Source organism: Microbacterium sp. HMH0099 (genome assembly GCF_049384025.1).
GTDB lineage: Bacteria > Actinomycetota > Actinomycetes > Actinomycetales > Microbacteriaceae > Microbacterium.
This window is the reverse complement of sequence record NZ_JBMRJR010000002.1, coordinates 493,004-606,799: the sequence shown is the minus strand read 5'-3', so window position 1 is coordinate 606,799 and position 113,796 is coordinate 493,004. Positions and strand designations below refer to the sequence as shown.

102 protein-coding genes and 4 tRNA genes (2 of these 106 only partly in view) are annotated in these 113,796 nt (G+C 72.1%); 64 read left to right on the top strand and 42 right to left on the bottom strand.

The window, feature by feature from the left end; translation table 11 throughout:
* The 12 genes from ACO03V_RS06630 to ACO03V_RS06575 all read left to right on the top strand — a co-directional run.
* A protein-coding gene (locus ACO03V_RS06630; RefSeq protein WP_423137040.1) for a type II secretion system F family protein crosses the window boundary here: on the top strand, positions 1-291 show its 3' end. Its footprint begins 672 nt before the window's first position; 291 of the gene's 963 nt are visible here — the last part of the coding sequence; its start codon lies off the left edge, out of view; it ends in the stop codon at positions 289-291.
* A 78-nt stretch (positions 292-369) separates the two neighbouring features.
* Complete coding sequence (locus ACO03V_RS06625) at positions 370-633, top strand: DUF4244 domain-containing protein (protein WP_423137039.1); 264 nt, start codon at positions 370-372, stop codon at positions 631-633.
* 104 nt (positions 634-737) lie between these two features.
* On the top strand, positions 738-1,055 hold the full coding sequence (locus ACO03V_RS06620; protein WP_423137038.1) for a hypothetical protein: 318 nt from the start codon (positions 738-740) through the stop codon (positions 1,053-1,055).
* A gap of 100 nt (positions 1,056-1,155) precedes the next feature.
* A complete protein-coding gene (locus ACO03V_RS06615) occupies positions 1,156-1,476 on the top strand; it encodes an Rv3654c family TadE-like protein (protein WP_423137037.1) in 321 nt (106 codons plus the stop codon).
* Positions 1,477-1,540: 64 nt separating this feature from the next.
* Positions 1,541-4,255: a type I DNA topoisomerase gene (gene topA / locus ACO03V_RS06610; RefSeq protein WP_423137036.1), complete on the top strand. Its 2,715-nt coding sequence runs from the start codon at positions 1,541-1,543 to the stop codon at positions 4,253-4,255.
* Positions 4,252-4,926: a dTMP kinase gene (tmk, locus tag ACO03V_RS06605; protein ID WP_423137035.1), complete on the top strand. Its 675-nt coding sequence runs from the start codon at positions 4,252-4,254 to the stop codon at positions 4,924-4,926. Before topA ends, tmk begins: the two co-directional genes overlap by 4 nt.
* 187 nt (positions 4,927-5,113) lie before the next feature.
* Positions 5,114-6,301, top strand: a complete 1,188-nt coding sequence (locus ACO03V_RS06600; protein ID WP_423137034.1) for a DNA polymerase III subunit delta' — start codon at positions 5,114-5,116, stop codon at positions 6,299-6,301.
* A 44-nt stretch (positions 6,302-6,345) separates the two neighbouring features.
* Positions 6,346-7,842: an alpha/beta hydrolase gene (locus ACO03V_RS06595; protein WP_423137133.1), complete on the top strand. Its 1,497-nt coding sequence runs from the start codon at positions 6,346-6,348 to the stop codon at positions 7,840-7,842.
* A gap of 57 nt (positions 7,843-7,899) precedes the next feature.
* Positions 7,900-8,571, top strand: a complete 672-nt coding sequence (gene deoC, locus ACO03V_RS06590; RefSeq protein ID WP_367726151.1) for a deoxyribose-phosphate aldolase — start codon at positions 7,900-7,902, stop codon at positions 8,569-8,571.
* Positions 8,572-8,647: 76 nt separating this feature from the next.
* A tRNA-Thr gene (locus tag ACO03V_RS06585) sits at positions 8,648-8,720 on the top strand.
* Between the two features lie 166 nt (positions 8,721-8,886).
* Positions 8,887-9,282 carry a hypothetical protein gene (locus tag ACO03V_RS06580; RefSeq protein WP_367726152.1) on the top strand — a complete coding sequence of 132 codons (396 nt, stop codon included), beginning with the start codon at positions 8,887-8,889 and terminating at the stop codon, positions 9,280-9,282.
* Between the two features lie 133 nt (positions 9,283-9,415).
* Positions 9,416-9,994 carry an isochorismatase family protein gene (locus ACO03V_RS06575; protein WP_367726153.1) on the top strand — a complete coding sequence of 193 codons (579 nt, stop codon included), beginning with the start codon at positions 9,416-9,418 and terminating at the stop codon, positions 9,992-9,994.
* 174 nt (positions 9,995-10,168) lie between these two features.
* On the opposite strand, the gene ACO03V_RS06570 is transcribed toward ACO03V_RS06575, so the two are convergent.
* Both ACO03V_RS06570 and ACO03V_RS06565 read right to left on the bottom strand, forming a co-directional pair.
* Positions 10,169-11,761 (bottom strand): molybdopterin-dependent oxidoreductase, encoded by a 1,593-nt coding sequence (locus tag ACO03V_RS06570; protein ID WP_423137033.1) that lies wholly within the window; start codon positions 11,759-11,761, stop codon positions 10,169-10,171.
* 37 nt (positions 11,762-11,798) lie between these two features.
* Positions 11,799-12,776: an EamA family transporter gene (locus tag ACO03V_RS06565; RefSeq protein ID WP_423137032.1), complete on the bottom strand. Its 978-nt coding sequence runs from the start codon at positions 12,774-12,776 to the stop codon at positions 11,799-11,801.
* A gap of 80 nt (positions 12,777-12,856) precedes the next feature.
* Here ACO03V_RS06565 and ACO03V_RS06560 point away from each other — a divergent pair, with 80 nt between their 5' ends.
* From ACO03V_RS06560 to ACO03V_RS06535, 6 genes are all read left to right on the top strand, one after another.
* Positions 12,857-13,348, top strand: a complete 492-nt coding sequence (locus ACO03V_RS06560; RefSeq protein WP_423137031.1) for an Lrp/AsnC family transcriptional regulator — start codon at positions 12,857-12,859, stop codon at positions 13,346-13,348.
* 81 nt (positions 13,349-13,429) lie between these two features.
* Positions 13,430-14,140 (top strand): DsbA family protein, encoded by a 711-nt coding sequence (locus tag ACO03V_RS06555; protein ID WP_423137030.1) that lies wholly within the window; start codon positions 13,430-13,432, stop codon positions 14,138-14,140.
* Positions 14,141-14,450: 310 nt separating this feature from the next.
* On the top strand, positions 14,451-15,311 hold the full coding sequence (locus tag ACO03V_RS06550) for a hypothetical protein (RefSeq protein WP_423137029.1): 861 nt from the start codon (positions 14,451-14,453) through the stop codon (positions 15,309-15,311).
* Positions 15,308-16,876, top strand: a complete 1,569-nt coding sequence (locus ACO03V_RS06545; RefSeq protein WP_423137028.1) for a hypothetical protein — start codon at positions 15,308-15,310, stop codon at positions 16,874-16,876. Before ACO03V_RS06550 ends, ACO03V_RS06545 begins: the two co-directional genes overlap by 4 nt.
* Positions 16,873-17,553 (top strand): ABC transporter ATP-binding protein, encoded by a 681-nt coding sequence (locus ACO03V_RS06540; protein WP_423137027.1) that lies wholly within the window; start codon positions 16,873-16,875, stop codon positions 17,551-17,553. The genes ACO03V_RS06545 and ACO03V_RS06540 overlap by 4 nt, the downstream gene beginning before the upstream one ends.
* Complete coding sequence (locus ACO03V_RS06535) at positions 17,550-18,839, top strand: ABC transporter permease (protein WP_367726162.1); 1,290 nt, start codon at positions 17,550-17,552, stop codon at positions 18,837-18,839. Before ACO03V_RS06540 ends, ACO03V_RS06535 begins: the two co-directional genes overlap by 4 nt.
* A gap of 78 nt (positions 18,840-18,917) precedes the next feature.
* On the opposite strand, the gene ACO03V_RS06530 is transcribed toward ACO03V_RS06535, so the two are convergent.
* The 5 genes from ACO03V_RS06530 to ACO03V_RS06510 all read right to left on the bottom strand — a co-directional run bounded on the left by ACO03V_RS06530 (position 18,918) and on the right by ACO03V_RS06510 (position 25,273).
* Positions 18,918-20,372 (bottom strand): aldehyde dehydrogenase family protein, encoded by a 1,455-nt coding sequence (locus ACO03V_RS06530; RefSeq protein WP_423137026.1) that lies wholly within the window; start codon positions 20,370-20,372, stop codon positions 18,918-18,920.
* 91 nt (positions 20,373-20,463) lie between these two features.
* Positions 20,464-21,357: a dioxygenase gene (locus ACO03V_RS06525; protein ID WP_423137025.1), complete on the bottom strand. Its 894-nt coding sequence runs from the start codon at positions 21,355-21,357 to the stop codon at positions 20,464-20,466.
* A gap of 16 nt (positions 21,358-21,373) precedes the next feature.
* A complete protein-coding gene (locus ACO03V_RS06520; protein WP_423137024.1) occupies positions 21,374-22,447 on the bottom strand; it encodes a maleylacetate reductase in 1,074 nt (357 codons plus the stop codon).
* Positions 22,444-24,240 carry an FAD-dependent oxidoreductase gene (locus ACO03V_RS06515; protein ID WP_423137023.1) on the bottom strand — a complete coding sequence of 599 codons (1,797 nt, stop codon included), beginning with the start codon at positions 24,238-24,240 and terminating at the stop codon, positions 22,444-22,446. Before ACO03V_RS06515 ends, ACO03V_RS06520 begins: the two co-directional genes overlap by 4 nt.
* A 112-nt stretch (positions 24,241-24,352) precedes the next feature.
* Positions 24,353-25,273: an AraC family transcriptional regulator gene (locus tag ACO03V_RS06510; RefSeq protein WP_423137022.1), complete on the bottom strand. Its 921-nt coding sequence runs from the start codon at positions 25,271-25,273 to the stop codon at positions 24,353-24,355.
* Positions 25,274-25,884: 611 nt separating this feature from the next.
* On the opposite strand from ACO03V_RS06510, the gene ACO03V_RS06505 reads away from it, so the two are divergent.
* Positions 25,885-26,148, top strand: coding sequence for a ribbon-helix-helix protein, CopG family (locus ACO03V_RS06505; protein ID WP_423137021.1), 264 nt, complete (start codon positions 25,885-25,887; stop codon positions 26,146-26,148).
* A gap of 729 nt (positions 26,149-26,877) precedes the next feature.
* Here ACO03V_RS06505 and ACO03V_RS06500 read toward each other — a convergent pair.
* Positions 26,878-26,953, bottom strand: a tRNA-Lys gene (locus ACO03V_RS06500).
* Positions 26,954-27,271: 318 nt separating this feature from the next.
* The gene (locus tag ACO03V_RS06495; RefSeq protein ID WP_367726171.1) at positions 27,272-27,940 is read right to left on the bottom strand and encodes a fasciclin domain-containing protein; all 669 of its coding nucleotides are present in this window, start codon (positions 27,938-27,940) and stop codon (positions 27,272-27,274) included.
* 301 nt (positions 27,941-28,241) lie between these two features.
* Between ACO03V_RS06495 and sigK the strand changes: the two genes are divergently transcribed.
* The 4 genes from sigK to ACO03V_RS06475 all read left to right on the top strand — a co-directional run bounded on the left by sigK (position 28,242) and on the right by ACO03V_RS06475 (position 31,660).
* Positions 28,242-28,844, top strand: coding sequence for an ECF RNA polymerase sigma factor SigK (gene sigK / locus ACO03V_RS06490; protein WP_367726172.1), 603 nt, complete (start codon positions 28,242-28,244; stop codon positions 28,842-28,844).
* Positions 28,841-29,671: an anti-sigma factor gene (locus tag ACO03V_RS06485; protein ID WP_423137020.1), complete on the top strand. Its 831-nt coding sequence runs from the start codon at positions 28,841-28,843 to the stop codon at positions 29,669-29,671. The genes sigK and ACO03V_RS06485 overlap by 4 nt, the downstream gene beginning before the upstream one ends.
* 114 nt (positions 29,672-29,785) lie before the next feature.
* Positions 29,786-30,424: a DNA-directed RNA polymerase subunit beta gene (locus ACO03V_RS06480; protein ID WP_367726174.1), complete on the top strand. Its 639-nt coding sequence runs from the start codon at positions 29,786-29,788 to the stop codon at positions 30,422-30,424.
* Positions 30,425-30,775: 351 nt separating this feature from the next.
* Positions 30,776-31,660: an aminodeoxychorismate lyase gene (locus tag ACO03V_RS06475; protein ID WP_423137019.1), complete on the top strand. Its 885-nt coding sequence runs from the start codon at positions 30,776-30,778 to the stop codon at positions 31,658-31,660.
* A 97-nt stretch (positions 31,661-31,757) separates the two neighbouring features.
* Here ACO03V_RS06475 and pstB read toward each other — a convergent pair whose 3' ends face one another.
* The 4 genes from pstB to pstS all read right to left on the bottom strand — a co-directional run bounded on the left by pstB (position 31,758) and on the right by pstS (position 35,806).
* Complete coding sequence (gene pstB, locus ACO03V_RS06470; RefSeq protein ID WP_367726176.1) at positions 31,758-32,537, bottom strand: phosphate ABC transporter ATP-binding protein PstB; 780 nt, start codon at positions 32,535-32,537, stop codon at positions 31,758-31,760.
* 19 nt (positions 32,538-32,556) lie between these two features.
* Complete coding sequence (gene pstA, locus ACO03V_RS06465; RefSeq protein ID WP_423137018.1) at positions 32,557-33,666, bottom strand: phosphate ABC transporter permease PstA; 1,110 nt, start codon at positions 33,664-33,666, stop codon at positions 32,557-32,559.
* A gap of 1 nt (position 33,667) precedes the next feature.
* Positions 33,668-34,612, bottom strand: a complete 945-nt coding sequence (pstC, locus tag ACO03V_RS06460; RefSeq protein ID WP_367726178.1) for a phosphate ABC transporter permease subunit PstC — start codon at positions 34,610-34,612, stop codon at positions 33,668-33,670.
* 78 nt (positions 34,613-34,690) lie between these two features.
* On the bottom strand, positions 34,691-35,806 hold the full coding sequence (gene pstS / locus ACO03V_RS06455) for a phosphate ABC transporter substrate-binding protein PstS (protein WP_367726179.1): 1,116 nt from the start codon (positions 35,804-35,806) through the stop codon (positions 34,691-34,693).
* 166 nt (positions 35,807-35,972) lie between these two features.
* On the opposite strand from pstS, the gene ACO03V_RS06450 reads away from it, so the two are divergent.
* Genes ACO03V_RS06450 through ACO03V_RS06440 form a run of 3 tightly spaced genes read left to right on the top strand, consistent with a single transcriptional unit; the run spans position 35,973 to position 41,997 of the window.
* Positions 35,973-39,917 carry a Pls/PosA family non-ribosomal peptide synthetase gene (locus ACO03V_RS06450; RefSeq protein WP_423137017.1) on the top strand — a complete coding sequence of 1,315 codons (3,945 nt, stop codon included), beginning with the start codon at positions 35,973-35,975 and terminating at the stop codon, positions 39,915-39,917.
* On the top strand, positions 39,914-41,269 hold the full coding sequence (locus tag ACO03V_RS06445; protein ID WP_423137016.1) for a M1 family metallopeptidase: 1,356 nt from the start codon (positions 39,914-39,916) through the stop codon (positions 41,267-41,269). The genes ACO03V_RS06450 and ACO03V_RS06445 overlap by 4 nt, the downstream gene beginning before the upstream one ends.
* On the top strand, positions 41,266-41,997 hold the full coding sequence (locus tag ACO03V_RS06440; RefSeq protein WP_423137015.1) for a class I SAM-dependent methyltransferase: 732 nt from the start codon (positions 41,266-41,268) through the stop codon (positions 41,995-41,997). Before ACO03V_RS06445 ends, ACO03V_RS06440 begins: the two co-directional genes overlap by 4 nt.
* Positions 41,998-42,016: 19 nt before the next feature.
* Here ACO03V_RS06440 and ACO03V_RS06435 read toward each other — a convergent pair whose 3' ends face one another.
* The 5 genes from ACO03V_RS06435 to ACO03V_RS06415 form a co-directional block, all read right to left on the bottom strand.
* Entirely contained in the window at positions 42,017-42,832 is an 816-nt protein-coding gene (locus ACO03V_RS06435) for an HNH endonuclease signature motif containing protein (RefSeq protein WP_423137014.1), read from the bottom strand.
* A gap of 99 nt (positions 42,833-42,931) precedes the next feature.
* Complete coding sequence (locus tag ACO03V_RS06430; protein WP_423137013.1) at positions 42,932-43,399, bottom strand: hypothetical protein; 468 nt, start codon at positions 43,397-43,399, stop codon at positions 42,932-42,934.
* Between the two features lie 62 nt (positions 43,400-43,461).
* The gene (locus tag ACO03V_RS06425) at positions 43,462-44,400 is read right to left on the bottom strand and encodes an NUDIX hydrolase (protein WP_367726188.1); all 939 of its coding nucleotides are present in this window, start codon (positions 44,398-44,400) and stop codon (positions 43,462-43,464) included.
* Entirely contained in the window at positions 44,397-46,565 is a 2,169-nt protein-coding gene (locus tag ACO03V_RS06420; protein WP_367726189.1) for an RNA degradosome polyphosphate kinase, read from the bottom strand. Before ACO03V_RS06420 ends, ACO03V_RS06425 begins: the two co-directional genes overlap by 4 nt.
* Before the next feature lie 57 nt (positions 46,566-46,622).
* Entirely contained in the window at positions 46,623-47,315 is a 693-nt protein-coding gene (locus ACO03V_RS06415; protein WP_423137012.1) for a winged helix-turn-helix transcriptional regulator, read from the bottom strand.
* Between the two features lie 115 nt (positions 47,316-47,430).
* Between ACO03V_RS06415 and ACO03V_RS06410 the strand changes: the two genes are divergently transcribed.
* The 4 genes from ACO03V_RS06410 (at position 47,431) to ACO03V_RS06395 (ending at position 50,672) form a co-directional block, all read left to right on the top strand.
* Positions 47,431-47,721 carry a hypothetical protein gene (locus ACO03V_RS06410; protein WP_367726191.1) on the top strand — a complete coding sequence of 97 codons (291 nt, stop codon included), beginning with the start codon at positions 47,431-47,433 and terminating at the stop codon, positions 47,719-47,721.
* 133 nt (positions 47,722-47,854) lie between these two features.
* Positions 47,855-48,454, top strand: a complete 600-nt coding sequence (locus ACO03V_RS06405) for an FABP family protein (RefSeq protein ID WP_367726192.1) — start codon at positions 47,855-47,857, stop codon at positions 48,452-48,454.
* A 2-nt stretch (positions 48,455-48,456) separates the two neighbouring features.
* Positions 48,457-49,563: a YgfZ/GcvT domain-containing protein gene (locus ACO03V_RS06400; RefSeq protein ID WP_423137011.1), complete on the top strand. Its 1,107-nt coding sequence runs from the start codon at positions 48,457-48,459 to the stop codon at positions 49,561-49,563.
* Positions 49,560-50,672 carry an FUSC family protein gene (locus ACO03V_RS06395; protein WP_367726194.1) on the top strand — a complete coding sequence of 371 codons (1,113 nt, stop codon included), beginning with the start codon at positions 49,560-49,562 and terminating at the stop codon, positions 50,670-50,672. The genes ACO03V_RS06400 and ACO03V_RS06395 overlap by 4 nt, the downstream gene beginning before the upstream one ends.
* Before the next feature lie 163 nt (positions 50,673-50,835).
* On the opposite strand, the gene ACO03V_RS06390 is transcribed toward ACO03V_RS06395, so the two are convergent.
* Entirely contained in the window at positions 50,836-51,627 is a 792-nt protein-coding gene (locus ACO03V_RS06390; protein ID WP_423137010.1) for a class I SAM-dependent methyltransferase, read from the bottom strand.
* 72 nt (positions 51,628-51,699) lie between these two features.
* Here ACO03V_RS06390 and ACO03V_RS06385 point away from each other — a divergent pair, with 72 nt between their 5' ends.
* The gene (locus tag ACO03V_RS06385) at positions 51,700-52,452 is read left to right on the top strand and encodes a phosphoglyceromutase (RefSeq protein WP_423137009.1); all 753 of its coding nucleotides are present in this window, start codon (positions 51,700-51,702) and stop codon (positions 52,450-52,452) included.
* Between the two features lie 61 nt (positions 52,453-52,513).
* Here the strand turns inward: ACO03V_RS06385 and phoU are convergent, their stop codons facing one another.
* Positions 52,514-53,197 (bottom strand): phosphate signaling complex protein PhoU, encoded by a 684-nt coding sequence (phoU, locus tag ACO03V_RS06380; RefSeq protein WP_367726197.1) that lies wholly within the window; start codon positions 53,195-53,197, stop codon positions 52,514-52,516.
* 173 nt (positions 53,198-53,370) lie between these two features.
* Between phoU and ACO03V_RS06375 the strand changes: the two genes are divergently transcribed.
* Entirely contained in the window at positions 53,371-54,585 is a 1,215-nt protein-coding gene (locus ACO03V_RS06375) for a sensor histidine kinase (protein WP_367726198.1), read from the top strand.
* Entirely contained in the window at positions 54,582-55,265 is a 684-nt protein-coding gene (locus ACO03V_RS06370; RefSeq protein ID WP_367726199.1) for a response regulator, read from the top strand. The genes ACO03V_RS06375 and ACO03V_RS06370 overlap by 4 nt, the downstream gene beginning before the upstream one ends.
* A gap of 54 nt (positions 55,266-55,319) precedes the next feature.
* Here ACO03V_RS06370 and ACO03V_RS06365 read toward each other — a convergent pair whose 3' ends face one another.
* Complete coding sequence (locus ACO03V_RS06365) at positions 55,320-55,886, bottom strand: DNA modification methylase (protein ID WP_367726200.1); 567 nt, start codon at positions 55,884-55,886, stop codon at positions 55,320-55,322.
* Positions 55,887-56,057: 171 nt separating this feature from the next.
* Between ACO03V_RS06365 and ACO03V_RS06360 the strand changes: the two genes are divergently transcribed.
* Both ACO03V_RS06360 and ispD read left to right on the top strand, forming a co-directional pair.
* A complete protein-coding gene (locus ACO03V_RS06360) occupies positions 56,058-56,540 on the top strand; it encodes a CarD family transcriptional regulator (protein WP_367726201.1) in 483 nt (160 codons plus the stop codon).
* A gap of 31 nt (positions 56,541-56,571) precedes the next feature.
* A complete protein-coding gene (gene ispD / locus ACO03V_RS06355; protein ID WP_423137008.1) occupies positions 56,572-57,765 on the top strand; it encodes a 2-C-methyl-D-erythritol 4-phosphate cytidylyltransferase in 1,194 nt (397 codons plus the stop codon).
* 20 nt (positions 57,766-57,785) lie between these two features.
* On the opposite strand, the gene ACO03V_RS06350 is transcribed toward ispD, so the two are convergent.
* A complete protein-coding gene (locus ACO03V_RS06350; RefSeq protein ID WP_423137132.1) occupies positions 57,786-58,244 on the bottom strand; it encodes a GNAT family N-acetyltransferase in 459 nt (152 codons plus the stop codon).
* A gap of 82 nt (positions 58,245-58,326) precedes the next feature.
* Between ACO03V_RS06350 and cysS the strand changes: the two genes are divergently transcribed.
* The 3 genes from cysS to ACO03V_RS06335 are packed head-to-tail and all read left to right on the top strand — an operon-like array spanning position 58,327 to position 61,372.
* Complete coding sequence (gene cysS, locus ACO03V_RS06345; protein ID WP_423137007.1) at positions 58,327-59,715, top strand: cysteine--tRNA ligase; 1,389 nt, start codon at positions 58,327-58,329, stop codon at positions 59,713-59,715.
* Positions 59,708-60,709, top strand: a complete 1,002-nt coding sequence (gene rlmB / locus ACO03V_RS06340; RefSeq protein ID WP_423137006.1) for a 23S rRNA (guanosine(2251)-2'-O)-methyltransferase RlmB — start codon at positions 59,708-59,710, stop codon at positions 60,707-60,709. Before cysS ends, rlmB begins: the two co-directional genes overlap by 8 nt.
* A gap of 21 nt (positions 60,710-60,730) precedes the next feature.
* Positions 60,731-61,372: an NAD(P)-dependent oxidoreductase gene (locus ACO03V_RS06335; protein WP_423137005.1), complete on the top strand. Its 642-nt coding sequence runs from the start codon at positions 60,731-60,733 to the stop codon at positions 61,370-61,372.
* A 200-nt stretch (positions 61,373-61,572) separates the two neighbouring features.
* Here the strand turns inward: ACO03V_RS06335 and ACO03V_RS06330 are convergent, their stop codons facing one another.
* Both ACO03V_RS06330 and ACO03V_RS06325 read right to left on the bottom strand, forming a co-directional pair.
* On the bottom strand, positions 61,573-62,895 hold the full coding sequence (locus ACO03V_RS06330; protein ID WP_423137004.1) for a DUF4032 domain-containing protein: 1,323 nt from the start codon (positions 62,893-62,895) through the stop codon (positions 61,573-61,575).
* 83 nt (positions 62,896-62,978) lie between these two features.
* Positions 62,979-64,082 (bottom strand): ABC transporter ATP-binding protein, encoded by a 1,104-nt coding sequence (locus tag ACO03V_RS06325; protein ID WP_367726207.1) that lies wholly within the window; start codon positions 64,080-64,082, stop codon positions 62,979-62,981.
* 235 nt (positions 64,083-64,317) lie between these two features.
* Here ACO03V_RS06325 and ACO03V_RS06320 point away from each other — a divergent pair, with 235 nt between their 5' ends.
* The 4 genes from ACO03V_RS06320 to ACO03V_RS06305 all read left to right on the top strand — a co-directional run bounded on the left by ACO03V_RS06320 (position 64,318) and on the right by ACO03V_RS06305 (position 68,152).
* Positions 64,318-65,268 (top strand): DsbA family protein, encoded by a 951-nt coding sequence (locus ACO03V_RS06320; RefSeq protein ID WP_423137003.1) that lies wholly within the window; start codon positions 64,318-64,320, stop codon positions 65,266-65,268.
* A gap of 189 nt (positions 65,269-65,457) precedes the next feature.
* A tRNA-Thr gene (locus ACO03V_RS06315) sits at positions 65,458-65,533 on the top strand.
* A 78-nt stretch (positions 65,534-65,611) separates the two neighbouring features.
* Positions 65,612-66,241: a hypothetical protein gene (locus ACO03V_RS06310; protein WP_423137002.1), complete on the top strand. Its 630-nt coding sequence runs from the start codon at positions 65,612-65,614 to the stop codon at positions 66,239-66,241.
* Positions 66,242-66,511: 270 nt separating this feature from the next.
* Entirely contained in the window at positions 66,512-68,152 is a 1,641-nt protein-coding gene (locus tag ACO03V_RS06305) for a hypothetical protein (RefSeq protein WP_423137001.1), read from the top strand.
* 48 nt (positions 68,153-68,200) lie between these two features.
* On the opposite strand, the gene ACO03V_RS06300 is transcribed toward ACO03V_RS06305, so the two are convergent.
* Complete coding sequence (locus ACO03V_RS06300) at positions 68,201-70,108, bottom strand: alpha-amylase family protein (protein ID WP_423137000.1); 1,908 nt, start codon at positions 70,106-70,108, stop codon at positions 68,201-68,203.
* Positions 70,109-70,312: 204 nt separating this feature from the next.
* Between ACO03V_RS06300 and ACO03V_RS06295 the strand changes: the two genes are divergently transcribed.
* Entirely contained in the window at positions 70,313-71,251 is a 939-nt protein-coding gene (locus tag ACO03V_RS06295; protein ID WP_423136999.1) for a DMT family transporter, read from the top strand.
* 41 nt (positions 71,252-71,292) lie between these two features.
* Here the strand turns inward: ACO03V_RS06295 and ACO03V_RS06290 are convergent, their stop codons facing one another.
* Together ACO03V_RS06290 and msrB are read right to left on the bottom strand one after the other, a co-directional pair.
* Entirely contained in the window at positions 71,293-71,862 is a 570-nt protein-coding gene (locus ACO03V_RS06290) for a nitroreductase family protein (protein ID WP_423136998.1), read from the bottom strand.
* Positions 71,859-72,278, bottom strand: coding sequence for a peptide-methionine (R)-S-oxide reductase MsrB (gene msrB / locus ACO03V_RS06285; protein ID WP_367726215.1), 420 nt, complete (start codon positions 72,276-72,278; stop codon positions 71,859-71,861). Before msrB ends, ACO03V_RS06290 begins: the two co-directional genes overlap by 4 nt.
* A 74-nt stretch (positions 72,279-72,352) precedes the next feature.
* Here msrB and ACO03V_RS06280 point away from each other — a divergent pair, with 74 nt between their 5' ends.
* The 5 genes from ACO03V_RS06280 (at position 72,353) to groL (ending at position 76,477) form a co-directional block, all read left to right on the top strand.
* Positions 72,353-73,345, top strand: coding sequence for a DUF2332 family protein (locus ACO03V_RS06280; RefSeq protein WP_423136997.1), 993 nt, complete (start codon positions 72,353-72,355; stop codon positions 73,343-73,345).
* A gap of 9 nt (positions 73,346-73,354) precedes the next feature.
* Positions 73,355-73,609 carry a DUF3263 domain-containing protein gene (locus tag ACO03V_RS06275; RefSeq protein WP_423136996.1) on the top strand — a complete coding sequence of 85 codons (255 nt, stop codon included), beginning with the start codon at positions 73,355-73,357 and terminating at the stop codon, positions 73,607-73,609.
* A 62-nt stretch (positions 73,610-73,671) separates the two neighbouring features.
* Positions 73,672-74,259: a LytR C-terminal domain-containing protein gene (locus ACO03V_RS06270; protein WP_423136995.1), complete on the top strand. Its 588-nt coding sequence runs from the start codon at positions 73,672-73,674 to the stop codon at positions 74,257-74,259.
* Positions 74,260-74,482: 223 nt separating this feature from the next.
* A complete protein-coding gene (locus ACO03V_RS06265; protein ID WP_367726220.1) occupies positions 74,483-74,686 on the top strand; it encodes a cold-shock protein in 204 nt (67 codons plus the stop codon).
* A gap of 171 nt (positions 74,687-74,857) precedes the next feature.
* On the top strand, positions 74,858-76,477 hold the full coding sequence (groL, locus tag ACO03V_RS06260; RefSeq protein WP_367726221.1) for a chaperonin GroEL: 1,620 nt from the start codon (positions 74,858-74,860) through the stop codon (positions 76,475-76,477).
* 373 nt (positions 76,478-76,850) lie between these two features.
* Here groL and ACO03V_RS06255 read toward each other — a convergent pair whose 3' ends face one another.
* From ACO03V_RS06255 to ACO03V_RS06235, 5 genes are all read right to left on the bottom strand, one after another.
* On the bottom strand, positions 76,851-78,524 hold the full coding sequence (locus ACO03V_RS06255) for a sensor histidine kinase (protein ID WP_423136994.1): 1,674 nt from the start codon (positions 78,522-78,524) through the stop codon (positions 76,851-76,853).
* 134 nt (positions 78,525-78,658) lie between these two features.
* Complete coding sequence (locus tag ACO03V_RS06250) at positions 78,659-79,351, bottom strand: response regulator transcription factor (RefSeq protein ID WP_387053308.1); 693 nt, start codon at positions 79,349-79,351, stop codon at positions 78,659-78,661.
* Between the two features lie 69 nt (positions 79,352-79,420).
* On the bottom strand, positions 79,421-81,070 hold the full coding sequence (locus ACO03V_RS06245) for a DNA repair helicase XPB (protein ID WP_367726225.1): 1,650 nt from the start codon (positions 81,068-81,070) through the stop codon (positions 79,421-79,423).
* An 81-nt stretch (positions 81,071-81,151) separates the two neighbouring features.
* Positions 81,152-82,891 carry a helicase-associated domain-containing protein gene (locus ACO03V_RS06240; RefSeq protein ID WP_423136993.1) on the bottom strand — a complete coding sequence of 580 codons (1,740 nt, stop codon included), beginning with the start codon at positions 82,889-82,891 and terminating at the stop codon, positions 81,152-81,154.
* 1 nt (position 82,892) lies between these two features.
* Entirely contained in the window at positions 82,893-83,159 is a 267-nt protein-coding gene (locus tag ACO03V_RS06235; protein WP_367726227.1) for a multidrug ABC transporter ATPase, read from the bottom strand.
* A gap of 109 nt (positions 83,160-83,268) precedes the next feature.
* On the opposite strand from ACO03V_RS06235, the gene ACO03V_RS06230 reads away from it, so the two are divergent.
* Both ACO03V_RS06230 and ACO03V_RS06225 read left to right on the top strand, forming a co-directional pair.
* Positions 83,269-83,652 carry a cold-shock protein gene (locus tag ACO03V_RS06230; protein ID WP_367726229.1) on the top strand — a complete coding sequence of 128 codons (384 nt, stop codon included), beginning with the start codon at positions 83,269-83,271 and terminating at the stop codon, positions 83,650-83,652.
* Positions 83,636-84,346, top strand: a complete 711-nt coding sequence (locus ACO03V_RS06225) for a DUF3027 domain-containing protein (RefSeq protein ID WP_423136992.1) — start codon at positions 83,636-83,638, stop codon at positions 84,344-84,346. Before ACO03V_RS06230 ends, ACO03V_RS06225 begins: the two co-directional genes overlap by 17 nt.
* A gap of 63 nt (positions 84,347-84,409) precedes the next feature.
* Here ACO03V_RS06225 and serC read toward each other — a convergent pair whose 3' ends face one another.
* Complete coding sequence (serC, locus tag ACO03V_RS06220; RefSeq protein ID WP_423136991.1) at positions 84,410-85,534, bottom strand: phosphoserine transaminase; 1,125 nt, start codon at positions 85,532-85,534, stop codon at positions 84,410-84,412.
* Between the two features lie 100 nt (positions 85,535-85,634).
* On the opposite strand from serC, the gene ACO03V_RS06215 reads away from it, so the two are divergent.
* The 5 genes from ACO03V_RS06215 to ACO03V_RS06195 all read left to right on the top strand — a co-directional run bounded on the left by ACO03V_RS06215 (position 85,635) and on the right by ACO03V_RS06195 (position 90,295).
* Positions 85,635-86,333 (top strand): metal-dependent transcriptional regulator, encoded by a 699-nt coding sequence (locus ACO03V_RS06215; RefSeq protein ID WP_367726233.1) that lies wholly within the window; start codon positions 85,635-85,637, stop codon positions 86,331-86,333.
* Between the two features lie 257 nt (positions 86,334-86,590).
* Positions 86,591-87,505 carry a M23 family metallopeptidase gene (locus tag ACO03V_RS06210; protein WP_367726234.1) on the top strand — a complete coding sequence of 305 codons (915 nt, stop codon included), beginning with the start codon at positions 86,591-86,593 and terminating at the stop codon, positions 87,503-87,505.
* Positions 87,506-87,845: 340 nt separating this feature from the next.
* A complete protein-coding gene (locus ACO03V_RS06205; RefSeq protein ID WP_367726235.1) occupies positions 87,846-88,343 on the top strand; it encodes an HNH endonuclease in 498 nt (165 codons plus the stop codon).
* A 123-nt stretch (positions 88,344-88,466) separates the two neighbouring features.
* A complete protein-coding gene (locus tag ACO03V_RS06200) occupies positions 88,467-89,024 on the top strand; it encodes a cysteine hydrolase family protein (RefSeq protein ID WP_423136990.1) in 558 nt (185 codons plus the stop codon).
* Positions 89,025-89,143: 119 nt separating this feature from the next.
* Positions 89,144-90,295, top strand: coding sequence for a GAF domain-containing SpoIIE family protein phosphatase (locus ACO03V_RS06195; RefSeq protein WP_423136989.1), 1,152 nt, complete (start codon positions 89,144-89,146; stop codon positions 90,293-90,295).
* A gap of 51 nt (positions 90,296-90,346) precedes the next feature.
* On the opposite strand, the gene opgC is transcribed toward ACO03V_RS06195, so the two are convergent.
* The 4 genes from opgC to ACO03V_RS06175 are packed head-to-tail and all read right to left on the bottom strand — an operon-like array spanning position 90,347 to position 95,594.
* Complete coding sequence (gene opgC, locus ACO03V_RS06190; RefSeq protein ID WP_423136988.1) at positions 90,347-92,836, bottom strand: OpgC domain-containing protein; 2,490 nt, start codon at positions 92,834-92,836, stop codon at positions 90,347-90,349.
* Positions 92,837-92,844: 8 nt separating this feature from the next.
* Entirely contained in the window at positions 92,845-93,261 is a 417-nt protein-coding gene (locus ACO03V_RS06185) for an ATP-binding protein (RefSeq protein WP_423136987.1), read from the bottom strand.
* Entirely contained in the window at positions 93,254-93,589 is a 336-nt protein-coding gene (locus ACO03V_RS06180; RefSeq protein ID WP_367726242.1) for an STAS domain-containing protein, read from the bottom strand. Before ACO03V_RS06180 ends, ACO03V_RS06185 begins: the two co-directional genes overlap by 8 nt.
* A 1-nt stretch (position 93,590) precedes the next feature.
* The gene (locus ACO03V_RS06175; protein WP_367726243.1) at positions 93,591-95,594 is read right to left on the bottom strand and encodes a glycosyltransferase family 2 protein; all 2,004 of its coding nucleotides are present in this window, start codon (positions 95,592-95,594) and stop codon (positions 93,591-93,593) included.
* 181 nt (positions 95,595-95,775) lie between these two features.
* Between ACO03V_RS06175 and ACO03V_RS06170 the strand changes: the two genes are divergently transcribed.
* The 4 genes from ACO03V_RS06170 to ACO03V_RS06155 all read left to right on the top strand — a co-directional run bounded on the left by ACO03V_RS06170 (position 95,776) and on the right by ACO03V_RS06155 (position 102,756).
* The gene (locus tag ACO03V_RS06170) at positions 95,776-96,501 is read left to right on the top strand and encodes a hypothetical protein (RefSeq protein WP_423137131.1); all 726 of its coding nucleotides are present in this window, start codon (positions 95,776-95,778) and stop codon (positions 96,499-96,501) included.
* The gene (locus ACO03V_RS06165; RefSeq protein WP_423136986.1) at positions 96,501-98,045 is read left to right on the top strand and encodes a DNA polymerase Y family protein; all 1,545 of its coding nucleotides are present in this window, start codon (positions 96,501-96,503) and stop codon (positions 98,043-98,045) included. Before ACO03V_RS06170 ends, ACO03V_RS06165 begins: the two co-directional genes overlap by 1 nt.
* Positions 98,046-98,075: 30 nt before the next feature.
* Positions 98,076-101,489: an error-prone DNA polymerase gene (locus tag ACO03V_RS06160; protein WP_423136985.1), complete on the top strand. Its 3,414-nt coding sequence runs from the start codon at positions 98,076-98,078 to the stop codon at positions 101,487-101,489.
* A gap of 85 nt (positions 101,490-101,574) precedes the next feature.
* Positions 101,575-102,756 (top strand): DUF2510 domain-containing protein, encoded by a 1,182-nt coding sequence (locus tag ACO03V_RS06155; protein ID WP_423136984.1) that lies wholly within the window; start codon positions 101,575-101,577, stop codon positions 102,754-102,756.
* Between the two features lie 141 nt (positions 102,757-102,897).
* Here the strand turns inward: ACO03V_RS06155 and coaBC are convergent, their stop codons facing one another.
* Positions 102,898-104,100, bottom strand: a complete 1,203-nt coding sequence (coaBC, locus tag ACO03V_RS06150; RefSeq protein WP_423136983.1) for a bifunctional phosphopantothenoylcysteine decarboxylase/phosphopantothenate--cysteine ligase CoaBC — start codon at positions 104,098-104,100, stop codon at positions 102,898-102,900.
* Between the two features lie 131 nt (positions 104,101-104,231).
* On the opposite strand from coaBC, the gene ACO03V_RS06145 reads away from it, so the two are divergent.
* Positions 104,232-105,023 (top strand): NRDE family protein, encoded by a 792-nt coding sequence (locus tag ACO03V_RS06145; protein ID WP_423137130.1) that lies wholly within the window; start codon positions 104,232-104,234, stop codon positions 105,021-105,023.
* Positions 104,986-105,061: transfer RNA gene (locus tag ACO03V_RS06140), tRNA-Arg, on the top strand. Before ACO03V_RS06145 ends, ACO03V_RS06140 begins: the two co-directional genes overlap by 38 nt.
* Before the next feature lie 34 nt (positions 105,062-105,095).
* On the opposite strand, the gene ACO03V_RS06135 is transcribed toward ACO03V_RS06140, so the two are convergent.
* The 3 genes from ACO03V_RS06135 to ACO03V_RS06125 all read right to left on the bottom strand — a co-directional run bounded on the left by ACO03V_RS06135 (position 105,096) and on the right by ACO03V_RS06125 (position 107,849).
* Complete coding sequence (locus tag ACO03V_RS06135) at positions 105,096-106,388, bottom strand: hypothetical protein (RefSeq protein ID WP_423136982.1); 1,293 nt, start codon at positions 106,386-106,388, stop codon at positions 105,096-105,098.
* Positions 106,389-106,542: 154 nt separating this feature from the next.
* Positions 106,543-106,827: a Fe-S cluster assembly protein HesB gene (locus ACO03V_RS06130; protein WP_423136981.1), complete on the bottom strand. Its 285-nt coding sequence runs from the start codon at positions 106,825-106,827 to the stop codon at positions 106,543-106,545.
* Between the two features lie 113 nt (positions 106,828-106,940).
* Complete coding sequence (locus tag ACO03V_RS06125; RefSeq protein ID WP_367726253.1) at positions 106,941-107,849, bottom strand: helix-turn-helix transcriptional regulator; 909 nt, start codon at positions 107,847-107,849, stop codon at positions 106,941-106,943.
* A gap of 84 nt (positions 107,850-107,933) precedes the next feature.
* On the opposite strand from ACO03V_RS06125, the gene ACO03V_RS06120 reads away from it, so the two are divergent.
* Together ACO03V_RS06120 and ACO03V_RS06115 are read left to right on the top strand one after the other, a co-directional pair.
* Positions 107,934-108,287 carry a DUF485 domain-containing protein gene (locus ACO03V_RS06120; RefSeq protein ID WP_367726254.1) on the top strand — a complete coding sequence of 118 codons (354 nt, stop codon included), beginning with the start codon at positions 107,934-107,936 and terminating at the stop codon, positions 108,285-108,287.
* Positions 108,284-109,900: a solute symporter family protein gene (locus ACO03V_RS06115; protein WP_367726255.1), complete on the top strand. Its 1,617-nt coding sequence runs from the start codon at positions 108,284-108,286 to the stop codon at positions 109,898-109,900. Before ACO03V_RS06120 ends, ACO03V_RS06115 begins: the two co-directional genes overlap by 4 nt.
* A gap of 80 nt (positions 109,901-109,980) precedes the next feature.
* Here the strand turns inward: ACO03V_RS06115 and ACO03V_RS06110 are convergent, their stop codons facing one another.
* Complete coding sequence (locus ACO03V_RS06110) at positions 109,981-110,514, bottom strand: methylated-DNA--[protein]-cysteine S-methyltransferase (protein WP_367726256.1); 534 nt, start codon at positions 110,512-110,514, stop codon at positions 109,981-109,983.
* 200 nt (positions 110,515-110,714) lie between these two features.
* On the opposite strand from ACO03V_RS06110, the gene ACO03V_RS06105 reads away from it, so the two are divergent.
* Positions 110,715-113,796, top strand: partial view of an AAA family ATPase gene (locus ACO03V_RS06105; protein WP_423137129.1) — the 5' portion only. It continues 617 nt past the right edge of the window; only the first 3,082 of its 3,699 coding nucleotides appear in the window; the start codon lies at positions 110,715-110,717; its stop codon lies off the right edge, out of view.

Here is a 113,796-nt window from a genome sequence, read left to right as displayed (position 1 = left end):
CGGCGACGACGGGAGGAGCCCGGCGGGGCGGGCGACGCGGAGCAGGGCCGGCGAGAGGTCGACGAGGCGCTCGCGCTCTCGGAGCGCGCCGGCGCGCCCGCCCGCGAGCTGCTGCGCGGCACCGCCTGGCTGCAGCGCCAGCGCGCCCGGTCGGCGGGGCGGACCGCAGCGGCGGAGCTCGCGACGCGGCTCCTCGTGCCGCTCGGCGTCTGCACCCTGCCGGCGTTCCTCCTGCTGGCGGTCGTGCCCATGATCCTGGCCGTCGTCCGATCGGAGGTGCTCCCCTTCTGAGGCCCCGCCGCATCCGTCGTCGCGCATCCCTGTCCACCGCGAGAACCGCCCATCCCCGAAAGAAGAAGAGGAGACCCCATGTCCGTCCGCCGCCTCGTCCCCGTCCGTCGTGCCGCAGCTTCTCGGCCCCCGGCCGCCCTGCCCGAGTCCGCCCTGCCGCCGCTCACGGCGTCCCACGCCCGAGCGACCTTCCTCGACGAGCGTGGGGCCGCCACCGCCGAGTACGCGATCGCCACCATGGCAGCCGTCGCCTTCGCCGGTCTGCTCGTCGTCATCATGCGGTCCGACGAGGTGCGCGGCATCCTCACCGACCTCGTCCGCCGCGCGCTGACGGTCCAGTGAGGCGCCGCAGCCGTTCCGGGGTGCCGAGGGAGCCTCGCCGCAGCGCCTGCGGGGTGCCGAGGAAGCCTCGCCGCCGCGGCCCCGCGGTACCGCCGGAGCGCGGAGTGCTCGACGAGCGCGGGGCGGCGGCCGCCGAGTTCGCGGTCGCCGTGCCCGCCGTGCTCGTCGTCCTCGCCCTGGGGATCGGCGTGCTGAGCGCCGGGGCGACGGCGGTCCGGCTGCAGCACGCGACCGCGGATGCCGCCCGCCTCCTCGGACGCGGCGACGACGCGTCTCGTGCGATCGACGTGGTGGCGGGCGCCGGTGCCACGGCGCAGATCGCCCGCACCGACGGCATGGTGTGCGTGTCGGCCGCGGTGGCGGTCCCGTTCGGGCTGCCCGATCTCACGGCGCGGTCGTGCGCCCTGGACGGTGGGCGATGAGGACCCGCGACCGAAGCGGCACCCGGTCCGCCCGCCCGTTCGTCGGCAGCCGTCGTCGACGGCGGTGCGGCGGGCCGGACCCGCGGCACGGGGACCGCTGATGGCGGGCACCGCGGCGACGGTCGGCGTCACGGCCGCCCTGGCGATCCTCGCCGTCGGCACGTGCGCGGTGGCCGGTGCGGCGCTCCACGCGCAGCGGCTCGCCGGAACCGCGGACGCGGCCGCGCTCGCCGCCGCCGACACGGTCAGCGGTGCCGTCCCCGGCGACCCCTGCACGGCGGCGGAGCGGGTCGCCGCGGCCGGCGGCGCGCGGCTCGACGCGTGCGAGCTCGACGGGCTGGTAGCGACCGTGACGGTCGGATCGGCGTACGGTGGGATTCCGCTCGATGCGTGCGCTCGGGCCGGCCCGCCCCGCCGGTGACCCCCGCGACCCGGATTCCGGACAGGAATGCGTGTGTATGGTGTGCATCGAAGAAAGGACCCCAGTGGCAAACGGCAAGAAGCTCGTCATCGTCGAGTCTCCGACGAAGATGAAGTCGATTCAGGGATACCTCGGAGACGACTACGAGGTGCTCAGCTCGGTCGGGCACATCCGCGATCTCGCGTCCAAGAAGGAGATCCCGGCCGACAAGAAGGACGCCTACGGCAAGTACTCCATCGACGTCGAGAACGACTTCGATCCCTACTACGTCGTCAACGACCGCAAGACGAAGACGGTCGCCGAGCTCAAGCGCGCCCTGAAGTCCGCCGACGAGGTCCTGCTCGCCACTGATGGCGACCGCGAGGGCGAGGCCATCGCGTGGCACCTGCTCGAGGTGCTCAAGCCCAAGGTCCCGGTGCGCCGCATGGTGTTCCACGAGATCACCAAGGACGCCATCCGCGACGCCGCCGAGCACACCCGCGACCTCGACGAGTCCCTCGTCGACGCGCAGGAGACCCGGCGCGTCCTCGACCGCCTGTACGGCTGGGACGTCTCCCCGGTCCTGTGGCGCAAGGTCGGCTCGGGTCGCGAGGGCACCGCCCTCAGCGCCGGACGCGTGCAGTCCGCCGCCACCCGCATGGTGGTCGAGCGCGAGCGGGAGCGCATGGCGTTCGTCTCCGCGTCCTACTGGGACGTCGAGGCCGTGGCATCCAAGGACGGGTCCTCCTTCACCACGCGGCTGTCCCGCCTCGACGGGGCTCCCATCGCCCGCGGCGGCGACTACGACGACAACGGAAAGCTGAAGAAGGCGGTCGTCGTCCTCGACGAGGCGCAGGCCCGCGAGCTGGCCCAGCAGATCGTCGACGCCGCGCGCGCCAGCGTCGCCAAGGTCGAGGCCAAGCCCGGCACGCGCAGCCCCCGGGCGCCGTTCACGACCTCGACGATGCAGCAGGAGGCCGGCCGCAAGCTCTCGATGAGCGCCAAGCACGCCATGGGCGTCGCGCAGCGTCTGTACGAGAAGGGCTACATCACTTATATGCGTACGGACTCGGTCGCCCTCTCGGGCCAGGCCGTGCGCGCCGCCCGCGAGCAGGCCGTCGCCCTTTACGGCGACAAGGCCGTGCCCGCCAACCCGCGCGTCTACAAGGGCAAGTCCAAGAACGCGCAGGAGGCGCACGAGGCGATCCGCCCCTCCGGCGAGACCTTCCGCACGCCCGCGTCGGTCGCGTCCTCGCTCGACCGCGACGAGCAGAAGCTGTACGACCTCATCTGGAAGCGCACCGTCGCCAGCCAGATGGCGGATGCCAAGTACGAGACGACCACCGTCACCCTCACGGTCGCGGCGGGTGAGCGGGTCGCCGAGTTCACGGCATCCGGCACCGTCTACACCTTCAAGGGCTTCCTCGAGGCGTACGAGGAGGGCAACGACGAGAAGCGCAACGGTCGCGACGACGACGCGGACCAGTCGCTGCCCGCGCTCGCCGCCGGTGACGAGCTGGCCGTCGGAGACGTCGAGCCCAAGGGCCACAGCACCTCGCCGAAGCCCCGCTACACCGAGGCGAGCCTCGTCAAGGCGCTCGAGGAGAAGGGGATCGGCCGACCCTCGACGTTCGCGAGCATCATCGACGTCATCCTCGACCGCGGCTACGTCACCAAGCGCGGCCAGGCCCTCGTGCCCAGCTGGCTCGCGTTCAGCGTCGTGCGTCTGCTCGAGGAGCACTTCGCCGACCTGGTCGACTATGACTTCACCGCGGCGCTCGAGGACGACCTCGACGCCATCGCGCGCGGAGAGCAGCGTCGCACGGAGTGGCTCAAGTCCTTCTACTTCGGCTCGGAGCAGCAGGTCGGGCTCCGGCACATCGTCGACAACCTCGGCGAGATCGACGCCCGCGAGCTGAACTCCACCCGCATCACCGACACGGCGACCCTCCGCTTCGGCAAGTACGGCCCGTACCTCGAGATCACCGAGCCCGGCGCCGACCCCGAGGCCAAGCCCCGCATCGTCAACATCCCGGAGGACCTCGCACCCGACGAGCTCACCCCCGAGAAGGCGCAGGAGCTCATCGAGGCTCCCGTGGCAGGCGATCGCGTGCTCGGCGAGAACCCCGAGAACGGCAAGCTCGTGGTCGTCAAGGACGGCCGGTTCGGTCCCTACGTGCAGGAGGTCGACGCCGAGGACCCCGAGAACGTCGACGAGGCCACCGGAGAGGTCGTCGAGACGCCGAAGAAGCGGACCGCCAAGAAGGAGGCGGCCCCCAAGCCGCGCACCGCGTCGCTCTTCCGCTCGATGTCGGTCGACACGATCGAGCTCGACACGGCTCTGCGGCTGCTCTCGCTCCCGCGCGTCGTCGGCGCCGACCCCGAGACCGGTGCCGAGATCACCGCGCAGAACGGCCGCTTCGGCCCCTACCTCAAGAAGGGCACCGACTCGCGGTCGCTCGACGCGGAGCAGCAGATCTTCGACATCACGCTCGAGGAGGCGCTGGCCAAGTACGCCGAGCCCAAGTACGGCGCGCGGCGCGCATCGAGCGCCCTCAAGGAGTTCGACGCCGACCCCGTGAGCGGCAAGCCGCTGAAGCTCAAGGACGGTCGCTTCGGTCCGTACGTCACCGACGGCGAGACCAACGCCACGGTCCCGCGCGGCGAGAACGCGATGGAGATCACCTTCGAGCGCGCCGTCGAGCTCATCGCCGACAAGCGCGCCAAGGGGCCCGCGCCGAAGAAGACCACCGCCCGCAAGACGACGACCACGCGCAAGGCGCCGGCGAAGAAGTCGTGACCGGCGAGCCGACCCGGCCTCCGCGCGCCCCCGGCGGTGCGGCGGCCGGGGGTCCGGGCCTGTTCGTCACCTTCGAGGGCGGTGACGGCGCGGGGAAGACCACCCAGGCCGCACAGCTCGAGCAGTGGCTGCGAGAACAGGGCCGCGAGGTCGTCCGCACCCGCGAACCCGGCGGCACCGAGGTCGGCGTGCTCGTGCGCGACATCGTGCTCCACCACCGCGGGCACGTCGCCCCGCGCGCGGAGGCGCTGCTCTACGCCGCAGACCGCGCGCACCACGTCGAGACGGTCGTCCGCCCCGCCATCGCCCGCGGCGACGTCGTCATCCAGGACCGCTACCTCGACTCCTCCGTCGCGTACCAGGGCGCCGGGCGCGTGCTCGACGCCGACGACGTCCGCTCCCTCTCGCTCTGGGCCACCGGCGGGCTCCTGCCCGACGTCACCGTGCTCCTGGATCTCGACCCCGCCGTCGCCCGCGCCCGCCTCGACGCGGACGACAAGCCGTTCGACCGGCTCGAGGCCGAGAAGGCGGAGTTCCACGAACGCGTCCGTGCCGGCTTCCTCGCGCTGGCCGCGTCGGAGCCGGATCGATTCCTCGTCCTGGATGCCGCCCTCCCGGCGGACCAGCTCGCCGGACGCATCCGCGAGGTCGTGGCATCCCGCCTCGCATGACCCCTGCCGGACCGTCCGTGCGCCCCGGCGCGGTCTCGGACGTCCCGCCTCGTACGACCTTCGGCGGACGTCCCTCGCGCCCCGGCGCGTCGACGCACGTCGCACGTGACCCGGCCGGTCGACCGGCGGTCGTTCACTCAGCGGATCGGCAGCGGCCGTGTCGTCGCCCCCGCTTAGGCTGGACCGCATGACGTCCGCGCTCGCCTCGCCTCCCGGCGCCGCCCTCCGCCCCGCCCCGGCGCCGTTCCCGTGGGACGCGGTGTGGGGGCAGGACGAGGCCGTCGCCACCCTCCGCGGAGCGGCTGCCGACCCGTCGGCGCTCGCGCACGCGTGGCTCATCACCGGTCCTCCGGGATCGGGGCGGTCGACGCTGGCCCACGCTTTCGCCGCGGCCCTCATCGCCGACCCGCACGACGAGCACGCGCAGCGGCAGGTCCTCTCCGGGACGCATCCCGACCTGACGGCGCTGCGCACCGAGCAGGTCGTCATCCGCATCGACGAGGCCCGCAAGCTCGTCGAACGCGCCTACTTCGCGCCGTCGCTGGGACGCTACCGCGTGATCGTCGTCGAAGACGCCGACCGCATGACCGAGCGCACGTCGAACGTGCTCCTCAAGGCTCTCGAGGAGCCGCCCGAGCACACGGTCTGGGTGCTCTGCGCCCCGAGCGACGCGGACCTCCTGCCGACCATCCGCTCGCGCGTGCGCATGCTCCGGCTGCGCGAGCCGTCCGTCGACGACGTCGCCGCCCTCATCGTCGAGCGGACGGGAGTCGCACCGGAGGTCGCCGAGGAGTCGGCCCGCCACGCGCAGCGCCACATCGGCATGGCGCAGCGCCTGGCCACCGACGACGGCGCGCGCGCCCGCCGGGCCGAGACCCTGGCCGCCGTGCTCGGCGTCCGCGGGGTCGGCGACGCGGTCGACGTCGCCGGCCGCATCGTCAAGCTCGCCACCGACGACGCCAAGGCGCTCACCGCGACGCGTGACGAGGAGGAGAGGCGCGCCCTGCTGCGCATGCTCGGGGTCGCCGAGGGAGCAGCCGTGCCGCCGTCGTTCCGCGGGCAGGTCAACGCCCTCGAGGACGATCAGAAGCGCCGTGCCACCCGCAGCCTCCGCGACGGCATCGACCGCGTCCTCACCGACCTGCAGTCGCTGTTCCGCGACATCGTCATGCTCCAGTACGGGCGCGACGAGGGCCTCATCAACAGCGAGCGCCTCGACGAGCTCCGTGCCCTGGCCATGGAGTGGACCCCGGCCCGCACCCTCGGCGTGCTCGACCGCATCGCCGATACGCGGCGGGCGCTGGAGCAGAACGCCGCCCCGCTGCTCGCGCTCGAGAGCCTGCTGATCACCGTCGCGAACGGATCCGCGCCGTGAGCGTCGGTCGGCGCCTGGCGGCCGTGATCGCCGGGGTGGTCGCGATGGGCATGGCTCTGTCCGGCTGCCTGTACGCCCAGATCCCGCCCCTCGCGCCCGACACCGGCGCGTCCGCCACTCCCGTCACGGACGGGATCGATCCGGCTCTGCTGCCGTACTACGGCCAGACTCTGGCGTGGGAGGACTGCGGCGGCACCGGGTACGACTGCACGCGGGTGACCGCGCCGCGCGACTGGGCCGACCCGTCGGCCGGCGACCTCGAGCTCGCCCTCGTCCGGCACCGCGCCACCTCCGGGCAGCCGCTCGGCTCGCTCCTGACCAACCCCGGCGGCCCCGGCGGCAGCGGCACGTCTTTCGTCCTCAACTCCCTGTCGTTCGTCGCCGGCGAGGACCTCGTCGAGAACTACGACGTCATCGGCTTCGACCCGCGCGGAGTGGGGGAGTCCACCCGGGTCACCTGCTACGACCCGGCCGGGCTGGACGCCTTCCTGTACGACATCGTTCCGGGGGAGCGCGGCAGCGACGAGTGGACCGCCGCGGTGGAGCAGCGCAACGCGGACTTCGCCGCCGCGTGCGAGGCGAACAGCGACGGCATCCTGCCCTACATCACCACCGAGAACGCCGCACGCGACATGGACCTCCTCCGTGCCGTGCTCGGCGACGAGAAGCTGAACTACCTGGGCTACTCGTACGGCACGTTCCTCGGGGCCACCTACGCCAAGCTCTTTCCCGAGCGAGCCGGGCGTCTGGTGCTCGACGGCGCCATCGACCCGTCGGTGTCGGGCAGCGAGGTCGGCATCTCGCAGGCGGTCGGATTCCAGGAGTCGCTGCGGACGTTCCTCACCGATTGCCTGACGCTGTCGTCCTGCCCCTTCGCCGGCTCCGTCGACGACGCTCTCGCCGATCTGTCCGCGCTGCTCGCCCGCGTCGACCAGCGCCCGCTGACCGCGTCGGACGGACGCCGTCTCGGCGCCGACAGCCTGCAGACGGCGATCATCGCGGCGCTCTACAGCCAGGAGAGCTGGCCGTTCCTCCGCGCCGCCCTGGCGGATGTGGGGAACGGTCAGGCGGACGTGGCGTTCCAGCTCGCCGACTCCTACAACGGGCGCGTCGGCGGCGAGTACCTCGACAACTCCACCGAGGCCTTCACCGCCTACAACTGCATGGACTACCCCGTCGAGGACGACCCGGCTGACGAGGCCGCGTTGCAGGAGCGCATCGAGCGGGAGGCCCCGACGATCGCGCCGTACTGGCAGACGCCGAGCGTGTGCGACGCCTGGCCGTACCCCCCGACGGGCACGCGCGGCGAGATCACGGCCGAGGGCTCCCCGCCGATCGTCGTGGTCGGCACCACCGGCGACCCGGCGACGCCCTACCCCTGGGCGGAGTCGCTCGCCGCGCAGCTCTCCCAGGGCGTCCTCGTGACCCGCGTCGGCGAGGGACACCTCGGGTACAACCGGGGTAACGCCTGCGTCGACGCGGCGGTGGAGGGCTTCCTCGTCGACGGCACCGTGCCGGAGGACGGCCTGCGCTGCGAGTGACCGCGTCCGGGACGCCCCGCGCATAGGCTGGAGTGCGTCCCACCCGAAGGAGTCCGCATGACCGCGCCCGTTGCCGACCTGGCGACCTACATCGACCACACGCTGCTCAAGCCCGAGGCGACGCGCGCCGACGTCGAGCGCATCATCGCGGAAGGCGCCGAGCTCGGCACCTACAGCGTGTGCCTGTCGCCGTCCTTCCTCCCCGTCGAGGTCCCGGCGGGTCTCAAGGTCGCGGTGGTGTGCGGCTTCCCCAGCGGCAAGCACCACGCCGAGGTCAAGGCCGCCGAGGCGGCGCTGTCGGTGTCGCAGGGCGCCGATGAGATCGACATGGTCATCGACGTGGGCGCCGCGATCGAGGGGCGCTACGACGTCGTCGAGTCCGAGATCCGTGCCGTGCGCGCCGCCGCCCCGGCGCCGACCGTGCTGAAGGTCATCATCGAGTCCGCCGCCCTCTCCGACGACGCCATCGTCGCCGTGTGCGAGGCCGCCGTCGCGGCGGGCGCCGACTTCGTCAAGACCTCGACCGGGTTCCACCCGGCGGGCGGCGCGAGCGTCCACGCCGTGCAGCTCATGAAGCGCACCGTCGGCGACCGGGCCGAGGTCAAGGCCTCCGGCGGCATCCGCACCCGTGCCGCCGCGGAGGAGATGATCGCCGCCGGCGCCACCCGCCTCGGACTGTCGTCCAGCCGCGACATCCTCGCGGACCGTTCCGCGACCGGCGACTACTGAGCCCCCGCCCGCCTCGGTTCGTCGCGGACCGCTCGAGCATGTAAGATCGATGATCGTGCACGCGAGAGCGGCGCAGGCCACCTTAGCTCAGTCGGCAGAGCGATTCACTCGTAATGAATAGGTCAAGGGTTCGATTCCCTTAGGTGGCTCGGACAGACCCCCGGACAGTGCGTCCGGGGGTCTTCTCGTTGGATGGATGCCACCGCCGTGGCATCCATGATCCGCCGGCGCCGGGGTGCGCGCACCCCGGTCCCGCCGCGGGGCGACCGATAGGCTGGGCGGACCGTCCCCGTCGTCGACCCCGCAGGAGCCCCCGTGTCGAACGCCCTGGACGCCGTCATCGAGATCTTCTCCTGGGTCGGACTGGGCGTCGGTCTGCTGCTTGCGCTCGTCGCGCTGATCCTCTTCCTCGCGGACGGCACCTGGGTGCCCGCGCGGGCCGTCGTGGAGCAGATGGACGGCCACCGCGTGGTCCGGTGGTTCGACGAGAACGGCGGAGTGAACGAGGCGCCGCTGTCGCCTCACGACGAGGCCAAGGTGGGCTCGGCCGACATGGTCGACATCTTCCATCGGCGGGGGAGCGTGCACCGCATGCGGCTGACGCAGAAGTCGCCGCTCGTCCGCTTCGTCGCGCTCCTCGCCGCCGGCGTTCTGGGCCTCGGCGTCCTGGCGTTCGTGCTGTCGATCGTCCTCCTCTTCGCCCGCGGCTGACCGCCCCGGCCGCGGCTGACCGCCCCGGCCGCGGCTGATCGCCCCGGCGGTGCCCGCGCCCGGGCTGCCCCGGCGGCGCCCGCACCCGGGCCGGGCCCACCCGTCGGGATCCTGCCGCGCGTAGGCTCGGAGCATGACCCGCGCCTTGTTCATCGTCGACGTGCAGAACGACTTCACCGAGCGCGGGGCGCTCGGGGTCGAGGGCGGGGATGCCGTCGCCGAACGCATCAGCCGGTACCTCCAGGCCCACGCCGACGACTACGCCGTCATCGTGGCATCCCGCGACTGGCACCACGGGACGGACGACAACGGCGGGCATTTCTCGGACGCTCCCGACTTCGTGGACACCTGGCCGGTGCACTGCGTCGGCGGGACCTACGGCGCCGAGTACGACGAGGTCTTCGACACCACCCGCGTCACGCACCACCTCAAGAAGGGGCAGGGCAAGCCCGCCTACTCGCTGTTCGAGGGCGTCTCCGACGAGGGTGAGACCGCGTCCCAGATCCTCGACGCCCACGGCATCCGGGACATCGATCTCGTCGGCATCGCGACGGACTACTGCGTCCGGGCGTCGACCCTGGACGCCCTCGGTGCGGGGCGCAACGTCCGCGTGCTGACCGACCTCGTCGCCGGGGTGCATCCGGTGTCGAGCGAGAAAGCACTGGACGAGATCGAGGCGGCCGGGGCCGTGCTCACGACCTCGCGCTTCTGACGGAACCCGCGTCGGAAAGGGCGCCGGGACAAACCACGCAAAAGGCGCCGGAACCCGCGGCAGGGCGAACCACGGAACCCGCGTCGGAAAGAGCGCCGGGACCCGCCACGGGGAGAACGTCTCCCGGGAACGACGACGGCGCCGGACCCGGAGGTCCGACGCCGTCCGCTCGGATCAGGACACGGTGACGAGCGTGCGCTGCCATCCGCTCGAGCCGTTCGGGGCGATCGGGGCCTGCTCCTGGACCTGGACGTTGCCGTCGTTGTCCGTGGCCCGGACCGTGATGTAGTGCGTTCCGGGCTCGGCGTCCCACTCCAGCATCCACTGCACCCAGGTCGAGTCATTGACCGGCGTCGACAGCGTCGCCTGCTGCCACTCGCCGCTGTCGATCATGACCTCGACGCTCTTCACGCCCACCGGCTGCGCCCATGCCATGCCCGCGATCGGCACGCGACCGGCCGCCACCGGGGTGCCGATCTTCGGCGTGTCCACGCGGGACGACATCTTGATCGGCGCCTCGGCGGAGTAGCCGCGGGGCGTCCAGTAGGCCTCGTCCTGTGCGAACGTCGTCACGGTGAGCTTGGTGACCCACTTCGTCGCCGACACGTACCCGTACAGCCCGGGGACGACCATACGGACCGGGAAGCCGTGCTCGAAGGGCAGCGGCTCGCCGTTCATCTCGACCGCGAAGATCGCGTCGAGGTTGTCGTCCGTCAGCGCGGAGAGGGGGGTGGATGCCGTATACCCGTCGACGCTCTCGGAGAGCACCATGTCCGCGCCTGACTGCACACCGGCCATGCGGAGCACGTCGCGGATGGGGACGCCGGTCCAGATCGCGTTGCCGACGAGTCCGCCGCCGACCTCGTTCGAGACGCAGGTGAGGGTGACGCCGTACTCGTCCAGGCCCATGCCGACGAGCTGGTCGAAGCTGATCTCGATCTGCTGGTCGACCATGCCGTCGATGGTCAGGCTCCAGGTGTTCGGGTCGACGTTCGGGACGGTGAGGGCGGTGTCGACGCGGTAGAAGTCCTCGTTCGGCGTGATGAGCGGCGTCAGTCCGTCGACGTCGAGCATGGCGCCCTCGGGGATGGTGACGGTGGTCCGCGGGGCGGGGAGGCTCAGCGCGTTGCGGGCGGCGGACACCGAGGCGACGGTGGCGTTCAGGATGCGCGCCCCGACGCCGACGACGATCGCGCCCGCGCCGACGATCCCCGTCATCAGGAAGAAGCCGCGACGGTTCATGCCGACCTCGTTCGCGTCGGCGCCGTCGGCGGTCGCGGCGGCCACCCAGCGGCGGAGCCGGCCGACGAGCAGCAGCAGCACGACGATGCCCGCGACGGTGCCGACGACCGGCGGCACGAACGACAGGGCGCCCGCATTGGCGCGGGTGAGGATCGCCGCGGTCGCCAGGGCGCCGCCGATCCCGAGCAGGATCGCCCCGGTCGGGCGGAAGCGGTACTGCAGCACGCCGGCGACGGCGGAGGCCACGGCCGCGCCGAGTCCGATCCCGGCGAGCAGCGCGATCTTGTCGGCCTCGCCGAAGAGGGTGATCGCCAGCTCCTTGAGGGGACGCGGGACGATGTCGACGATGAACGACCCGACGGCCAGTACCGGGCTGGCGGAACGGGCGACGAGGGTGGCGAGCAGTTCGGCCACGGCGAGCAGCGCGGCGGCCGAGACGATGCCGGCGAGCGAGGCCCACAGCCACGCGTGCGGTCGGCGCACCCGCTTCGCGGTGGGGCGTTCGGCAACCGTGTCGCTGGTCATGGCATCCCTCTCGTCCGACGGCGCATGCAGAACGCGCCTAAGGGTTGTTCGGAGCGGACAGGGGAACGGATGCCGCGGACGCGCTGCTCGGCCGGTCGATCCGCGCGCGCCGGGGCGGGGTGGGGACGTGGAACACGACGACGCCCGCCACGATCAGCCCGAGCGCGAGCGCGAGCCCCGCGGTGACCGGTTCGCCGAGCAGCGGGACGGCGATCAGGGCGGTGAGGACGGGGCTCATCGCGCCCGCCGCGCCGGCCAGGCTGCCGCCGAGGTTCTTGACTGCGACGACGTAGCACGCCGTCGACAGCAGCCCCGTGCCCACCCCCTGCAGCAGCGCGAACGTGCCGACCTGGGACCAGTCCGCCCGGCCGGCCAGGAGGTGCGACGGCATCGCCCCGGTGGCCGCGAGGAGGAGGACCACGACCGTCGACGAGACGCTCACGACGACCATCACGGCGGGGAGGTCGAGCCGGGTGGCCGAGAGTCCGACGGTGTAGAGCGCCCAGACGAATCCCGCGAGGACGAGCACGGCGATGCCGCTCGCCTGCACGTCGCCGCCGGTCAGCAGCGCGCTGACCGCCACCCCGACGACGACGGCGGCCAGGGCAGCGAGCCGCCGGCGCGGCACCGCGACCCGGGTGCGCAGGAACACCAGCAGCGTGACGAAGAGCGGCACCGTCCCCGGCACGATGAGGCCCGTCAGCCCGGCGGAGGTCAGGTCGGCACCCCCGGCGAAGAGGAGGAAGTGGGGCAGGCCGGCCAGAAGCACCAGGGCCAGGACCCCCACCCGTTCGCCGCGGAGAGCGCGGACGGTCCGGGGGATCCACGGGGCGAGGGCGAGCGCCGGCACGGCGAAGCGGAGGAGCGCGCCGTCCGCGACCGTCAGGGTCGACCCCTCGAGCGCGCGGCTCGACAGGGCGAACGTGGACCACAGCACGACGACCGCGGCGAGGGCGGCGGCGCCGCGGACGGTCCGGGCGGGGAGCGCGGGGCGGCCGAGCGCGTGAGTGGTCACGCTTCGAGGTTAGGTTCGCGCAGGCGGCAGACGATTGCAAATATTGCTCGAATCAGCGTCTGATTGGCAGAATCTGCCTCATGATTACCTTGGACGACATCGACCGGCGCATTCTGCGCGAGCTGCAGCACGACGGCCGCCTCAGTAACCAGGATCTCGCCGACCGCGTCGGTCTGTCCCCGTCGCCGTGCCTGCGCCGCGTCCGTCACCTGGAGCAGGCCGGCATCATCGAGGGCTATCGCGCGGTCGTCTCCCCGAAGGCCGTCGATCTGACCATCACCGCCTTCGTCCGCCTGCGGCTCGCCTCCCACGAGGGGGCGACGGTGGATGCCGTGGAGCAGCGGCTCCGCGAGATCCCGCACATCGTCGAGGCGCACCTCCTCGCCGGGGACTGGGACTACCTGGTGCGGGTGGTCACGCCGAGCTTCGCGGAGTACGAACGTCTGCTGCGGGAGCACCTCCGCGGCATCCCGTCCCTCGCCTCCATCGACACGACGTTCGCCTTCGCGGAGACGAAGCCGGTGTCGCCGCTGCCGCTCGGGGAGGGTGAAATCCGCCGCGCCGCGTCATGATCGGGCCGGGCCGTCGTCCAGAGGGGAGACAGCGAGCGGGGCGACACGCGCCCCGCCTCCCCGACGGAAGGACGACCCTCCATGCCCGCTCACCCCCTCACCCGTGTCCTCGCCCGTGTCGTGACCGCCGCGTCGCTCGTCGTCGTCCTCGGCGTGGGCGCGACCGCCTGCGCCCCCGCCTCCCCGTCGGCGCACCCCACGTCGAGGGAGCTCGTCGGCGAGGAGGGCGGAGTCTCCTTCGACGAGGGCTGGATCCGCATGGGAACGGGTCCGAAGATCGTGGACGTCTACGTCGACCCGATGTGCCCGTACTGCCGGATGTTCGAGGAGACGGCGGGCGGGATGCTCGCCGCGGAGGCGGAGGCCGGTCGCGCGACCGTCCGCATCCACCCGGTGGCGATCCTGAACCGGTTGTCGCGCGGCACGGAGTACTCGTCGCGGGCGGCGGCCGTGCTCACGGCCGCGGCGGCCACGACTCCCTCGGCGACGGCCGACGTGATCGCCGCGCTCTTCCGCAACCAGCCGGCCGAGAACACCGTCGGGCTGACGGACGACCGGCTCCTCGACATCGTGGTCGAGGCGGGTGCCGATCCCGCCGTCCGGGACAGCGACCTCGCGTCGTACCGCGCGTGGGTCGACGCTCAGACGGCGACGGCCACGCGGGGACCCCTGCCGACCACCGCCGACGTGCCGTCCCTCCAGGGGGTGCCGTTGGTGCTGGTGAACGGCGACCTGTTCAGCGGGAACGGAGGTCAGGAGGGCGCTTTCCGTCAGTTCTACGACGCGTTGTGATCATGAGGGTGAGGCGAGGATCACCATTCGGCGCCGAAACGCGGCGCGCTGTAAGGAACCGGAATATCCGGACACGGTCTTCACGACACCTCTTTTCGCCGCGAAAAGAGGCGGTCGAGATACACCGAGAGGATGACGCGCGAAATGCGCGGCCTCTTTAGCATCGGAACCGTACCCGACTCGAAGGAAACCAATGGCTGCTCGTCCTCGCCTCATTCTCGCCACCGCATTCGGAGGAATCGTCGTCCTCCTCTCCGGGTGTTCCGGTCCCGTGGAATCCGAGCAGGAGGAAACGCCGCTCACCCCGTATATGAACGCGGTCTACGGTGGCGACCTCAGCGAGGCGGAGCAGCAGGCCCGCTTCGACGAGCAGAACACGCAGCGCGAGGAGCTGACGGCGACCTGCATGACCGAGGAGGGTTTCGAGTACATTCCGAACACGGCATCCAGCTCGATCTCCTTCTCGAGCGGGGAGGAATGGAAGCCGGACGACCGCGACTGGGTGGCGCGGTACGGCTACGGGATGATTGACTTCCCGGGCCGTGACGAGCCCGTCGACCCGGAGCAGACGGTGGAGGACCCGAACGCCGATTACGTCCAGAGCCTGTCGGAGTCCGAGCAGACCGCCTACTGGGAGGCGCTCTACGGCCCCAGTCCGTCCGAGGACGAACTCGCCGAGGACGGCTCGTACGAGTACGACTGGACGAAGGGCGGGTGCTCCGGCATGGCGCAGCACGAGGTTCAGGATGCCGACCCGCTCGCGACCGAGGAGTTCGCGGCGCTCAGCGAGTCCCTCAACGACTTCTGGAACACGATGCAGGACGGCCCGGAATTCGCGGAGCTCAATTCCGCCTGGGCCGCGTGCATGGATGAGGCGGGGCAGCCCGGATTCACCGAGCAGACGGAGGCTCAGCAGTCCATCAACGACGAATACAACGCGATGTGGGAGAACGTGACGGAGGGCCCCGGGCCCACGCCCGATTCACCTGAGATGGTGGAGCTCGGCCAGAAGGAGATCGCCCTCGCGCTGATCGATCTCGACTGCCGCGAGGACGTCGATTTCCGGGACGGGAGCCAGGCCGCGCAATTCGCCGCGGAGGAGAAGTTCGTCGCCGACCACAAGACCGAGCTCGAGGCGCTGAAGGCCGCCGCCGAGCAGGCCCGTTCGTGAGCGAGGACCTCCTTCTCACCGAGCCCCAGGACAGCACCGACGCGCAGACGCCGCGGCGCAGTCCGTGGCGCCGCCTCGCCGCGGGCTGGGCGGGCACGTTCCGGCGCAACCGCACGCTGTGGATCGTCGCCGTCGCGGCGGTGGTCGCGCTCGTCGCCGGCCTGGTGGTCGGACGGTTCGTCATCTCGCCCGCCGACGCCGCGGCGGGCGCCGCGCCGCCGGATCCGGGCCTCGTGACGGTCCCCGTCGGGTTCGGGACGCTGAGCAACGACGTCACCATCCGCGGGGAGGTCGGGTTCGCCGACCCCGTCGAGGTGCAGATCGACACGTCGGCGCTGTCGGGACCTGCCGTGATCACCGGCCAGGTGCCCGAGGCCGGAGCCGAGCTGGGTCCGCTGGCGGTGGCGATGGAGCTGGCCGGCCGTCCGGTCATCGTCCTTCCGGGCGAGCTGCCCTCCTACCGCTCGCTGCGCGTCGGGGTCTCCGGCCCGGATGTCGTCCAGTTCAAGCAGGCCATGCGCGCGGTCGGCCTGGATGCCGGCGACCCCGAGAACGACGTCTTCGACGCCCAGGCGGCATCCTCCGTCGCACAGCTGTACGCGCAGGCCGGATACCCGGCCCCGGACGCCGAGGACGGGGTCGCGGAGGGCGTCACCAGCGCGGAGGAGGGCGTGCGCAGCGCGGAACAGGCGGTGCAGGCCGCGCAGGCCGAGCTGGCGTCGGCCCAGGCGGGCGCGGGTGTCGTCGAACGGCGTGAGGCGGACAACGCCGTCGCGGCGGCCCGACGCGAGCTGGACGCCGCGCGGGCGTCGGGGGCGGGCGACGCCGTGCTCATCGGCGGCCTGGAGGACGCTCTCGGGCTCGCCGAGCTCCGGCGGCAGCAGCTCGACCAGCCGCGGGACACATCCGCGGAGCGCAGCGCCGTGGCATCCGCGATTGCCGCTCTCGACCAGGCACGGGCCGCGGTCGACCGGGCGCGTCGGGACGCCCTGCCGTACCTGCCCGCGGGGGAGGTGCTGTACCTGACGGACCTCCCGCGCCGTGTCGACGCCGTCTCCGCTCGACGCGGATCCACGCTGCAGAACCCGGCGATGACCGTCTCCGGGGCGACGATCGCGCTCACCGGCTCGGCCGCGCAGGCGGACGCCGAACTGCTCGAGGTCGGCGGGACGGCCACGTTCGAGCTGCCCGACGGCGCGGCGCACGAGGCGACCATCACCGCCGTCGAGGCGGGCGACAGCGGAGAGGCGCGATGGACGGTGCGTCTCGAGCCGGCGCCGCTGAGCCCCGAGCAGATCGCGCAGCTGCAGGGCACCAACGTGCGCGTGTCCATCCCGGTGGGGGCCACCGCGGGGGACGTCCTGAACGTTCCGCTCGCCGCTTTGACGGCGGGCCCCGGCGGCGAGTCGCGCGTGGAGGTCGTGGAGTCCGATCCGCGCGAGGGGGAGCAGGCGCAGACGCGGCTGGTCACGGTGGAGACGGGACTCGCGGCCGACGGGGCCGTCGAGGTGACACCCGTCGACGGCGAGCTCGCGGAGGGCGACCTGGTCGTCGTGGGCCGATGACGGCGCTCATCGAGCTTCGCGACGTGACGCGCTCGTTCCCGGGTCCGCCGGAGGTGCAGGCGCTCAAGGGCTTGAACCTGACTGTGGATGCCGGGGAGTACGTGTCCATCATCGGGCCGAGCGGGTCGGGCAAGTCCACGATGCTGAACATCCTGGGTCTGCTCGACCGGCCGACCGTGGGCGAGTACACGCTGGCCGGGTCGCCGACGAGCCGGCTCGACGAGAACGGCCGCGCGGCCGTCCGTGCGCGGCGGCTGGGATTCGTCTTCCAGTCCTTCCACCTGCTGCCGCGTCGGACGGTCCTGGAGAACGTCATGCTGCCGATGCTCTACAGCGGGGCGCCGCGTGCGGAGCGGGAGACGCGGGCGCGCGACGCGCTGGACCGGGTGGGGCTGTCGCATCGCCTGACCTTCCTCCCCGGCGTGCTGTCGGGCGGGGAACGGCAGCGGGTCGCCGTGGCGCGCGCCATCGTGACCCGGCCGAGCCTGCTCCTCGCGGACGAGCCGACCGGAAATCTCGACCAGAAGACGACCGGCGAGATCATGACGCTCTTCGAGGAGCTGAACGACGACGGGCTGACGTTGATCCTCATCACGCACGACCGCGGCGTCGCCGACCGCGCGCGACGCACCGTGCGGATCGCGGATGGTCGCCTGACCGAGGTGGTGGCGGCATGATCCGGCGCCTGCGCGGGTGGCGGCGTCGTCCCGAGACCACACCGGCGCCGGACCTCCGTCCGGTCGACGCGGCCGACCGCTTCCGATTCTCGGACCTCGTCGGAGAGGCGACCGCCGACATCGGCGCCCGGCCGGCCCGGCTCCTCATGACGCTGGCCGGCACGGTCCTGGGGATCGCGGCCCTCGTCGCGACGATCGGATTCGCGCAGACGGCGGCGAGCCAGATCGCGGCGCAGTTCGACGCGGCCGCCGCGACCCGGCTCACCGTCACCCCCGCCACGGCGCAGGCGCGGGGCGGCACCGAGGTCGCGACGGCGTCGCTGCCCTGGGACACCGTCGGGCGGATGGAGCGGCTGGCGGGCGTGCGTGCGGCGGCGCTCATCGGCGAGGTCGACCTCGAGGGACGAACGCTCACGTCGGTGCCGGTCAACGACCCGTCGGCGGCAGCGTCGGCGCCCCCGCGCCTGTTCGCCGCCTCGGCGGACATCCTCGACACGGTCGGAGCGGAGACCGTGACCGGCCGCCCCTTCGACGCGGGGCACGACGCACGTGCGGACCGGGTGGCCCTGCTCGGGGAGCGCGCCGCCGAGCGGCTGGGGATCAACCGCATCGACACGCAGCCGTCGATCTTCATCGACGGTCTCGCCTACGCGGTCATCGGCATCTACGGCACCCCGTCGACGCGCGGGGAGCTGACAGACGCGGTGGTCATCCCCACCGGGGCGGCGCGCGCGGACTTCTCGGCGGCGGCTCCGGGGGAGGCGCAGGCGCGGATCGACATCGGCGCGGGTCCGCAGCTGCGCGCGCAGATCGCCCTCGCCCTCGCCCCCGACGCCCCGGACACGATGGAGGTGGCCGCGCCGTCGGGCCGTTCGGACCTCGGTGCACAGGTGCAGGCGGACGTGAACGTGGTGTTCGTCATCCTGTCGGTGGTCGTGCTGCTGGCGGGCGGACTCGGGATCGCCAACGTGACGATGCTGTCGGTCATGGAGCGGGTCGGCGAGATCGGCCTGCGCCGGGCTCTCGGCGCGACGCGGCAGCAGATCGCCGGCCAGTTCGTCGTGGAGTCGATCGTGGTCGGGCTCCTCGGCGGGCTCATCGGCGCGTCGGTCGGCGTGCTGGCGGTCGTCGTCGTCTCGCTGACGCAGCAGTGGACGCCGGTGCTGGACCCCGTCGTCGCCGTGGGCGGCGCGCTGCTGGGCGCCGTCGTCGGTCTGGGCGCCGGGGGAGTGCCCGCCCTGCGCGCGAGCCGCATCGAGCCGGTCGCCGCGCTGCGCGGCGCCTGACGCAGGGGGACGGACGACCTCCGGCCCGCCCTCTTCCACGGAAAGAGCGGGCCGGAGGCATCTTTCCCCCGTCCGACCTCAGAACGGGTAGGTGGCGACGTCGGCCTGCATCGTGACCCATTGGGTCTCGGTGAACGCTTCGATGTTGGCCTCGTGGCCGCCGAAGCGCGCGCCGGTGCCGGAGGCGCCGACGCCGCCGAAGGGTGCCTGCGACTCGTCGTCGACGGTCTGGTCGTTGATGTGCAGGATGCCGCTGGGCAGGCGGTCGGCGAGCTCGTAGGCCCGGAACGCGTCTTTGGCGAGGATGCCGAGCGACAGGCCGTAGTCGCTCGCGTTCACGAGGTCGACCAGCTCGTCGACCGAGCCGAAACGCGTCACCGGGGCGACAGGCCCGAAGATCTCCTTCTGGAACGCGGCGTGGTCGGGGGTGACGTCGGCGAGCACGGTCGCTTCGAAGAACAGGCGGTCGTAGCCGCCGCCCGCGGTGACCCGGGCGCCCGCGTCGACGGTCTCGCGCACGATCGCGTCGATCTTGTCGCGCTGACGCTCGTCGATGATGGGCCCGAGGGGCGCGCCCGTGGAGGGGTCACCGGCGGGGAGGGCCGCCGCCTTCGCGCTGAGGGTCTCGACGTATTCGTCGTAGATGCTGTCGTGCACGAGGTGACGTCCGGTGGTCATGCAGATCTGGCCCTGGTGGAGGAACGATCCCCATGCGCCGGCGGATGCCGCGGAGGTCACGTCGACGTCGCCGAGGACGACGAGGGCGTTGTTGCCGCCGAGCTCGAGGTGCGCCCGCTTGAGCAGCTGCCCGGCGCGGGCGCCGATGATGCGGCCGGCCTCGGTCGATCCGGTGAACGAGATGATGGGCACGGCCGGGTGGTCAACCAGCGCCGAGCCGACCTCGACGCCGCCGGGCAGCACGGAGAAGACGCCGGCGGGGACACCGGCTGCTTCGAGGACGGCGGCGAAGAAGAGCCCGCCGCTGACGCTGGTGCGCGGGTCGGGCTTGAGCACCACGGCGTTGCCGAGGGCGAGGGCGGGGGCGAGGGAGCGGGCGGACAGAATGCCGGGGAAGTTGAACGGCGAGATCACGCCGACCACGCCGACGGGGCGGCGCCGGCTGAGGCTGAGGCGCGGCCGCGCCGAGCGCAGCAGCTGACCGTACGGCATCATGGCGGTCGCCGCGGCGAGGTGGAACTCGTTGGCGACGAGGCCCGCCTCGAAGTGCGCCTTCCCGTGGGCCGAGCCGGCCTCGTCGCTGAGCCACCGGGCGAGGGTGTCGGTGTTCTCCTCGATGATCGCCGCAGCGCGGCGCAGGACGGCGGCGCGCTCCTCGGCGGGGGCGGAGGCCCACGCGGTCTGCGCGCGGCGGGCGGCCTCCACCGTGCGGTCGAGGTCGGCGGGCGTCGCGGCGGCGACGCGGCCGATCGTCTCACCGGTCGAGGGGGAGACGACCGCGGCGGTGTCGGGCGTGCTGGCCCAGGTTCCGTCGAAGTAGCGGCCGTCCCAGGTCTGCGGGTCGAAGAAGGTCATGATGCGGTTCTTTCCGTGTGGAGGGGGCGAGGGGATGCCGGAGGTCGGTGCATCGTCGACGGCCGGGTCCGTCGCGCGGACCCGCCGACCGTCACACCTGCTCGGGCGCGAGGACGATGTCGAACCGGGTGCGGGACCAGGCGGTGTCGGCGAGGACCCGCCCGTCGGGGGTGGGGGTGCCGGGCGGCTGCTCGTCGAAGTGCATGACGAGCGACTCCTTGACGCCGAAGACGGAGTCGGAGGCCAGCAGCTCGTCCCCGCGGACGAAGATGTGGGTGACGAGCGTCCGCAGGCCGGGGGCGTCGACGAGGAAGTGCAGGTGCGACGCGCGCATCGGGGACCGGTTCACGGCGGCGAGGAGCGCGCCCACGGGGCCGTCGGCGGGGATGGGGTACGGCGTCGGGGTGAGACCCCAGAAGCTGTACCGGCCCTCCTCGTCGGTGAGGAGGTGCGCGCGGCCCGCGATGCGGTCGTCCGCGTACTGCACGTCGTAGAAGCCGTCCTCGTCCGCCTCCCACACCTCGATGCGCGCGCCGGCGACGGGGCGTCCTTCCGTGTCGGTGACGGTGCCCTCGACCCAGCACGGCTGGCCGGGGGCGCCCCCGGCGATGTCGCCCCCGTTCTCGACGAAGGGGGCGTCCGTGACGAAGAACGGGCCGAAGACCGTGGCCTCGGTGGCATCCAGGTAGGCCTCGTTGTTGACGGCGACCGTCTGCATCGAGATGCCGAGGACGTCGGAGAGCAGGATGAACTCCTGGCGCCGGTCGTCGGTGATGTGCCCGGCCGCGGTCAGGAACTCGATGCCGGTGTTCCACTCGGCCTCGGTGAGGCGCACGTCGCGGACGAAGGCGTGGAGGTGGCGGGTCAGCGCCTGCATGATCTCGCGCAGACGGTCGTCGGGGGCGTCGGCGAAGGATGCCACGACCGTCTCGACCAGCGCCTCCTCGCGTTCGCGCTGTTCGGCAGAGAGTGCGTCGTCCGTCACGGTGTTCTCCTCTTCGTCAGATGTCTTCGGCCGGGCTGCCGGCCCAGGCCGCGGTCAGGATCGCCCGCAGGTCCTCCTCGGCGACGGGTCTCGGGTGCGAGGCGGGGACGGCCGTCAGGATGATGCGGGCGGCCTCGGGGATGTCCTCCGCGCGGAAGCCGTGGTCGCGCAGGGCCACCGGGGCGCCCACGTCTCGGCGGAGCTCCTGCAGTCCGGACAGCCCGCTCCCGGACCCGAAGGCCTCGGCGAGGCGGCGTTCGGCCGCGGGGGCGGCGGGCACCGTGAACGCCGTGACGTACGGCAGGACGATCGCGTGCGTCTCGGCGTGGGGGAGGCCGTAGGTGCCGCCGAGGGCGTGGCAGATTTTGTGATGCAGGCCCGAGCCCGCCGAGGCGAAGGCCGCGGCGGCGAGGTAGGTGCCGAGGAGCGCCTCGGAGCGTCCCGACCCGTCGGCGGGGCTCGCCGTGACCGCCCGGAGGCCCGCCCCGAGCGCGCGGATGCCCTCGGTCGCGAACGCGGCGTTGATCGGGTCGGCGCGCGGGGCCCACAGCGAGTCGACGCAGTGGGCCAGGGCGTTCAGACCCGACGCGACGGTCAGGTCCCGGGGGAGCGTCGTCGTGAGGTCGGGGTCGTAGACGATCGCGCGGGGCAGCACCCGCGGGTCCGAGCCGGTGGTCTTGCGTCCGTTCTCGGTGAGCCCCCACACATCGGTCGCCTCGGAGCCCGCGTACGTCGTCGGGACGGCGATGATCGGGATGCCGGTGGTCAGGGCGACCGCCTTCGCCAGACCCGTCGTCGATCCGCCGCCGATCGCGACGATGACGTCCGTCTCCGCGTCCGTGGCCGCGCGCCGTGCCCGTTCGGCCGTCTCGACGGGGACGTGCGGGGCGACCTCGGTCCAGCTGAGCGCGACGGGGAGGACCGCGGCGACGGCGTCCGCGAGCTCCGCCTGCGAAGCGGTGGCGATGACCATCACACGCTGCGCGCCCAGTCTCCCGACCTCGCTGACGACGTGCGGGACGGCGCGTCCGGTCTCGAACACCACGCGCGCGGGGAGTGTCGCGTGCGTGAACGTCAGGCTCGCGGTCATGTCGTCCTGCTGAGGAGGGACCGGAGGGCGGCGGTGAGCGCGCCCGCGGGGTCGTCGACCCCGGTCATCGATCGCCAGGCCACGATCTTGTCCGGGCGCACGAGGAGCGCGCCATCCTCGTCGACGCCGCGGAGGCGCTCCCAGTCGAAGTAGAGGTCGGTGTAGCGGCGACCGGGCCCGATGACGACGGCGGCGACCGGCAGCCCCAGGGCGGCGGCCACGTCGGGGACGGCATCCGCCCAGGCCTGCCCGGCGATCCCGGTGAAGAGGGTGAACTGGGAGCTCGGGGCGAGGTCCAGGGTCGAGAACGTCTGGCGCGCGTCGCCGACCCAGGCGTGGGGGAGCGGCGAGCCCGGCACGGTCGACGGCTCGTAGTACAGCTCCGGGTCGCGCGTCGGCGTCGGTCGCGTCGTCCCGTCGGGGATGACGGCGGTGGAGGTGTAGAACTGCCCCATCTCGACCCCGTGGGCGTTGAACTCGTAGTTCTTCAGCTCCATCGCCGCCGAGATCGCGCGGCGTTTGGCCCCGCCGCGCGGCGTCGGCGCCTTGCGCTCCTCGATCTGCTCCCGCATCTCCTCCTCCGTCTTGGCATCCGTGACGCCGAGGGCGGTGAAGAGCTCGCCGAACTCCCGTCCGGACTTGTTGGCGCGCAGGACGATCTGCTTCGCGACCGGCGCGCGCTCGGCGGTGTAGGTCTCGAGCAGGTCCGGGCCCGCCTGGCCGCGGAGGACGGCGGCGAGCTTCCAGGCGAGGTTAAAGGCGTCCTGGATCGACGTGTTGGAGCCGAGTCCGTTGGACGGCGGGTGGCGGTGGATCGCGTCTCCGGCGGCGAAGACGCGTCCCTTCTGCAGGCGCGTGGCGTACATCTCGTTGTTGCCCCAGAGCGAGGTCCCCGTGATCGTGATGTCGAGGTCGGGGTCGCCGATGAGGTTGCGGACGATCTGCTCGGCGGCGGCGTGGTCGATGACCGGCTCCGGTCCGTTGATGTCGTAGCCCCAGACGATGAGCCACTCGTTCCACGGGCGGACCATGCGGATAAGGCCCGCGCCGATGCCGCCGACGTTCGAGCCGGGCTGCACGACCCAGTACAGGACGCTGGGCCGGTGTCCGACCAGGTGGTCGATGTCCGCCGTGAACGTGATGTTCATCGACCCGGCGATGTCCATCCGGCCCTCCATCGGGAGGTCGAGGTCGGCGACGACCCGCGAGCGGGCGCCGTCGGCGGCGATGAGGTACTTCGCCCGCACGTCGTAGGGCCGTCCCGTCACGCGGTCCATCACGCTGACGGTGACGCCGTCCTCGTCCTGCGTGTGCGACAGGTATTCGCTGGAGAAGCGGGTCTGCGCGCCCCGCGCGGTCGCGTTGCGGACGAGGATCGGCTCGAGGTAGTTCTGCGGCACGTCGCAGTTCAGGGTGGGGGAGGCCAGGACGTAGTCGGCGTGGCGTGCAGGGCTCGTCCCCCAGCTGAGGATGCGGCCGAGCTCCTCCCCGGCGAGTGACGTGCAGAAGACCGTGTCGCCGATCATGTGGTGCGGGGTCGCGTCGGCCTCGACCTGCTTCTGGATCCCCATGTCGCGGAAGAACTCCATCGCCCGCTGGTTCGTGATGTGCGCGCGCGGGGTGTTGGCGGTCCACCGGTACTTGGTGATCATCATCGTGTCGATGCCGAGGGTTGCCAGGGCCAGGGCGGCGGAGGCGCCGGCCGGTCCCGTCCCGACGATAAGGACGTCCGTCGTCACCGCCCCGGTCCCGGGCAGGGGAGTGTCCACGATGCCGTCGTCGAATGCCGCCATGGGTTCGTCCTTCGTGCCGGAGCCACGTCGATGTGGCGTCAGGGGAAGTATGCGACCGGATGGGCGGAGGCAGGCGGGAACGCTGTCGCGGGACCGGAAATGTCCGGATTCGTCAAAGCGGGGGCAGGGTGCGCACGTCGCTCGGGCGGCATCCGTACTCCGACCGGAACGCGCGGCTGAAGTGGGCCTGCGAGGCGAACCCGCTGCGCCGGGCGACGTCCGCGATCGTCCCGGACCCCCGCAGCAGGCGGTGCGCCCGCGTCAGGCGACGGTGTCGGATCTCGTCGGCGAGGCTCGTCCCGGTCGGTGCGAACAGGCGTCGCACCGTGCGTTCGGTGACGCGCAGGCGTTCCGCGACGGTCTCGGTGGTGAGGTCCGTCTCGTGCAGGTGCTCGTCGACGTGGTCGAGGACGATCGTGCGGAGGCCCTCGGCGGAGGTGGACGCCCCGGGCGTCAGGAGGAGGCGGAGCCGTTCGGTGAGGTCGTCGGCGACAGTGGCATCGTCGGGACGGGAGAGCCCGGCCTCGACGTGCCGGCGGAGAGAGCGGGTCAGCAGAGCGGCGACGGGAGCGTCTCCGTCCGTGACGAGTGTGGCGGCCGGAGCGGAGCCCGGAGGCACAAGATCGGCCGTCGCTGTCGGGGAGACCCGGATGACGAGCTCGTCCACCCCCTCCCGGAACCGACGTTCGAAGGGCTCGTCGCCCTCGCACAAGACGACGGCGCCCGGACCGTGCGCGATCTCGCCGGTGCGGCTGCGGAGCTCGGACCGGCCGCGGCGGCTGAGGTACAGGACGCACCCGGGCGACTCGTGCGACCGGATGTGCCGCGGCGTGCGCTCCACCGCGTGCGGTGTGGCCACGACGTGCGCGAGGTCGTAGGGGCCGACGCGGGCGCTCCGCACCGCGGCGTCGAAGGCTCCGGACCGCGGCAGGGCGCACCCCAGTCCGACCAGCGCGTGGGCGTGATGGGCCTCCCACGTCGCGACGCGGTCCGCTTCGGCGAGGTGGCGTGTCGCGAAGAACTGCCGGTCCATGTCCGCGAACCCTTCGCCTCGTCGCTGAGTGGGGTGCCGTGCCCGGTCGGATGGATGCCGACCGCTCGGCGTTCCGGCCCAGGATAACCCTCGGGCGTCCCTCGAAGGACGGCTCTGTCCTATTGCTCTGTGTCGCTGCGTGCTGGCCGGTGTCCCACTTTGTGCAGTGGGGAGGGCAGTGAGCTGCACATGGTGGGACATGCCCTGTGGGGCCCGCGGGGTGGTGACCCATCGTGTCCCACTTTGTGCACTGGGGAGGGCAGTGAGCTGCACACCCGCACATACGGGGACATGAGGTGCACGGCGCCGGGCAAGGCGGCCTCTCGGCCCAGAGGATGGCCGGTCGCGGGATCCCCTATCGTGCTGGCATCATCCATCTCCCTCATCGGGTGCAGTATGCCCCTCGGGGCCGCCCCCTCGTCACTCTGCGCCCCGCGGGCGACCCTGTTGAGCAGACGGTCCTCCTCGACGGATGACGTCCTATCAAGGTCGGCACGGGCGAGCCGTCGACGGCCGCGAAAGTCTCGCCGCGATCCGCGATGAGTCGGCTGCTCGCGCGCGGTGATCAGGCTCCTCTAGGCGGGAGATGTTTTTCGTTATACGTTTTTCATATGAGCGAAGGCGAGACAATCGACGGTGTTCCTGTCACGGACGAGCAGATCCAGGCCTGGGCGGACGAGGCCGAGGCTGGGATCGACGTCGACATGCTCAAGAAGCGCGGCCGAGGCCGACCGGGCCGTGGTGCCGAGCCTGCACAGGTCGTCGCTCTGCGGCTGACGCCCCAGGAACTCGCGGAACTTGACGCGCTCGCAGCGCGAGCGCACAAGACGCGATCAGAGCTCATCCGCGCCGCTCTCGCCGCATACGCCACGTGAAGGTCCACCCCGCAGCGCTCAAACACGGGATCTCCGCGGGGGATGCCGAGCGAGCGGCGTCAGAACCCATCTGGATCGACTATCTGGACGATGACTCGCCTGCTCGGCAGCTACGCCTTGGCTTTGATACCTAAGGTCGCTTCCTCGAAACCGTCGTGCTCGTGTTCGACAGCGGCAACGAACTCGTCATCCACGCGATGAAGGCACGTTCGCAGATGCTCGATCTGCTGCCCTAGGTCGCGCCGCGGAGGTCACGGCCGCGAAACAGCGTGCTGTCCGCTCCGCGTACTCTCCAAGAATCCCGATCCCGCCGACCGCAGTTGCCGGATTTCGGTCGAAGATGCATCATGCGCACACGGCAGAACACCGCCCGCCGACGCGATGACCTCGGGAGTCGTGATGGGCGGCATCCACGCGCACGCCCACGCCGTCGCCTTCGGCAAGCGGGCCTACCGGATCAGCTAGCGGAAGCCGGACGGCACCAAAGCAACGCTGCGCGGCTTACGCACGTAGTACGACCGCCGAGATCCGGCTGGCCGAGGTTGAGATCTTGAAGAACCGCGGCACCTTCGTCGACCCCGCGGACGCGCGAGTTCTCGTGGCCGACGTCGGCGAGGACTGGCTCGCGTGGCGGTGGGCCGACCTAAAGCCATCGTTCCGCACCATACTTTGGCTAGGTGTTGAAGGCTGCGATCCCGGTCGAGAGTAAGGAACGCGGGGTGCAGACAGTGGTGGGCCCCGTGGGGCTCGAACCCACGACCCGCGGATTAAAAGTCCGATGCTCTACCGACTGAGCTAGAGGCCCGTGGCATCCACCCTACCGGCGCGGACGGCCGGGGAAGGACGCCGGCGACGCCCGCGCTCGCGCGCGACCAAGGTGGCGTGAGGAGGACGCCGGCGACGCTCGCCCGCGTGCGCGACCGAGGCGCTCGCGCATGGGTGGTCGACGACCCCCGCCGCATGCAAGAAGGCGGTCAGCGTCGCGCGGTACGGACTTCCCCAAAAGTCCGTACGCTCGCGAACGCTGACCGCCCTCGAACAAAGCGACCGCCGGGGCCCCCTCGCCTGGGGCACCGGCGGTCGCCGTCAGTTCCGATCAGTCATCGATCGGCCGGTGCGTGGATTACGCAGCCGGGGGCATCAGGACCGTGTCGATGAGGTACACGGTCGCGTTGGCGGTCTGGACGCCACCGCAGATGACGTTGGCGTCGTTGACCATGATCGAGTCGCCGCTGCCGGTGACCTCGACGTCGGCACCCTGGACCGTGGCGTGCGTGCCGTCGATCTCGTCGGGGGCGATCTGGCCGGGGACCACGTGGTACGTGAGGATCGTGGTCAGCAGGTCGGTGTCGGTCTTCAGCGTCTCGATGGTCGCCGGGTCGATCTTGGCGAACGCGTCGTCGACCGGAGCGAAGACGGTGAACTCGCCACCGTTCAGGGTGTCGACGAGGTTGACCTCGGGGTTCAGCTGGCCGCTGACGGCCGCGGTGAGGGTGGTGAGGAGCGGGTTGTTCGACGCGGCCGTGGCGACCGGGTCGGCGGACATGCCCTCGACCGAACCGGCACCGGAGGGAACGGCGGCGGCGTAGTCGGCGCAGCCGGGGCCGACGAGGTTGGCGGCCGGGTCCATGGTGTCAGCGGACGCCGACATCGAGGGGGTGGACTCCATCGAGGGCTCGGTGGTCTCCTCGGTCGCGGTGCTGCCCGCGCCACCCGAACAGGCGGTGAGAGCGAAGGCCGAGCCCATAACGAGGGCGAGACCGGCAACGACGTGCTTCTTGTTGGTGAGCATGACATTCCTCCGAAATCGTCGGACCGCGTGATGCGACCCGTCAGGACACCCCGGTGCGGGGGGTGGTTCGCCGTGAGGCGGCGTACACAGGGTCTTCGGCACCCCCGCACCTTCGGATTGCGCAAAGTTACGAATTGCCTAGCCGGAGGCTAAGAAAACCCAGATCAGAGGCTCCTAAATTGTTTTTCGTACTCGGTCTGCCGTGGCATCCATCGGCCGGACGACGCCGGCTTCTGTAACGGTTCTATAGCCGCTGATGCGCTCGCGCGCGCGTACGGGGGCCTGTAAGGCGGGGTGAGGAATGATGGATGCCATGGTGATCGACGGCTTCGCTCTTCCCGACGACGGGCCCGACCGCGTCGACCACGTCGGCGATCTCCTGCGACGGGTCGCCGACGGCGACCGCGTCGCCTTCGCGGAGCTATACGACACGCTGTCGTCTCGTGCCTTCGGTCTGATCCTCCGCGTCCTCGTGGACCGCTCTCAGAGCGAGGAGGTTCTGCAGGAGGTCTTCCTCGAGATCTGGCAATCCGCCGGACGTTTCGCTCCGAACAAAGGGCAAGGACGCTCGTGGGTTCTCACGATCGCGCACCGCAGGGCGGTGGACCGGGTACGGTCCTCGCAGTCCAGTGCCGATCGGGATGTGCGCGCGGGATTCCGGGATATGGACGTCGCCTACGACGACGTCTCTGAGAAAGTAGAGATGAGGATCGAGGGGCGCCGCGTCACCGAAGCATTGGCGACGCTGCCCGACGCGCAGAGAGAAGCGATCGCACTGGCCTACTTCGGGGGTTACAGCCAGAGCGAGATCGCGACTCTCGTCGGGGCGCCGCTCGGCACGATCAAGACAAGGATGCGCGACGGTCTGTCGCGCCTCAGGCAGGAAATGGGGGTGGAGAAGTGAACGAGAGGGATTTCGCCGACCTCGCAGCCGGTCACGCGCTCAACGCGCTGTCGGACGCAGATGAACGCGCATTCCAGGAGGCTCTGGCGGGGAACCCGCTGTGGGACCGTCACGTTCGGGACGCCTCCGATGCGGTCGCGGCTATCAGCGACACCGTCGAGCCCGTCGAGCCTCCGGCCTCGGTCCGCGCTGCGCTCTTCGCCCGCATCAGCGAGCTGCCGCAGCAGTCCACCACCGCGATGGACGAGGGCGACGCATTCGACGACGAGGACTACGCCGCGCTCGGCGTGGCACCGGCCACCGTGCAGAACAGCCCGCAGGGGTCCGACTCCGACGTCGTCGCGCCGGCCGCGTCGGCCGGATCGTCGTGGGGACTGCGCCGCTGGTTCACGCTGGCGGCATCCATCGTCGCCGTCCTCGTGCTCGGATTCGGCGCGGTCACGGTCGGCCAGCAGCTGACCCGCCCGGCATCGCTCATCGCGCTCGAGCAGATCGAGAACGCGCCCGACGCGCAGTCCACGACGACGACCATGCCGGACGGGACGACCGTCACCGCGCACTGGTCGGCGTCGACGGGCCAGAGCGTGCTCGTCACCGACGACATGCCCGCGCTTCCCGCGGAGCAGACCTACGAGCTGTGGTTCGTTCGCGAGGGCACGCCGATCGCGGCGGGCGTCTTCGACCCGGATGCCTCCGGTGACGCCACCGCCGTCCTCGACGGCCAGTACCGTTCGGGCGATCTCATCGCCGTGACGGTCGAGCCCGCCGGTGGATCACCCGACGGCACGCCGAGCTCCGACCCGGTCGTCCTCCTCGCGACGGCCTGACGCAGAACGCTGCACCGCTCCGACGCCCGCGCTCCGGCGCGGGCGTCGTTGCGTGCGGCGGCCGACGGCGCGCAACCGGCCCCCGGAACGGACCCTCGCGATTAGCCTGGAACGATGAGCGATGCCTCTCGCGAGTTCCACAAGCCGATCCGTCGCCCGGCGGAGCTGTTCGACCGCCTCTTCGCCGCGGAGGACCCCGCCGAGGTCTCGCGGGTCGCGCACAGCACGGCGCAGGCGCTGCTCTCGCGTGTGCGGGAGGACCCCACGGCGGACGTGGTCGAGCGCCTCGTGCAGTTCACCGCCGACCACGGCATCGACGACATCGCGGAGCTGTGGTCCCGGTCCCCGGCGCGATCGCTCCCCGGCGCGCTGTGGCGGCTGTATCTGCTGCAGCTCATGATCCACGACGACCCGCAGACCGCCGCCCTGCTCTACGAGCGCGGACGGGTAGAGATGTCGACGGTCGATGCCGTGGTCGCCGGAGCCCCCGCGCCGGCGGGGCCGGAGGAGCTGGTGCAGCTCATCGACACGATCCTCCGCGGATTGTTCGAGGGCGACTTCGCGGTGGCCCTGGATCGCGCGGCGGCGTTCTGCCGCGTCCAGGCGTCCGGCTCGACCCATCTGGCCGACGACTACGAGAGCACCGAGTCCGAGCGCGCCTCGGCTCTGACCACCCGTGCGCTGCGACTGTCCACCTACGCGGAGGACCTCGCCGCGTCGGCGGCCCTGTGGCGACGCGACGCGCTGACGTGAGCGAGCCGGGCGTCGGCCCGCGCTGACGGGGCGAGCGACGAAGTACGCGCTGACCGCGCGAGCGACGCGGCCCGCGCTGACCGGGCGAGCGAGGCGGCCCGCGCTGACGGGGCGAGCAGAAGGGATGCCGCGCCCGTGGCATCCCCTCGTCGATGAACGGACGCCGGAAGAAGTAAGTGCCGGACCGCAGAACGCCTCTCGGCGCAAGGCCGCTCATAGCGGCAGAAGATGGAGCCCGGGGTTACTGCGGCCCGGCTATACGAGTGTAACAAGAGCCCGCCCCGGGTATTCCTCCCGGCACCCCCGTTGACAACGTCCGGGCGTGTCGGTGCGGCGGCGTAGGCTCGCTGCATGGCTTGGCGTTTCGCGCTCGTGATCGACCCCGCGGCATCCACGGATCCCCGCTCCGACTTCACCGACACGTTCACCGTCATCGATCCGAACGCCCCGGCGCTGAGCGTCGGGGAGCTGAGCACCCAACGCGGCGACGGGATCTTCGAGTCCATCGGCGTCGTCGACGGGCACCCGCAGGAGGTCGGCCCCCACCTCGACCGTCTCGCGCATTCGGCGCGGCTCTGCGACCTCCCGACGCCGAACCTCGCGCAGTGGCGCGCGGCCGTGGAGCGGGTCGCCGCCGAGGCGGACCCGGGGGAGAGCGTCATCAAGCTCATCCTGAGCCGAGGCGTGGAGCACGGTCCGGCGCCGACGGCATGGGTCACGCTCGCCCCGGCACCCGACAACTCCCGTGTGCGGCGCGAGGGCGTGCGCATCGCCCTGCTCGACCGCGGCTACGCGCTGGACGTGCCCGCGCGGGCGCCGTGGCTGCTTCTGGGCGCCAAGACGCTGTCGTACGCGGTGAACATGGCGGCGATCCGCGAGGCCAAGCGCCGCGGGGCGGACGATGCGGTGTTCGTCTCGACGGACGGCTTCGTGCTGGAGGCGCCGACGGCCTCCGTCGTGCTGCGGTTCGGCGACCGTTTCGTCACGCCCGCGCCGAACGCCGGCATCCTGCACGGCACGACCCAGCTCAGCCTCTTCGCCCACCTCGAGGAGCGCGGGTTCGAGACGGCGTACGAGACGGTCGCGGCGGACGACCTCGCCCGGTCGAACAGCGCGTGGCTGCTCTCCAGCGTCCGGCTGGCGGCGCCGGTCTCGGCGGTCGACGGCGCGGAGAAGGCGATCGACGCCGCTTTCACCGACGAGATCAACCGCTACCTGCTGACGCCGCGCGACTGAGCTCTCTCGGCGGGGCCGGGGGTGGCGGCATCCATCGGTCCGGAGAACGCGGAAGGGCCCCCGCCGCAGCGGGAGCCCTTCGAACACGCGTCGGGAATCACCCGAAGCGGCCGGAGACGTAGTCCTCGGTGGCCTGCACGGCGGGGGTGGTGAAGATCGTCGAGGTGTCGTTGTACTCGATGAGCTTGCCCGGCTTGCCGGTGCCGGCGATGTTGAAGAAGGCCGTCTTGTCGCTGACGCGCGAGGCCTGCTGCATGTTGTGGGTGACGATGACGACGGTGTAGTCGTTCTTCAGCTCGCCGATCAGCTCCTCGATCGCGTAGGTCGAGATCGGGTCGAGCGCCGAGCAGGGCTCGTCCATCAGGATGACGTCGGGCGAGACGGCGATCGCGCGGGCGATGCACAGACGCTGCTGCTGTCCGCCGGAGAGGCCGGAGCCGGGCTTGTCGAGACGGTCCTTGACCTCGTTCCAGAGGTTGGCGCCCTTGAGCGACTTCTCGACGAGCGCGTCGGCGTCCGACTTGGAGATGCGACGGTTGTTCAGCTTGACGCCGGCCAGCACGTTCTCGCGGATCGACATCGTCGGGAACGGGTTCGGGCGCTGGAAGACCATGCCGACCTGACGGCGCACGAGCACCGGGTCGACACCGGCGCCGTAGAGGTCGTCGCCGTCGAGGAGGACGGAGCCCTCGACGCGGGCGCCGGGGATGACCTCGTGCATGCGGTTGAGGGTGCGGAGGAACGTCGACTTGCCGCAGCCGGAGGGGCCGATGAAGGCGGTGACGCTGCGGGGTTCGATGTCGAGGGAGACGCCTTCGACGGCGAGGAAGTCGCTGTAGTAGACGTTGAGGTCGTTGACTTCGATGCTCTTGGACACGGGGTTCTTTTCTTTCGGGTCAGCGGCCGAGCTTGGGGGAGAAGACCTTCGCCACGGTCCGCGCGACGAGGTTCAGCACCATGACGATGACGATGAGCACGAGGGCGGCGCCCCAGGCGCGGTCGACGAAGGCCGAGGCGGGGATGCCCTGGTTCATGTACTGCGAGTAGGCGAAAACCGGCAGGGTCATCATGCGGCCGCCGAAGAGGTCGTAGTTCATCGACGTCGCCACTCCCGCGGTGAGGAGCAGGGGAGCGGTCTCGCCGATGACGCGCGAGATCGACAGCATGACGCCCGTCGTGATGCCGGCCAGCGCGGTCGGCAGGACGACCTTGCTGATCGTCAGCCACTTCGGCACGCCGAGGGCGTAGGAGGCCTCGCGCAGCTCGTTCGGGACCAGTCGCAGCATCTCTTCGGTGGAGCGGACGACAACCGGGATCATGAGCACCGACAGGGCAATGGCGCCCATGATGCCCATGCGGATGCCGGGCCCGAAGATGAGCGCGAAGAGGGCGTAGGCGAAGAGGCCGGCGACGATCGAGGGGATGCCGGTCATGACGTCCACGAGGAACGTGATGGCCTGGGCCAGGCGCTTGCCCTGGCCGTACTCGATCAGGTAGATCGCGGTGAAGATGCCGATCGGGATCGAGATGACCGCCGCCGCGAGCGTGATCATCAGCGTGCCGATGATGGCGTGCAGCGCACCGCCGCCCTCGCCGACCACGTTGCGCATCGACGAGCTGAAGAACTGCCCGCTGATGCCGGCGACGCCGTTCGTGATGACGGTGACGGCGACGGAGACGAGCGGAACCATCGCGATCGCGAAGGCGATGACGACGACACCCGTGACCAGGCGGTCCATGCCCTTGCGGCGACCCTCGATCAGGGTCGAGGTGACCGTGATGAGGACGAGGTAGACGACGGCGGCGAGGACGGCCCATCCGGCGATGTTGAACAATCCGCCCGGGGCGAGCGACATGATCCCGAACAGGGCGCCGCTGAGGGCGGCGCTCCCGGCCAGGACGGCCCAGGGACCCCACGTGGGGATGCGTCCGCTGGTGAGGCTGTTGCCGGAGGCGACCGGGGCGGGCGGCGTCGTGGTCCGGGGAGCGGTGGAGGTCGCGGTCATGTCAGTTGGCTCCTGAGAATTCCTTGCGGCGGCTGACGATGTAGCGCGCCAGCGCATTGACCGCGAAGGTGACGACGAACAGGACGAGGCCGGTGGCGATGAGGACGTTGACGTTGAAGCCGTAGGCCTCGGGGAAGGTCAGCGCGATGTTCGCCGGGATGGTGCTCGGGTTCTCCGAGGTGAAGAGCTGGAGGGAGACGACTCCGGATGCCGACAGGACCAGGGCCACCGCCATGGTCTCGCCGAGGGCGCGGCCGAGGCCGAGCATCGACGCGGAGACGATGCCGCTGCGGCCGAAGGGGAACACCGCCATGCGGATCATCTCCCACCGGGTGGCACCGAGCGCCAGGGCGGCCTCTTCGTGGAGCACCGGGGTCTGCAGGAAGATCTCACGGCAGATGGCGGTGATGATGGGCGTGATCATGACGGCCAGCACCACGGCGGCGGTCAGGATGGTGCGGCCGGTCGCCGACACCGTCCCGGAGAACAGCGGGAACCAGCCCGCGTTGGCGTTCAGCCACGCGTAGACCGGCTGGATGGCCGGGGCGAGAGTGAGGATGCCCCAGAGGCCGAAGACCACCGACGGCACGGCCGCCAGGAGGTCGACGATGTACCCGAGGCCCTGCGCCAGGCGGCGGGGGGCGTAGTGCGAGATGAAGAGGGCCACGCACACGGACAGCGGCACGGCCATCACGAGCGCGAGGATCGACGCCCAGATCGTGCCGAACGCCAGCGGGCCGACGTAGGACCAGAAGTCGGCGCTCAGGATCGACGCGTTCTCGCTGGTGGCGGTGAAGCCGGGGATGGACTGGACGACGAGGAAGATGGTCACCGCGGCGAGGGTGACGAGGATCATGGACCCTGCGAACAGGGCCGTGCCGGAGAAGACGCGATCTCCGGGGCGTTGCTTCGGCTTCTCGGGTGCCGGAGCCGTGGTGGTGGTCATGACTTCCTGTCTCGGGTCGGAAACGGACGGAAACCCGGTCCGATGCCGTGGGGCATCGGACCGGGCATCCGGATGTTCTTACTCGGCGACGATCAGGTCGATCGCGGCGTTCACGCGCTCGCGGAGCGAGTCGCTGATCGGGGCGCTGCCGGCGGCGTCGGCGGCGGCCTGCTGGCCCTCCTCGCTGGCGACGTACTCCAGGAAGGACTTCACGATCGGCGCGGAGGACGCGTCGGCGTACTCCTCGCAGGCGATCATGTAGCTGATGAGGACGATGGGGTAGACGCCCGACTCCTGCGAGGTGCGCTCCAGCTCGATGGCGAGGTCGCCCTCGGCGCGGCCCTCGACGAACGGCGACTCGTCGACGATCGCGGCGGCGGCCTCGGGGGAGTACGACACGAACTCGTCGCCGACGCCGATCGCGACGGTCGACAGGCCCTCCTGCGCGGCGCGCGAGGCGTCCGCGTAGCCGATGGTGCCGTTCGCGCCGGCGACGGCGGAGACGACGCCGGAGGTGCCGTTGGCGGCCTCACCGGAGGACAGCGGCCACTCGCCGTCGGGCTCCGAGGTCCACACCGACGGGGCGGCCTGGAAGAGGTAGTCGGTGAAGTTCTCGGTCGTGCCCGAGTCGTCCTGACGGTGGACCGGGGTCACGGCCAGGTCGGGGAGGCTGACGCCGGGGTTGGTGGCGGCGATCGCGGGGTCGTTCCAGGTGGTGATGGTGCCGGCGAACAGGCCCGCGACGGTGGCCGCGTCCAGGTTCAGCGAGTCGACGCCCTCGAGGTTGAAGATGACGGCGATCGGGGAGATGTAGGTGGGGAGCTCGACGATGTTGGTGCCGTCGGCGCAGGCGCCGAAGCCGCCCGCGGCGATCTCCTCGTCGTTGAACGCGCGGTCGGAGCCGATGAACGGGAACGCGCCCGCCTGGAACGACTCGCGACCGGCACCCGAGCCCGAGGGGTCGTAGGTGATGGTCACGTCGGGGTTCGCGGTCTGGAAGCCCGCGGTCCAGGCCTGGACCGCCACCTCCTGCGACGACGCGCCGCCGCTCGCGACCTCGCCGGACAGCGAGGAGCCGGAGTCGCCGCTCTCGGCGCCGCCGCCGGTACCGCCTTCGTTCGCGGCGCAGCCGGCCAGGGTGAGGGCGGCGACGGCGGAGAGCGCGCCGAGCTGGGCGAAGCGGGAGATCTTCACGATGGGAGTCCTTCGGGGTTTGTCGGGAGCTGTGTCGAACCCGGTGCAGGGTTCGCCCGGAACGCTAAACATCGACTCTTACGAGAGTGCGCTGCACGGGTGAACGGACGGTGAACGACGACCGCCCGACCGGGGTGTTTCCCTGGGCGGTATACGCTTCGCGACCGTGACGACTTCCGCTGAGAACGCGCAGGCGCCGCTCGATCGCACCGGCGACGCCCCGCCCCCGCGCACGCTCATCGACATCCTGACCGATGTCGCCGGGCGGCATCCCGAGGCCTCCGCCGTGGACGACGGCTCCGGGGCCCTCAGCTATCGCGAGCTGCTCGCGCGCGTGTGGCGAACGGCGGGCGTCCTGCATGCGGCGGGCGTCCGGCGCGGCGACCGGGTGGGCATCCGGATGCCGTCGGGGTCGAAGGAGCTGTACGTGTCGATCCTCGGCGTCCTCGCGGCGGGGGCGGCCTACGTGCCGGTCGACGTCGACGACCCGGACGAGCGCGCTCGCGTGGTGTTCGCGGAGGCGGGTGTCCGCGGGATCGTCGGGGGCGAGGGCGAGTACCTGCCGCGGGAGGACGGGGAGGGGCTCGTCCGTCTCTACGACGGGGAGGTCCCGCACCCGCGCACGAACGCCACTCCCGTGGTCCCGCCTCCCGGCCTGGACGACGACGCATGGGTCATCTTCACCTCCGGCTCGACGGGCACGCCGAAGGGCGTCGCGGTGTCGCACCGGTCGGCGGCGGCGTTCGTGGACGCCGAGGCGCGTCTGTTCGTGCAGGCCGAGCCGCTCGGGCCGGGCGACCGCGTGCTGGCCGGGCTGTCCGTGGCGTTCGACGCCTCGTGCGAGGAGATGTGGCTCGCGTGGGGACACGGCGCCTGCCTCGTGCCGGCCCCGCGCTCGCTCGTCCGGTCCGGGGAGGATCTGGCTCCATGGCTGCTGCGGCAGGGGATCACGGTGGTCTCGACCGTGCCGACGCTCGCGGCGATGTGGCCGGCCGCGGCGATCGAGAACGTGCGCCTGCTCATCTTCGGCGGCGAGGCGTGCCCGCCCGAGCTGGCCGCGCGCCTCGCCTCGGACGGCCGGGAGGTCTGGAACACGTACGGCCCCACCGAGGCGACGGTGGTGGCGTGCGCCGCCCCGCTCGACGGGAGCACGCCGGTGCGCATCGGACTCCCGCTCGACGGGTGGGCCCTCGCCGTCGTCGACGCCGACGGACACCGCGTCGCACCCGGGGGGACCGGGGAGCTTATCATCGGCGGGGTGGGCCTGGCCCGCTACCTCGACCCGGCCAAGGACGCCGAGAAGTACGCGCCGATGCCGACCCTCGGGTGGGAGCGGGCCTACCGTTCGGGCGACCTCGTCCGCTTCGACCCCGAGGGGCTCGTGTTCCAGGGGCGTGCCGACGACCAGGTCAAGGTCGGCGGCCGCCGCATCGAGCTCGGCGAGGTGGAGGCGGCGCTCCAGGACCTCCCCGACGTCGCGGCGGCCACCGTCGCGGTGCGCACGACCGACGCGGGGGTCCCCGTCCTCGTCGGATACCTGGTGATGGATGCCGACACCGCGCTCGACCGTCATGCGGCCCGCGCCGCGCTCGCCGACCGTCTGCCCGCCGCGACCATCCCCCTGCTGGCCGTCGTCGACGAGCTACCCGTGCGCACGTCCGGCAAGGTCGACCGCGCCGCCCTGCCCTGGCCGCTGCCGGGCGTCGACGCCCCCGTCGCGACCGACTTCTCCGCCGCCGAGTCCTGGCTGGCGGAGCAGTGGCAGGCCGTGCTCGGCCAGCCCGTCGCCGACCGCCGCGCCGACTTCTTCGACCTGGGCGGCGGGTCGCTCGCCGCGGCTCAGCTCGTCTCGCGCATCCGCGCGCGGGTGCCCGAGTTCTCCGTCGCCGACATCTACGACGTCCCGCGCCTGGGCGCGATGGCCACGGCCCTCGGTCCGCAGCTGCGGGACGACGTCGACGTCGAGTTCCACCGCGCCGCGCCGACCCCGCGGGCGACCCAGGTCGTGCAGACCCTGCTCGGCGCGCCGCTGTTCATCCTCTCCGGCGTCCGGTGGCTGCTGTATCTGCTCACGGCATCCGCTCTCCTCCGACTCGTCCCGGGGTTCGAGGTGCTCCCCGCGGTGCCGTGGCCCGTGCTCGTCGGCGCGCTCCTCGTCTTCGCGACGCCGTTCGGCCGCATGGCGATCGCCGTCGTCGCCGCCCGTGTGCTGCTGCGGGGCGTCCGCCCCGGCGACTACCCCCGCGGCGGCGGGGTGCACATCCGGCTCTGGCTCGCCGAGCAGATCGGGGACCAGGTGGATGCCGTCGGCCTCGCCGGTGCGCCCTGGGTGTCGTACTACGCGCGGGCACTCGGCGCGCGGATCGGCCGGAACGTCGACCTCCACGCCCTGCCGCCGGTGACCGGCATGCTCGAGATCGGCGACGGCGCATCGATCGAGCCCGAGGTGGACCTCACCGGATGGTGGATCGACGGCGACCAGGTGCGCATCGGCGAGGTGCGCATCGGGGCGGAGGCCGCGATCGGGGCCCGGTCGACGCTCGCCCCCGGCACGCGTATCGGCCGTCGCGCCGAGATCGCCCCGGGGTCCGCCGTGTTCGGCCGGGCGAAGGCGGACCAGTCCTGGGCGGGCTCGCCCGCCGTCCGGGTCGGCGGGACCGCGAAGGGGTGGCCGGATCAGCGACCGCCCGCGCCGACCCGCTGGCTGTACGCGTACGCCGGCTCGGCGATCCTCCTCGCGCTGCTGCCGCTGGCGTCGTTCACCGTCGGCGGTCTCGTCGTCGCGCAGGGGATGCGCGGCGCGGACAGCCTCGGGGCGGCCGCCCTCGCCGCCCTGGCCTGGCTCGTCCCGGGCGTCCTCGTCACGGGGCTCGTGTTCGCGGCATCCGTCGTCCTGCTCGTCCGCGTGTTCTCGCGGGGTCTCGCCGAGGGCACCCACCCCGTCCGCAGCCGCATCGCGTGGCAGGCATGGACGATCGAGAGACTCCTGGATGCCGCCCGCACCCTCCTCTTCCCGCTGTACTCCAGCCTCTTCACCCCCGTGTGGCTGCGGATGCTGGGCGCGCGCGTCGGCCGCGACGTCGAGGCATCCACGGTCCTGCTGATCCCCTCGATGACGCGCATCGAGGACGGGGCGTTCCTCGCGGACGACACGATGGTCGCCTCGTACGAGCTGCGCGCGGGATGGATGCGGCTCGGGCCGGTCCGCATCGGCAAGCGCGCGTTCCTCGGCAACTCGGGCATGGCGGCGCCCGGGCACCGCGTGCCGCGCGACGGCCTCGTCGCCGTGCTGTCCGCGGCGCCGGCGAAGGCGAAGCCGGGGTCGTCCTGGCTCGGCTCCCCGGCCGTGCGTCTGCGGCGGCTCTCGGCGGAGGGCGACGAGTCGCGCACCTACCGTCCCCGCGCCGGGCTGCGCATCGCCCGGACGATGTGGGAGCTGTGCCGGATCGTCCCCGTCGTCGTCACGTGCGCGATCGGGCTCGGCGTGCTCTTCGCGCTCGCCGCCTTGTGGGAGGGTCCCGGTCCGCTGTGGGCCCTGCTGCTGTCCGGCGTGGTCATGCTCGCGGCGGGCGCGGTGGCCGCAGCGGTGTCGACGGCGGCCAAGTGGACGATCGTGGGCGTCATCCGCGCGGGCGAGCAGCCGCTGTGGTCCAGCTTCGTGTGGCGGACCGAGGTGTCGGACACGTTCACCGAGATGGTCGCGGCGCCGTGGTTCGCCCGCGCCGCGTCCGGCACGCCCGCACTCGCCGTGTGGCTGCGGTCGCTGGGGGCGCGCATCGGCGCCGGGGTGTGGTGCGAGAGCTACTGGCTGCCCGAGCCGGATCTGGTGACCCTCGGCGCAGCTTCGACGGTCAACCGCGGGTGCGTCGTGCAGACCCACCTCTTCCATGATCGAATCATGAGCATGGACACCGTCGAACTGGAGGCCGGGGCCACCCTCGGTCCCCACAGCGTCGTGCTGCCCGCCTCGACCCTCGGCGCGCACGCGACCGTCGGCCCCGCCTCCCTGGTGATGCGCGGCGAGACCGTCCCCGTGGGTTCACGCTGGAGCGGCAACCCCATCGGCCCGTGGCGTGCGGTCAAGGTGCGCGCCTACCAGTCCACCTCGTGACGGGCGCCGATCCGTACGCCCCGCAGAGCGGCGATCGCACGTACGCCGTGGAGTCGTACGACCTGCGGCTGTCGTATCGCGTGCGCACCAACCGGCTGGAGGGCACGGCCGTCATCGAGGCGGTGGCCCGGACGGATGCCGCCGGCGTGGCGTTCGACCTCGTCGGTCTGCGCGTGTCCCGGGCACGGGTCGACGGGCGGGCGGCGCGCCACGTGCAGGGGCGGAACGCCGTCCGTGTCGCGCTGCCGCGGACCGTCGTCGCGGGGGAGAGGTTCACCGTCGAGCTGACGTACGCCGGCGCCCCGTCGCCGCGCCGCTCGCGGTGGGGAACCGTCGGGTGGGAGGAGCTGACCGACGGCGCCCTCGTCGCCGGGCAGCCGACGGGCGCGCCGACGTGGTTCCCCTGCAACGACCGCCCCGACGACCGCGCGCGCATGCGAATGGAGATCACCGTCGACGACGGGTACGCCGTCATGGCGACCGGGGCGGCCGGCCGCACCGTCCGCAGCGGCGGGCGCACGACCACGACCTTCACCAGCGACGTGCCCACCGCGACCTACCTGGCCGCCGTGCACATCGGCCGCTACCGCACGACCCCGCTCGCCGGGACCGGAACCGCGGCGGACGCCGGAACCGGCACAGCGGCGGACGCCGAAACCGGCACAGCGGCGGTGCCGCCGGTGACGGTGACCGCGCCGCCCGCGCTCGCCGCGGCCGCCGACCGGGCGTTCCGCGCCGTGCCGGACATGCTGCGTCTGTTCGACGGAACCTTCGGGCCGTACCCGCAGGAGGCGTGCGCGCTCGTGGTGACGGCCGACGAGCTCGAGATCCCCCTCGAGGCCCAGGGGCTCGCGGTGTTCGGCATGAACCACCTCGTCCCGGCCGCGCAGCGTCTCATCGCCCACGAGCTGGCGCACCAGTGGTTCGGCAACAGCGTCGGCCTGGCGCGATGGAGCGACATCTGGCTCAACGAGGGCTTCGCCTGCTTCGCGGAGTGGGTGTGGTCGGAGGCATCCGGTGGTCCCACGATCGACGCGTGCGCGGCCGAACACTACGCCCGTGTCGCGGCTCAGCCCGCCGGTCTGCTGCTCAGCGATCCGGGACCGGACGACATGTTCGACGACCGCGTCTACAAGCGCGGGGCGCTGACCTTGTACGCGTTGCGCGGGCACCTCGGCGCCGACGTCTTCGCCGCGCTGCTGCGCGACTGGGCGCGCGATCACCGCCATGGCCTCGTCACGACGGACGACTTCCGCGCCGCCGTGGCACAGGCCGGGGGAGCGGATGCCGCGGAGCTGCTGTCGGCGTGGATCGATCGGCGGGAGCTGCCCGCCCTGCACGGGGGGTCGTGACCCCTGTGTCGGACTACGATCCGCGCGTCGTCGACCTCTACGACGAGGACAATCCCGACGGACCCGATCACGACTTCTACCGGAGGTTGGCGGCATCGGAGCGGGCGGACGCGGTCGTCGACCTCGGGTGCGGCACGGGCCTGCTGACGGTCACCTTGGCCGTCGGCGGACGGCGGGTGGTCGGGGTCGACCCGTCGGCATCCATGCTCGCCTTCGCGCGCCGTCGGGACGGTGCGGAGGCGGTGCAGTGGGTGCACGGCGACAGTGGCGCGATCCCCGCGCGCGTGTTCGACCTCGCGCTGATGACCGGCAATGTCGCTCAGCACATCGACGACGGCGCATGGACGCGGACCCTGCGAGACGTACGTGACCGTCTTCGCGCCGGTGCGGTGCTTGCTTTCGAGACGCGGAACCCCGGCGTGCGGGAGTGGGAGTCGTGGGCGACAGCGGGCTGCCACGACCGCGAGACGTCGCGGGGCCGGGTGTCGGAGTGGATGACGGTCGATGCCGTCGACGAGCGTCGTGTGCGGTTCACGGCGTACACGGACTTCGGTGAGGGCGGGGGACCGCACACCGAGACGCAGACGCTGGTGTTCCGTTCGCGCCACGAGGTCGAGTCCGATCTCCGGGTGGCGGGTTTCGAGGTCGAGGCTGTGCACGGCGATTGGACCGGTCGGCCGCTCCGGCCGGACGATCGGCTGATGATCTTCGTCGCTCGCGCCCGCTGAGGGACGTCCGGGCTGGATGTCACGGGTGCGCCCAGCTCGGGGGTTCGTCGTCAGGAGGGCCGCCCGGCGGGACAGGGTCATCCGGCGCGAATCGCACGGTGGGCGCATAGGCGGGCGGTTCGTCGATGTACTCCACGCCGGCCGGGGAGACCCACCGGAGCACACCGCCGCCCACCTGTTCGACGGTCCAGTCCGTGAACTGCTTCATGGAGTGGTGGCGCTGACACAACGTCGCCAGGTTGCCGACGTCGGTGGGGCCGCCCAGGGCATGGTCGCGCGTGTGATCGACTTCGCAGGAGACCGCGGGGAGGGCGCAGCCGGGCATCCGACAATGGCGGTCCCTTGCACGGACGTGCTGGTCGATCGCGGCGGTGCGGTGATACGTGTCGGTTCTCAGGACGGCGCCGGTGATCGGGTGGGTGATTACGCGATCCCACGGGACGGGTGTCGCCACGGCCAGCTGTTTCGCGAGGCCGATGCCGATGGGGCCGTGTCCGATCAGCTGGGCGGGGTCGCGATTCTCGTCGTCCGGGTTCAGCACCGACAGCGCCGGAACGACGACCTGGATCCTCGCCCGTATGGCGCCGAGGGTGCCCGGTCCGTCGTCGGTCCGTGTCGGATCGATCGCGGGGGCAGCGGTGAGCAGGAGGTCGGTGAGAACGTCCGCCCGGATCTGGTCGGCGGTACGGGTTTCCGCCTGAGCAGCCTGGGCAGCCTGGGCAGCCTGGGTACCGTCGGTGGCGCCGGGTGCGCCGTCGGGCGCCGGTTCCTGTCCCGCTTCCGGGGCCGCCCCTGGCGCCGACGCCCGTTCCTGCTGCTCCGCCGACGCCGGCATCCCGAGGCGCGCCGGATGCCGGCCACTGGTGGATGACGCGACACCTCCTCCGAATGGGGAGGACAGGTGTCCCCCTTATGGCGCCGGCGCGGCCGGTGATCAGCGCCGCGACGACAGCCGGACGGCGAGCGACACGACGACCCCGTCCGGCGCCGGAGCATCCCAGCCGTGAAAGACAGCCGTGCCCACCCTCGCGATGAACCCGTCGGGCTCGTTCTCGATGGTCACGTGCGCGGGCGCGACGGCGAGCCCGCGCCCGTCGGCCTTGAGCGCCGCCTCGACACGCGCCCACCCGCGGTGGTCCGCCCCTGCGGCGAGCACCCGGTCCACACCGACGGGAGCAGAGGTCACCGTCACCGCGTCGACCCCCAGAGCCGTGGCGAAGGACGACGGCGCGACCGCGGCGACGACCCACCGGTCCGTGTACGACACCGACACGACGTGGCGACCGCCGACGACGAGCGGCCGGCCGTGGGCCGTGCTCCCGCAGCGGGCGCAGCGTCGCACGACCACGGCGCCGGGCAGCAGACCGCCGAGGAGGTCGGCGGCGGCGTCGCGCCGTGGCATCCCGTCCGTCCGGGCCGCCCACGCGACCCGCACCTCCGAGGGGAACCGGCGCGGCCCGCCCGTCACACCCGCGGCTCGTGCGTCTCGATGGCGACGATCCCGGAGCCGGGGTGCTCCACGGGGATGTGCACCACCGAGAACGCCGCCGTCTCCAGGGCCGCCGAACTGCCCAGGTAGGACCCGCGCATCGTGCCGGTGGCCAGGGCCAGCTCGTTCATGATGTCGGGGAGCACGGGGCCGTGGCTCACCAGGACGACGGGCTTGCGCGCCCGGACCCGCTCGCCGACCACCGCGCGGGCGTCGCTGCGCCCCACCTCCCAGTCGTCCTGACTGATGGCGCGGCACAGGTCCACGCGCTGATGCAGGGCCTCGGCGAGCGGCGCGGCCGTCTCGACGCAGCGGTCCGCGGGGCTCGAGACGATGCGGCGGACACCGAACGCGCGCAGGGGGCCGACGATGGCCCGCGCCTGTCGGACGCCGCGCGGGCTGAGCGGGCGGGCGGCATCCGGACCCTTCCAGTCCTCGCGCGACTTCGCCTTCGCGTGCCGCAGCACCACCACGGGGAAGGTGGGAAGAGCGTTCTCGTCCACGAGCCGCACGAACTCGTCGAGGATCTCGATGTCCACCGGGTAGCTGAGGTGCTTGCGCGCCTTCTTCAGCCCGACCCATTCGATCGCCGCGATCTCCTTGTTCGGCACGAAGGTCGACGCGCGGACGGCGGCCTCCGTCGCCTCCGCCGCCCAGTAGTGCACGACCTTCGTCCGGGAGCTGGGGAGGCGGTAGCGCGACACCCCGACGGGCACGCCGAGCGCCACGGCGATCCCGGTCTCCTCGCGGATCTCGCGCACCGCCGTCTCGGCCAGCGTCTCGCCCGGGTCGACCTTGCCCTTGGGCAGGGTGACGTCCCGGTACTTGGTCCGATGGATCAGCAGCACCCGCAGCTTGTCGTCGACGACGCGCCAGACCACGCCCCCGGCGGCGTAGACGGCGGTTTCGCTCACCGGACCGCCCGGGCGCGACGCTTGCGCTGGATCCGCGTCATGGTGTGCTCCTGCAGGTCGATCAGGGGGGTCCCGTCGGCCTGCACGCTGTGCCGCACCCACTCGCCGTCCGAGCGCAGGTGCCACGAGCTCGTCTCCTCGCTCATCGCCAGGTCGAACAGCGCGTTCAGGTCGCCGACCTGGCGCTCGTCCACGACGCGCACGAGCGCCTCGACGCGGCGGTCGAGGTTGCGGTGCATCATGTCGGCGCTGCCGATGTAGACCTGCGGGTCGCCGTCGTTCGCGAATGCGAAGATGCGCGAGTGCTCGAGGTAGCGACCGAGGATGGAGCGGACGGTGATGTTCTCGCTCATCCCGGGCACACCGGGCTTGATGGAGCAGATGCCGCGCACCCAGACCTCGACCGGCACGCCCGCCTGGCTCGCCCGGTACAGCGCGTCGATGATCTGCTCGTCGACCATCGAGTTGACCTTGATCCGCACGCCGGAGGGCTTGCCGGCCAACGCGTTGCGGCGCTCCTTGTCGATGTGGCGCAGCAGTCCCTTGCGCAGGTGGAGGGGAGCGACGAGGAGGCGCTTGAACTTCTTCTCGATCGCGTAGCCGCTGAGCTCGTTGAACAGGCGGGTGAGGTCGCGGCCCACCTGGTCATCGACCGTGAACAGACCGAAGTCCTCGTAGATGCGGCTGGTCTTCGGGTTGTAGTTGCCCGTGCCGACGTGGCTGTAGTGGCGCAGCACGCCGTCCTCCTCGCGGATGACGAGCGCGAGCTTGCAGTGCGTCTTCAACCCGACGAGGCCGTACACGACGTGGACGCCGGCCTTCTCGAGCTTGCGCGCCCAGACGATGTTGTTCGCCTCGTCGAAGCGCGCCTTCACCTCGACGAGCGCGAGGACCTGCTTGCCGGCCTCGGCGGCGTCGATGAGGGCCTGCACGATCGGGCTGTCGCCCGAGGTGCGGTACAGCGTCTGCTTGATGGCGAGCACATGCGGGTCCTTGGCGGCCTGCTCCAGGAACGCCTGCACGCTCGTCGCGAAGGACTCGTACGGGTGGTGGACGAGCACGTCGCCCTTGCGGATGGCCCCGAAGATGTCGGCGCGCCCGTTCTGCTCGGGCGGCTGGAAGGGCAGCGCCGTCTTGGGCACGTGCGGGGGGTAGCGCAGGTCGGGACGCTCGATGCGCGACAGGTCGAACAGCCCGCGCAGGTCGAGGGCGCCCGGCAGCCGGTAGACCTCCTGCTCGGTGATGTCGAGCTCGCTCAGCAGCAGGTCGCGCGTGAGGTCGTCCATGTCATCGGTGATCTCGAGACGGATGGGCGGCCCGAACCGGCGGCGGAGCAGTTCGGCCTCGAGCGCCTGGATGAGGTTCTCGGTCTCGTCCTCCTCGACCGTGACGTCCTCGTTGCGGGTGAGGCGGAACGCGTGGTGATCCAGCACCTCCATGCCCGGGAAGAGGTCGCCGAGGTGGTTGGAGATGAGCTCCTCGAGCGGCAGGTAGCGCACGCCCGGGCCGTCGCCGGAGACCTCGACGAAGCGGGGCAGCATCGGCGGCACCTTGAGGCGGGCGAACTCCTGGCGGCCGGTGCGGGCGTTCCGGATGCGGATCGCGAGGTTCAGCGACAGCCCCGAGATGTAGGGGAACGGGTGCGCCGGGTCGACGGCGAGCGGCATCAGCACCGGGAACACGTTGCGCTGGAAGTACTCCGTCAGCTTCTCCTGGACGGATGCCGCCAGCGACCCCCACGACACGACCTCGATGCCGGCCTCGGCCAGGGCGGGCCGGACCATGTCGGTCCACGCGGCGGCGTGGCGCAGCTGCAGGCGGTGCGCCTCGGCCGAGATGTCGGCGAGCACGTCCTGCGGCGCCCGGCCGACGTTCGTGGGCACGGCGAGGCCGGTGACGATGCGCCGCTTCAGGCCGGCGACGCGCACCATGAAGAACTCGTCGAGGTTGCTGGCGAAGATGGCGAGGAAGTTGGCCCGCTCGAGCACCGGGATCGTGGGATCCTCGGCGAGCTCCAGGACGCGCTGGTTGAAGGACAGCCAGCTGATCTCGCGGTCGAGGTACCGGTGGTCGGGTAGCTGGTCGTCCTCGGCCTCCACGGCCTCGTCGAAATCGTCGTCGTCCGCGTCGCCCAGGCCCGCGTCGAGCACGTCGTGTTCGATCATCCCCACATCATGACAGGGGTCGGTGACACGCGTGTGAACGGTTGCGTTCCGCGGGGCTCAGACCGTGGTGGCGGGGACCGGCGGCTGATCGTCCTCGTACACGTTGAAGCGGTACCCGACGTTGCGCACCGTGCCGATGAGCTGCTCGAGGTCGCCGAGCTTGGCGCGCAGACGGCGGACGTGGACGTCGACCGTGCGGGTGCCGCCGAAGTAGTCGTAGCCCCAGACCTCGCTGAGCAGCTGCTCGCGGGTGAAGACGCGCGACGGGTGCGTGGCGAAGAAGTGCAGGAGCTGGAACTCCTTGTAGGTGAGGTCGAGCGGCTTGCCGTGCACCTTGGCGGAGTAGGAGGACTCGTCGATGGTGATGCCGGAGGTCTGGATGCGGGTGGAGACCTGGTCGGCGCTGCGGCGGCCCATCGCGAGGCGCACGCGCGCATCGATCTCGGCGGGGCCCGCGCCCACGAGCACGACGTCGTCGACGCCCCAGTCGGTGGAGACGGCCGTGAGCCCGCCCTCGGTGACGACGAGGACGAGGGGCGCCTCGAGTCCGGTCGTGGTGAGGATCTTGCACAGCGACTTCGCGCCCACCAGGTCGGTGCGCGCGTCGACGAACACCACGTCCGCGGACGGGGCGTTGACGAGCTGCGCGGGCTCGGCGGGGATCTGCCGGACGCGGTGGCTCAGGAGTTCGAGCGCGGGCAGCACGGGACCGCCGCCGGGGGCGGAGCTGAGAACGAGGAGCTGTGCCAAACGGACCTCCGAGTGCGGCCTGCGTCCCGCCCATCTTAGAGTGCACGCTCGCTCCCGCTGTCAACGACGGCGTGGAGGCGTGCGCCGCCGCCGGCCGTGCGCCAGGATGGAGCCCATGTCCTTCCCCGACCTCGCCCCGCGTCGCACCGTCGGCGGCGTCGTCGCGGTCTGGGTGCTCGCCGCGGTCCTGGGCGTCGCGGTCGGCGTCTTCGTCCCGTCCGAGTGGCGGGCGCAGTGGGCGACCGTGGCTCTGGGCGTGTGCGTGATCGTCGCCTTCGCCGTGCAGCTCTGGTACGGCCGTTCGCAGGCGTTCATCCAGCGGGTCGCGGCGAGCGTGCTCGGCGCCCTCGTCGTCCTCGGACTCATCACGGCAGGTTTCGGGCTGGCGATGCTCGTCGCCGGTTAGAGTTGACCCATGGATCTCCTCGCGCTCGAACTGTTCTTCGTGGGACTTCTCGGTCTCGCCTCCCTGGCGATCGTGTTCGTGTCCGGAGTGGTGATCAAGAACCTCTACCGCGGCCAGCGCTGAGCGGCCCGCTGTGATCGAGCTTCCGACCGATCTCCCCTCCGACCTCGTCCCCCTCGCCTGGCTCATCGGCGTCTGGGAGGGCACGGGCGTCATCGACTACGAGGTCGACGGCCGCTCCTATTCGGGGGAGTTCCAGCACCGCGTGAGCTTTAGCCACGACGGCGGACCCGTCCTCAACTACTCGGCGCACGCCTGGCTGCTCGACGGCGACCAGCGCCGCCCCCTGGTGTCCGAGATCGGCTACTGGCGTCTCGGCCGCCCCGCGACCGATGCCGACCCCGGCCCGGCGCTGCTGCCGGCTGTCGCCGAGGCCGCCCCGCGGACCGCCGACGACGTCGAGGCGCTCCGCAACGCCGAGAACGGCTTCGACCTCGAGGTCAGCATCGTGCACTCGGACGGCGTCATGGAGCTGTACCTGGGACAGGTCCGGGGCCCGCGCATCGACATCGCGACGGATGCCGTCGTCCGCACGGCCGGGGCCAAGCCCTACGTCGCGGCCACGCGCATGTACGGCCTCGTCGACAACCACCTGCTGTGGGCGTGGGACATCGCCGCCCTGGGCCGCGAGCTCGGCTCGCACGCCTCCGCGCGCCTGGCCCGGGCGGAGTGACCGTGGCCACTCTCGCCGAGGTCCCGGGCGCCGTCCTCGACGACGACGGCGGGCTCCGCCATGTCGGCTCTCCTCTCACGGAGCAGCGCCGCCTGGCATCCGGGTCCGCCTTGGCCCCGCTCGCGGACCGTCGCGTCCTCACGGTCGGCGGCGAGGACCGTCTCAGCTGGCTCGACTCGCTCTCGTCGCAGGCGCTGACGCACCTGCCGGCCGGCGTCTCGACCGAGCTGCTGATCCTGGACCCGCAGGGGCGCGTCGAGCACGCCGCCGCGCTCGTCGACGACGGTGCGACCGCCTGGCTGATCGTGGATGCCACGGATGCCGAGCCCCTCGCCGCCTGGCTGACCCGCATGCGCTTCCGCCTGCGCGTCGAGGTGCGCGACCGCTCGGACGAGCTCGCCGTGATCGGCGGCACCCGCGACGCCGTGTCGGCGCTGTCCGCCGTCGCGCCGGAGGGGCGTGCCGTCGTCTGGGTCGACCCGTGGCCCGAGGTGTCGCCGGGCGGGTGGGCGTACGCCCGCGTCGAGCCGCACCCCGGGGCGGACCGGGACTGGGCGGAGGCCGTCGTCGAGCGCGCCGAGCTCGACCGTGTCGTCGCCGCCGCGGCCGCGGGGGAGCAGTCCCTCGCCGGTCGCGAGGCGGTCGAGGCGCTGCGCGTCGCCGCCTGGCGGCCGCGTCTGTCGGTCGACGCCGACGAGCGCCTCCTGCCCCACGAGATGGACTGGCTGCGCACCGCGGTTCACCTGTCGAAGGGCTGCTACCGCGGGCAGGAGACCGTCGCCAAGGTGCACAACCTCGGCCACCCTCCCCGGCGCGTGGTCGCCCTGCAGCTGGACGGCAGCGACAGCATCCTGCCGTCCCGGGGCGACGCGGTCCGCGCGGGCGACACCGTCGTCGGGGCGATAACGTCGGTCGCCGTGCACCACGAGGACGGTCCCATCGCTCTGGCGCTGATCCGCCGGAACGCCCCCGAGGGGGTGACCCTCGAGATCGACACCGCGGACGGCGTGATCGCCGCCGCGCAGGAGACCGTCGTCCCCTCCGACGCCGGCGCCACCGCGGGGGTCCCGCGCCTGCCGCGTCTCGGACGCCGCCGCGCCGCGGAATGAGCGACGGCGAGACCTGGTCGACGACCTCCGGGGTCGTCGTCCCGCGGTCGCGCATGAGGTCGAGCCTCCGCCGGCGCCTGGCGCGCCTGCGCGAGTCCGCGCCGGCCGTCGCGCAGATCGTCGTCGCGGCCACCGCGGCGTACGTCTTCGCGCATCTCGTCCTCGGGCATCCGGCGCCGCTGCTCGCGGCGACGGTCACCGTCTCGAGCCTCGGCCTGGTCCGGGACGCCCGCCCCTGGCGGGTGGCCGAGACGGTCGCGGGCATGCTCGTCGGCATCCTCATCGCCGAGATCGTGCTGCTGCTCGCCGGCGCCGGGTGGTGGCAGCTGGCGATCGCGATGACCCTCACCCTCATCGTCGCCCGGTTCCTCTCGCCCCAGCCGGGGTTCGCGCTGGCCGCGGTGGTCCAGTCGCTCATCGCCCTCATCGCCGTGGGCGGCGCCCCCTTCCTCCGTCTGCTCGATGGCATCGTCGGCGGGGCGGCGGCGCTCCTCGTGACCGCGCTCATCCCGCGGACCCTGCGGCGCACCGAGCTGCGCGACGCCGACGAGCTCTTCGACGCCCTGGATGCCGCGATGTCGACGATCGTGCGGGCACTGCGCCGCGGCGACCGCGCCCGGGCCGACCGCGGGCTCGACCGCGCCCGCTCGCTGCAGACGTACGTCGACGCGTGGACGGGGTCGCTGGAGTCCGGCCGCGAGGTGGCGCGCATCTCGCCGTTCCTGCGCCGGCAGCGCGGCGAGCTCCAGCGCCACGAGCGCGCCCGGGCCGCCCTCGACCTGGCCACGCGGAACCTCCGCGTCATCGCCCGTCGGGCGGCGTACCTCTGCGCCGACGGCGAGAGCCGTCCGGTTCCCGCCGACCTGCTGGCCGAGCTCGCCCGCGGCGCCTCCCTCGTGCGCGACGCCCTCGCCGACGCCGACCGCGAGCCGGAGGCGCGGGCGTATCTGGCCGCGATCGCCCGGCGCCTGGACCCGGCGGCCCTGCTCCCCGGCGGCGGGGTGGGGGAGCTGAACCTGCTCGCCGCCCTCCGGCCGCTGGCCGTCGACCTGCTGGTCGCGGTGGGAGTGCCCTCCGGCGAGGCGCGCGACCTCCTGCCGCGCATCTGAGCCGCGGTCGGCTCGGCGCCGCGTCGTCTCGCACGAGAAACGCGTTCTGCACCGAGAAACTCGCGTACCCGGCGTTCCTCCGTGCATAGGGCGTTTCTCGCGGTTCCCGCCGACGCACCTCCCGCGGCGCACGTCCCGCCGCGGCGCACGACTGCGGCCGACGCTAGCCCCGCGGCGCGACCGCCGACCAGTCCACCGTGACCTCGCCGAGGCGCCACCGACCCGGCTCGCGGACCGGCCATCCGGCATCCCTCATCGCCCCGACGGCGGTGCGCCAGCGGTGGACGGGACCGAAGGGGGCGACGGCCGAGGCGCGGGCCCACTCCTGGTCCAGAGCCGTGAGGAACGCGTGCACCCCTTCGCCGGGGACGTTCCGGTGGATGAGGGCCTTGGGCAGACGCTCGGCGGCGATCGACGGAGCGTCGAGCACGTCCAGGCGCAGGGACACCGTGAGGGTCCGCGGAACGGCGTCGGCCCCGACCTCGATCCACGTCACGACGCGCCCGATCTCGTCGCAGGTCCCCTCGACGAGGATGCCGTCGGCGCCGAGGCGCCCGCACATCCGCCCCCAGGCGTTCGCGACGTCGGCCTCGTCGTACTGCCGCAGGACGTTCATGGCCCGGATGATCGCCGGCTGTCGGCCGCGCGGGACGGGCACCTCGAACCCGCCGAGCGCGAACCCCACTCCGGGCACGCCGGCGGCCTGCGCCCGGGCGCGCGCGACGCGGTCCGGATCGATCTCGAGACCGAGGACCTCGACGTCCGCCCGCACCCGCCGCAGCCGCGCATGCAGCTCGAGGGGGGTGACGGCGCTCGCCCCGAAGCCGAGGTCCACCACGAGCGGATCCCCGGCCCGGCGGAGCACCGGGTGCCGGGCGATCCAGCGGTCCACCCGTCGCAGTCGGTTGACCCCGGTGGTGCCGCGCGTGGGGCGGCCGACGGGGGAGGCGTTCACCCGAACATCCTGCCAGCCGGGTGCCGGGTCCGCGGCCCGTGGAGGACCCCGCCGTCTCGCTAGCATGGAGGCATGACCGAGCCTTACACGCTGATCCTCCTCCGTCACGGCCAGAGCGAGTGGAACAAGACCAACCAGTTCACCGGGTGGGTCGACGTCCGCCTCACCGACCAGGGCAAGGCCGAGGCGAAGCGCGGCGGCGAGCTGCTCGCCGAGTCCGGCATCCTGCCCGACGTCCTGCACACCTCGGTGCTCAGCCGTGCGATCCAGACGGCGAACATCGCCCTCGACGCCGCCGACCGTCTGTGGATCCCCGTCAAGCGCTCGTGGCGCCTCAACGAGCGCCACTACGGCGCCCTGCAGGGCAAGGACAAGGCGCAGACCCTCGAGGAGTTCGGCAACGAGCAGTTCATGCTCTGGCGCCGCTCGTTCGACGTGCCGCCGCCCGCGTTGCCCGCCGACGACCAGTACAGCCAGGTCGGCGACCCCCGTTACGCCGACATCGACGGCGAGGTGCCCGACACCGAGTCGCTGAAGATCGTCATCGACCGCATGCTGCCCTACTGGCAGAGCGACATCGCCCCCGACCTGCAGGCCGGCAAGACCGTCCTCGTCACCGCCCACGGCAACTCGCTGCGCGGTCTCGTCAAGCACCTCGAGGGCATCAGCGACGGCGACATCGCCGAGCTGAACATCCCGACCGGCATCCCGCTCGTGTACCGCCTCGACGCCGACCTCCGGCCGCTCGGCCCCGGTCAGTACCTCGACCCCGAGGCCGCCGCCGCCGGTGCCGCCGCGGTCGCCGCCCAGGGCAAGAAGGACTGACGCACCGGAACGAGAAAGAGGGTGGATGCCATCGGCATCCACCCTCTTCGTCGTTGCGGGGTCAGACGACCGGCGCGTGCTCGACGGTGGTGTCCTCGCCGTCGTTGGCCCAGTCGCCGGTCGCCAGGTAGACGACCTTCTTCGCGACGGACACGGCGTGGTCGGCGAAGCGCTCGTGGTAGCGGCTCGCGAGCGTCGCGTCGACGGTCGCGGTGGCCTCGCCCTTCCACGAGTCGCCGAGCACCTTCTCGAACACGCTGACGTGCAGCTCGTCGATGTCGTCGTCGGCGTCGCGGATCGCCTCGGCGATGCGCAGGTCCTGCGTGCGGAGCAGCTCCGCGAGCTTGCGGGCGACCTCGACGTCGAGCTCGCCCATGCGGGTGAAGGTGCCCTTCAGACCGCGGGGGATCGCACGCTCGGGGAAGCGGGAGCGGGCCAGCTGGGCGATGTGCTCGGCCATGTCGCCCATGCGCTCGAGCGACGCGCTCACACGCAGCGCGGTGACGACGATGCGCAGGTCGCGGGCGACGGGCTGCTGGCGGGCGAGGATCTCGATCGCGAGCTCGTCGAGGGCGATGGCCTTCTCGTCGATGACCGCATCCGCCTCGATGACCTCCTCGGCGAGGGAGACGTCGCTCGTGCCGAACGCGCGGGTGGCGCGGTCGATGGCGACGGTCACCAGGTCGGCGATCTCGACCAGACGGCTCTGGACGTCTTCAAGGGACTGGTGGAACACTTCGCGCATCGCAACTGACCTTCCTCGTTCGCGGCACGGCACACACGCGTCCCGCGACCCTCCGCGATTGTTCCCAGCGAAGGTTAACGAGTGGTGCTGTGACAGTGAATAGTAGCCCTCCCCGGCGACGGTGCGCGGCTGAACGTCCGGTGACGCACAGATCGCGCCCCTACGCTGGAGGCATGGATCAGACGCAGCTCTCGCTGCTCGCGCTCCTCGTGGGATTCCTCGTCGGAGGCTCCGTCGTCGGCCTCGTCGTCGGAGCGCTGCGTGCCCGCGACCGGGCGCTGGCGCAGGTGTCGACCGCCGTGCCCGAGGGCGTCGAGGCGATGCTCGGAGCCATGGACGACCCCGCGTTCGTCTGCGACACCTCCTCCACGGTGCTCGCCCTCTCGCCGGCCGCCGAGGTGTTCGGACTCGACGAGGGCCAGGTGATCGCGAGCGACGATCTGCGCCGCGTGGCCCGCGCCGCGCGCGACACCGGCGCGGCGGTCGCGGAGAACCTGCGGCTGCGGCGGGGGGCCGCTCCCGCGGAGCCGCGGCTCGTGGCGGTCCGTGCCACCCCGATCTCGCCGCGGCTCGTGCTGCTGGTCCTGCGCGACATCACCGAGCGCGAGCGGGTCGAGGAGATGCGCCGCGACTTCGTCGCCAACACGAGCCATGAGCTGAAGACGCCCGTCGGCGCGGTGAGCCTCCTCGCCGAGGCGATCGAGTCCGCCGCCGACGACCCGGCGCAGGTGCGCGCCTTCTCGGCGCGGCTGCAGGCGGAGATCGCGCGCTTGAGCGCGCTGACCAACCGCATCCTCAGCCTCTCCCGCCTGCAGGCCGCCGACGAGCTGCGCGACGTCCGCGACGTCTCGATCGACGAGGTCGTCACCGCCGCGGTCGAGTCGCACGCGCTGCAGGCCGATTCCGCCCAGGTGACGGTGGTCCGCGGCGGGACCAAGGGGCTGTGGGTACGCGGCGAGCCGCAGATCCTCACGGAGGCCGTCGGCAACCTCATCGCCAACGCCATCGCCTACTCGCCGAACGGGTCGAAGGTGGGAGTCGGGGTCAAGCTCGACGACACCGTCGTGGAGATCGCGGTCACGGACCGCGGCATCGGCATCCCCGAGGGCGACCAGCACCGCGTGTTCGAGCGGTTCTACCGCGCCGACCAGGCGCGCTCGCGCCGCACCGGCGGCACCGGCCTCGGGCTGTCCATCGTCAAGCACGCGGTCCAGCGTCATGGCGGCGAGGTGCGCCTGTGGTCGCGCCCGGAGCGCGGCTCGACCTTCACCATCCGCCTCCCGCAGTCCGAGGCGCCCGATCTCGACCAGACCCGCACCAAGCCGCGCCGGAAGCCCCGCAAGCCGCCTGCCGCGCGCCCCGTACCCGTGAAGGGGGACACCCTATGACCCGCGTCCTGATCGTCGAGGACGAGCCCGACCTCGCCGACCCGCTCGCCTATCTGCTCCGTCGCGAGGGCTACGAGGTCGAGATCGCCGAGGACGGCGCGCTCGCCCTGACCGCGTTCCGCGAGCGCGGTGCGGACATCCTCCTGCTGGATCTCATGCTCCCGGGGATGCCGGGGACGGAGGTGTGCCGGCAGCTGCGCCTGACCTCGCAGGTGCCGATCATCATGCTCACCGCCAAGGACTCCGAGGTCGACATCGTGGTGGGGCTGGAGCTCGGCGCCGACGACTACGTCACGAAGCCGTACTCGACCCGCGAGCTGCTCGCGCGCATGCGGGCGGTCCTGCGCCGCCGCACGCCCGAGGACGCCGACCTCGACGACCGCGTCCTCACGGGCGGTCGCGTGACCCTCGACATCGACCGGCACACGGTCGCGGTGGACGGCGGCGAGATCAACATGCCGCTGAAGGAGTTCGAGCTCCTGGAGGTGCTGATGCGCAACGCCGGTCGCGTGCTGACGCGCGGCCAGCTCATCGACCGCGTCTGGGGGACCGACTACTTCGGCGACACCAAGACGCTCGACGTCCACATCAAGCGCATCCGCTCCCGCATCGAGCAGAACCCGAGCGAGCCGACCATGCTCGTGACGGTGCGAGGTCTCGGCTACCGCTTCGAGTCCTGATCCCGGGAACGACGAAGGCGCCGACGGTCCTGCCGTCGGCGCCTTCGTTCGTGCTCAGGACGAGGGGGTCTCGGTCGCGGACGGCGTCTCGTCCGGCGACGGGGTGACCAGCGGGGTCGGGGCGACCGTCGGGGTCGGGCCGGCCGGGGCGAGGTCGCTCAGGTACTCCAGTGCGCCGTCGAGCACGGGGACCTGGATGAGGGCGCCCTCGGAGTCGCCGGACTGGAAGTAGACCGGGGTGGTGGAGCCGGGGACCGCGTCGATGCCCTCGAGCAGCAGCGGCTCGACGTCGTTGGCCAGGTCGCCGAGGCTCAGGGTGGTGCTCGCCGGGACGTTGACCGTCGCGCGGACCGCGGAGGACCCCTCGCCGACCTCGATGCGCAGAGTCTGCTGCTCGAGGGTGTCGTTGACGATGGCGGCGATCATGTTGCCGTCGGTGCCCTCGGCGTCCGCCACGATGAGGGCGTTGCGCACGTGCAGCGGGCCCGACTCGGGGACGTTGACACCGTCCGATGCGGAGTACTGGATGGTCGTCGCCTGCGGAGCGATCAGGTTGCAGCCGGACGTGCCGAGCACGACGGCCGCTCCCACGACGATGGACGCGATGAGGCGCGATTTCACGGATCCTCCAAAGACAGACGGCATCCCCGTCATTCTATGGGGTCCGCGGAACCGGCCCGGTCTCGCGCGCGGGCGGCGTGCGTACCCGGGTGCGCGGGCGCGGGGAGGGGGCGGAACCTTAGCGCATGGGGGCCTGTGGTATCCTGGACGTTGCCGAAAGGACATAACTCCATGCTTTTTGAGGTTGGCGAGACCGTTGTTTACCCGCACCACGGCGCGGCCACGATCATCGAGGTCAAGGAACGCGTCATCAAGGGCGAGACGAAGAAGTATCTGAAGCTCAACGTCACGCAGGGTGACCTGGTCATCGAGGTTCCGGCTGAGAACGTCGATCTGGTCGGCGTTCGCGATGTGATCGGCCGGGAGGGCCTGGACAAGGTCTTCGAGGTGCTGCGCGCGCCGTTCACCGAGGAGCCGACCAACTGGTCGCGTCGCTACAAGGCGAACCTCGAGAAGCTCGCGTCCGGCGATGTGATCAAGGTCAGCGAGGTCGTCCGCGACCTGTGGCGCCGCGACCAGGACCGCGGTCTGTCGGCCGGCGAGAAGCGCATGCTGGCCAAGGCCCGCCAGATCCTCGTCTCCGAGCTCGCTCTGGCCGAGAAGACCGACGAGGAGCGCGCCGGCGTCGTCCTCGACGAGGTCCTCGCGTCCTGAGCCCCCGTCGGCCCCGCGCTAGCGTGGGGGCGTGAGTCTTCCGCCCCCACCGCGCACCGCCGTCATCGTCGTGGCCGCCGGCTCCGGCACCCGCCTGAACGCGGGCGGGCCGAAGGCGTTCGTCGGCATCGACGAGCACTCGATCCTGCGGCACGCCCTTCGCGGCGTGTTCGCGGCAGAGCGGGCGCAGGTCGTCGTCGTGGCCCCCGCCGGGCTCGAGGGCGAGGCGCTCACCGAGGCTCTCTCCGTCGCGGGCGACCGCCAAGACCTCGTGACCGTCGTCCCCGGCGGGGTCACCCGGCAGCAGTCCGTGCTGGCCGGCCTCGCGGCCCTCTGGGGCGACGTGGACCTCGTCCTCGTGCACGACGCCGCCCGCGCGTTCACTCCGCCCGCCGTGTTCGACCGCGTGATCGCCTCCCTCCGCGGCGGCGCCCCCGCGGTGATCCCGGTCGTCCCCGTGGTCGACACCATCAAGCGCGTCGCCGCGGACGGTGCGATCGTGGAGGGCGTGGACCGCGCGGAGCTCGCCGCCGCTCAGACGCCGCAGGGCTTCCGCCGCGACGTCCTCGCCGCGGCCGCCGCCGCGGTCGACGCCGACCACACCGACGACGCCTCCCTCGTCGCCGCGGCCGGCCACCCCGTCGTCACCGTCGCCGGCGACGAGCGGTCGTTCAAGATCACGACGGGCGCCGACCTCGAGCGCGCCCGCGCCCTGCTGCCCGCCGGCCCGGAGGCATCCATGTCCGTTCCCCTCCTCCCGCGGGTCGGCGTCGGCACCGACGTCCACGGTTTCGGCGGGACGGGGGAGCTCTGGCTCGCCGGTCTGGAGTGGCCGGGGGAGCCCGCGCTGTCCGGGCACTCCGACGGCGACGCCGTCGCCCACGCCATCGTCGACGCCCTGCTGGCGGCGGCGGGCCTCGGTGACATCGGCACGCACTTCGGCACCGACCGCCCGGAGTTCGCCGGCGCGCACGCCGACGCCTTCCTCTCCCACACGGTGACGCTCCTCGCCGAGGCCGGCTGGCGGGTGGGGAACGTGTCGGTGCAGGTGCAGGCCAACCGTCCGCGCTTCGCCGCACGCCGGGTCGAGGCCGAGCAGACGCTGTCGGCGGCTCTCGGCGGCGCCCCCGTCTCGGTCAGCGCCACCACCACCGACGGCCTCGGGTTCACCGGACGGTCCGAGGGGGTCGCGGCCTTCGCGACGGCCCTGGTCGTCCCGGTCTGATCCCGGGCCGGCGGCGCTCCTCAGAGCGCGCGGGTCATGAAGGTCGACAGCGGGTCGGGCAGGTACGGCGGGAACGCCGGGCACTCGACGAAGCCCTCGCTCGCGTAGAGGCGACGAGCGGCCAGGAAGTCGTCGGTGCTCCCCGTCTCCAGCCAGAGGCTCAGGATGCCGCGCGCTCGCGCCTCCGCGACCAGGTGATGCAGCATCGCGCGGCCGACCCCGCGACCGAGGTGGGCATCGGCGACGCGCATGGACTTCAGCTCCGCACGGTCCTCGGACAGCCGGGAGAGGGCCCCGATGCCGGCGATCCCGCCGTCGACCCACGCGGAGAACAGCGAGACGTCCTCGCCGCCCAGCGCGTCCAGATCCAGGGCGTGCACGCTCTCCGCCGGGGTGTTGGCGTGCATCCCGGCCAGGTGCGCGGCGGCCAGCGCGCGCGTGGGCGCGCCGGAGAGGTCGTCGGGGCGGATCTCGATCATCACCGTCGGAGCGTACCGACGCCGTGTGACGGCCGGATGTCGTCCACGGGGAGCGGACAGGGGCGGCCGGTAAGCTTGACAAGTGACCGTCCGGATCTATGACACCAAGGCGCAGGCCCTGCGCGACTTCGTGCCCGTCGACCCCGGAAACGTCACCGTCTACGTCTGCGGCCCGACGGTGCAGTCGGGACCCCACATCGGGCACGTCCGCGCCGCCCTCGCGTTCGACCTGCTGCGCCGCTGGCTCGCGCACCGCTTCGGTCGCGTCACCTTCGTGCGCAACGTCACCGACATCGACGACAAGGTCCTCGCCAACGCGACCGACACCGAGCCGTGGTGGGCGCTGGCCTACCGCATGGAGCTCGAGTTCACGCGGGCGTACGCCGCGGTCGGCATCCTTCCCCCCACCTACGAGCCGCGGGCGACCGCGTCCGTACCGCAGATGCAGGAGCTGATCGCCGATCTGATCGACCGCGGTCACGCGTACGCCGCGGCCGGCGACGTCTACTTCGACGTGCGCTCCTGGGCGGGGTACGGCGAGCTGACGCGGCAGTCCCTGGATGCCATGGAGCCGGCGGCCGACGCGGATCCCCGCGGCAAGCGCGACCCCCGCGACTTCGCCCTCTGGAAGGGCGCCAAGGAGGGCGAGCCGTCCTCGGCGACATGGGACTCGCCGTGGGGCGCGGGACGCCCGGGCTGGCACATCGAGTGCTCCGCGATGTCGCGCCGCTACCTCGGACCCGAGTTCGACATCCACGGCGGCGGACTCGATCTGCGCTTCCCCCACCACGAGAACGAGCTGGCGCAGTCGAGCGCCGCGGGCGACGCCTTCGCGCGGTACTGGGTGCACAACGGCCTGGTGACCGTCGACGGTCAGAAGATGTCGAAGTCGCTCGGCAACTTCACGCTCGCCGCCGACGTGCTGGCGGAGCGCGACCCGCGCGTCGTCCGCTACGCCCTCGCCGCGGCCCACTACCGGTCCAGCCTCGACATCTCGGACCGCGGATTCGACGAGGCCGCCAGCGCGCTGGACCGCATCGACACGTTCCGTCAGCGCGTCGTGCGCGCCGCCGACGCGGCGGCCACGGCGCCGGGCACGGTACCGGACGCCTTCGCCGCGGCCATGGACGACGACCTCGGCGTGCCGCAGGCGCTCGCGGCCCTGCACGAGACGGTCCGCGCGGGGAACACCGCCCTCGACGGGGGAGACCTCGCGGCCGCCGTCGCGGCATCCCGGTCCGTGTCGGCGATGCTCACGGTCCTCGGACTGGATGCCACCGACCTCACCGCCGCCGACGGGGGAGCCGAGACCGCTCTCGACGCCCTCGTGCGCACGATGATCGACCAGCGCGCGCAGGCGCGCGCCGACAAGGACTGGGCAGCGGCGGACCGCATCCGCGACGCCATCGCCGCCGCCGGAATCACGCTGGAGGACACTCCGGCCGGAACCCATTGGAGTATCAATGCCTAAGCCAGGACGCCCGGGCGCACGTAACCCCGGCAAGAAGAAGGGCCCGCTGAAGGGCACCGGCGGGCACTCCCGCAAGGCGCTCGAGGGCAAGGGCCCCACCCCGAAGGCCGAGGACCGCGCCTGGCACCCCGCCGGCAAGCGCAAGGCCGCCCAGGAGCGCTACGCCGCCGCGGGCGGGAAGGCCAAGCCCGGCGTCCGCGCCGTCGGCTCGCCGAACCGCAACGCCCGCCCCAAGCAGAGCGATGACACCGAGACGGTCACCGGCCGCAACTCGGTGCTGGAGGCCCTGCGCGCCAAGATCCCCGCGACGGCGTTCTACATCGCGCAGCGCGTGGAGATGGACGACCGCGTCAAGGAGATGCTGTCGATCGCCACGAACCGCGGCATCCCGGTCCTCGAGGTGACGCGTCCCGAGCTCGACCGCATGGCGGGCTTCGACGGCGTCCACCAGGGCGTGGCGCTGAAGGTGCCGCCGTACGAGTACGCGCACCCGCAGGACCTGCTCGAGGAGATCATCGACCGCGACGAGCTGCCCCTGCTCGTCGCCCTCGACGGGGTCACCGACCCGCGCAACCTCGGCGCGATCATCCGCTCCACGGGCGCCTTCGGCGGTCAGGGCCTCATCATCCCGCAGCGCCGTTCGGCCAGCGTGAACTCCGCGGCCTGGAAGACCAGCGCCGGCGCAGCCGCCCGCATCCCCGTCGCGCTCGCGGCGAACCTGACGGCCACGCTGAAGGAGTTCAAGAAGCAGGGCGTCTTCGTGCTCGGCCTGGACGGCGGCGGGGACGTGTCGCTGCCCGCCCTGGAGCTCGCGGACCGCCCGGTGGTCATCGTCGTCGGCTCCGAGGGCAAGGGCCTGTCCCGCCTCGTGACCGAGACGTGCGACCAGGTCGTGTCGATCCCGATCTCGACCGCGACCGAGTCGCTGAACGCCGGCATCGCGGCATCCGTCGCCCTCTACCAGGTCTCGACGCTCCGCGCCGCCGCGGACTGACCCCCACCGAAAGGACGCACCATGCCCCGCATCGCCGTCATCGGAGGCACCGGCTACGCCGGCAGCCACATCGTCACGGAGGCCGTCCGTCGCGGCCACACGGTCGTCTCCGTCGCCCGCTCGGTTCCCGCCGAGCGCGTCGAGGGCGCCACGTACCTGGAGGGCACCGTCCTGGACGTGCCCGGCCTCGTCGCCCAGCTCGAGGGCGTCGACGTGGTCGTCTCGGCCGTCGCGCCGCGCGGCGACATGGCGGGCAAGCTGCGTCCCGCCATCGCCGAGCTCGTCACCGCCCTCCCCGACACGGTGCGCCTCGGCGTCATCGGCGGGGCCGGCGGCTCCCTCGTGGCCGAAGGCGGACCGCGGCTGATCGACACGGACGGGTTCGCCGAGGAGTACAAGCCCGAGGCGAGCGAGGCCATCGGCATCCTGGAGGACCTGCAGGCCGACGACACCGGCCGCGACTGGTTCTACGTGCACCCGGCGGGCGCCTTCGGCGCGTGGGCGCCGGGCGAGCGCACCGGCCGCTACCGCGACGGCGGCGCGGTGCTCGTCGTCGACGAGAACGGCGAGTCGTCCATCGGCGGCGCCGACTTCGCCATCGCGGTCCTCGACGAGATCGAGAACCCGAAGCACGAGCGGGAGCGCTTCACCGTCGGATACTGACCCGGCGGCGCACGCGGAGGCCGTGGCATCCCGGATCGATTCCGGATGCCACGGCCTCCGTCGTCTGCCGTGCGGCGTCGCGCCGCGAGCCCGGGCGGGCGTGTCCCACTCCGTGCTGGTTCGGGGCGCGATTCCTGCACGACGTGGGACACCCCGTGCGGGCGGGTGCGGGGCGGGTGCGGGGCGGCGCGGGTGCCGCGTCAGACCAGGTCGCGCCAGTCGACGTTCGCGGTGTCGGTCGTGGGGACCTCGCCCGTCGCCGGGGCGTCGGCGTCGGAGACCACGGGGACGGACATCGTGTCGGTCGGCGGGCCCATCACGGTGGCCTCGTCGCGGCGGTGGCTGAGCACGTCGTCGATGTAGGAGGTGACGACCTCCGCCAGGGGCACCGACCGCCCGCGCGCCTGCGACATGTACCACCGGTGCTCCAGCACCTGGTGGAAGACCTCCGCGGGCTCGAGCTTGGTCCGCAGGTCCCACGGGATCGCCATGACGATCGGCTCGAACACGCGGGTCAGCCACTCGTGCGCGACCATCTCCTCGTCCGCGCCCAGCCGCGACACACGTGCCCGGAACTCGTCGAGGTCGTTCAGCAGGCGACGGGCCTGGTTCTCCTCGACGTCGAGACCGGTGAGCCGGAGGAGCCGACGCTGGTGGTGGCCGGCGTCCACGACCTTCGGCTGGATCGACACACGCGTGCCGTCGGATGCCGTGGTGATGGACATCTCGCCGATGTCGAAGCCCAGCGCGTTGAGGCGGTGCACGCGCTCGGTGATGCGCCAGGACTCGTCGACGGCGAAGCTCTCGCGGTCGGTCAGGGCGGCCCACAGTGAGTCGTAGGACGAGACCAGTCCGTCGGCGACGGCGACGGCATCCACTCCGCCCTCCAGGCGCCCGCCGGCCTCGAGGTCCATGATCTCGCCCGCGATGTTCGTGCGGGCGACGTCGAGGTCGTGCGCGCGCTGACCCCGGCTGAGGGTGTTGCCGTGCAGCTCGCCCGTCTCGGCGTCGACGAGGTAGGCGGCGAAGGCGCCCGCATCCCGGCGGAACAGAGTGTTCGACAGCGAGACGTCGCCCCAGAAGAAGCCGACGTTGTGCAGGCGCACGAGCAGCACCGCCAGGGCGTCGACGAGGCGGGTGGCGGTGTTCGGCCGCAGCACCTGGGTGAAGAGGGCGCGGTAGGGGAGCGAGAAGCGGAGGTGCGCCGTCACGAGGGCGGCCGGCAGGGGGCGGCCGGAGGCATCCGTCCGTCCGGCGATGACGGCGACCCGCTCGACGCAGGGCGTGCCCAGCCGGTCCAGGTTGCCGAGCATGTCGTATTCGCGCCGCGCCATCTCCTCGGTCGTCTCCTTGATCGCGACGACGCGGCCGGACAGGTTCGCGAAGCGGACGAGGTGACGCGAGATGCCCTTCGGCAGCGCGACGATATGGGTGCTCGGCCAGTCGGCGAGACCCGTGGACCACGGCAGCTGCAGGAGTCCGGGGTCGACGGTGCTGGCGGTGATGCGGAGCGATTCGGGCACGATGCCTCCGGGAGAACGAGTGCGGCGCGCCTCCGCCCGGATCGGATCCGGAGAACGGAGACGCGCCGCAGCGGTGCGTCGGGTCAGGCCGAGGCGATGGCCTTGTCGGTCAGGCGGTCGCCCGACTCGAGGTCGAAGACGTGCACGTGACCGGGGACCGGCGCGAGCACGACCGTCTCACCCGCGTTGGGGTGACGGCGACCGTCGACGCGGGCGACGATGTCGGTGCGCTTGCCGTTGATGTCGGTGTGACCGTACAGGTAGCCGTCGGCGCCGAGCTCCTCGACCAGGTCGACGACGACCGACAGGCCGCGGCCGTCGGCCGGAGCCACCTGGATGTCCTCGGGACGCACGCCGATGGTGACCTCGCTGCCGTGCGCCTTGCCGATGGTGTCGGCCTCGACGGGGACGACCAGGTCGCCGAAGCGGACGCCGCCCTCGGCCAGGTCGACCGGGAACAGGTTCATCGCGGGCGAGCCGATGAAGCCGGCGACGAAGACGTTCTTCGGGGTCTCGTACAGGTCGCGCGGGGTGCCGACCTGCTGCAGGATGCCGTCCTTGAGCACGGCGATGCGGTCGCCCATGGTGAGCGCCTCGGTCTGGTCGTGGGTGACGTAGACCGTGGTGACGCCGAGGCGGCGCTGCAGCGAGGCGATCTGGGTGCGCGTCTGGACGCGGAGCTTGGCGTCGAGGTTCGACAGCGGCTCGTCCATGAGGAACACCTGCGGCTGGCGGACGATCGCGCGTCCCATCGCGACGCGCTGACGCTGACCACCCGAGAGGGCCTTCGGCTTGCGGGTCAGGTACTGCTCGAGGTCGAGCAGCTTGGCGGCCTCGAGCACGCGGGCGGCGCGCTCGTCCTTGCCGACGCCGGCGATCTTGAGGGCGAAGCCCATGTTCTCGGCGACCGTCATGTGCGGGTACAGCGCGTAGTTCTGGAAGACCATCGCGATGTCGCGGTCCTTCGGCGGCACGTCGGTGACGTCGCGATCGCCGATCAGGATGCGGCCGGAGTTGACCTCTTCGAGGCCGGCGAGCATGCGCAGCGAGGTGGACTTGCCGCAGCCGGACGGGCCAACCAGGACGAGGAACTCGCCGTCGGCGACCTCGAGGTTGAGCTTGTCGACCGCGGGGCGCGTGCCTCCGGGGTACAGACGGGTTGCGTTGTCAAAGGTGACGGACGCCATGTTCTCTTCTCCTTCACCGGCAGGTACGTGCCGGACGATCCGTAGTGAATGGAATGAGCGGGGGCGACCCCGCGCGCGCGACAGTGAGCGCAGGCTCAGTATGGCATGTGTCCCGGGTTTTCTCAGCCTGTCGAACTAGCATCGGTTGTCGGTCGCTTCCCCGCGCGACCCGTCGATTCTCCCCCTGGAAGCTGCGCGCCCGAGAGGTTCCATGTCCAACGATCAGTCACCGAACGTGCCGTCCGAGCGTGCCCGCCGGGAGGCGGTGCGCGAGAAGGCGCAGCAGGTGAAGGCGCGCCAGACGCGTGCCCGGATCGCCCGCCGGTCGATCGTCGGCATCCTCGGCGTCGCGGTGGTCGCCGCCGGCGCCGTGGGCGTCACCTGGGCGGTCTCCTCCGACGGCTCGCGCTCGCAGGCGCTGCCCGAGGCTGCGAACGACGGCTTCGTCGTCACCGCCGCCACCGGCGTCGCCGACCCCATGGTCGACCAGAGCGTCGAGGGTAATGCGGCCACGCCCGCCGCGACCCCCGCGGCCGAGGCCGCCGCCACCGAGACGCCGGCCGCCGCGACCCCCGCGCCGACGGGGACCGCCGCGCCCGTGGACATCCGGGTCTACGTCGACTACCTCTCCGCGGAGGCCAAGGAGTTCCAGTCGGCCAACGCCGACCAGCTCTCCAAGTGGGTCGCCGAGGACGCGGCATCCCTCACCTACTACCCGGTCGCGATGCTGACGTCGAAGTCGAACGGCACGAAGTACAGCCTCCGCGCCGCGAGCGCCGCCGCCTGCGTGGCCACGCACGACCCGGACGACTTCTTCTCGTTCAACCACGAGCTGCTGATGAAGCAGCCCGCCGTCGACAGCGACGGCTACAACGACGAGGAGCTCGCCGACCTCGCGCAGGGCGCCGGTGCGAGCCCGGACGTGCGCTCCTGCATCGAGGACGAGACCTTCACCTCGTGGGCGAAGGCGGCGACCGACCGCGCCATCAAGGGCCTGCCCGACACCGACGGCGAGACCCTGTCCGGCACGCCCACGGTCTTCGTCAACGGCACCAAGTACGTCGGCGCGCTGAGCGACCCGAAGGAGTTCGCGCAGTTCGTGCTGACCCTCGACAGCAACGCGTACTACACGTCGACCCCGACGCCGACGGCCACCGCCGTCCCGTCGTCGACGCCCGCTCCCTGACGCGCGCCCTCCGACGCCCCGCGCACTGACGCCTGCGACCTGACGCGCGCCTTGTCTCGTCGCTGAGTTGGCGCAGATGTACGCCGTGCGCGCTGCGCGGCGTACATGTGCGCCAACTCAGGGCTCGACGGGGCCGCCGGTGGTGGGCGGGCGGGGGCAGGGTGCCGCCGTCGCTAGACTGGGTGGCCTGCCGGCTTGGCGCAATTGGTAGCGCACCGTACTTGTAATACGGGGGTTGCAGGTTCAAGTCCTGTAGCCGGCACCACGAATGCCGCGTGGCCGGGAAGATCGACGAGGCGTCGCCCGCGGACGCGGTGTCGACCGGGCCCGTTAGGCTCGGGACATGGCTCGCCGTCTCGCCCTCCTCTCCCTGTCCGTCCTCGCCGCGGGGGTGCTGGGTCTCTCGGCGTGCGCCGCGCCGTCCGCTCCGGGCGCCGACGTCGAGACGCCGTCGACATCCCTCTCCCCGACGCCGTCGATCTCCGCGTCCGCTCTTCCGACCGCGACACCGACGGGCACCCCGTCGAGCGATGGACAGGCCTCCGCTTCGTACACGTCGTGCGACGAGATCATCACGCCCGCCTTCGCGCAGGATGTGACGGACAACGGGTGGGTCGGCTGGAACATGGCCGGCCAGAAGATGGGGCACAGCCCCTTCGACTCCTTCCCCGGCGGCGCGCCCGACGGCCAGCTGAGCTGCCGCTTCGGAGCGGGCCCGGAAGTGGCGACGGACAACGTGCTGGACCTCGCGTGGGCGCGGATCGATGAGTCCGCGGCGCAGGCCGCGCAGGGCGCGCTGGTCGACGCCGGGTATGAGCGCATCGACGTCTCCGACGGGGTGCAGTTCGGTCTGCGGGCGGAGGACGGCTGGGCGGATGACGAGGGGTGGGGGGCGACGTACCACTTCGCGGGCGACGAAGTGCGATGGGCCGTCGTCCGGGACCAGCTCTCCCTCCTCCGACCCGCGACCTGACGGCACGCAGCGGGCATCCCGTTCGGGAGCGAAGCCGTTCGCCGATCCGGATGGCTTCTCGAGCGTTTCCGGCGTCCGGTCCGTCCCCGGAACGCCGGCGGGTGAATTTCGTTGCAGGCCTCGGAATGCCCTTCCTAGGGTGATCGCACACGCGCGGCTTCACATGTATGCATGTCCTCCGTGCGGTTCTAATCGCCTGGATCGTCCCGCCGGGACGGGGACGGAGCCTGCCATGATCACCTGCCCGCAGACCGACGACCGGGACGCGTCGTGAGCGACGTCCTCCGCTTCGCCACGAGCTCTCTCGTCTTCCCCGAGCCGACGACCGCACGGCCGCAGATCTCCCTGCCGCTCGTCGGCGTCGACGGACCCGTCGAGTGGACGGTCCGGCGCTTCCCCGACGACGTCGTCGTCGCCTCCGGGGTCGCGCCCGCGTCGGAGAGCGGCACGGCCACGATCGTCCTCGAGCCGCGGGCGTGGGCGCCGGGCTACGTCCGGGTCGAGGCGGCATCCGGATCCCGACAGGCGGTCGTGCCGATGATCGTGCAGACCCCGCCCGCGGCGGACGACTTCTTCGGCGGAGTGACGCTCTTCCCGCATTCCGACGACTCCGATCAGGTGGCGCAACGCAAGGAGACGCCGAACGACCTCATCCCGGTGATGGGAGCGCTGGGGATGGGGGCGCTTCTCGACACGCTCCCGTGGTCGGTCATCGAGACCACGCGCGGCGAGTACGCGTTCTCCACCTGGACCGACCAGATCGTCGAGCTGTGTCAGAAGCACGGCCTGCGCCTGACCCTCCGCTTCATGCAGAACAACCCGCTGTACAACGGCGGTGACTCCTCGCAGAAGGGGCTGACGCGCCTCCCTCGGACCGACGAGGAGGTGACGGGGTTCACGGACTTCGTGCTGGCGGCGCTCCGGCGCTACCCCGGCAAGGTGCACGCGATCGAGCTGTGGAACGAGGTGAACAGCGCCTCGTTCAACTCGGGCTGGTGGCCCGACGCGGACGCGCGGACGATCCTGCCCCTGCTCCGGGCCGCCTACACCGCCATCGCCGACGAATTCCCGGACGTACAGGTGCTGACGCCCGGGGCGGTCGGAACCGGTGTGCAGACGGCCGGCGAGTTTTGGAAGCAGTTCATCGAGGAGGGCGGACTCGAGCATTGCGACGCCATCAGCGCGCACCCCTACGAGCAGTCGCCGCGGCAGTTCCGGGCGCTCATGAAGGCCCTCAACAAGAAGATGGTCGCCGTGAACGGCGCGGTGCACCCGGTGGCGTTCACCGAGGCGGGCTGGTCACGGGTGGTCCCCGATCCGACCGGCGGCAACGGTGCCTGGGTCCGCACACTGCACGCGCAGGCGATGGCGCTCGTGCACCTTCTCGTGGGCGCGCAGGAGTTCGCCAACGTGTCGAGCGCGTTCTGGTACAACATGGTCGACTCCTGGTGGGACGACCCCGGCGGCACCGAGAACAACTTCGGCCTGTTCGTGCTGCGCGGGAACGCGTCGGATGCCGACCGTCCGAAGCCCGTCGCTTGGGCGTTCGCCCGACTGCGTCGGGAGCTCGCCGGCGTCGCATTCCACTCCGTCCGCTCCTTCGACGACGGGGGTCGTCACGTGGACGTCTTCCGGTTCACCGGGGGCGGGCGCACGCGGCTGGTGGCCTGGACGACACCCGAGCAGATCGACCCCTATCCGGACGAACTGCGCAGTGCGCGCGCCGGCGACGGCGCGGTGTCGCTCCCGGTCAGCGCCGTCGTCGCCGACGGGGAGCGCATCACCGGCATGCGGGACATCTACGGCGACGCCGTCGCCGTCGACGGAGCCGTGACGCTGTCGTTCACGCCGGCCTACATCGACGTCGCGAAGGCGACGGAGGCGCGGCGCACCGGAGCGACCCTCGGGTGATCGACGCGTATTCCTCGCCGCCGCTGCGGCGCGTCGTCGGAGTGCGGCTCAGCGCAGCGTCACGCGCAGCCAGAGCACCCCGTGCGCGGGGATGTCCAGGCCGCCGGCCACCCCGACGTCCTCGCCCGAGACGAGGTCGACGGCATCCGTTTCCAGGCCCGACAGCGTGAGCGCGTCGACGTGGACCGCCCCGTCCGCCACGTTCGCGAGCACCAGCACCGCGGATCCGACACCCGGTCGCAGGAATCCCACCACGGAGGCCACGGGGGTGCCGAACCCGATCAGCGTGTTCCCCGCGAACTCCGGTGTCTCGCGGCGGACGGCGATGAGCCGCGCCAGCCGGGAGAACACACGACCGGCCGGGGTGGCGGCATCCGTCCGGTCCGCGTAGTTCTGCTCGGGTCGGTGCGGGCGGTGCACCCACCGGCTGTCGCCCGCCTCATGCGGGTCATCGGCGTACGAGTAGTCGTTGAGCTGGGCGACCTCGTCGCCCAGATAGAGCAGCGGGATGCCGCCGGTCGAGAGCGCGAGGGCGTGCGCGAGCACCACGCGGTCCTCGCCGCCCGCGTCCCCGGCCTCGATCCCGGCGAGCGAGGCGGTCGTGCCCGTGACCCGGGCGTCGCCGGTGCGCGGGTTCTCCTGGAACGGGACCCCGCGGGCGAACGTGCCGTCGTGGCGGCCCACGTAGAAGTCGTTGAGGAACCGGCGGTGCGGGTACCCCTCGATGCCGAGCTCGGTGGCATCCTCGTCCGCGAAGGTCCAGCCGATGTCGTCGTGACTGCGCACGTAGTTGACCCACGCGGTGCCCGCCGGCAGAGTGTGGCGCCGCTCGAGCGCCTGCTGCAGCAGCCGACCGTCGCGGGTGGCGAGCGCCTCCCAGGTGAGGGCCATCTGCAGCGGGTTGTACGAGATCTGGCACTCCTCGGGCGAGATGTAGGAGACGACCTCGTCCGGGTGCACGATCGCCTCCGACTTGAACAGCAGACCGGGGGCGGCCATCGCAAGGACGGCGTTGAACGCCTGCAGGAGCAGGTGCGCCTCGGGCAGCGACTCGCAGGTCGTCCCGAGCTGCTTCCAGATGAACGCGACGGCATCCATCCGCAACACCTCGACGCCCTGGTTCGCCAGGAACAGCATCTCCCCGGCCATCGCCTCGAAGACCGCCGGCTCGGCATAGTTGAGGTCCCACTGGAAGTGGTAGAAAGTCGCCCAGATCCACCGCCCGTCCGGCAGCTGCACGAACGAGCCGGGGTGGTCGTCGGGGAAGATCTCGCGGGTGGTCCGCTCGTAGGCGTCGGGCATCGTCCGGTCCGGGAAGATGAGGTAGAAGTCCTCGTACCCCGGCACGCCGGCGACGGCCTTCTGCGCCCATTCGTGCTCGTTGCTCGTGTGGTTGAAGATGAAGTCGACCACGAGCGAGATCCCTGCGCGCCGGAACTCCCCGGCCAGGTCCGCCAGGTCCGCCATCGTGCCGAGCCGCGGGTTCACCCGCCGGTAGCTGGACACCGCGTACCCGCCGTCGCTGTTGCCCTCGGGGCTCTCGAACAGGGGCATCAGGTGCACGTAGCTCAGCCCCAGCTCGCGGAAGTAGGGGATCTGATCCCGGATGCCGCGGAGCCCACCGGCGTAACGGTCGACGTAGCAGACGCCTCCGAGCATCCGCTCGCTCTCGAACCAGGTCGGATCCGCCGCACGGGCGTCGTCGAGGGCGCGGAGCTCGGCCGGCCGCTCGGTCCAGGATCGCCGCGCGAGGTCGACGACGGATGCCAGCCGCTCGGCGCCGTCCGTCCGCTCGCCGTACAGCCGGCGGAAGAGGTCGTGGAGGCGCGGCAGCTGCGCCTCGGCCCGCGAGAGGAAGGAACGGTCCGCGCCGGCGGCGCGGGCCGCGCGCAGGATGCGGGAGACGTCGGCGGCGGAGTCGGCACGGAGCTGGGGCACACCCACACCCTGGCGCATCGACGCCCTCCCCGGCGACTTCAACGCGCGGAGACGTCCCGCGGCGACCCGTTCCTCGCAGAATCACGCGAAACGCGCAGGATCCGGGCGAGATCCAGCGAGCGCGGACGCATTCTGCGAGAAGCCGTCGCGACGGACGAGAGCCGCCCGGGCCGTAGCATTCTCGATGGCCCTCGCGCGTGCAGCGGCCGGGAAGGACAGCCGGTGGACGAGCGACGGACGGTCGGCATCGCCGTGCTCGGCGCGGTCCTCATCGGCGCCCTCACCGCGCTGCAGGCCCGGATCAACGGCACGCTCGGCGCCGAGATCGGCGACGGCATCTACTCCGGCGTCATCTCGTTCGGCTCCGGGCTGCTCACCCTCATCGTCCTGTCCGCCCTCGTCCCCGAGGGGCGCCGCGGATTCGGCCGTCTGGTGGGCGGCATCCGGGACCGTCGCATCCCGCCGTGGATGCTCCTGGGCGGGCTCGTCGGCGCCTTCACCGTCGCCAGTCAGGGATTGACGGTCGCGACGATCGGGGTCGCCCTGTTCACCGTCGGCTTCGTCGCGGGCCAGACCGCCGGCGGACTCGTGCTCGACCGGGTCGGCTATGGACCGGCCGGCGTCGTGCCCGTCACCCCGGGGCGTCTCGTCGGCGCACTGCTGGCCATCGCCGGTGTCGTGGTCTGCCTCGCGGGGGACGACGTCCGCGGCGTGCCCGTCTGGATGCTGATCGTCCCCGCGATCGCCGGTGCGGGCGTCGCCTGGCAGCAGGGGACGAACGGGCGCCTGCGCGTCCGCGTCGAGAGCCCCCTGACCGCCACCCTGGTCAACTTCATCGGCGGGACGGCCGTCCTGCTTCTCGCGGCCGTCGTGCGCGCGGCCTTCACCGGTCTCCCCGACGCCCTCCCGCCCGAGCCGTGGCTCTACCTCGGCGGCGCCGTCGGGGTGACGTACATCTTCCTGTCCGCGATCGTGGTGCGCCGCACCGGCGTGCTGCTGCTTGGCCTCGGTTCCGTCGTGGGGCTGCTCGCCACCTCGGTCGTGCTCGACGCGCTGTGGCCCGCCCCCGCGGCGCCCTCCACGCTCGTGGCGATCATCGCCGCCGCCGTGGCGATCGCGGGGGTGGCGGTCGCGGCCGTGCCCTGGCGCCGCCGCGGCTGAATCGGGCGGTCGCCGGCGCGCCGGTCGCCCGGCGAAGCGCGTCAGCCCGCGCCGACGCTCTTCTTCGACCGGCGGCGGCCGGACGGCATCCGGGACAGGTGCTTCGCGGCATCCACCGTCTTCCGACGGACGGGACGCGACCGCGGGGGCTTGCCTCCCACGTACAGCCAGCCGAGGAGCACCTCGGACTTCGACAGGCCGTGCGCCTTGGCGAGGGTCTTGCTGCGGGTGTTGTCGTCGGTGCGCCAGAACACGCCGAAGCCCGCCTCGTCGAGCGCGAGGCTGAGCATGTGCGCGACACCGGATGCCACGGCCTCCTGCTCCCAGGCGGGGATCTTCTTCGAGCCGAGGTCGGCCACGACCGCGATGATGAGCGGCGCGCGACGGGGCTTGGAGGAGTAGCCCTTCTTGCCGTCGGCCTTGTTCAGCGCGCGGGCCAGGACATCGCGGTCGGCGCCGCGGATCTCGATGAGACGCCAGGGACGGAGCGACTTGTGGTCGGCGACGCGACCGGCCGCGGCGACGAACGCCTCGAGCTCCGGTCCGGTGGGCGCCTCGTCGGTGACCTTCGACCAGGAGCGCCGGTCGCGCATCGCCTCGAGGGCGCTCATGCCTCGTTCGCGGGGGCGTCGGCGGGGGCGAAGTTCAGCGACAGCGAGTTCATGCAGTATCGGTCGCCGGTCGGGGTGCCGAAGCCGTCGGGGAAGACGTGCCCCAGGTGCGAGCCGCAGTTGGCGCAGCGGACCTCGGTGCGCTGCATGCCGTGGCTGTTGTCCTCGATGAGCTCGACCGCCTCGGGGCGGACCGACTCGTAGAAGCTCGGCCATCCGCAGTGCGAGTCGAACTTCGTCCCGCTCTGGAACAGCTCCGCGCCGCAGGCGGCGCAGGTGTACAGGCCGGCGCGGCTCTCGTCGAGCAGCTCACCGGTCCACGCGCGCTCGGTTCCGGCCTGGCGGAGCACCGCGTACTGCTCGGGCGTGAGCTCGGCACGCCACTGGTCGTCGGACTTCTCGACGGCGTAAGACATGGGGACTTCCTTTCTCCGACGACCATTCTCTCGTCTCGCGTCGGGCGGAGGCGCACCGACGGCATAATCGCCGGATGGACATGGATGCCGCGACCGCGGTCGCCGCGCGGTTCGCGCGCTTCGCGCGCGACGAGGCCCCCGGCCGGTCGGTGCTGTACGGCGCGTGGGCGCAGGCGATCGCCGACGACCGCGGGCTCGCCGAGGCGCTGACCGCCGTGCCGGCGAACCGTCGTCAACCCCCGCTGGTCTTCGCGGTCATGCGGCTGCTCGGGGCTCCGGAGGACGACCTCGGCGCCTGGGCGGAGTGGGTGCGCCGTCACGCGGACAAGGTCGGGGCGGAGTGCGCGGGGCGCAGCGTGCAGACGAACGAGCCGCTGCGCTGCGCGGCGCTGCTGCCCGCCCTCGCGCTCATCCCCGGGCCGATCGCCCTGCTGGAGGTCGGGGCGAGCGCGGGCCTGTGCCTGTACCCCGACCGTTATTCGTACCGCTACACGGCCGCCGACGGGCGGGTGCGCCGACTCGATCCGCCCGGCGGGGAGAGCCCCGTCGTGCTGGAGGCCGTCCTCTCCGGCGAGCCGGCGCTGCGGCTGCCGGAGGTCGTCTGGCGGGCCGGCATCGACCTGAACCCGCTCGACCCGCGGGAGGCGGACACGCGGGCCTGGCTCACGGGTCTGGTGTGGCCGGGGGAGACGGGGCGACGCGAACGCGTCGAGGCTGCTCTGGACATCGCCGCGGCGGACCCGCCGCTCCTCGTCCGCGGCGACGGCGCGGCGGCTCTGCCGGAGCTGGCCGCGCGCGCACCGGCCGGTGCCACTCTCGTCGTGACGACGCCAGGGGTCCTCCCGCACGTCCCCGCTCCGCACCGGGCGGACGTCGTCGCAGCGGCGCGGGCGGCGGGCCGGTGGATCACGATCGACCCCGTCGGCCTGCACGACGGGCTCGCCCCCGTCGCCGACACGTGGCCGGGCGGGTTCGCTCTCGCCCTCGACGGGCAGGTGCTCGCGGCCGTCGACCCGCTCGGGGCGTCGGTGGCGTGGCATCCGGAATCCTCTCCCTCGCCGCAGTAGCGTCGGAGCGTGCCTCTGACAGACCGCGACCGCGCCTTCCTCGCCTTCGAGGCGGAGTGGCGTCGGCACGGCGGTGCCAAGGAGGAGGCGATCCGCGCGCAGTTCGGCCTCGCCCCGGCGCGCTACTACCAGCTGCTCGGTCGGCTGATCGACACGGCCGACGCCCTCGCGGCCGATCCCATGCTCGTCCGCCGGCTCCGGCGCGCCCGCGACGGTGCGGCCGCGTCGCGCGAGGCCCGTCTCGGTCGAACCGCGGCGCGATGACGACCGCACGCGCGGATCGGGGCGCGACGGGCGCCCGTAGGCACGACCGATAGCATCGTCCAATGGCCAGATCGACTTTCCCTCGGGATCGGTTCGACGACCTGTCGACGGACTCCGGACGCGTCGGCGCCCACCGCGCGGAGAACCCGGGGCTCCGCGCCTGGATGGTCTTCCTCTGGGCGGCGGTCCTGACCGTCGTGCTCATCGCCGTGGGGATCTTCGGCACGCTCGTCGCCTCCGGCCGCATCTCGCTGGGCGGGGACGACAGCATCGCGCAGCCCACGCCGACCCCCACCGTGGCGGGGGTGGTCGACACGTCGTTCTCGGTCGTCGTGCTCAACGGCACCGGCCAGGACGGGCTCGCCACCCAGCTGCGCGACCAGATCGTCGCCGCCGGGTGGTCGGGCGACACCGTGGTGACGGGCGACTCCGACAGCACGGACTTCGCGACGACGACCGTCTACTACGTCCGTCCGGAGGACGAGGCGGCGGCGCTCGGCCTGGCGCAGGCCATCGGCGGTGCGGAGATCGCGCAGAACGACTTCCTGCAGCCCGCGGACGACCCCAACACCCCCGACGACGAGGCGCAGACGAGACAGCTCGTCGTCGTCATCGGGCTCGATCGCGTCCCCGCGGCGCCGGCCGCCTGAGCGGGAGCCCCGCGCGTCCGTCGCGACCGGGGAGAGGGGCGTCGACCGTCGACCTCCAGCGGCCGGAAGGGCCCTGGCATCCCTCTCATCCCCTCGGGCGAGGCCCCGTGTTTCGGGGCGGTAAATCTCTCGCGGCACCCGCGTCAACAATGGCCTTCCGGCCCGGTTCGGGGCGCCTGTGCGTGCATACGATGACCTCGTCGTTCAGCAACAGGAGATTCGCATGACGCAGGGCACCGTCAAATGGTTCAACGCCGAGAAGGGTTTCGGATTCATCACCGTCGCAGACGGTCAGGATGTCTTCGTGCACTACTCGAACATCGAGATGTCGGGGTTCCGTGTCCTCGAGGAGGGCCAGTCGGTGGAGTTCACCATCGGCACCGGGCAGAAGGGCCCGCAGGCCGAGTCGGTGCGCCTGACCGCCTGACTCCCGACCCTCACCTCGACGCCGCGGCATCCGGAACAGGATGCCGCGGCGTCGTCGTCCGCCCGCGTGGCGCGGCTTGCACTCCCTAGGGGCGAGTGCCAGAATGAGTTAGCACTCGCTTTCGTCGAGTGCCAAAATCTGGTTCATCCGTCCGGGAGGGACGACACACTTATGGCAAAGATCATCGCTTTCGACGAAGAGGCCCGTCGCGGTCTCGAGCGCGGCCTCAACACGCTGGCCGACGCCGTCAAGGTGACCCTGGGCCCCCGCGGTCGCAACGTCGTGCTCGAGAAGAAGTGGGGCGCCCCCACGATCACGAACGACGGTGTCTCGATCGCCAAGGAGATCGAGCTCGACGACCCGTACGAGAAGATCGGCGCCGAGCTGGTCAAGGAGGTCGCCAAGAAGACCGACGACGTCGCCGGTGACGGAACCACCACCGCGACCGTCCTCGCTCAGGCGCTCGTGCGCGAGGGCCTGCGCAACGTCGCGGCCGGCGCCGACCCCATCTCGCTCAAGAAGGGCATCGAGAAGGCCGTCAAGGCCGTCACCGACGAGCTCCTCGCCTCCGCCAAGGAGGTCGAGTCCAAGGAGCAGATCGCCGCGACCGCGTCGATCTCCGCCGCCGACCCCGCGATCGGCGAGCTCATCGCCGAGGCCATCGACAAGGTGGGCAAGGAAGGCGTCGTCACCGTCGAGGAGTCGAACACCTTCGGCACCGAGCTCGAGCTCACCGAGGGTATGCGCTTCGACAAGGGGTACATCAACCCCTACTTCGTCACCGACCCCGAGCGTCAGGAGGCGGTTTTCGAGGACCCCTACATCCTGATCGCCAACCAGAAGATCTCGAACATCAAGGACCTTCTGCCGATCGTCGACAAGGTGATCCAGGAGGGCAAGGAGCTCCTCATCATCGCCGAGGACGTCGAGGGCGAGGCGCTCGCGACCCTGGTGCTGAACAAGATCCGCGGCATCTTCAAGTCGGTCGCCGTCAAGGCTCCCGGCTTCGGCGACCGTCGCAAGGCGCAGCTGCAGGACATCGCGATCCTCACCGGCGGCCAGGTCATCACCGAAGAGGTGGGCCTCAAGCTCGAGAACGCGACCGTCGACCTGCTCGGCCGCGCGCGCAAGGTCATCATCACCAAGGACGAGACCACGATCGTCGAGGGTGCCGGTGAGTCGGAGCTGATCGAGGGTCGCGTGACCCAGATCCGTCGCGAGATCGAGAACACCGACAGCGACTACGACCGCGAGAAGCTCCAGGAGCGCCTCGCCAAGCTCGCCGGTGGCGTCGCCGTCATCAAGGCCGGAGCCGCGACCGAGGTCGAGCTCAAGGAGCGCAAGCACCGCATCGAGGACGCCGTGCGCAACGCCAAGGCTGCTGTGGAAGAGGGTGTCGTCGCCGGTGGTGGCGTCGCGCTCATCCAGGCCGGCAAGACCGCTCTCGCCAACCTCGAGCTCTCGGGTGACGAGGCCACCGGCGCGAACATCGTCAAGGTGGCCATCGAGGCCCCGCTCAAGCAGATCGCGCTCAACGCCGGTCTCGAGCCCGGTGTCGTCGCGAACAAGGTCTCGGAGCTGCCCGTGGGCCACGGCCTCAACGCCGCGACCGGCGAGTACGGTGACCTGTTCGCACAGGGCATCATCGACCCCGCCAAGGTGACCCGCTCGGCTCTGCAGAACGCCGCGTCGATCGCCGGTCTGTTCCTCACGACCGAGGCCGTCGTCGCCGACAAGCCGGAGAAGAACCCCGCCCCCGCCGGTGACCCGACGGGTGGCATGGACTTCTGATCCACGCCTGAGGTTCTGAACGCCCCCTCCTCCGGGAGGGGGCGTTCTGCCGTTCCGGGACGGTGCCGCCGGGCCGGGTCAGCGCGCCCGCCGCAGGGCTGTGAGGTGTTGCAGATGTCCGCCCCGCGGGGCTCCCCGCGTGCATCAGCGCCACCTCAGCGTGGCTTCTGACGGGCCGTGAGGTGTCGCAGATGTACGCCCCGCGGGGCTCCCCGCGTGCATCTGCGCCACGTTAGCGTGGCTTCTGACGGGCCGTGAGGTGTCGCAAATGTACGCCCCGCGGGGCGTTCCGCGTACATCTGCGCCATGTCAGCGCCCGTGCGGGGCAGCGCGACACGGCGGGGGGAACGACGCGGCGGGGGAGAGCGCGGGGTCAGGCCTGCGGGGGCGGGGCGTCCTCGGGCAGGCGCTCCAGCGGCTGCGTCTCGATCGACGCGTGCTCGGCGGCCTCGCGGCGGTGCGCGAGCGGCAGCGAGACCCGGAACGTCGCCCCTCCGCCCGGGGTGTCGACGACCTCGACCGTGCCGTGCAGCAGGTCGACGATGGACGCCACGATCGATAGGCCCAGCCCGGACCCGCCGGTCTCGCGGGTGCGGGACGTGTCCGCCCGCCAGAACCGCTGGAAGATCTGCTCGCGGATCTGCTCCGGCACGCCCTCGCCGTGGTCGATGATCTCGATCCATCCCATGTCGGCGGCGGCATCCACTCCCACCCTCAGGCCGATGGGGGAGTCGTCGGGCGTGAAGCGCCGCGCGTTGCCGAGGAGGTTCGTGACGACCTGTCGCACGCGGTTCTCGTCGCCGAGGACGATGGGGGCCGGGCGGGGCGCGCCCAGGATCGCCGGAGAGGTCCCGCTCCCCGACGCGGGCGCGTCGACCGGGCCGGTCTCGCCGTTCTCCTTGGGGCGACGGCGGAACCGGGACAGCCGGGCGATCGCCATCGCCGAGGTCGCCGGCGCGGGCCGCCGGCGGGGCGCGGGACCCTCCTCCGCCGGGGTGTCGCGGGAATCGGATGCCGGGAGCGCCGAGCCGTCGAGCGACATGACCGGCAGCACGACGGCGTCGCGCGTCGTCGTGTCGTCCACGGTCACCTCGCGCTGCGGGGCGGCGGCCCGGACGTCGAGCGCGGCGTCGCGCGCGATCGGTCGCAGGTCCAACGGGATGATCGTGACGTCGCGGCGCTCGTCCAGGCGCGCGAGCGCGAGGAGGTCCTCGACGAGCGCGCCCATCCGGATCGCCTCCTTCTCGATGCGCTCCATCGACTGCGACACGTCCTGCTCGGACCGGATCGCGCCCATGCGGTACAGCTCCGCATACCCGCGCATCGTCACGAGCGGCGTCCGCAGCTCGTGGCTGGCGTCGCCGATGAAGCGCCGCATCTGCCGCACGGTCGCGTCGCGCTGCCCGAGGGCGCCGTCGATGCGCGTGAGCATGGCGTTGATGGCGGTCTTGAGGCGTCCCACCTCGGTGCCGGGCACGATGTCGGTGAGGCGCTGGCTGAAGTCGCCCGCGGCGATGTCCATGGCCGTCGTCTCCACCTGGCCCAGGCTGCGGAACGTCAACGTCACCAGCCACCGCGTCAAGAGGGCACTGGCGATGAGGATCAGCAGCGCGACGAAGCCGTAGATGCCGACGTACGCCGCGACGATGCGATCGGTGGGGGCCAGCGGCTGGATCACCATCTGCGTGTAGACGGTCCCGTTGATCGTCAGCAGGTCGACGCGGGCGAGGAAGTGCTCACCCGTGTCCGGGTTCTCCAGATCGATCCGCTTGCCGAGGTCGAGGTACATCTGCTCGAGCGGGTACGTCTCGGGCAGCTGCGGCAGACCCTTGGCGTTGGTGCCGTTGTAGAACGCCTTGCGCTCCCCGTCCGGCGGCCCGTAGACCGCGACCATCGAGCCGATCTGCGCGACGTTGTCGACCTGCGTGAAGGCGACCTCGCCGTCCACCTCCGACCAGGTGAAGACGCTGCTCGCGACGCTGCTGGCCGCCTGCTGGCCGAGCTGCTCGTCCAGGCTGTTCACGAGCGTCGTGCGCAGGAACACCATCGTGCCGATCCCCGCCGCGAACAGCCCGACCGCCAGGAGCGTGACGGTGACGCCGGTGACCTTGGCCCGGAGGCTCAGCGCACGCCACCAGCGTGTCAGGGCGTCGTCGGAATGCGACAGGGGAGCCTCCCGGCTCAGGCGCTCTTACCGGACTTGAGCATGTAGCCGAAGCCGCGCTTGGTCTGGATGAGCGGCTCGGAGGAGTGCGGGTCGATCTTGCGGCGCAGGTAGGAGATGTAGCTCTCCACGATGCCGGCGTCGCCGTTGAAGTCGTACTCCCAGACGTGGTCGAGGATCTGCGCCTTCGACAGCACGCGGTTCGGGTTCAGCATGAGGTACCGCAGGAGCTTGAACTCCGTCGGGCTGAGGTCGATCGAGACGTCGCCGACGCTCACGTCGTGCGTGTCCTGGTCCATCGTCAGCTCGCCGGTGCGGATGACCGACTCCTCGTCGGCCTGCATCGTGCGGCGGAGGATCGCCTGGATGCGCGCGACGATCTCGTCGAGGCTGAACGGCTTGGTGACGTAGTCGTCGCCGCCGGCGTTCAGGCCCGTGATCTTGTCCTCCGTCTCGTCCTTCGCCGTGAGGAAGAGGATCGGCGCCGTGTATCCGGCCCCGCGCAGACGCTTCGTGACGCTGAAGCCGTTCATGTCCGGCAGCATCACGTCGAGCACGATCAGGTCCGGTTCCTCCTCGAGGACCGCCGAGATCGTCTGCGCGCCGTTGCTCACGGCCCGGACCTGGAACCCGGCGAAACGCAGGCTCGTGATCAGCAGGTCGCGGATGTTCGGTTCGTCGTCCACAACGAGGATGCGCGGTGCAGTCATGTGCTCATTATCGTGACTGCACCCAGGGAACCGCTGGATATCGCACGAAACGCCGCGCCCTGCTATGGATCAGGCGGCGACGGCCTCGATCCCATCGGCATCCAGGATCGTGTACGCGTAGCCCTGCTCGGCGAGGAACCGCTGCCGGTTCTGCGCGAAGTCCTGGTCCACGGTGTCGCGGGCGATCAGCGTGTAGAAGCTCGCGGTGTGCCCCGACTGCTTGGGCCGCAGCAGGCGCCCGAGACGCTGGGCCTCCTCCTGGCGCGAGCCGAACGAGCCGGAGACCTGGATGGCCACGGACGCCTCGGGCAGGTCGACCGAGAAGTTCGCGACCTTCGACACGATGAGCAGGGAGATCTCGCCCACGCGGAAGGCCTGGAACAGCTCCTCCCGCTCCGACACGGGGGTCGAGCCGGTGATCTTCGGGGCGTTCAGCGCCTCGGCCAGCTCGTCGATCTGGTCGAGGTACTGCCCGATGACGAGGACGCGCTCCCCGGGGTGTCGGTCCACCAGCCGGCGCACGACGTCGATCTTGGCCGGGGCGGTGGCGGCCAGGCGGTACCGCTCCTCATCCGCGGCGGCGGCGTACTCGAGGCGCTCGCCGGCCGGGAGGTCGATGCGCACCTCGTAGCAGGCGGCGGGGGAGATGAAGCCCTGGGCCTCGATCTCCTTCCACGGTGCGTCGAAGCGCTTGGGGCCGATGAGGCTGAAGACGTCGCCCTCGCGTCCGTCCTCGCGCACCAGGGTCGCCGTCAGGCCGAGACGGCGCCGCGCCTGCAGGTCCGCCGTGAGCTTGAACACGGGCGCGGGCAGCAGGTGCACCTCGTCGTAGAGCACCAGGCCCCAGTCGAGCGCATCGAGGAGGGCGAGGTGGGCGTACTGGCCCCCGCGCTTGGCCGTGAGGATCTGGTAGGTCGCGATGGTGACCGGCTTGATCTCCTTCGACTGACCCGAGTACTCGCCGATCTCCTCGGGCGTGAGCGAGGTGCGGCGCAGCAGCTCGTCCCGCCACTGGCGCGCGCTCACGGTGTTCGTGACGAGGATGAGCGTCGTCGTGCGGGTCTCGGCCATCGCGCCGGCGCCGACGAGCGTCTTGCCCGCACCGCAGGGGAGCACCACCACGCCGGAGCCGCCCTCCGAGAAGGAGTCGACGGCCTGCCGCTGATACGGCCGCAGGTGCCAGCCGTCCTCGTCGAGGTCGATGGGGTGCGGCGTGCCGGGCGTGTAACCGGCGAGGTCCTCGGCGGGCCAGCCGATCTTGAGCAGCTCCTGCTTGATGTGGCCGCGGGCCCAGGCGTCGACGGTGTAGCTGTCGGGGGACGGGTGTCCGATGAGCAGCGGTGCGATGCGCTTGTTCCGCGACACCTCGCTCAGCACGGCCGCGTCCGTGGACCGCAGGACCAGCGCGCCCTCGTCGTCGCGCTCGATGACGAGACGGCCGTACCGGGTGACGGTCTCGCGGATGTCGGTGCTCACCGAGGCCGGCACCGGGAAGCGCGACCACCGGTCGAGCGTCTGCAGCATCCCGTCGGCGTCGTGGCCGGCGGCGCGGGCGTTCCACAGCCCCAACCGGGTGATGCGGTACGTGTGGATGTGCTCGGGCGCGCGTTCGAGCTCGGCGAAGACCGCCAGCTCGTGCCGCGCCGTCTCCGCGTCGGGGTGTGCGACCTCGAGCAGCACGGTGCGGTCGCTCTGCACGATGAGGGGACCGTCAGCCATAACGGTCGATTCTACCGAGGTCGCGCGTGCCCCCGGCGCGTCGGCGGGCGGATGGATGCCACCGGGGCGGCATCCCGGTCCTCAATCGACCAGCGCGACCCCGTCGATGTGCGACAGCGGCAGGGTGCGCTCGACGTCGGCCGCCTTGTCCCGCCCGCGCAGCCGTCCGCCGCCCAGACCCGTGGCCTCGAGGCGGAAGACGCGCGCGGATCCGTCGGGGAGCCGCACCGTCACGTCGACGACCGACCGCGTGCGGACGGCCTGGTCGAGCTCGCGTTCGAGCCAGGCGGCGTCCGAGTCGCCGACGCCGGCGCGCAGCCGACCGACGAGCGGCGCGTACACGTCCGCGGGGGAGGGGGCGGACTCGTCGGGGGCGAGGCGGGCGCGGTCCAGCGCCCGGGCGCGGCCGTCCGCGTCTACGGCGACCGCGGGGTAGTGCGCGTCGCTGAGCGCCCAGAAGACGACGTCGCGGTCCACGTGGGTGACGAGGTCGTGGCCGTCGGCGTCGTCGTCGACGGTGAGGGCGATGGACCGCAGGGACTGATCCACCTCCATGGCGCGCGCGAGGGTCGCGTCGTCGGTGCGGATCCGGGTCAGGCCGGACGCCTCGTCCCGGGCCACCCGCACCCGCCCGTGCTCGGCGGCGGACCGCTCGATGACGTAGGCCAGGGGCTGCGGCAGCCCCGTCAGCGACAGCCCGGTGAGGAAGTCGCGCAGCGACTCCGCGGTCTCGCCCGCCGTGATGGCGGAGCCGATCGACGCGGCGCTGAAGCGGTAGCTGGACGCCTGGGCGCGGGACTCCCGCGCCGCCATGCCGCGCAGGCGGACGTCGAGGTGCGGGGCCAGCGGTCCCGGCGCGATCGCCGTGAGGTCGTTCTGCAGGTACACGCGGTCCACCTCGGGCGGGAGCAGTGCGCGCAGGGCGTCGGTCTCGGCCGGGCCGCCCGCCGCGAGACCGCGGCTCCACGGCGTCTCCTGGCCGGCCGTGTCGATGAGCCCCCACGCGCGGAAGCGCGCGATCCACTCCGAGGCGTGCCGGGGACCGGTCGGGTCGAACGGCGCCGCCCCCGCCCAGAGATAGGCGGAGACCCAGCCGCCGTCGGGCGAGCGGTAGGAGGAGGGGAGCGCGTCGCGCAGGGCGGCGGCGGTGCTCTCCCACCGGTCGAGCGTGGGCTTGCGCAGCCAGTCGCGACCGGCGCGGGTCACCAGCCACGCGCGCCCGTTCGAGCCGAGCAGGCCGACGGCGGCTCCGAGGCCGACCAGCAGATCGGCGTCGTCGGGGGTGACGGCCGCTCCCGTCTCGACGAGACGACGACGTTCGCCGGCGCCGAGCGAGCCGGAGCCGATGCGGCCGAGAGGCGTCTCGAGGGCCAGCAGGAGCACGTCGGCGAGCGAGGCCGCATTCGTGAACGCGTCCTCGGCGGCGGCGGCCTCGCGCGGTGCGGGGTCCGAGGTCACGGCGGGGATCTCGGTGTCCGGGATGCCGTCCGGGAACGTCTCGCCGACGATCTCCGCGACGGCGGTGAAGGGCGTGCCGTCCTCACGGGCGAGGGCCCGGGAGATCAGGGCGTCGCGGGACTCGGGCGGGAGCGGGGTGCGCGAGGCCGTGGCATCCACGAGTCCCTGCGCCTCGGCGCGGTTCAGTGCGGGGAGCGCCCGTCCGATCGAGGCCGGGTCGAGGAGGGCGTCGGCCGCGTCGAACATGTCGCGCCACGTGGCGGTCGGCGACACCTCGCGGTCGGCGAAGAGGCGGACCAGCTCGTCGTCGCGCATCGCGCCCAGAGAGACCGCCAGCGCACGTTGATCGGAGGTCTCGGACACGTCAGCGACCCTTGTTCGCGCGTGCCCTTCGCACGAAGCTCATGATGAGCACGGCCACCAGGCACGCGAACGCCACGGGAGGTGCGATGTAGATGAGGACGCCGACGGTGGGCCAGACGCCGGTGCGCATGTCGGCGCCGGTCGAGGAGCCGATCATGATCGCGAAGAAGCACACGATCGACAGGATGAGCAGGCCCAGCGACATGAACGCGAGGATGCGATCGATACGTCGGATCGGGACGTCTTCGCCGGGGGTGCGCGTGCTCATCGGGCTCAGCCTACTGCCTGGCGGCGGTGCCGTAGGCTGAAGGCCGGGTCCCGATCGGGTTTCCCGCGTTCCATCGCGCGTATGCGCGCACATCCCCAGCGAGGTATCCATGCCCACCGGCAAGGTCAGGTTCTACGACGACGAGAAGGGCTTCGGCTTCATCACGACCGATGACGGCCAGGACGTGTTCCTGCACGCCACCGCCCTGCCCGCCGGGACCCCCGGGCCGAAGGCCGGAACGCGTCTGGAGTTCGGCGTCGCCGACGGCAAGCGCGGACCCCAGGCCCTCTCGGTGCGCGTCCTCGAGGCGCCCGTCAGCCTCGCCAAGCGCTCGCGCAAGCCCGCGGACGACATGGCCATCATCGTCGAGGACCTCGTCAAGCTGCTCGACGGCATCGGCGGCGACCTGCGTCGCGGCCGGTACCCCAGCGGCGCGCACGCGAAGAAGATCGCCGCCGTGCTGCGCAAGGTCGCCGATGACTTCGAAGCCTGAGCAGCCGGTCGACCCGCGCCTGCTCGACGCCCACGACCTCGCCCTCGCCGCCCTGCGGGAGATCACGCCGGAGTCCAGCATCGGCCCGGCCGCCGGTTACGTCGTCGAGGACGACGGGGTCGTCTCGCTGCGCTTCCTCACCCGTCTCGCCGGCTACCCCGGCTGGCACTGGACCGTGACCGTCGCCGTCGTCGAGGACGCCGAGCCGACGGTGCTGGAGGTCGAGCTGCTGCCCGGTGAGGGGGCGCTGCTGGCTCCCGAGTGGATCCCGTGGGCGACCCGGCTCGCCGAGTACCAGGCGGCGCAGGCGGCGGCGGCCGAGTCGGACGACGCGGATGTCGACGACCTCGACGACGACGAGTCGGATGCCGAGGACGAGGACGACGACGAGTCGGACGAGTCCGGCGACGACGAGCCCCGGGCGCGCCTGCACGCCGGTGATCTCGACGGCGTCGACATCGACGAGCTCGACGTGGATGCCGCGGACGACGAGGCCGATGAGGAGTCCGACGACGACGACGCGGACGGCGAGGACGACGACGACGAGGACGACGCGGACGACGACGGCGACGACGATGCGGACGACGACGACGGCGACGCGGACGACGAGTCCGGTGACTCCGACGACGATTCCGACGACGACTCCGCGGACGATGACGAGTCGGACGACGACGAGCGCGAACGCAGCTACTGACCCAGACGACGAAGGCCGCCCCCGAGAAAGAGGGCGGCCTTCGTCATGTCGGGCGGTGACGGGTCAGGCGCCGGCGCGCAGACCCTCCACGGTGTAGTCGATCGCGCCGATGAGCTTCCGGACGTCCTCCGGCTCGATCGACACGAACGTGGCGACGCGCAGCTGGTTGCGTCCGAGCTTGCGGTAGGGCTCGGTGTCGACGATGCCGTTCGCGCGCAGGCTCTTCGCGACGGCCGCTGCGTCGACGGACTCGTCGAAGTCGACGGTCACGACCACGGGGGAGCGGTCCGCGGGGTCCGCGACGAAGGGCGTGGCGACGGCGCTGCCCTCGGCCCACTCGTAGAGCGCCGAGGAGGACTCCGCCGTGCGCGCGCCGGCCCACGCGAGGCCTCCGTTGTCGAGGATCCAGCCCAGCTGGTCGTCGAGCAGCAGCAGCGTGGCGAGCGCCGGGGTGTTGAGCGTCTGCTGCAGGCGCGAGTTGTCCACCGCGTTCTTCAGGCTGAGGAACTCGGGGATGTAGCGGTCCGACGCGGCGATCCGCTCGATGCGCTCGAGCGCCGCGGGCGAGACGGCGGCGTACCAGAGGCCGCCGTCCGAGCCGAGGTTCTTCTGGGGCGCGAAGTAGTAGACGTCGGCCTCAGCCACATCGAAGTCGATGCCGCCGGCGGCGCTGGTCGCGTCGATGACCGTCAGGGCGCCGTCGTCGCCGTGGACGCGGCGGACGGGGGCGGCGACACCGGTCGAGGTCTCGTTGTGCGGCCAGGCGTAGACATCCACGCCCTCGACGGCCTCGGCGACGGCGGACGTGCCGGGCTCGGCGCGGCGGACGTCGGGGGCCTGCAGCCACGGGGCGCCGGCGGCGGCGGCGAACTTGCCGCCGAACTCGCCGAAGACGAGGTTCTGGCTGCGCTTCTCGATGAGGCCGAAGGCGGCGGCGTCCCAGAACGCGGTGGACCCGCCGTTGCCGAGGATGATCTCGTACCCGTCGGGCAGGCGGAACAGCTCGGCCAGACGCTCGCGCGTGCTGGCGACGAGGTCCTTGACCGGGGCCTGACGGTGCGAGGTGCCGAGGATGGTGGCACCCCGGGTGACGAGCGCCTCGAGCTGCGCACCGCGCACCTTGGAGGGGCCGCACCCGAAGCGGCCGTCGGTGGGCAGGAGTTCGGTGGGGAGGTCCACGTGCGGCATGGCTCGATTCTAGGACGCACGCCTCGGCCGTCCCGCCTTCATGTCGGGGCGGGTCGGTAGGCTGGGAGGACTTGCCGCGCGACGCCGAGGGAACCCCCGAATGACCGATCTGATCGACACCACCGAGATGTATCTGCGCACCATCCTCGAGCTCGAGGAGGAGAACATCGTTCCCCTGCGGGCGCGCATCTCCGAGCGCCTCGGGCACTCCGGTCCGACCGTGTCGCAGACCGTCGGGCGCATGGAGCGCGACGGTCTCGTCGTCGTGTCCGAGGACCGCCGGCTCGAGCTCACCGACGACGGCCGTCAGAAGGCGGTCGACGTCATGCGCAAGCACCGTCTCGCCGAGCGGCTGCTCAGCGACGTCATCGGCCTGGACTGGGCCTACGTGCACGACGAGGCCTGCCGGTGGGAGCACGTGATGAGCGAGCAGGTGGAACGCCGCCTCGTCGAGCTGCTCGGGCACCCCACCGAGTCGCCCTACGGCAACCCCATCCCCGGCCTCGACCAGCTGGGCGACATCCCCGGCGCCACCTTCGAGGAGGGCGTCGTCGGTCTGGTCAAGAAGCTCAACGAGGCCGGCCAGCCCATCTCCGGCACCGTCCGCCGGCTCGCCGAGCCGGCGCAGGTCGACCCGGAGCTCCTGCAGCAGTTCAAGGCCGCCGGCGTCGTCCCCGGGGCCCGCGGCGAGTACCGCTTCAACGAGGGCTACGTCCTCGTGCAGATGGACGAGTCCGAGGAGGGGCTCGAGCTTCCCGTCGAGGTCGCCTCGCACATCTTCCTCGTGGCCGACGCCTGACCCGTTCGCGCACGGGCGGTCGGGGGAGTTCTCCGCCGGTCGCCCTGCAACCCGAACGGTCCCTGGGGAAAGCGTCGGGTGCGTGACATGTTCGTTATATTCGGGTAGCCTCAGAGGGTCCACAGGCGAGAAGCCCGCCGTCGGACCCCTCGCAGTCTGCCTCATCGGCTCGTCGTCTGCAGAGGGTGAAGCCCGCATCGTGCCCCATCGAGTGCTGACGAGCCAGCGTGTGACCGCGCAGAGGCGCCGGAGGAACTTTGGCTGAACACACCGATCCCGTCGAGGGCCTGCCCGAGGTCCCGTCGACGGGTCTGACCCGCAGAGCGCGCACCACCGCCGCCCGCTCGACCGCCGCACCGTCCCGCGAGCGCCGCGCTCCCGCGACGAGCGCCCCCGCTTCGCCCCGCACCCCGCGGCGCGGCGCCAAGCCGCTGCGCAGCGCCGTCATCCTGTCGATGGTCGCCGGCCTCGTCGCGACGGTCGCCATCCCGGCGTACGCCGCGTCGCTGCCCTCGGCCGACACCATGACGCTGCAGCAGATGTCGGCCCCCGACAACCAGTCGCTCGTGGTCGCGTCCGACGTCTCGGCGCAGACGCTCGACCGCAGCAGCTACTCGGCCACGACCGCCGAGGAGATCCAGAAGAAGAAGGATCAGGAGGCCGCCGCCGCCGCTGCCGCGGAGCGTGCCCGCGAGGCTGCCGAGCGCGCCGCGCAGGCGGCCACCAGCGCGCCGACCAGCGTCTCCTCCGTCGACCTCAACATGACGGCCCCCGGGTCGGGCGAGGTCCGCTGGCCCCTGTCGAGCTACACGCTCGGTCGCGGCCTCTGGGACTCCGGCTACCACCAGGGCGTCGACCTCCTCGCGCCCGGCGGCCAGCCGATCTTCGCCGCCGCCGCCGGCGTCGTCCGCGTCTCCCAGGAGAGCTACGGCGGCTACGGCGTCGCCGTGACGATCGATCACGTCATCAACGGCCAGCGCGTGTCGACGCTGTACGGCCACATGACCTACGGCAGCCGCGTCGTCCAGTCGGGTCAGACGGTCGCCGCCGGTCAGCTGATCGGCCTCGTCGGCTCCACCGGCAGCTCGACCGCCAACCACCTGCACTTCGAGGTGCACATCAACGGTTCCGTGGTCGACCCCTACGCCTGGCTGCAGCAGAACGCGAGCTGAGCCCGCCAGACCTCGACGGCGTGTCGGAGACATGAGTTCTCCGACACGCCGTCTTCTGTTTCCCGACGCGTCGGACCCCGGGCGTGTCGCAGTGGGTTAGCCTGTCCTCGACGTCGGGAGAACCGGAGGGACCGCCGATGGACGACATGCCTCGCATCCGCACCATGGATGCGCTCGGGCTGCTCGTCCTCCGGCATCGTGTGAGCGGATGCCGCGGGATCGCCGCGACCTCCAGGGCGCTGTCTGTGTGACAGCGCCCTTTTTCATACCCCTGCCGCCCCTCCCGCCGTCGCGAGTCGAACATCCGAGAAGCCGTCTCGGCCATTCGAGAGGACAGGAAATGCGCACTCTTGTGCTGAACGCGGGATACGAACCGCTGGCCGTCGTGTCGTTCAAGCGAGCCCTCGTGCTCGTGATGAACGAGAAGGCCACCGTCGTCGAGTGCATCGACGGCGATCCGGTGTGGACGGCCGCGTCCACGTACGATCGCCCGGCGGTGATCATCCTGACGCGCTATGTGCGCGTGCCCGGTGCCCGTCGCGTCCCCGTCACCCGTCGCGGGGTGCTGCGACGCGACGCCCACCGCTGCGCGTACTGCGGCAAGGCGGCATCCACGATCGATCACGTCCAGCCGCGCTCGCGCGGGGGCAAGGACACGTGGGAGAACCTCGTGGCCTGCTGCCTGCGGTGCAACAACGTCAAGGGCGATCGGACCCCGGCCGAGATGGCGTGGGAGCTCCGGCTCGTCCCGGGCCCTCCCCGGGGATCCTCCTGGACGGTGCGCGGGGTGGACAAGTCGGACCCGCGCTGGGAGCCGTACCTGGCTCTGGCCGCCTGACCTCGCCCGCCGCGTCCGAGGGACCCCCTGTCCGTCGACGTCGGCGCCGAGTGGCGGTGATCCGTCGGTCGACGTCCGTCCGGACACTCGAGGCGCCGGGCCGGCGGGTGATGTGATGAGGGCATGACACGCGCTCTCCTCGTCATCGACATGCAGCAGGGATTCGACGACCTCGCCTTCTGGGGCGCCACGACCAACCCCGACTGCGAGGAGAACGTCGCCGCCCTGATCGCGCACTGGCGTCGCACCGGTGAGCCCGTCGTCGTCGTCCGGCACGACTCGGTCTCGCCCGGGGCCCCGCTGCATCCGTCGTCGCCGGGCAACGCCCTCGTGGCCGCGGTCGCGGCTGCCGAGGCGGACGTCCTCGTCACCAAGCAGGTGAACTCGGCGTTCTACGGGGAGCCCGACCTCCACGCGTGGCTGGGGGAGCGCGGCATCCAGGAGGTCGTCGTCTGCGGCATCCAGACCAACATGTGCGTCGAGACGACCGCGCGGATGGCGGGCAACCTCGGTTACGACACGACGGTCGTGCTGGATGCCACGCGCACGTTCGACCTGGACGAGGAGGTCGCGGGGGTCGGTCGCGTCACGCGGACGGCCGCAGACCTCATGGCCGGGACCGCGCTGGTCCTGCAGGGCGGCGGGTTCGCGCGTGTCGTGCGGACCGCGGACCTGGTCTGACGACGGCCGTGCGGGGACGGATCACGACGATCCCGGTCCTGTCTGCGAAGCGGGCAACCGAGCCCGGCCGGGCTCGATAGGGTCGGAGGAGAACCGTCGTCTGCGGAAGGATCGATCCCGTGACCTCTGAACTGCCACGCGACACCCATGACCGCACCGGTCTGATGGACACGCCGCCGGAGGAACGGTTCGACCGCATCACGCGACTGGCACAGGACCTCTTCCAGGTCGACTTCGCGCTGGTGAACATCGTCGGAGACGACACGGTCTACACGAAGTCGCAGCCGCCCGGACCGGCCATCGGTCATTCCGCCCCCGAGGACGTGTTCTGCGCCGAGACGATCCGGCAGAACGGCGTCCTGGAGATCCGCGACGCCGCGGCGGACGACCGGTACCGGGACCGCAAGGCCGTGACCGACTACGGCATGCGGTTCTACGCCGGTGTGCCGCTGCGCACTGACGACGGCCAGGCCGTGGCGACCCTCTGCCTGCTCGACGACACCCCGCGCACCCTCGACGGCGACCAGCGCGCCGCCCTGCAGCGCTTCGGGGCGTGGGCGCAGGCGGAACTGCGGCAGAGCGAGCCCGGTCCCGACGAGGCCGCCCCGGCGACGTCGCCGGAGACGCACCAGGAAGACCTCGGCAGCGAGGTGCACCTGGCCTCCCTCGCCATCCCGCACGGCGCGGTGAGCGGGGACCGCAGCGGCTGGATGCAGGTGGGCGGCCGCGTCGTGGTCACCCTCGCCGACGTCATGGGCAAGGGCGAGATCGCCGGTGGATTCGCCGACGAGCTGCTCCGGGCGATGCAGGAGCGACGCGACATGGACCCGGTCGGGGCGCTGACCTCCGTCGAGAGCCAAGCCGGTGCGGACCGACGGTTCCGCGACACCTTCGCCACCATCTTCCACGCCGTCATCGACACGCGCGCCGGCCGGCTGGACTACGTCGACGCGGGCCACGGGCTCTCGCTCGTCCTGCACCCGGACGGGAGCGACGAGCGCCTGAGCTCGCGCAACCTCCCGCTGGGCCTGCGTCCCGCCGACATGCCGTGGGAGGCCGGCTCGTCGGCCGTGAGCCGCGGCGACCTCATCGTCTCGGTCTCGGACGGGGCGCTCGACGCATACGATTCGACCCTCGAGAGCCTCCGCCTCATCGGCGAGGACCTGCGTCGCGCCGCCCGCGCCGACCGCTTCTTCGAGGAGCTCGCGGTGCGGGTGTCCACGCACGCCGTCGACGACGACGTCACCGCCGTGGTGGTGGCGATCCACTGACCCCGGGATGCCACCGGCTCCGAGGCCCGGTGGCATCCCTTCTCCGCCCGCTCAGCGGGGGATGACGGAGAACAGGACCTTCTTGCGCACCATCAGCAGGATGATCGCGATGACCGCCGTATGGATGAGCGTGCCCTGCCAGAGGCTGGCGCGGTCGAGTCCGGGGATGTTCGAGACCGCCAGCACGAAGAACACGTGCACGATGAACACGTACAGGCTCGCCTGGCCGAGGGGGATCCACAGCCAGCCCATGCTCTTCTCGAGCGGTTTCCACGCCACCGTCAGCACCGCGTAGCTGCAGACGAGGACCAGAGGCAGGTCGACGAGCCGGCCCCAGTCGAGGAAGATGCGCTGGTAGCCCGAGTCGTACAGGCCCGTGTAGAGGTCGGCCGGGAACGGGGTCGGGGTGAACCCGTAGGTCTCGCCCGCCCAGAGGTAGACGAGGAACCCCGCGTATCCGACGACGAAGACACCGGTGACGATCTTGCCGGGCAGCGTCGTCAGCGCGCGGATGATCTGCCGGCGGTGATAGCCGATGACGAGACCGTGGGTGAACAGCACCTGCCAGATGAACAGCGGGAAGACCGCCTCGAACTGCGACGGCAGACGCGGGTACTCCGGGACGAAGACGTGCAGCAGGTACAGCGCCCAGCTGCCGGCGAGCACCACCCACCAGAGTCGGCGCCGGATGAGCCACATGAGCGCCGGGTACGCCAGGCTGAGGACGACGAACAGCCCCATGATGTTGAACGGCCACGGGCCCATCTCGAGCAGCAGCAGCTGCCGGACGGCGTACCAGGGCGGCGGGTAGTCCAGCAGGCGCTCGCCGTTGGGGTACAGGTCGTACACGCGGCCGGAGTCGCCCGTGCCGCCCTCGCCGGTGCCGCGGTCGGTGAACGTCGTGATGCTCGTCGCGTCGATGAAGGGGACGAAGCCGAGGGCGAAGATCAGCAGCACGACGGCCAGCGCCACGATGTACTGCTTGCGGGCGCGGGCCCACGCCCCGACCGCCGCGGCCCACTCGCCGCCCCGCTTGATCGCCGCGGGGAAGACCATGCCGAGCACGATGCCGCTCAGCAGGACGAACAGCTCGGCGCCGGTGATGGCCCCCACGGCTTTCAGCGCGGCGTAGGCGTACGGGCTCGTGACCTCGATGTGCGTGACCACGACGACGACGATGATGAACCCGCGGATCATGTCGATGCGCAGGTCCCGGCTCGCGGACGTGTCGTCGTACCGCCACTTCGGGAACAGCCGTCCCACGATCCCGGAGGCGAGGAAGGCCACGGCGAGCACGGCCGCGCTGCCGGTGATCCAGTTCATCTCGTCGTTGGCGGGGGCGGCGTCCTCGCGCACCTGCACGGTGGTCGCGGAGCCCTCCTGCGGGGTGATCACCTCGGTCACGGGACCCCAGCGGATGAGACCGGATGCCACCAGGTCCGAGCGCAGCGCGGCGGCCAGCTCGCCGTCGGCCGTGGCGCGCCAGTCGACCTCGCGGTCACCGGCCTCGGCCTCGGGCCGGACGGTCTCGAGCCACGTGACGGTGTCGATGCGCGGGTGGGCGGGCAGCTCCGCCAGGACCTGCCGCCACCACCCCTGCTTGACGGCCAGGTCGGTGTCGCCCTGGCGGGCGAAGTCGTACAGGGCGCCGGTGTCGAGGACCATCGGCAGGCCCTCGTCCACCGCGAAGCGGTCGTAGAACGACTCCTGCGGGGACGTCGTGTAGCCCCACCGCTCGTCCAGCCGCCCGGCGACCTCCCCCTCGGCGGGGGCGGTGTTGGTCTCCAGCGGCACGTCGCGTCCGGCGGCCGCGGCGGCCTCGCCCTTGCCGAAGTAGTACATCGTCAGACCGACGTGGTCCACGGCATCCCGATCCGGGAAATAGGGGCCGTAGGGGTCGTCCGCCTCGGTGAGCAGACCGTCGCCGTCGGTGTCGAGGACGCGCAGGTCCCGTGCCGACAGCGCGTCGAGCCGTCCGTCGGCGCGCTCGAAGGGGTATCCCGCGCCGTACGACGGCGCCCACACCGTCTCGGCGTCGGAGGATCCGGCGTGGACGGCGTCGGCGACCTGCTCGAAGGCGCGGACGTAGGCGGTCGGCTGCTGACCCCAGCTCTGCCAGGACCCGTTCATCTCGGGCGCGAAGCGCACCAGCTGCCGCGTGCCGTACTGCGTCGCGTAGTCCTCCAGCTGCGTGTTGAGGGCGGCGGCATCCGTCCCGCTCAGGCGCGACAGCTCCACCGTGGGCTCGAGCGTGAGCATGAGGGCGGCGCCCTGTCCCGCCACCTGGAAGGCGGCGCGCTGCCACTCGGCGCGCGCCCGGTCGTCGAGGGGGTAGGGGATGCGGACGGCGTAGACCGCGGGGGTCTCGCCGAGGCGGTCGCGGTAGCCGTCGGGGCCGTCGTCGCCCCAGTTCAGCTCGGGTCCGAAGCGCACGTCGCCCGTCGCCGCGGTCGTCCGGTCGTCCGTGGCGGCGGTCGCCGGTCCCGCACCGAGCAGCGCCGCGGCTCCGACGAGCGCCAGTGCCGCAGCGAGTCGTCTCACCGTGTGTCTCACGCGCGCTCGCTCTCCAACCGCCAGACGTTGCGGTCGCCGACCCGCTGATAGCGCAGGCGGTCGACCCCGGCGCGGGCGAGAGCCAGTCCGCGGCCGCTCTCCTGGTCGACGTCCGCCATCGTCGGGGCGCTCAGGTCGACGTCCACCGGGTCGGCGTCGTCGGACACGGTGGCCGAGACGGTGCGGGCGTCGGCCGTGAGCTCCACGGTGAACCGGCCCGGCCCGCGGTGCGCGGGCGCGTGCTCGACGACGTTCCCCGCGATCTCGATCACGGCCGTGTCGAAGCCGAACCGGACGCGGGGCTCGACATCGCCGACGTCGAGCCACCACGCCGAGAGCGCGTCCAGGACGAGCTCGATGCTCCCGACCTCGACGGCGAGATCGAGAGAGCGCCGAACGGGGATCTCAGTCACGCAGGGCCTCGTCGACGGTGGCGCGCGGGCGGAGGACGCGGTCCAGGTTGGTCAGGCCGAGAACCATCGTGACCTGTTCGGTCGGGGCGGCCAGCCGCAGGTCGCCACCGGACTGGCGGGCGGTCTTCAGGCACGCGACGAGCGCGCCGAGGCCGGACGAGTCGATGAACTCGGTGGCCGAGAGGTCGACGACGACGACCGAGCCGCCGGTGCGCGCGATCTCGTCGGTGACCGTCTCGCGGAACGAGCGCGCGGAGACCATGGTGAGACGGCCGCGCGGAGCGACGACGGTCGCGCCGTCACGGGAGTCGATGTCGACCTGGAGCATGTCAGAAACCCTTCGGTTCGTGGTCGGAGGCGGAGTACAGCACCGCGCGGATGATGATGCTGAAGACGGCGAGGTCGTAGAGGACCCAGGCGATGTTGACGAACGGGGCGATGCCGTCCGCCTGACCCGCGATGAAGCGGATCGCCACGATGACGAGCGACGCCACGAGCGCGGCCATGACGAAGAGCTGGGGTCTCACGAGGTCCCAGCGCGGGCGGTTCTCGAGGGAGCGCGTCTTCGGGGTGACGGAGAAGGCGAGCGAGCGTCCGCGGTAGACGTTGTCGAACGCGCTGGTGACGGCGCGGATCCACACCGGGAAGAGCGCGAGGGAGTACTGCGCCCCCCGCCAGGTGGGGCGGCCGTTCGCCACGACGATGAAGAGCAGCTGGTTGACGAGGAAGAACGGGATGAACCGGGCGAAGAAGTCGAGGCTGAAGGCCTGGACCGGCATGACCCCGAACGACAGGTTCAGGATGGGGGCGGCGACGTAGACGACGGCGGCGAAGCCCGCCAGGTAGCTCCACATCGTGCCGAAGTACATGATCCGCTGTCCCCAGCCGAGGCTCTTCTGCAGCAGCGGGTTCTCACGGAACATGACCTGCATGGTGCCCTGCGCCCAGCGCAGCCGTTGCGTGAGCATCGTGGGCAGGTCCTCGGGGGCCAGCCCCTTCGCGAGCACCTCGTCGTGGTACACCGACCGCCAGCCGAGACCGTGCAGGCGCATCGAGGTGGCCATGTCCTCGGTCACCGAGATGGTCGCCAGCGGCATGACCGCCTGCGCCTCCTCCTCGCGCCCGACGTCGAACGAGTCCACGAGCATGCTGACCGACTCGACCGCCGCCAGCGGTGACAGGTGCCGGTCGCCCAGGGCGTCGAGGGTCGTCTCGTCGATGGCGGCGAGCGAGGCGGGGTCGCCGGTGATCTCCGCCAGGGCGGCGAGCTCGGCCCGCACGTCGGCGATGTCCTGATCGCTCAGCTCGCGGCGCACGGCCTGGATCCGCTGCTGGAAGGAGTAGGTGAGGTCGGCGAGGGCGTCGCCGCGGGCGATGCCGGTGCGCAGGTCGTCCAGCGCGGTCGAGACGGCGTCCAGCGCCGCAGCCACCCGCGGGTCGGAGCCGAAGTCCCGCCGGGCGCGGGCGAGCACGCGGCGCGAGGAGCGGACGCCCCGGTTCACCGCGAGCGTCACCTCGCCGACGTAGCGGGAGACACCGAGCTGCATGAGCGCCTCGCGACGCAGGATGGCGTTGGAGCCGCAGAAGAACGCGGCGTTCCAGCCGTCCTTGGACTGCTGGATGGGGCCGTAGAACAGCGGCGCCTGGCTGCCGAGCGGGTCGCTCGGGGGCACGTTGACGAACCACTGCGGCGTCTGCACCAGGGCGACCTTCTCGTCCTCGAACCAGCCGAGCGTGCGGTCGAGGATGTCGGGGGAGGGTATCTGGTCGGCGTCGAGGATGAGCAGGAACTCGCCCTCGGTGACCATGAGCGCGTTGTTGAGGTTGCCCGCCTTGGCGTGCCGCGGGCGGTCCCGCCAGGCCTCGGACCGCGTCACGACGCCGATGCCCTCCGCCTCGGCGAGGGCGCGCAGCTCGGGCCGGTCGCCGTCGTCGAGGATCCATGTCTCATGCGGATACCGGATGGCCTTGGCGGCGCGCGCGGTGTCCATGACGAGGTCGAGGGGCTCGTTGTACGTGGTGACGAGGACGTCCACGGTGGCCTGCCGTCGCATCGTGGGGGCATCGTGCCGCTCGCGCAGGCGCCAGGCGCCGATGGCGAACAGCAGCGAGTCGATGAAGCTGTAGGTCTCGGCGAGCACGAGGGGGACCGCGATCCACCACGACTCCCAGTTCACCGAGGCGAGCCAGCGCCAGACGATGTAGTTCAGCCCGGCCAGGACGGCGACCAGGGCGACGATGCGGACGAGGGCGAGTCGACGGACGATCGACGTCTCGCGACGTCGGGCCTCCCGCCGCTTCTCGTCGCGGCGGATCGTTGTCTCGACGACCATGCGCCCTCCTCTTCCACCCCTCATCCTCATAGAAATCTCGCAGCTCTGACAATTAAGCAACGGCGTTGCGAGAAATGGATGCCACCGGCTCGGGGGGCGATGTCGGAGGCCGATCGTATCTTCGACCACAGGGATTGAGAGTGTAGAACACATGTTCTAACCTGTGGGAGTGAGGGCGATCGTGCGAGACCAGGTGCAGGCCGTGCCCGACGTCCACGCGCTGCGGGCGCGGCTCGAGCATATGCAGGGCCGCCGGATGGACGCCCCCGTGCTGCCCACCCACCCCGCGTTCACCGCCCTGCTGCCCGGCGGCGGTCTGCGGTCGGGATCGGCCTACGCCGTCGCGCGGTCGATGTCGCTGCTGCTCGCGCTCATGGCCCGTCCCTCGCAGGACGGCGCCTGGTGCGGGGTCATCGGCATGCCCGAGCTCGGCGCCGAGGCGGCGGAGAAGTACGGTCTCGACCTCGACCGCCTCGTGTTCATCCCCGATCCCGGTCCGCGGTGGCTCGCGGTCACGGCGACGATCGCGGAGGTGCTGCCCGTGGTCGCGGTACGGCCGCCCGCGGGATCGACCGCGGGGCGCGGCGGGGCCGAGACCGCGCGGCTGGCCGCCCGGATGCGCGACCGCGGCACCGTGCTGCTGGTGCAGGGGGCCTGGCCGCAGGCGGAGGCGGTGATCGACGTCGCGGATTCGCGCTGGTCGGGGCTCGGTCAGGGACACGGATACCTGGCGGGGCGCGAGCTGACGGTGTCGGTCAGCAGCCGGCGGTCGCCGAACGCGCGCCGGGCGCGCATGCTGCTGCCGGCGGCCGACGGCACGATCGAGCTGCTCGGCGCCCCGACCGAGCGTCTCGTGCCGCGCCACCGCGACGAGGTGGCAGACTACCGCACCCGGGCGGTGGGGTGATGCAGGCGCCCGCGCGCAGCCTCGTGCTGTGGTTCCCCGACTGGCCGGTCACCGCCCTGCGCCGGGAGGCGACCACGCGGCCCCGCGCGGACGCGGCCATCGCGGTCTTCGAGAAGAACATCGTCACCGCCTGCTCGGCGGCGGCCCGGGCGCAGGGCGTCCGGCGCGGCCAGCGGCGTCGCGACGCCCAGGCGCTGTGCCCCGCGCTGACCGTCGTCGCGGCCGACCCCGTGCGCGACGCGCGGGCGTTCGCGCCGCTCGTCGCGCGCATCGAGGAGCACGCGCCGGGCGTGCAGATCGTCCGCCCGGGGCTCTGCGCGCTGCGGGCGCGGGGTCCGGCGCGGTACTACGGCGGTGAGGAGGAGGCCGCCCGGACGCTCCTCCGGCTGCTGGCGGCCGACGACGTCCTCGACGTCCGCGCGAGCGTCGCGGACGGCATCTTCACGGCCGACCAGGCCGCCCGCACCGCCCCCGACGCCGCGACCGTCCGCATCGTGCCGCCGGGGGAGGCCGGGTCCTTCCTCGCCCCGCTCTCGGTGGCCGCACTCGACGACGACGAGCTCGCGGGGCTGCTGTCGCGTCTGGGCGTCCACACCCTCGGCGACTTCGCGGCCATGCCGGTCAGCCGCGTGCGGGAACGGTTCGGCGAGCGGGGGACGCGGCTGCACGCGCTGGCGGCCGGGTGGGACTCGCAGCCCGTCGTCCCGCGGACGCCCCCGCCCGAGCTGCACCGCACGGTGGCGTTCGAGCCGCCGCTCGACCTCGCCGACCAGATCGCGTTCGGGATGCGCGTCGCGGCGGAGGAGTTCGTCGCCCAGCTGGGGGCGCACAACCTCGTCTGCACCGAGCTGCGGGTCGTCCTGACGGGGGAGCGGGCCGAGCGCAGCGAGCGCGTCTGGCTGCATCCGGGCTCGTTCGACGCGGCAGCGGTGGTCGACCGCGTGCGCTGGCAGCTCGCCGAGGACGGCCAGGGCATCTTCGGCAGCGGAGTCGCGAGCGTCCACATCGAGCCCGAGGCCGTCGACGACGCCGCCCACCACGCCAAGGGGCTGTTCGGCGCCGGTTCCGACGAACGCGTCCATCACGCCCTCTCCCGCGTGCAGGCGATGCTCGGCCACCGCGGCGTCGTCACGCCCGTCATCGGGGGCGGGCGATGGCTCGCCGAGCGGCAGGTCCTCGTCCCCTGGGGGGATCGCGCCGTCACCGCGAAGGACCGCTCGCGGCCGTGGCCGGGCAGTCTCCCCGACCCGCTGCCGGCCACGGTGTACCCCGAGCCGCGGCTGATCGAGGTGACCGACATCGCGGGGGCCACGGTGACGGTGGGGGAGCGCGACGTGCTGAGCGCGCCGCCGGCGGTGCTGGTGACCGGCGGGCAGCGGCGGCGTATCCGGGAGTGGGCGGGTCCCTGGCCCATCAGCGAGCGGGGATGGGACCCGCTGCGGCGGCGGCGGGCGCACCGGTTCCAGGTCGTCGACGACGACGGCGGCGCGTGGCTGCTCGTCGCCGAAGAGGGGGAGTGGCGGGCGGAGGGTCGATATGACTGAGGCATCCGTCCTCCGGACGGCGGTGCGCTGATGGGGTGGCACAACCCGCCGGTCAAGTGGTCCGAGCTCGAGCGTGCGCTCAGCGACACGCAGCGTCCGACGGGAACGCCCGCCGGCGGCGACGGCGGAGACAGTCCCGCATGGTCGCACAAGCGCGGTCCCTACGTGCCGCCGCGCATCCAGCGCCCGGCCGACACGGTGCCCTACGCCGAGCTGCACGCGCACTCGTCGTACTCGTTCCTCGACGGGGCGTCCTCGCCCGAGGACCTCGTCGAGGAGGCGGAGCGCCTCGGACTGCACGCCCTCGCCCTCACCGACCACGACGGCTTCTACGGCATCGTCCGTTTCGCCGAGGCGGCCGAGGCCCGCAGCGTCCGCACCGTCTTCGGTGCGGAGCTGTCCCTCGGCCTGCCCGGACCGCAGAACGGGGAGGCCGATCCGGCCGGATCCCACCTGCTCGTGCTCGCCCGGGGCGAGGAGGGCTACTACCGTCTCGCCGCGGCGATCACCCACGCGCAGCTGACCGGCGCCGAGAAGGGGCGGCCCGTCTACGACCTCGCCGACCTCGCCGAACGCTCCGGAGGTCCCGGCGACCCGCACTGGGCCGTGCTCACCGGATGCCGCAAGGGCACCGTGCGTCAGGCGCTCGCCGCCGAGGGGCCGGCGGGGGCGGCTCGGGCACTCGACGAGCTCGTCGCCCTCTTCGGGCGCGACGCCGTCAACGTCGAGCTGATCGACCACGGCAATCCTCTGGACTCCCGGCACAACGACGTGCTCGCCGCCCTCGCGGCCGAGCGCGGACTGCCCGTCCTCGCCAGCAACAACGTCCACTACGCGGCACCGCAGAAGCAGATGCTCGCGGCCGCCGTCGCGGCCGTGCGCGCCAACCGCGGCCTCGACGAGCTCGACGGGTGGCTCCCCGCCCATGCCGGCGCCCATCTGCGCTCGGGAGCCGAGATGACGGCGCGGTTCGCGCGCTACCCGGGCGCGGTCGCGCGCACCGTGACGCTCGCCGACGAGCTGGCCTTCCCGCTGCGCCGTGCGAAGCCGGCGCTGCCGCGCCAGACCGTCCCCGACGGCCACACCCCCATGTCGTACCTGCGGCAGCTGGTGTGGGATGCCGTCCCCCGCAAGTACCCGAACCTGTCCGACGACGACCGCGACCGCATCGAACGCGAGCTCGCCGTCATCGAGATGAAGGACTTCCCGGGCTACTTCCTCATCGTCTACGGCATCGTGGCCGAGGCCCGACGCCGCGGCATCCTGTGCCAGGGGCGGGGCTCGGCGGCGAACAGCGCCGTCTGCTACCTCCTGGACATCACGGCGGTGGACTCGATCTTCTACCAGCTGCCGTTCGAGCGGTTCCTGTCGAGCCTGCGCGACGAGGAGCCCGACATCGATGTCGACTTCGACTCGGACCGGCGCGAGGAGATCATCCAGTGGGTGTACGCCACCTACGGGCGCGACCGCGCCGCCCAGGTCGCCAACGTCATCCAGTACCGGCCCAAGAACGCCGTGCGCGACATGGCGCGGGCCCTCGGGCACTCGCCCGGTCAGCAGGACGCCTGGTCCAAGCAGGTCGAGCGCTGGGGCGCGACCCTCGAGACGGGGGCCGACCACGACATCCCCGACGAGGTCATCGAGTTCGCGGCCGAGCTGCTGAAGGCGCCCCGACACCTCGGCATCCATTCGGGAGGGATGGTGCTCACCGATCGCCCGGTCGGGGAGGTCGTGCCGATCGAGCACGCCCGCATGGAGGACCGCACGGTCATCCAGTGGGACAAGGACGACGCGGCCTGGATGGGCCTGGTCAAGTTCGACCTGCTGGGCCTGGGCATGCTGGCGGCCCTCCAGTACTGCTTCGACCTGATCCGGGATGCCACCGGCGAGACGTGGGAGCTGTCGACCCTGCCCAAGGAGGAGAAGGCCGTCTACGACATGCTCTGCCGGGCCGACTCGATCGGGGTGTTCCAGGTGGAGTCCCGGGCGCAGATGGGTCTGCTGCCCCGCCTGCAGCCGCGGCGGTTCTACGACCTCGTCGTGCAGATCGCCCTCATCCGGCCCGGGCCGATCCAGGGCGGCGCGGTCCACCCGTTCGTGCGGCGGAAGCTGGGCCAGGAGCCCATCACGTACGTGCACGAACGCCTGCGCCCGGTGCTCGAACGCACGATGGGCGTCCCGGTGTTCCAGGAGCAGCTCATGCAGATGGCCGTCGCCGTCGGCAACTGCTCCGCCGAGGATGCCGACCTGCTGCGCCGGGCGATGGGGTCCAAGCGCGGACTCGAACGCATCGAGCAGCTGCGCGAGAAGCTGTACGCCGGCATGGCCGACAACGGGCTCGTCGGCACGGTCGCCGACGATCTGTACGCCAAGATCCAGGCGTTCGCGAACTTCGGCTTCGCCGAGTCGCACTCGCTGTCGTTCGCGCTGCTGGTCTACGCCAGCTCGTGGATCAAGCTGCACTATCCCGCGGCCTTCCTCGCGGGGCTGCTGCGCGCCCAGCCGATGGGCTTCTACTCGCCCGCCACCCTGACCGCGGACGCGCGCCGTCACGGGGTGCAGGTGCGCCGTCCGGACCTGCTGCGCTCGGGGGTGCAGGCCGGTCTCGAGCCCGTCGCCGACGACGGGCCCCGCGCGGCGACCGGACTCGACGCGTGCGCCGCGGCGCATCAGCCGCCGACGGGGGAGTTCGACCCGACGGCGCCCGACGACACCGACGCCCACCGTCGCGACGGCTCCTTCGTCGTGCGTCTGGGGCTGGCCGAGGTCACCGGGATCGGGACCAAGGTCGCCGAGCGCATCGTCGCCGAGCGCGAGAGCAACGGCCCCTACCGCGACATGCGCGACCTCGTGCGGCGCACCGGGCTCGTCGCCGCGCAGCTGGAGGCCCTCGCCACCGCCGGGGCGTTCGACAGCCTCGGCCACACCCGCCGCGAGGCGATCTGGCTCGCGGGGTCGGCGGCGCAGGACCGCCCGGAGTTCCTGCCCGACTCGCTGGTGGCGGTGCAGCCGCCGCTGTTCACCGACCCGTCCAGCTACGAGGTGCTCGCCTCCGACCTGTGGGCGACGGGGCTGTCCACCGACGACCACCCGATGACGCACTTCCGCGCCGCGCTCGACGCGCGCGGCGTCATCACGTCCCGCGAGCTGCGCACGCACGAGACCGATCGTCGCGTCGAGGTCGCGGGGCTGGTCACCCATCGGCAGCGTCCCGCCACGGCATCCGGGATCACCTTCCTCAACCTCGAGGACGAGCACGGCTTGATGAACATCATCTGCTCGGTCGGCGTCTGGAACAGGTACCGGCGCGTCGCCCGGGAATCCCCGGCGCTCATCGTGCGCGGGATGCTGGAACGCTCCGTCGAGGGCGTCACCAACCTCGTCGCCGACGGCTTCACGGATCTGCGGGTCGGGGTCGCGCACGTCTCGCGGGACTTCCGGTGACGGGTGAAAGCCCGCCCGGCTCCGGGCCGTGCATGGGCGCCCTCACTAGACTCGGGGCTCCGAGACCCGGTTCCGAGGGAGCGACATGACCGACACGCCCAACCCGCCCGAGGGCTGGTATCCCGACCCCGCCGGCAGCGGCGACCTGCGCCGCTGGGACGGGACGAGCTGGACCGACGAGCTGCGTCCGCCCGCTCACGCTCCCGCGCCCGACGCCGCGGACAGCTCCGCGGACGCCGGGACCGCACCGTCGGCCGAGGAGCCGGCGGTCGCCTTCGGCGATGCCGCGCCGGCGCACCCCGCGTCCGCCCACGAGACGTCGTCCGACGCCGCGCCCGTGCACCCCGCGCCCGTCGACGCCGCCGCGCCGACCACCGACGCCCGTCGCGATGCGGCCGACGTCCGTCACGAGGGCGGCGACGCCGCTCCGCACGAGGGCGGCGACGCGGCGGACGGCCGTCACGACGGTGCCGAGGACGCCGACGCCCGCCGTGACCGCACCGCCGCCTGGGACGCGGAGGCCGCCGACCGCGACCGTCCCGCACCGCCGGCACCCCTGACCCCGCCCGCGTACTCCAGCGGCGCGCCCGTCCCGCCGCCGTACTCCAGCGGCGCCCCCGTCCCGCCGCCCGGCGGCTCCGCCCCGGCGAGCGGGTACGGCAGCTCTCCGACCACCCCGTACGGCGCCGCCGCTCCCGCATACGGCGCCGCGGCCGGGTACGGTGCGGCCGCCGGATACTCCGCCTCCCCGACCGGAGGGGCATCGACCCCCGCGCGGGCCGGCGACCCCACCACCGTCTGGATCTGGCTGCTGGCCGTGCTGCCCCTGGTCAGCACCCTGTCGCTGTTCCTCTTCGACTGGACGGGCGCCATCGAGGCGTCCGTGTACAGCTCGATCTACGGTTCGTCGAGCGCCGGATCGCTCGCCTTCCTCGGGACCATCTCCGGCTTCACGCTGCTCGCGCTGCTGCTGAACGCCGCGGTCGTCGTGTTCTCGTTCCTCGACTGGCGCACCCTGCGCGCGCGGGGCGTCGACCGTCCGTTCCACTGGGCGTGGAGCTTCCTCATCCTGGCGATCAGCACGAACGCGGTGTACATCATCGGCCGTAGCGTCGTCGTCCGCCGGCAGACGGGCAAGGGGCTCGCCCCCCTGTGGGTGTGGATCGCCTCGACGGCCCTGGCGTTCATCATCGGCACGGTGTTCGTCCTGTGGCTGCTCGACCGGACGTTCGTCATCATGCAGCAGGCGGGCATCGGCGCGTACTGAGCCCCCGGCGGACGGCCCCGGCGCTTCGGCGACCGGGGCCGTCCGCATCCCGGGACACCGCGTCGCGTGAGCGGAGCGAGAGGCGGGGAGGAGGATGCCGCGGCGTTCTCCGTCGCTGCGGCCGGGCGCACTGCCGAGGAGTCAGCCGCGGGCCGCGGCGATGGCGTCCCAGAGCGCGTCGGCTGTCTCGTCCTTCGACCCGGCCGCCCGGCTGACGACGTCCCCGGCCCCGGTGACGACGACCACGGCGTTCTCCCGCGACTCGAAGCCCTGCGTCCACCCCACCGCGTTGGCGGCGAGCAGATCCACGCCCTTGCGTGCGGCTTTGGCACGCGCGCGCTCCAGGAGCTCCGCCTCGTCGGCGACGGTCTCGGCCGCGAACGCGACGATCGTCTGGCCGGGCCGGCGGCGGCTCGCCAGACCCGCGACGATGTCGGGGTTCTCCACGAGCTCCAGCGTCAGCGTGTCGCCGCCGGTGCGGTCCTTGCTGAGCTTGCGCTCGGACACCGCGGCGACGGAGTAGTCCGCCACGGCCGCGGCCATGACGACGACATCGGCGTCGGGGGAGGCGGCATCCATCGCCCTCTGCATCTCCGCGGCCGTACCGACGCGGACGACCTCGACCCGAGGATCGGGGACGACGTCGGCCTCGAGGTGCGCGGCCACGAGGGTCACGCGCGCGCCGCGCGAGACGGCGGCGCGGGCGAGGGCCACTCCCTGGCGTCCGCTCGAGCGGTTGCCGAGGAAGCGCACGGGGTCGATCGGCTCGCGCGTGCCGCCGGCGCTGACGACGACCGACAGGCCGTCCAGATCGCGGGGACGCTCGACGAGCGCGAGCGCTGCGGTGACGATGTCCTCCGGCTCCGACATCCGCCCGGGTCCCGAGTCGCCTCCGGTGAGCACGCCGTCGGCGGGACCGACGACGTGGACGCCGCGTTCGCGCAGCACCCGCATGTTGTGCGTCGTCGCGGGGTGCCGCCACATCTCGGTGTGCATGGCCGGAGCCACGACGACGGGGGCGGTGGTCGCCAGCAGCGTCGTGCCGAGGAGGTCGGAGGCCAGTCCGGCGGTCATCGCGGCGAGGGTGTTCGCGGTGGCCGGGGCGACGATCACGAGGTCGGCGGACTGGCCGAGCGCGACGTGCCGCACCTTGGCGACGTCGTCGTGCACCGACGTCGTGACGGGGTTGCGGCTGAGCGCCTCCCACGTCGGCAGGCCGACGAAGCGCAGCGCGTCGTCGGTGGGGATGACGTGCACGTCGTGCCCCGCCTTCACGAGCAGCCGCACGAGGCTGACGGTCTTGTAGGCGGCGATTCCCCCGGTGACCCCGACGACGACGAACATCGTCCCAGTCTTCCAGGTCCGCGCATTCCTCTCCTCCCGGCGGAGCGTTTCCTGCCCCGACCTCGGGAGACGGGCCCGCCGGGATCCGGACGAGCCGGCGGACGGGCCCGGCAGCGCGGCGCGCGGGTAGCGTGGATGCCGTGTGCACCGTCGTCATCGACGTCCCGGTCGACCCGCGCGACCCCGTCCATCTGCTCGCCGTCCGCGACGAGGAACGCGACCGTCCCTGGCGCGGTCTCGGCCCGTGGTGGCCCGAGCACGGGGACGTCCTCGGCGTCCGCGACGACCGCGCCGGCGGCGCCTGGCTCGCCGTGGATCTCGCGGCGGGGCGTCTCGCCGTGCTGCTGAACCGCGAAGACCTCTCGGACCGCCGCGACGACGAGGTCGTCAGCCGGGGCGGCATCCCTCTGTCCGCCGTGTCCGGGGGGCTCCCCGCGACCCCGCCCACCCGCGGGTTCAATCTCGTCGAGGTGGATGCCGCCGGCGCGCACCTCGTGGAATGGGACGGCGTCGTGTCGCGTCGCAGCCGTCTGCAGCCGGGCACGCACATGGTCGCCCACCATGCGGTCGACGACCCGGGGACGCCCCGCATCGCCCGCTGGCTGCCGGAGTTCCGCGCCGCCGGACTCGCGGACGGGGCCGCCTGGTTCACACCGTGGCTGGACGTGGTCGCGGCCGGGACCGCGGACCCGTCGTCGTCCGTGCTGCGTCGCGACGCCCACGACCAGCACGTCCTCGAGTCCCTCCTCGTGTGCACGGCCAGCGTCGGCCCCGACGGCATCGAGGTGCGCGAGGCCGCGCTGTCCGAGCCGGGGGAGTGGGACGGCGGCATCCAGGACCGCCTGCTCGCGCGCTCGTGGGGGCGCAGTAGGCTGGAGGACGTCCGCCTCCGTAGCTCAGGGGATAGAGCGCCGCACTCCTAACGCGGGCGTCGCAGGTTCGAATCCTGTCGGGGGCACCACCGGCCGCCTCCCCATCTGGGGAGCGCCTACCCCTCAACCGCCGCCGAGACACCCTTCCGCGGAGATGCGCACCGACGTGCGATCGGTCCGCCCGTCCGCGGCGTCGCTGACGCTCAAGGGCGACGGGAGGCGCTGACGGCGGTTCACCGGCACGGCGACGACGGTCTCCCCGTCCGGCTGGACGACGGGATTCGGGATGCCGCGGACTCCCGGCACCCGCACCCGCACGGGCACGTCGTCGTGGTTGCGCACCTGCACGCGCACGACGCTCGCCCGCGGTGAGCACACGTCGCGCGACACCGCGTCCACGGCGAGCGGGACGGGGACCGACTCCGCGGCCACGCGGTTCAGCGCCGCGGCCGTCCGGGCATCGAGGCCGAGCTCGGACGCGGCGCTGCCGGGGCCGACGGGCAGCAGCTGGGGATTGCGGTGCGTCAGCGTCGCCGTCAGGACGGCGGCGGCGAGGTAGCTCCCGGCCGCGGCGGCGTGGCGATCGTCCTGCGCGCTCCACAGCCGTGCCGTGCCGGGGGCGACGCCGTCCGCCGGGGTGCCGTCGGCGGCGCCCTCCTCCACCGCGCGGACGAAGGCGGCCCCCACGGGAGCGGTGCGCGTCCACCCCGTGGTGAGCGCCTCGTCCGCGTAGGCGGCGTCGAGGTCGTCCTGCATCGCCCGGAGGGCCGACGGGCCCTCCCCGTACCCCTGCAGGCGGACGCTCGTCGGCGACGCCCACGTCTCGAACAGCACCGTCCGGGTGGCCGACGAGGCGGCGCGGACCCGCTCGTGCATCGTCCGGGCCGCGGCGTGGAACGACGCGCTCGACCCGCCGTGCGCGGCAGGGAGCGCGGACAGGCTGAACTCCTGGGCGACGACGGCGTCCCAGGGCTCGTCGAAGACGTGCGGCCGGTTCTCCAGGTGCCACTGGAGCGACTGCCCGCCGACGGCTTCGAGGCTGATGTCCAGCGGCACGCCGAGATCGGCGGACAGCCGCGACACGATGCCCGGCACCCCGCCGGTGCCGCTGTCGTTCAGATCGTCGACGGTGCCGCTGCCGTACGACACGGTCGGCTCCTCGAACCCCTGCGTGAAGCTGTTGCCGACGAACAGCACGCGGTCGCCGGCCCGGACGACGGGCGCGAGCTGGGCGGAATCCTGGATGCCGGGGGCTCCCGGTCCCGCGGCGTCCTGCGGGCGCGGGTCGAAGGTCGACACGCCGGGCCGGGGCCCGTCGGAACCGGTCGCCGCCGTCGCCGGCGTCGCCGTCAGCACCGAGGCGACCACCGCCGCCAGCACCGCGAGGGCGCGGCGACGGGCGGATGCGGTGGGCACGTGGTCCTCCGGGTCGGGGACGCCGGGGCGTCCGAGCGGGCTCGCTCCCAGCATCCGGCACGGAGGTGAACAAACGGCGCGCGACGAGCCGGGAAGACCCGGACACGACGATGCCCCGGCACGCGGCCGGGGCATCGTGAGGACCGCGCGGCGGTCAGGCCTGCTCGGTGACGGCGAACTGCACGCCGCCCTGCCCGTCGAGCTGCGCGTCGAGGACGCGGTCGTCGAGGACCTCGGCGGCATCCGTGTCCAGGAACACGCGGGCGCCCTGGTTCTCCACGACGGCGTCGGCGGGCTCCGGCTCGGCCACGACGGACAGCCGGAACTGCGACTCGGGGGAGCCCGCTCCCTCGATGCGGACGCCGCCCTGGGCGGCATCCGGGAATTGGGCGGTGATCGTCTTGACGGCGCTGGTGGCCTCTTCCGTGAGTGTCAGCATGGCGACTCTCCTTCTGTGTCGACGTCAGGAGTCAGCCACGATTCCGAGATCGGGAAGGAGGGTCAACCTGAGGGCGTCATTGCCAGCGTTCTCTCACGGAGGTCGCAGCCGGCTCAGGGCAGCAGCCCGGCGCGGCGCGCGCGGGCGACGGCGGCGTGACGCGTCGATGCGTCCAGTTTCGCCATCGCCGAGGCGAGATAGGACTTGACCGTCGTCTCGCGCAGGTGCAGGGCCTCGCCGATCTCGCCGTTCGTCGAGCCGACGGCCGCGCACGCGAGCACGTCGATCTCGCGACGGGAGAGGTGCACGTCGGGGGCGTCCCGGACCTCGGGGGCGTCGCCCGACAGGGCGGCCAGGCGCGCCTCGAGCTCCTCCAACCGCCGGCGCACGTCGCCGTCGCCGACCGTCGCGGCGATGCTGCGGAGCTGGGCGTAGCTCTGCCGGATCTCCTCGCGGGCGGCGGGCCCGATGCCCTCGTCCGCGGACGGCAGGGCCGACATCCGCCGCTGGACCTCGGCCCGCACGCGCAGCTCCGTGCCGAGCTCGCCGGCCACGTCGAAAGCCGGACGCGCCTCGCGCTCGCCGAGGGGCGCCTGGGCCCAGGAGCCGCAGTACAGCACACCGCGGGCGGCCCCGCCGACGAGCACCGGGACGGCGAAGAGCGTCGCGATGCCCTCGCCGAGGATGGCGCGGTCGTAGTCGTGGGTGATGGACCGGGCCGTGCGGTAGTCGAGCGTCAGCCGGGGACGTCGTTCGACGAGCGCCCTCCCGCCGAGACCGCGCTCCGCGTGGACGACGAGGCCCTCGATGCTGCGCGTGCGCGCGCCGACGATCGAGGAGACGTGGACGGCGCCGTTGTGCTCCAGGCCGCCGAAGGCGACGGGGAAGTGCGTGCGCCGGGCGAGCTCGACCACGGCGGTCGCGACGAGGGAGGCGTCATCGGCAACGGTGGCGGGGGCCTGCACGCAGTACCTACTTCCGGGGGTGACGGCTCCGTCGCCGCCTTTCGTAGCGTCGACCATACCACCGGGGATGCCACGGCCCACCCGGTCATATCCCCTTCCGGTGCAGTGCGGCGCCGGGGATTCATGAGGCAAGGAGGCCACATGACGGACAGTCGGATCGACGGTTCCCCGAAGGGTGCCATCGACTACATCGCGGTCGAGGAGTCCGCGCCGTTCCGGGAGTTGAAGAGGCGTCAGCGCAGCTTCGTGTTCCCGTTCGCGGTCGCGTTCCTCGTCTGGTACTTCGCTTACGTGCTGCTGTCGTCGTTCGCGCCGGGGTTCATGGCGCAGCCGGTGTCGGGGGCCATCACGGTGGGCCTGCTCATCGGCCTCGGCCAGTTCGTCACGACGTTCGCCATCACCATGGGCTACGTCGCGTACGCCAACCGCCGGCTGGACCCGCTGGCCGAGCAGATGCGCACCGACCTCGAGCGCTCCGAGAGGGGTGAGGCATGAACGAGGTCTTCGGCTCCGTGCACGCCGCCGTGCAGACGGTGGAGAACAACCCCATCCTGAACATCTCGATCTTCGGGGCGTTCGTGGCGGTGACGCTGTTCATCGTCATCCGGGCCAGCCGCAACAGCAAGACGGCGGCCGACTACTACGCCGCCGGCCGGTCCTTCACCGGTCCGCAGAACGGCTTCGCCATCGCGGGCGACTACCTGTCGGCCGCGTCCTTTCTCGGCATCTGCGGCGCGATCGCGATCAACGGCTACGACGGGTTCCTCTACTCCGTCGGATTCCTGGTGGCCTGGCTGGTCGCCCTGCTGCTCGTCGCCGAGCTGATGCGCAACACCGGCAAGTTCACGATGGCGGACGTGCTGTCGTTCCGCCTGCAGGAGCGACCGGTGCGGATGGCGGCGGCCATCACCACCCTCGCCGTCTGCTTCTTCTACCTGCTGGCCCAGATGGCCGGTGCCGGCGGTCTGGTCTCGCTGCTGCTCGGCATCACCGAGCGGGTCGGGCAGTCGATCGTCGTCGCCGTCGTCGGCGTCCTGATGATCGTCTACGTGCTCATCGGCGGGATGAAGGGCACGACCTGGGTGCAGATCGTCAAGGCGTTCCTGCTCATCGGCGGCGCGCTGGTCATGACGATCTGGGTGCTCGCGATCAACGGGTTCAACCTGAACACCCTGCTCGAGAGCGCGGTCGCGGCCTCGCCCAAGGGAGAGGCGATCCTCGGCCCGGGCCTGCAGTACGGCGCCAACCCGTGGGACTTCCTCTCGCTCGCTCTGGCCCTCGTGCTCGGCACCGCGGGACTCCCGCACGTGCTGATGCGCTTCTACACCGTGCCGACGGCCAAGGAGGCCCGGCGTTCGGTGGTGTGGGCCATCTGGCTGATCGGGCTGTTCTACATCCTCACCCTCGTCCTGGGCTACGGCGCCGGCGCACTCGTGGGGGCGGAGACGATCCTCGCCGCACCCGGAGGAGTGAACGCGGCCGCGCCGCTGCTGGCCCTCGCGCTCGGCGGGCCGATCCTGCTCGGCTTCATCTCGGCGGTGGCGTTCGCGACGATCCTGGCGGTCGTGGCGGGTCTGACCATCACGGCGGCGGCGTCGTTCGCACACGACATCTACGCCAACGTCGTCAAGAAGGGCGACGTCCCGCCGGACGGCGAGGTCAAGGTCGCCCGTCGGACGGTCATCGTCATCGGCGTGCTGGCGATCGTCGGCGGCATCGGCGTGCAGGGGCAGAACGTCGCGTTCCTGGTCGCGCTCGCCTTCGCCGTGGCGGCCTCGGCCAACCTGCCGACGATCCTCTACTCGCTCTTCTGGCGCCGCTTCACCACCCGCGGCGCGGTGTGGAGCATGTACGGCGGGCTGGGGTCGGCGCTCGTGCTGATCCTCCTCTCGCCGGTGTTCTGGGGCGGGCCGACGAGCGTCTTCGCGAACACGGGCGTGGCGATCTGGCCGCTGAACAACCCGGGCATCGTGTCGATCCCGCTGGGCTTCCTGCTCGGATGGCTCGGCTCGATCACCTCCTCCCGCCGGGAGGATCCGCGCAAGGCGGCCGAGATGGACGTGCGCTCCCTCACGGGGCACGGGGCCGAGAAGGCCACCAGCCACTGAGGCTGTGCGACGAGGCGGGGCCGGGGGCGTCATGCTCCCGGCCCCGTCCGCGTCCGCGGGCGGCGCGTCTCCGGCCCGCGTCAGGCGGGGATGCGCAGGCTCCGCCCGAGCAGGACGCGGCTCTCGTGGTCGAGGAGCGCCCGCTTGACCTCGGGGTACCCGCCGTATTCGCCGATGGATCCGTCGGAGCGGACGACCCGGTGCACCGGGACGACGAGGGAGAACGGCGTCTTGGCGCAGGCGGTGCCGACGGCGCGTGCGGCACGGGGAGCGCCGGCCATGACGGCGACCTCGCCGTAGGACGCCGTCTCGCCGTAGGGGATCCCGCGGACGGTCTCGAGGGCCTCGCGGGCGAAGCCGCCGATCAGTCGCCAGTCCAGCGCGACCTCGAACTGCCGCCGCGTTCCGGCGAAGTACTCGTCGAGCTGCGCGCACAGGGCGGCCGCCGGGGCGTCGTCCGGCTCGGGCAGCACGCCCAGACGCGGGCCGAGAGCCGCGAGGGACACGTCGATCCCGTCGTGGGCGAGGTCGAGCGAGACGAGCGCGTCGTCGACGAAGACGAGGACGGCGGGGCCGACCGGGGTGTCGTGGATGGTGCGGGTGATTCTGCTCATGGGGTCATCCTGTCCATCCCGGTCCACCGCCCGCTGGGCCTCCGCGTCGTTCCGTGGACGGTTCCGCTCGTTCGCATGCTGGGGAGGAACGGCCGATCCGTCGGCGTGTCCGATCCGGCGAAACTCGGCCTGACTACAGGCGATCGTCGGAGACGCCGCCTAGTCTGGCAGACGTGTGGCGAGCTGAGGGTGGCGCCGTGATGGGCGCGGAGGGTGACGAGACGTCGTCCGTCGATCCGGGCGAGCTGCGATTGTCGGAGCCCGGCATCGTGGTGCGCCACGTCGCCGACCCCGAGCGTGACCGCATCCGCGCCGAGGCCGCGGTCCTCGGCGGGAGGTCGACCCTCCTGCGCTTCGACGACGCCCTCGACGCCGGTATCGACATCACCAAGGCCCACCCGGGGTCCCTCCCGCAGTTCATCACCGGCCGCGCGACGATGCTCTCCAACCTCTTCCGCGACGAGGTGGCCCTGCGCACGGCGCGCATGGCCGCGGAGCGGATCACCGCGAAGAACGTCGAGCTGCGCACGGCGCGCGGGCTGGAGCCGGTGCACCTGGCCGTCGGCCTCGCCGGCTGGAAGGTCGGGGGAGTGGAGTGGTCCGCCCCCGTGCTCCTGCGTCCGCTGGCCATCCGCCGCCACAACGGCGACTTCGAGCTCAAGCTCCACGGCGCGTTCGTCATGAACCCCGAGCTCGCCCGCGCCTTCCGCACCCACTTCGGCATCCAGATCGACAGCGCGGCGCTCGCCGGTCTCGCGTACGACCAGGGCGTCTTCAAGCCGCAGCCCGTCATCGACCATCTCCGCCGGCTCACGACGCACATCCCCACGTTCGTCGTGCACCCGCGTCTGGTCATCTCGTCCTTCGCCGACGTGGCCTCCGGGATGTCGCGCGACACGCACGACCTCGACGACCCGCTGCTGAACGCGCTGGCCGGTCACGTCGACGACCGCGAGCGCGTCACGGTCCGTCGCGACGAGCCGACGGTGCTGAGCCCCGACGAGCGGACGCCCGCGGCCGACACGCTGCTGCTGGACGCGGACGCGGAACAGGAACGCGTCCTCGCGCGCATCTCCGCCGGGCACTCCCTCTCCGTCCACACCCTCCCCGGCACCGGCGGCACGCAGACGGTCATCAACGCCGTCGGCCAGCTCGTGCACGACGGCAAGCGCGTGCTGGTGGTCAGCGCGCGCCGTTCGACCCTCGACGGCATCCGGCACCGCCTGGCGGGCATCGGCCTCGCGGGCCTCGCCGTGACCCCGCGTCACGTGCGCCGCGACCTCATCCGCGCGATCGGGCGCAACGAGAAGGCCGAGCAGCCCAAGGTCGCCGACATCGACGACGCGCTCGTGCGCCTGCGCGCGGTCCTCCGTGACTACCGTTCCGCGGTGACCGAGCCGCACCTCGCGCTCGGGGTGTCCGCGTTGGACATCCTCCGCGCCCTCACCGCCTTGGCATCCGGGGACCACGCGCCCTCGACCGAGGCGCGACTCGACCTCTCCACGCTGGAGCGCCTGGCCGGTCGCCGCGACGCGGCGGCCCGCGCGCTCGCCACGGCCGCGCGTCTCGGCGAGTTCCGCTTCGGGCCCGACGATTCGCCGTGGTACGGCGTGAGCTTCACCCGCACCGAGGACGCGCGCGCCGCCCACGACCTGGCGGCCAAGCTGCACGCCCAGGACGTCCCCCGCCTGCTCGAGCGCGGCTACGAGCTCATCGCGCAGACGCGCATGCGCCCGTTCCAGACGGTGTCCGAGCTGGGCGCGTACCTCAAGCTGCTGCAGGGCATCCGCGAGTCGCTCGACCGCTTCAGCCCCACCGTCTTCGAACGCCCCCTCGGCGAGCTCATCGATGCGCACTCGCCGCGTCGCGACGGCTCCGCGATGAGCGGGCCCAACCGTCGCCGTCTCCGCCGGCTGTCGAAGGAGTACGTGCGCCCGGGGGTGCACGTCCCCGACATGTACGACGCCCTCGTCCGCATCCAGCAGCAGCGCACCGAGTGGCAGCGGGTCGTCGACGCCGGGGTGACCCCGGAGGTGCCGCTGGGCTTGGGCGACGTGCACGTCGGATGGCAGCGGGTCGACTCGCTCCTGGCGGAGCTGGACGCCGTGCTCGGACGACAGGGCTCGGACCGCCTGGCGACCCTGCCCGTGCAGCGCCTCGTCCGAACGCTCGCCGGCCTCGCCGCGGAGTCCACCTTCTTCGACAACCTCGTCGAGCGCGCGCAGCTGCGCTCGGAGCTCGCCCGTCTCGGCCTCGAACCGCTGCTGGTCGAGCTGTCCGTGCGGCACGTCCCCGAGGAGCGGGTCGGCGCCGAGCTCGAGTTCGCCTGGTGGCAGTCCGCCCTCGAGCACCTGCTGCGCACCGATCGTGCGCTGCTCGGCGCCAACACGACCGTCGTCGACCGCCTCGAACGCGACTTCCGCCTCGTCGACGAGGCGCACGCCGCCGCCGCGGGACCGCTGCTGGCGACCAAGCTGGCCACGCAGTGGCGGATCGGCATCGTCGACCACGCCCACGAGGCGGCCGCGCTGAAGAACGTCCTCAAGGACGGCCTGCACACCGCGCAGGAGATCTCGGATGCCGCGCCCACGCTGCTGCGCACCCTCGCCCCCGTGTGGCTGGCCTCTCCCTATGAGGTGCCCGACGTCCCGCACGATCTCGCGTTCGACGTGGTGATCGTCGCCGACGCCGCCGCGCTGTGCCTGTCCGAGGCGGCCCCTGCCCTCCGCAGGGCGCGGCAGGTCGTGCTGTTCGGCGACCCGGTCACGCAGAAGCCGACCCCGTTCCGCGTCAGCGCGGCGATCTCGGCAGGAGTCGAGGACGACGTCGAGGTGCCGTTCGACGAGACCTCCGTGTTCGAACGCGTGGCCGAGCTGCTGCCGGTCGAGACGCTCACCCGCAGCTACCGCGCCGGCGGCGAGGATCTCGCCGAGCTCGTCAACGACGCCTTCTACGGCGGCGAGATCGTGTCGCTGCCCTGGGCCGGGTCGTACCTGGGCCGCGGCAGCCTGAGCGTCGACTACGTCGAGGGAGGCACGGGTACCCCCGATCCGATCACCGGCGCGGTGGAGAGCCCCGACGCCGAGGTCGCCCGCGTGGTGACCCTCGTCGTGGAGCACGCCGTCAACCGCGCGTCGGAGTCGCTCATGGTCGTCACGGCCAGCCGTCGGCACGCCGAGCGCGTGCGCGCCGCGGTCGAGGCGGCCCTGGCCGGCCGGTCCGACGTCGCCGCGTTCGTCTCGCGCGACGCGGCGGAGCCCTTCGCCGTCCTGACGCTCGAGG

Excerpts from the sequence above, each read along its gene's own strand:
- ACO03V_RS06625 (WP_423137039.1), top strand. The coding sequence starts at position 370 with ATGTCCGTCCGCCGCCTCGTCCCCGTCCGTCGTGCCGCAGCTTCTCGG.
- ACO03V_RS06615 (WP_423137037.1), top strand. The coding sequence starts at position 1,156 with ATGGCGGGCACCGCGGCGACGGTCGGCGTCACGGCCGCCCTGGCGATC.
- ACO03V_RS06600 (WP_423137034.1), top strand. The coding sequence starts at position 5,114 with ATGACGTCCGCGCTCGCCTCGCCTCCCGGCGCCGCCCTCCGCCCCGCC.
- ACO03V_RS06595 (WP_423137133.1), top strand. The coding sequence starts at position 6,346 with ATGGGCATGGCTCTGTCCGGCTGCCTGTACGCCCAGATCCCGCCCCTC.
- deoC (WP_367726151.1), top strand. The coding sequence starts at position 7,900 with ATGACCGCGCCCGTTGCCGACCTGGCGACCTACATCGACCACACGCTG.
- ACO03V_RS06575 (WP_367726153.1), top strand. The coding sequence starts at position 9,416 with ATGACCCGCGCCTTGTTCATCGTCGACGTGCAGAACGACTTCACCGAG.
- ACO03V_RS06570 (WP_423137033.1), bottom strand. The coding sequence starts at position 11,761 with ATGACCAGCGACACGGTTGCCGAACGCCCCACCGCGAAGCGGGTGCGC.
- ACO03V_RS06560 (WP_423137031.1), top strand. The coding sequence starts at position 12,857 with ATGATTACCTTGGACGACATCGACCGGCGCATTCTGCGCGAGCTGCAG.
- ACO03V_RS06555 (WP_423137030.1), top strand. The coding sequence starts at position 13,430 with ATGCCCGCTCACCCCCTCACCCGTGTCCTCGCCCGTGTCGTGACCGCC.
- ACO03V_RS06550 (WP_423137029.1), top strand. The coding sequence starts at position 14,451 with ATGAACGCGGTCTACGGTGGCGACCTCAGCGAGGCGGAGCAGCAGGCC.
- ACO03V_RS06540 (WP_423137027.1), top strand. The coding sequence starts at position 16,873 with ATGACGGCGCTCATCGAGCTTCGCGACGTGACGCGCTCGTTCCCGGGT.
- ACO03V_RS06535 (WP_367726162.1), top strand. The coding sequence starts at position 17,550 with ATGATCCGGCGCCTGCGCGGGTGGCGGCGTCGTCCCGAGACCACACCG.
- ACO03V_RS06530 (WP_423137026.1), bottom strand. The coding sequence starts at position 20,372 with ATGACCTTCTTCGACCCGCAGACCTGGGACGGCCGCTACTTCGACGGA.
- ACO03V_RS06520 (WP_423137024.1), bottom strand. The coding sequence starts at position 22,447 with ATGACCGCGAGCCTGACGTTCACGCACGCGACACTCCCCGCGCGCGTG.
- ACO03V_RS06515 (WP_423137023.1), bottom strand. The coding sequence starts at position 24,240 with ATGGCGGCATTCGACGACGGCATCGTGGACACTCCCCTGCCCGGGACC.
- ACO03V_RS06510 (WP_423137022.1), bottom strand. The coding sequence starts at position 25,273 with ATGGACCGGCAGTTCTTCGCGACACGCCACCTCGCCGAAGCGGACCGC.
- ACO03V_RS06505 (WP_423137021.1), top strand. The coding sequence starts at position 25,885 with ATGAGCGAAGGCGAGACAATCGACGGTGTTCCTGTCACGGACGAGCAG.
- ACO03V_RS06495 (WP_367726171.1), bottom strand. The coding sequence starts at position 27,940 with ATGCTCACCAACAAGAAGCACGTCGTTGCCGGTCTCGCCCTCGTTATG.
- sigK (WP_367726172.1), top strand. The coding sequence starts at position 28,242 with ATGATGGATGCCATGGTGATCGACGGCTTCGCTCTTCCCGACGACGGG.
- ACO03V_RS06480 (WP_367726174.1), top strand. The coding sequence starts at position 29,786 with ATGAGCGATGCCTCTCGCGAGTTCCACAAGCCGATCCGTCGCCCGGCG.
- ACO03V_RS06475 (WP_423137019.1), top strand. The coding sequence starts at position 30,776 with ATGGCTTGGCGTTTCGCGCTCGTGATCGACCCCGCGGCATCCACGGAT.
- pstA (WP_423137018.1), bottom strand. The coding sequence starts at position 33,666 with ATGACCGCGACCTCCACCGCTCCCCGGACCACGACGCCGCCCGCCCCG.
- pstC (WP_367726178.1), bottom strand. The coding sequence starts at position 34,612 with ATGACCACCACCACGGCTCCGGCACCCGAGAAGCCGAAGCAACGCCCC.
- ACO03V_RS06435 (WP_423137014.1), bottom strand. The coding sequence starts at position 42,832 with ATGCCGGCGTCGGCGGAGCAGCAGGAACGGGCGTCGGCGCCAGGGGCG.
- ACO03V_RS06430 (WP_423137013.1), bottom strand. The coding sequence starts at position 43,399 with ATGCCACGGCGCGACGCCGCCGCCGACCTCCTCGGCGGTCTGCTGCCC.
- ACO03V_RS06420 (WP_367726189.1), bottom strand. The coding sequence starts at position 46,565 with ATGATCGAACACGACGTGCTCGACGCGGGCCTGGGCGACGCGGACGAC.
- ACO03V_RS06410 (WP_367726191.1), top strand. The coding sequence starts at position 47,431 with ATGTCCTTCCCCGACCTCGCCCCGCGTCGCACCGTCGGCGGCGTCGTC.
- ACO03V_RS06395 (WP_367726194.1), top strand. The coding sequence starts at position 49,560 with ATGAGCGACGGCGAGACCTGGTCGACGACCTCCGGGGTCGTCGTCCCG.
- ACO03V_RS06385 (WP_423137009.1), top strand. The coding sequence starts at position 51,700 with ATGACCGAGCCTTACACGCTGATCCTCCTCCGTCACGGCCAGAGCGAG.
- phoU (WP_367726197.1), bottom strand. The coding sequence starts at position 53,197 with ATGCGCGAAGTGTTCCACCAGTCCCTTGAAGACGTCCAGAGCCGTCTG.
- ACO03V_RS06375 (WP_367726198.1), top strand. The coding sequence starts at position 53,371 with ATGGATCAGACGCAGCTCTCGCTGCTCGCGCTCCTCGTGGGATTCCTC.
- ACO03V_RS06370 (WP_367726199.1), top strand. The coding sequence starts at position 54,582 with ATGACCCGCGTCCTGATCGTCGAGGACGAGCCCGACCTCGCCGACCCG.
- ACO03V_RS06360 (WP_367726201.1), top strand. The coding sequence starts at position 56,058 with ATGCTTTTTGAGGTTGGCGAGACCGTTGTTTACCCGCACCACGGCGCG.
- ACO03V_RS06350 (WP_423137132.1), bottom strand. The coding sequence starts at position 58,244 with ATGATCGAGATCCGCCCCGACGACCTCTCCGGCGCGCCCACGCGCGCG.
- rlmB (WP_423137006.1), top strand. The coding sequence starts at position 59,708 with ATGCCTAAGCCAGGACGCCCGGGCGCACGTAACCCCGGCAAGAAGAAG.
- ACO03V_RS06335 (WP_423137005.1), top strand. The coding sequence starts at position 60,731 with ATGCCCCGCATCGCCGTCATCGGAGGCACCGGCTACGCCGGCAGCCAC.
- ACO03V_RS06325 (WP_367726207.1), bottom strand. The coding sequence starts at position 64,082 with ATGGCGTCCGTCACCTTTGACAACGCAACCCGTCTGTACCCCGGAGGC.
- ACO03V_RS06310 (WP_423137002.1), top strand. The coding sequence starts at position 65,612 with ATGGCTCGCCGTCTCGCCCTCCTCTCCCTGTCCGTCCTCGCCGCGGGG.
- ACO03V_RS06300 (WP_423137000.1), bottom strand. The coding sequence starts at position 70,108 with ATGCGCCAGGGTGTGGGTGTGCCCCAGCTCCGTGCCGACTCCGCCGCC.
- ACO03V_RS06290 (WP_423136998.1), bottom strand. The coding sequence starts at position 71,862 with ATGAGCGCCCTCGAGGCGATGCGCGACCGGCGCTCCTGGTCGAAGGTC.
- msrB (WP_367726215.1), bottom strand. The coding sequence starts at position 72,278 with ATGTCTTACGCCGTCGAGAAGTCCGACGACCAGTGGCGTGCCGAGCTC.
- ACO03V_RS06280 (WP_423136997.1), top strand. The coding sequence starts at position 72,353 with ATGGACATGGATGCCGCGACCGCGGTCGCCGCGCGGTTCGCGCGCTTC.
- ACO03V_RS06270 (WP_423136995.1), top strand. The coding sequence starts at position 73,672 with ATGGCCAGATCGACTTTCCCTCGGGATCGGTTCGACGACCTGTCGACG.
- ACO03V_RS06265 (WP_367726220.1), top strand. The coding sequence starts at position 74,483 with ATGACGCAGGGCACCGTCAAATGGTTCAACGCCGAGAAGGGTTTCGGA.
- groL (WP_367726221.1), top strand. The coding sequence starts at position 74,858 with ATGGCAAAGATCATCGCTTTCGACGAAGAGGCCCGTCGCGGTCTCGAG.
- ACO03V_RS06255 (WP_423136994.1), bottom strand. The coding sequence starts at position 78,524 with ATGGTGTTCCTGCGCACGACGCTCGTGAACAGCCTGGACGAGCAGCTC.
- ACO03V_RS06250 (WP_387053308.1), bottom strand. The coding sequence starts at position 79,351 with ATGACTGCACCGCGCATCCTCGTTGTGGACGACGAACCGAACATCCGC.
- ACO03V_RS06245 (WP_367726225.1), bottom strand. The coding sequence starts at position 81,070 with ATGGCTGACGGTCCCCTCATCGTGCAGAGCGACCGCACCGTGCTGCTC.
- ACO03V_RS06235 (WP_367726227.1), bottom strand. The coding sequence starts at position 83,159 with ATGAGCACGCGCACCCCCGGCGAAGACGTCCCGATCCGACGTATCGAT.
- ACO03V_RS06230 (WP_367726229.1), top strand. The coding sequence starts at position 83,269 with ATGCCCACCGGCAAGGTCAGGTTCTACGACGACGAGAAGGGCTTCGGC.
- ACO03V_RS06225 (WP_423136992.1), top strand. The coding sequence starts at position 83,636 with ATGACTTCGAAGCCTGAGCAGCCGGTCGACCCGCGCCTGCTCGACGCC.
- serC (WP_423136991.1), bottom strand. The coding sequence starts at position 85,534 with ATGCCGCACGTGGACCTCCCCACCGAACTCCTGCCCACCGACGGCCGC.
- ACO03V_RS06215 (WP_367726233.1), top strand. The coding sequence starts at position 85,635 with ATGACCGATCTGATCGACACCACCGAGATGTATCTGCGCACCATCCTC.
- ACO03V_RS06205 (WP_367726235.1), top strand. The coding sequence starts at position 87,846 with ATGCGCACTCTTGTGCTGAACGCGGGATACGAACCGCTGGCCGTCGTG.
- ACO03V_RS06200 (WP_423136990.1), top strand. The coding sequence starts at position 88,467 with ATGACACGCGCTCTCCTCGTCATCGACATGCAGCAGGGATTCGACGAC.
- ACO03V_RS06180 (WP_367726242.1), bottom strand. The coding sequence starts at position 93,589 with ATGCTCCAGGTCGACATCGACTCCCGTGACGGCGCGACCGTCGTCGCT.
- ACO03V_RS06175 (WP_367726243.1), bottom strand. The coding sequence starts at position 95,594 with ATGGTCGTCGAGACAACGATCCGCCGCGACGAGAAGCGGCGGGAGGCC.
- ACO03V_RS06165 (WP_423136986.1), top strand. The coding sequence starts at position 96,501 with ATGCAGGCGCCCGCGCGCAGCCTCGTGCTGTGGTTCCCCGACTGGCCG.
- ACO03V_RS06160 (WP_423136985.1), top strand. The coding sequence starts at position 98,076 with ATGGGGTGGCACAACCCGCCGGTCAAGTGGTCCGAGCTCGAGCGTGCG.
- ACO03V_RS06155 (WP_423136984.1), top strand. The coding sequence starts at position 101,575 with ATGACCGACACGCCCAACCCGCCCGAGGGCTGGTATCCCGACCCCGCC.
- coaBC (WP_423136983.1), bottom strand. The coding sequence starts at position 104,100 with ATGTTCGTCGTCGTCGGGGTCACCGGGGGAATCGCCGCCTACAAGACC.
- ACO03V_RS06130 (WP_423136981.1), bottom strand. The coding sequence starts at position 106,827 with ATGCTGACACTCACGGAAGAGGCCACCAGCGCCGTCAAGACGATCACC.
- ACO03V_RS06125 (WP_367726253.1), bottom strand. The coding sequence starts at position 107,849 with ATGGTCGACGCTACGAAAGGCGGCGACGGAGCCGTCACCCCCGGAAGT.
- ACO03V_RS06120 (WP_367726254.1), top strand. The coding sequence starts at position 107,934 with ATGACGGACAGTCGGATCGACGGTTCCCCGAAGGGTGCCATCGACTAC.
- ACO03V_RS06115 (WP_367726255.1), top strand. The coding sequence starts at position 108,284 with ATGAACGAGGTCTTCGGCTCCGTGCACGCCGCCGTGCAGACGGTGGAG.
- ACO03V_RS06110 (WP_367726256.1), bottom strand. The coding sequence starts at position 110,514 with ATGAGCAGAATCACCCGCACCATCCACGACACCCCGGTCGGCCCCGCC.